This is a genomic window from Aeoliella straminimaris, assembly GCF_024054565.1.
In the GTDB taxonomy this organism is placed as follows: Bacteria; Planctomycetota; Planctomycetia; order Pirellulales; family Lacipirellulaceae; genus Aeoliella; species Aeoliella straminimaris.
The window spans coordinates 1-115,343 of the sequence record NZ_JAMXLR010000020.1 but is presented as its reverse complement, the minus strand read 5'-3'; the positions used below and the strand labels follow the sequence as shown (position 1 = coordinate 115,343).

At 60.5% G+C, this 115,343-nt stretch carries 93 protein-coding genes (1 of these 93 running past the window's edge); 40 read left to right on the top strand and 53 right to left on the bottom strand.

Annotation, left to right across the window (positions count from 1 at the left end; all coding sequences use genetic code 11):
- Positions 1-399, top strand: partial view of a DUF1559 domain-containing protein gene (locus NG895_RS04805; protein ID WP_252851317.1) — the end only. Its footprint begins 516 nt before the window's first position; only the last 399 of its 915 coding nucleotides appear in the window; the start codon falls outside the window, past its left edge; the stop codon is at positions 397-399.
- A gap of 1 nt (position 400) precedes the next feature.
- On the opposite strand, the gene NG895_RS04800 is transcribed toward NG895_RS04805, so the two are convergent.
- Positions 401-2,482 (bottom strand): serine/threonine-protein kinase, encoded by a 2,082-nt coding sequence (locus NG895_RS04800; RefSeq protein WP_252851316.1) that lies wholly within the window; start codon positions 2,480-2,482, stop codon positions 401-403.
- Positions 2,483-3,094: 612 nt separating this feature from the next.
- Between NG895_RS04800 and NG895_RS04795 the strand changes: the two genes are divergently transcribed.
- The 3 genes from NG895_RS04795 (at position 3,095) to NG895_RS04785 (ending at position 6,019) form a co-directional block, all read left to right on the top strand.
- Complete coding sequence (locus NG895_RS04795) at positions 3,095-3,763, top strand: hypothetical protein (RefSeq protein WP_252851315.1); 669 nt, start codon at positions 3,095-3,097, stop codon at positions 3,761-3,763.
- Positions 3,760-4,428, top strand: a complete 669-nt coding sequence (locus NG895_RS04790; protein ID WP_252851314.1) for a hypothetical protein — start codon at positions 3,760-3,762, stop codon at positions 4,426-4,428. Before NG895_RS04795 ends, NG895_RS04790 begins: the two co-directional genes overlap by 4 nt.
- 391 nt (positions 4,429-4,819) lie before the next feature.
- The gene (locus tag NG895_RS04785) at positions 4,820-6,019 is read left to right on the top strand and encodes an outer membrane protein assembly factor BamB family protein (protein WP_252851313.1); all 1,200 of its coding nucleotides are present in this window, start codon (positions 4,820-4,822) and stop codon (positions 6,017-6,019) included.
- A gap of 181 nt (positions 6,020-6,200) precedes the next feature.
- Here the strand turns inward: NG895_RS04785 and NG895_RS04780 are convergent, their stop codons facing one another.
- The 4 genes from NG895_RS04780 to NG895_RS04765 all read right to left on the bottom strand — a co-directional run bounded on the left by NG895_RS04780 (position 6,201) and on the right by NG895_RS04765 (position 9,695).
- On the bottom strand, positions 6,201-6,365 hold the full coding sequence (locus NG895_RS04780; protein ID WP_252851312.1) for a hypothetical protein: 165 nt from the start codon (positions 6,363-6,365) through the stop codon (positions 6,201-6,203).
- Positions 6,366-6,416: 51 nt separating this feature from the next.
- A complete protein-coding gene (locus tag NG895_RS04775) occupies positions 6,417-7,034 on the bottom strand; it encodes a hypothetical protein (RefSeq protein ID WP_252851311.1) in 618 nt (205 codons plus the stop codon).
- Between the two features lie 170 nt (positions 7,035-7,204).
- Entirely contained in the window at positions 7,205-7,633 is a 429-nt protein-coding gene (locus NG895_RS04770) for a hypothetical protein (protein ID WP_252851310.1), read from the bottom strand.
- 49 nt (positions 7,634-7,682) lie between these two features.
- Entirely contained in the window at positions 7,683-9,695 is a 2,013-nt protein-coding gene (locus NG895_RS04765) for an Hsp70 family protein (RefSeq protein ID WP_252851309.1), read from the bottom strand.
- A 330-nt stretch (positions 9,696-10,025) separates the two neighbouring features.
- On the opposite strand from NG895_RS04765, the gene NG895_RS04760 reads away from it, so the two are divergent.
- Positions 10,026-10,586, top strand: a complete 561-nt coding sequence (locus NG895_RS04760; RefSeq protein ID WP_252851308.1) for a hypothetical protein — start codon at positions 10,026-10,028, stop codon at positions 10,584-10,586.
- A gap of 25 nt (positions 10,587-10,611) precedes the next feature.
- Here NG895_RS04760 and NG895_RS04755 read toward each other — a convergent pair whose 3' ends face one another.
- The 4 genes from NG895_RS04755 to NG895_RS04740 all read right to left on the bottom strand — a co-directional run bounded on the left by NG895_RS04755 (position 10,612) and on the right by NG895_RS04740 (position 15,172).
- Entirely contained in the window at positions 10,612-11,709 is a 1,098-nt protein-coding gene (locus tag NG895_RS04755) for a glycoside hydrolase family protein (protein WP_252851307.1), read from the bottom strand.
- 11 nt (positions 11,710-11,720) lie between these two features.
- Positions 11,721-13,376: a hypothetical protein gene (locus NG895_RS04750; RefSeq protein ID WP_252851306.1), complete on the bottom strand. Its 1,656-nt coding sequence runs from the start codon at positions 13,374-13,376 to the stop codon at positions 11,721-11,723.
- 108 nt (positions 13,377-13,484) lie between these two features.
- Complete coding sequence (locus NG895_RS04745; RefSeq protein ID WP_252851305.1) at positions 13,485-14,000, bottom strand: hypothetical protein; 516 nt, start codon at positions 13,998-14,000, stop codon at positions 13,485-13,487.
- A 53-nt stretch (positions 14,001-14,053) separates the two neighbouring features.
- Entirely contained in the window at positions 14,054-15,172 is a 1,119-nt protein-coding gene (locus NG895_RS04740) for a class I SAM-dependent methyltransferase (protein WP_252851304.1), read from the bottom strand.
- Between the two features lie 194 nt (positions 15,173-15,366).
- Here NG895_RS04740 and NG895_RS04735 point away from each other — a divergent pair, with 194 nt between their 5' ends.
- The 4 genes from NG895_RS04735 to NG895_RS04720 all read left to right on the top strand — a co-directional run bounded on the left by NG895_RS04735 (position 15,367) and on the right by NG895_RS04720 (position 19,909).
- Positions 15,367-15,945 carry a TetR/AcrR family transcriptional regulator gene (locus NG895_RS04735; RefSeq protein ID WP_252851303.1) on the top strand — a complete coding sequence of 193 codons (579 nt, stop codon included), beginning with the start codon at positions 15,367-15,369 and terminating at the stop codon, positions 15,943-15,945.
- 185 nt (positions 15,946-16,130) lie between these two features.
- Complete coding sequence (locus NG895_RS04730; RefSeq protein ID WP_252851302.1) at positions 16,131-17,465, top strand: alpha-L-fucosidase; 1,335 nt, start codon at positions 16,131-16,133, stop codon at positions 17,463-17,465.
- 618 nt (positions 17,466-18,083) lie between these two features.
- The gene (locus NG895_RS04725; protein WP_252851301.1) at positions 18,084-18,701 is read left to right on the top strand and encodes a DUF4254 domain-containing protein; all 618 of its coding nucleotides are present in this window, start codon (positions 18,084-18,086) and stop codon (positions 18,699-18,701) included.
- A gap of 71 nt (positions 18,702-18,772) precedes the next feature.
- Positions 18,773-19,909, top strand: coding sequence for a glycosyltransferase (locus tag NG895_RS04720; RefSeq protein ID WP_252851300.1), 1,137 nt, complete (start codon positions 18,773-18,775; stop codon positions 19,907-19,909).
- On the opposite strand, the gene NG895_RS04715 is transcribed toward NG895_RS04720, so the two are convergent.
- Together NG895_RS04715 and NG895_RS04710 are read right to left on the bottom strand one after the other, a co-directional pair.
- The gene (locus NG895_RS04715) at positions 19,906-21,090 is read right to left on the bottom strand and encodes a hypothetical protein (RefSeq protein ID WP_252851299.1); all 1,185 of its coding nucleotides are present in this window, start codon (positions 21,088-21,090) and stop codon (positions 19,906-19,908) included. The two genes, NG895_RS04720 and NG895_RS04715, sit on opposite strands and share 4 nt — an antisense overlap.
- Before the next feature lie 191 nt (positions 21,091-21,281).
- Positions 21,282-22,322, bottom strand: a complete 1,041-nt coding sequence (locus tag NG895_RS04710; RefSeq protein ID WP_252851298.1) for a glycosyltransferase family 9 protein — start codon at positions 22,320-22,322, stop codon at positions 21,282-21,284.
- A 447-nt stretch (positions 22,323-22,769) separates the two neighbouring features.
- Here NG895_RS04710 and NG895_RS04705 point away from each other — a divergent pair, with 447 nt between their 5' ends.
- On the top strand, positions 22,770-24,194 hold the full coding sequence (locus NG895_RS04705) for a hypothetical protein (protein ID WP_252851297.1): 1,425 nt from the start codon (positions 22,770-22,772) through the stop codon (positions 24,192-24,194).
- 15 nt (positions 24,195-24,209) lie between these two features.
- Here the strand turns inward: NG895_RS04705 and NG895_RS04700 are convergent, their stop codons facing one another.
- From NG895_RS04700 to NG895_RS04680, 5 genes are all read right to left on the bottom strand, one after another.
- Positions 24,210-25,061, bottom strand: coding sequence for a sulfotransferase domain-containing protein (locus NG895_RS04700; protein ID WP_252851296.1), 852 nt, complete (start codon positions 25,059-25,061; stop codon positions 24,210-24,212).
- Between the two features lie 55 nt (positions 25,062-25,116).
- Positions 25,117-26,286 (bottom strand): glycosyltransferase family 4 protein, encoded by a 1,170-nt coding sequence (locus tag NG895_RS04695; RefSeq protein WP_252851295.1) that lies wholly within the window; start codon positions 26,284-26,286, stop codon positions 25,117-25,119.
- Positions 26,283-27,395, bottom strand: coding sequence for a dGTP triphosphohydrolase (dgt, locus tag NG895_RS04690; RefSeq protein WP_252851294.1), 1,113 nt, complete (start codon positions 27,393-27,395; stop codon positions 26,283-26,285). The genes NG895_RS04695 and dgt overlap by 4 nt, the downstream gene beginning before the upstream one ends.
- 77 nt (positions 27,396-27,472) lie before the next feature.
- Positions 27,473-28,234, bottom strand: a complete 762-nt coding sequence (locus NG895_RS04685; protein WP_252851293.1) for a hypothetical protein — start codon at positions 28,232-28,234, stop codon at positions 27,473-27,475.
- A gap of 114 nt (positions 28,235-28,348) precedes the next feature.
- A complete protein-coding gene (locus tag NG895_RS04680) occupies positions 28,349-29,269 on the bottom strand; it encodes a DUF4339 domain-containing protein (protein ID WP_252851292.1) in 921 nt (306 codons plus the stop codon).
- Between the two features lie 437 nt (positions 29,270-29,706).
- Between NG895_RS04680 and NG895_RS04675 the strand changes: the two genes are divergently transcribed.
- Positions 29,707-30,336: an ATP-dependent Clp protease proteolytic subunit gene (locus NG895_RS04675; RefSeq protein ID WP_252851291.1), complete on the top strand. Its 630-nt coding sequence runs from the start codon at positions 29,707-29,709 to the stop codon at positions 30,334-30,336.
- Between the two features lie 54 nt (positions 30,337-30,390).
- Here the strand turns inward: NG895_RS04675 and NG895_RS04670 are convergent, their stop codons facing one another.
- The 3 genes from NG895_RS04670 to NG895_RS04660 all read right to left on the bottom strand — a co-directional run bounded on the left by NG895_RS04670 (position 30,391) and on the right by NG895_RS04660 (position 32,830).
- Complete coding sequence (locus tag NG895_RS04670; protein ID WP_252851290.1) at positions 30,391-30,960, bottom strand: superoxide dismutase family protein; 570 nt, start codon at positions 30,958-30,960, stop codon at positions 30,391-30,393.
- 136 nt (positions 30,961-31,096) lie between these two features.
- On the bottom strand, positions 31,097-31,429 hold the full coding sequence (locus NG895_RS04665; protein WP_252851289.1) for a rhodanese-like domain-containing protein: 333 nt from the start codon (positions 31,427-31,429) through the stop codon (positions 31,097-31,099).
- A 210-nt stretch (positions 31,430-31,639) separates the two neighbouring features.
- A complete protein-coding gene (locus tag NG895_RS04660) occupies positions 31,640-32,830 on the bottom strand; it encodes a hypothetical protein (protein WP_252851288.1) in 1,191 nt (396 codons plus the stop codon).
- 503 nt (positions 32,831-33,333) lie between these two features.
- Between NG895_RS04660 and NG895_RS04655 the strand changes: the two genes are divergently transcribed.
- From NG895_RS04655 to NG895_RS04635, 5 genes are all read left to right on the top strand, one after another.
- Positions 33,334-33,858: a hypothetical protein gene (locus NG895_RS04655; RefSeq protein ID WP_252851287.1), complete on the top strand. Its 525-nt coding sequence runs from the start codon at positions 33,334-33,336 to the stop codon at positions 33,856-33,858.
- Between the two features lie 811 nt (positions 33,859-34,669).
- A complete protein-coding gene (locus NG895_RS04650) occupies positions 34,670-35,224 on the top strand; it encodes an ECF-type sigma factor (RefSeq protein WP_252851286.1) in 555 nt (184 codons plus the stop codon).
- Positions 35,225-35,290: 66 nt separating this feature from the next.
- Positions 35,291-38,989, top strand: a complete 3,699-nt coding sequence (locus tag NG895_RS04645; protein ID WP_252851285.1) for a WD40 repeat domain-containing serine/threonine-protein kinase — start codon at positions 35,291-35,293, stop codon at positions 38,987-38,989.
- 559 nt (positions 38,990-39,548) lie between these two features.
- On the top strand, positions 39,549-40,892 hold the full coding sequence (locus tag NG895_RS04640) for an SBBP repeat-containing protein (RefSeq protein WP_252851284.1): 1,344 nt from the start codon (positions 39,549-39,551) through the stop codon (positions 40,890-40,892).
- 366 nt (positions 40,893-41,258) lie between these two features.
- Positions 41,259-42,335 carry a TlpA family protein disulfide reductase gene (locus tag NG895_RS04635; RefSeq protein WP_252851283.1) on the top strand — a complete coding sequence of 359 codons (1,077 nt, stop codon included), beginning with the start codon at positions 41,259-41,261 and terminating at the stop codon, positions 42,333-42,335.
- Between the two features lie 371 nt (positions 42,336-42,706).
- Here NG895_RS04635 and NG895_RS04630 read toward each other — a convergent pair whose 3' ends face one another.
- The 10 genes from NG895_RS04630 to NG895_RS04585 form a co-directional block, all read right to left on the bottom strand.
- Positions 42,707-43,744 carry a hypothetical protein gene (locus NG895_RS04630; protein WP_252851282.1) on the bottom strand — a complete coding sequence of 346 codons (1,038 nt, stop codon included), beginning with the start codon at positions 43,742-43,744 and terminating at the stop codon, positions 42,707-42,709.
- 1 nt (position 43,745) lies between these two features.
- Positions 43,746-46,079 (bottom strand): glutamine amidotransferase, encoded by a 2,334-nt coding sequence (locus NG895_RS04625; RefSeq protein WP_252851281.1) that lies wholly within the window; start codon positions 46,077-46,079, stop codon positions 43,746-43,748.
- The gene (locus tag NG895_RS04620; RefSeq protein ID WP_252851280.1) at positions 46,076-49,918 is read right to left on the bottom strand and encodes a coiled-coil domain-containing protein; all 3,843 of its coding nucleotides are present in this window, start codon (positions 49,916-49,918) and stop codon (positions 46,076-46,078) included. The genes NG895_RS04625 and NG895_RS04620 overlap by 4 nt, the downstream gene beginning before the upstream one ends.
- A 31-nt stretch (positions 49,919-49,949) precedes the next feature.
- Positions 49,950-52,064, bottom strand: a complete 2,115-nt coding sequence (locus tag NG895_RS04615) for a BatA domain-containing protein (protein WP_252851279.1) — start codon at positions 52,062-52,064, stop codon at positions 49,950-49,952.
- Positions 52,061-53,050 carry a DUF58 domain-containing protein gene (locus NG895_RS04610; RefSeq protein ID WP_252851278.1) on the bottom strand — a complete coding sequence of 330 codons (990 nt, stop codon included), beginning with the start codon at positions 53,048-53,050 and terminating at the stop codon, positions 52,061-52,063. Before NG895_RS04610 ends, NG895_RS04615 begins: the two co-directional genes overlap by 4 nt.
- A 55-nt stretch (positions 53,051-53,105) precedes the next feature.
- Positions 53,106-54,119 carry an AAA family ATPase gene (locus tag NG895_RS04605; protein WP_252851277.1) on the bottom strand — a complete coding sequence of 338 codons (1,014 nt, stop codon included), beginning with the start codon at positions 54,117-54,119 and terminating at the stop codon, positions 53,106-53,108.
- Between the two features lie 163 nt (positions 54,120-54,282).
- A complete protein-coding gene (locus tag NG895_RS04600; protein ID WP_252851276.1) occupies positions 54,283-55,176 on the bottom strand; it encodes a DUF4159 domain-containing protein in 894 nt (297 codons plus the stop codon).
- Entirely contained in the window at positions 55,173-57,728 is a 2,556-nt protein-coding gene (locus tag NG895_RS04595; RefSeq protein WP_252851275.1) for a tetratricopeptide repeat protein, read from the bottom strand. The genes NG895_RS04600 and NG895_RS04595 overlap by 4 nt, the downstream gene beginning before the upstream one ends.
- A gap of 439 nt (positions 57,729-58,167) precedes the next feature.
- Entirely contained in the window at positions 58,168-61,653 is a 3,486-nt protein-coding gene (locus NG895_RS04590; protein WP_252851274.1) for a M56 family metallopeptidase, read from the bottom strand.
- The gene (locus tag NG895_RS04585) at positions 61,650-62,054 is read right to left on the bottom strand and encodes a BlaI/MecI/CopY family transcriptional regulator (RefSeq protein WP_252851273.1); all 405 of its coding nucleotides are present in this window, start codon (positions 62,052-62,054) and stop codon (positions 61,650-61,652) included. Before NG895_RS04585 ends, NG895_RS04590 begins: the two co-directional genes overlap by 4 nt.
- Positions 62,055-62,248: 194 nt before the next feature.
- On the opposite strand from NG895_RS04585, the gene NG895_RS04580 reads away from it, so the two are divergent.
- Together NG895_RS04580 and NG895_RS04575 are read left to right on the top strand one after the other, a co-directional pair.
- A complete protein-coding gene (locus NG895_RS04580) occupies positions 62,249-62,653 on the top strand; it encodes a GNAT family N-acetyltransferase (protein WP_252851272.1) in 405 nt (134 codons plus the stop codon).
- A 194-nt stretch (positions 62,654-62,847) separates the two neighbouring features.
- Positions 62,848-63,912, top strand: coding sequence for a hypothetical protein (locus NG895_RS04575; protein WP_252851271.1), 1,065 nt, complete (start codon positions 62,848-62,850; stop codon positions 63,910-63,912).
- 108 nt (positions 63,913-64,020) lie between these two features.
- On the opposite strand, the gene NG895_RS04570 is transcribed toward NG895_RS04575, so the two are convergent.
- The 4 genes from NG895_RS04570 to NG895_RS04560 all read right to left on the bottom strand — a co-directional run bounded on the left by NG895_RS04570 (position 64,021) and on the right by NG895_RS04560 (position 66,856).
- Positions 64,021-64,728 (bottom strand): hypothetical protein, encoded by a 708-nt coding sequence (locus NG895_RS04570; RefSeq protein WP_252851270.1) that lies wholly within the window; start codon positions 64,726-64,728, stop codon positions 64,021-64,023.
- A 32-nt stretch (positions 64,729-64,760) separates the two neighbouring features.
- On the bottom strand, positions 64,761-64,934 hold the full coding sequence (locus tag NG895_RS04565; protein ID WP_252851269.1) for a hypothetical protein: 174 nt from the start codon (positions 64,932-64,934) through the stop codon (positions 64,761-64,763).
- Between the two features lie 269 nt (positions 64,935-65,203).
- Positions 65,204-65,749, bottom strand: a complete 546-nt coding sequence (locus tag NG895_RS30810; protein WP_425267204.1) for an SMI1/KNR4 family protein — start codon at positions 65,747-65,749, stop codon at positions 65,204-65,206.
- A 75-nt stretch (positions 65,750-65,824) separates the two neighbouring features.
- Positions 65,825-66,856, bottom strand: coding sequence for a glycoside hydrolase family 43 protein (locus NG895_RS04560; RefSeq protein WP_252851268.1), 1,032 nt, complete (start codon positions 66,854-66,856; stop codon positions 65,825-65,827).
- Between the two features lie 162 nt (positions 66,857-67,018).
- Between NG895_RS04560 and NG895_RS04555 the strand changes: the two genes are divergently transcribed.
- Positions 67,019-67,909 (top strand): phosphodiester glycosidase family protein, encoded by an 891-nt coding sequence (locus tag NG895_RS04555; RefSeq protein ID WP_252851267.1) that lies wholly within the window; start codon positions 67,019-67,021, stop codon positions 67,907-67,909.
- Positions 67,910-67,949: 40 nt separating this feature from the next.
- On the opposite strand, the gene NG895_RS04550 is transcribed toward NG895_RS04555, so the two are convergent.
- Complete coding sequence (locus NG895_RS04550) at positions 67,950-69,128, bottom strand: LolA-like protein (protein ID WP_252851266.1); 1,179 nt, start codon at positions 69,126-69,128, stop codon at positions 67,950-67,952.
- A 321-nt stretch (positions 69,129-69,449) separates the two neighbouring features.
- Between NG895_RS04550 and NG895_RS04545 the strand changes: the two genes are divergently transcribed.
- The 3 genes from NG895_RS04545 to NG895_RS04535 all read left to right on the top strand — a co-directional run bounded on the left by NG895_RS04545 (position 69,450) and on the right by NG895_RS04535 (position 74,247).
- Positions 69,450-69,857 (top strand): GntR family transcriptional regulator, encoded by a 408-nt coding sequence (locus tag NG895_RS04545; protein ID WP_252851265.1) that lies wholly within the window; start codon positions 69,450-69,452, stop codon positions 69,855-69,857.
- Positions 69,850-70,815: an ABC transporter ATP-binding protein gene (locus NG895_RS04540; RefSeq protein WP_252851264.1), complete on the top strand. Its 966-nt coding sequence runs from the start codon at positions 69,850-69,852 to the stop codon at positions 70,813-70,815. The genes NG895_RS04545 and NG895_RS04540 overlap by 8 nt, the downstream gene beginning before the upstream one ends.
- Before the next feature lie 111 nt (positions 70,816-70,926).
- A complete protein-coding gene (locus NG895_RS04535; RefSeq protein WP_252851263.1) occupies positions 70,927-74,247 on the top strand; it encodes a hypothetical protein in 3,321 nt (1,106 codons plus the stop codon).
- 66 nt (positions 74,248-74,313) lie between these two features.
- Here NG895_RS04535 and NG895_RS04530 read toward each other — a convergent pair whose 3' ends face one another.
- Positions 74,314-75,363 (bottom strand): hypothetical protein, encoded by a 1,050-nt coding sequence (locus NG895_RS04530; RefSeq protein ID WP_252851262.1) that lies wholly within the window; start codon positions 75,361-75,363, stop codon positions 74,314-74,316.
- Between the two features lie 32 nt (positions 75,364-75,395).
- Positions 75,396-75,749 (bottom strand): helix-turn-helix domain-containing protein, encoded by a 354-nt coding sequence (locus tag NG895_RS04525; RefSeq protein ID WP_252851261.1) that lies wholly within the window; start codon positions 75,747-75,749, stop codon positions 75,396-75,398.
- Positions 75,750-76,162: 413 nt separating this feature from the next.
- On the opposite strand from NG895_RS04525, the gene NG895_RS04520 reads away from it, so the two are divergent.
- Positions 76,163-76,861, top strand: a complete 699-nt coding sequence (locus NG895_RS04520) for a CHRD domain-containing protein (RefSeq protein WP_252851260.1) — start codon at positions 76,163-76,165, stop codon at positions 76,859-76,861.
- Positions 76,862-77,143: 282 nt separating this feature from the next.
- Positions 77,144-78,175, top strand: a complete 1,032-nt coding sequence (locus NG895_RS04515) for a TIGR03032 family protein (protein ID WP_252851259.1) — start codon at positions 77,144-77,146, stop codon at positions 78,173-78,175.
- Between the two features lie 98 nt (positions 78,176-78,273).
- Here NG895_RS04515 and NG895_RS04510 read toward each other — a convergent pair whose 3' ends face one another.
- The 3 genes from NG895_RS04510 to rsfS all read right to left on the bottom strand — a co-directional run bounded on the left by NG895_RS04510 (position 78,274) and on the right by rsfS (position 81,462).
- Positions 78,274-78,765 (bottom strand): DUF1269 domain-containing protein, encoded by a 492-nt coding sequence (locus tag NG895_RS04510; protein ID WP_252851258.1) that lies wholly within the window; start codon positions 78,763-78,765, stop codon positions 78,274-78,276.
- Between the two features lie 191 nt (positions 78,766-78,956).
- The gene (gene argS / locus NG895_RS04505) at positions 78,957-80,924 is read right to left on the bottom strand and encodes an arginine--tRNA ligase (protein WP_252851257.1); all 1,968 of its coding nucleotides are present in this window, start codon (positions 80,922-80,924) and stop codon (positions 78,957-78,959) included.
- Between the two features lie 106 nt (positions 80,925-81,030).
- The gene (gene rsfS / locus NG895_RS04500; protein ID WP_252851256.1) at positions 81,031-81,462 is read right to left on the bottom strand and encodes a ribosome silencing factor; all 432 of its coding nucleotides are present in this window, start codon (positions 81,460-81,462) and stop codon (positions 81,031-81,033) included.
- A gap of 174 nt (positions 81,463-81,636) precedes the next feature.
- On the opposite strand from rsfS, the gene bcp reads away from it, so the two are divergent.
- The 8 genes from bcp (at position 81,637) to NG895_RS04460 (ending at position 89,243) form a co-directional block, all read left to right on the top strand.
- Entirely contained in the window at positions 81,637-82,110 is a 474-nt protein-coding gene (gene bcp / locus NG895_RS04495; protein ID WP_252851255.1) for a thioredoxin-dependent thiol peroxidase, read from the top strand.
- A 383-nt stretch (positions 82,111-82,493) separates the two neighbouring features.
- The gene (locus NG895_RS04490; RefSeq protein ID WP_252851254.1) at positions 82,494-82,904 is read left to right on the top strand and encodes a hypothetical protein; all 411 of its coding nucleotides are present in this window, start codon (positions 82,494-82,496) and stop codon (positions 82,902-82,904) included.
- A 473-nt stretch (positions 82,905-83,377) separates the two neighbouring features.
- The gene (locus tag NG895_RS04485; protein WP_252851253.1) at positions 83,378-83,803 is read left to right on the top strand and encodes a hypothetical protein; all 426 of its coding nucleotides are present in this window, start codon (positions 83,378-83,380) and stop codon (positions 83,801-83,803) included.
- Between the two features lie 232 nt (positions 83,804-84,035).
- Positions 84,036-85,013 carry an STN domain-containing protein gene (locus tag NG895_RS04480; RefSeq protein ID WP_252851252.1) on the top strand — a complete coding sequence of 326 codons (978 nt, stop codon included), beginning with the start codon at positions 84,036-84,038 and terminating at the stop codon, positions 85,011-85,013.
- Positions 85,014-85,050: 37 nt separating this feature from the next.
- Positions 85,051-85,848, top strand: coding sequence for a DUF4974 domain-containing protein (locus NG895_RS04475; protein WP_252851251.1), 798 nt, complete (start codon positions 85,051-85,053; stop codon positions 85,846-85,848).
- A gap of 51 nt (positions 85,849-85,899) precedes the next feature.
- Entirely contained in the window at positions 85,900-86,802 is a 903-nt protein-coding gene (gene fhcD / locus NG895_RS04470) for a formylmethanofuran--tetrahydromethanopterin N-formyltransferase (RefSeq protein WP_252851250.1), read from the top strand.
- 235 nt (positions 86,803-87,037) lie between these two features.
- Positions 87,038-88,675, top strand: a complete 1,638-nt coding sequence (locus NG895_RS04465) for a 30S ribosomal protein S1 (protein WP_252851249.1) — start codon at positions 87,038-87,040, stop codon at positions 88,673-88,675.
- 142 nt (positions 88,676-88,817) lie between these two features.
- A complete protein-coding gene (locus NG895_RS04460; protein WP_252851248.1) occupies positions 88,818-89,243 on the top strand; it encodes a hypothetical protein in 426 nt (141 codons plus the stop codon).
- A 204-nt stretch (positions 89,244-89,447) separates the two neighbouring features.
- Here NG895_RS04460 and NG895_RS04455 read toward each other — a convergent pair whose 3' ends face one another.
- The 8 genes from NG895_RS04455 to NG895_RS04420 form a co-directional block, all read right to left on the bottom strand.
- Entirely contained in the window at positions 89,448-89,819 is a 372-nt protein-coding gene (locus NG895_RS04455) for a DUF5615 family PIN-like protein (RefSeq protein ID WP_252851247.1), read from the bottom strand.
- 17 nt (positions 89,820-89,836) lie between these two features.
- The gene (locus tag NG895_RS04450; RefSeq protein WP_252851246.1) at positions 89,837-90,064 is read right to left on the bottom strand and encodes a DUF433 domain-containing protein; all 228 of its coding nucleotides are present in this window, start codon (positions 90,062-90,064) and stop codon (positions 89,837-89,839) included.
- 39 nt (positions 90,065-90,103) lie between these two features.
- Positions 90,104-92,662 (bottom strand): DNA gyrase subunit B, encoded by a 2,559-nt coding sequence (locus tag NG895_RS04445; protein WP_425267203.1) that lies wholly within the window; start codon positions 92,660-92,662, stop codon positions 90,104-90,106.
- A gap of 80 nt (positions 92,663-92,742) precedes the next feature.
- Positions 92,743-93,147, bottom strand: a complete 405-nt coding sequence (locus NG895_RS04440; protein ID WP_252851245.1) for a GxxExxY protein — start codon at positions 93,145-93,147, stop codon at positions 92,743-92,745.
- Positions 93,148-93,226: 79 nt separating this feature from the next.
- On the bottom strand, positions 93,227-93,601 hold the full coding sequence (locus NG895_RS04435) for a DciA family protein (RefSeq protein ID WP_252851244.1): 375 nt from the start codon (positions 93,599-93,601) through the stop codon (positions 93,227-93,229).
- A gap of 3 nt (positions 93,602-93,604) precedes the next feature.
- On the bottom strand, positions 93,605-94,720 hold the full coding sequence (gene dnaN / locus NG895_RS04430) for a DNA polymerase III subunit beta (RefSeq protein WP_252851243.1): 1,116 nt from the start codon (positions 94,718-94,720) through the stop codon (positions 93,605-93,607).
- Between the two features lie 324 nt (positions 94,721-95,044).
- Positions 95,045-96,133: a DnaA/Hda family protein gene (locus NG895_RS04425; protein WP_252851242.1), complete on the bottom strand. Its 1,089-nt coding sequence runs from the start codon at positions 96,131-96,133 to the stop codon at positions 95,045-95,047.
- A gap of 120 nt (positions 96,134-96,253) precedes the next feature.
- Entirely contained in the window at positions 96,254-97,432 is a 1,179-nt protein-coding gene (locus tag NG895_RS04420) for a cysteine desulfurase family protein (RefSeq protein WP_252851241.1), read from the bottom strand.
- A 210-nt stretch (positions 97,433-97,642) separates the two neighbouring features.
- Between NG895_RS04420 and NG895_RS04415 the strand changes: the two genes are divergently transcribed.
- The 5 genes from NG895_RS04415 (at position 97,643) to NG895_RS04395 (ending at position 102,246) form a co-directional block, all read left to right on the top strand.
- The gene (locus tag NG895_RS04415; protein WP_252851240.1) at positions 97,643-98,224 is read left to right on the top strand and encodes a hypothetical protein; all 582 of its coding nucleotides are present in this window, start codon (positions 97,643-97,645) and stop codon (positions 98,222-98,224) included.
- Positions 98,225-98,236: 12 nt separating this feature from the next.
- Positions 98,237-98,968, top strand: coding sequence for an SMC-Scp complex subunit ScpB (scpB, locus tag NG895_RS04410; RefSeq protein ID WP_252851239.1), 732 nt, complete (start codon positions 98,237-98,239; stop codon positions 98,966-98,968).
- Between the two features lie 24 nt (positions 98,969-98,992).
- Complete coding sequence (locus NG895_RS04405) at positions 98,993-99,493, top strand: hypothetical protein (RefSeq protein WP_252851238.1); 501 nt, start codon at positions 98,993-98,995, stop codon at positions 99,491-99,493.
- A gap of 118 nt (positions 99,494-99,611) precedes the next feature.
- The gene (locus NG895_RS04400) at positions 99,612-100,928 is read left to right on the top strand and encodes an APC family permease (RefSeq protein WP_252851237.1); all 1,317 of its coding nucleotides are present in this window, start codon (positions 99,612-99,614) and stop codon (positions 100,926-100,928) included.
- Between the two features lie 46 nt (positions 100,929-100,974).
- The gene (locus NG895_RS04395) at positions 100,975-102,246 is read left to right on the top strand and encodes a hypothetical protein (RefSeq protein WP_252851236.1); all 1,272 of its coding nucleotides are present in this window, start codon (positions 100,975-100,977) and stop codon (positions 102,244-102,246) included.
- A 217-nt stretch (positions 102,247-102,463) separates the two neighbouring features.
- Here the strand turns inward: NG895_RS04395 and NG895_RS04390 are convergent, their stop codons facing one another.
- Entirely contained in the window at positions 102,464-104,881 is a 2,418-nt protein-coding gene (locus tag NG895_RS04390) for an exopolysaccharide transport family protein (RefSeq protein ID WP_252851235.1), read from the bottom strand.
- Positions 104,882-105,120: 239 nt separating this feature from the next.
- The gene (locus NG895_RS04385; RefSeq protein ID WP_252851234.1) at positions 105,121-106,272 is read right to left on the bottom strand and encodes an exosortase/archaeosortase family protein; all 1,152 of its coding nucleotides are present in this window, start codon (positions 106,270-106,272) and stop codon (positions 105,121-105,123) included.
- Positions 106,273-107,069: 797 nt separating this feature from the next.
- On the opposite strand from NG895_RS04385, the gene NG895_RS04380 reads away from it, so the two are divergent.
- Positions 107,070-108,131, top strand: a complete 1,062-nt coding sequence (locus NG895_RS04380) for a polysaccharide biosynthesis/export family protein (RefSeq protein ID WP_252851233.1) — start codon at positions 107,070-107,072, stop codon at positions 108,129-108,131.
- Positions 108,132-108,227: 96 nt separating this feature from the next.
- The gene (locus NG895_RS04375; protein WP_252851232.1) at positions 108,228-109,085 is read left to right on the top strand and encodes a hypothetical protein; all 858 of its coding nucleotides are present in this window, start codon (positions 108,228-108,230) and stop codon (positions 109,083-109,085) included.
- Between the two features lie 120 nt (positions 109,086-109,205).
- On the opposite strand, the gene NG895_RS04370 is transcribed toward NG895_RS04375, so the two are convergent.
- Positions 109,206-109,787, bottom strand: coding sequence for a superoxide dismutase [Ni] (locus tag NG895_RS04370; RefSeq protein ID WP_252851231.1), 582 nt, complete (start codon positions 109,785-109,787; stop codon positions 109,206-109,208).
- A gap of 289 nt (positions 109,788-110,076) precedes the next feature.
- Positions 110,077-110,379: a hypothetical protein gene (locus NG895_RS04365; protein WP_252851230.1), complete on the bottom strand. Its 303-nt coding sequence runs from the start codon at positions 110,377-110,379 to the stop codon at positions 110,077-110,079.
- Between the two features lie 424 nt (positions 110,380-110,803).
- Here NG895_RS04365 and thrS point away from each other — a divergent pair, with 424 nt between their 5' ends.
- Complete coding sequence (gene thrS, locus NG895_RS04360) at positions 110,804-112,987, top strand: threonine--tRNA ligase (protein WP_425267202.1); 2,184 nt, start codon at positions 110,804-110,806, stop codon at positions 112,985-112,987.
- A gap of 184 nt (positions 112,988-113,171) precedes the next feature.
- Here thrS and NG895_RS04355 read toward each other — a convergent pair whose 3' ends face one another.
- Complete coding sequence (locus NG895_RS04355) at positions 113,172-113,894, bottom strand: hypothetical protein (protein ID WP_252851228.1); 723 nt, start codon at positions 113,892-113,894, stop codon at positions 113,172-113,174.
- A gap of 224 nt (positions 113,895-114,118) precedes the next feature.
- Positions 114,119-114,499, bottom strand: coding sequence for a hypothetical protein (locus NG895_RS04350; RefSeq protein WP_252851227.1), 381 nt, complete (start codon positions 114,497-114,499; stop codon positions 114,119-114,121).
- Positions 114,500-115,343: the final 844 nt, after the last annotated feature.

Genomic DNA, 115,343 nt, shown 5'->3' with positions numbered 1-115,343 from the left:
CCCGACAGCCGAGTGCGGATCTCGCACATCACCGACGGCACCGCCCACACCCTGTTGGTGGGCGAACGGCTCTACGTCTTTCGCGATTGGCTGTACGGCGGCGATTGGACCGGCTCGGTGCCCAACTACACCAAAGTCTGTATGGGTTCGTCCAAAAACATCGTCTACCCACTCAATGCCAGCCACGACGAGTTCGGCTACAACCTCGAGGATCGCAACGTCCCCGATGGCGGCGCCCGAACCATGTTGCTCAACGACCTGGAGTTCGCCAGCCAGCATCCAGGCGGAGTGCAGTTCCTGCTGGCCGATGGCTCCGTGCAGTGGCTCAACGACTACATATCGCTGCCAGTGCTCTACGCCATGGCTTCGCGCAATGGCGAGGAAATCGTCCAACGTTGAATCATGGCCCCCTGCTGCGTGGTAGTAGCTGATCGCGGAGCTTCGCCAAATCCTGCACTTCGGTCGGCCAATCGGCTTCGACCTCCAGTCGCGACTGCCCCGCCTGCATCACCGAGGCACTTCGGTCCTCGCCACTCTGCTCGAGCGACGCCCGCAACATCGCCTGTTCGACACTCGGGATGGTAGCCACTCCGTCGAGCAACTCCTGCACCTGGTCGAGCACCTCGAGCGCCGCGGGCTTGTCGCCGGTCGACTCCAATAGGTGCGCCAGCACCAGGCCAACTTCAATCTGTTTCGGTTGGTTGCCGCTGCCGCCAAGACTCTTGAACGCCGCGCGATAGTGTTCGGCCGCCAGGGGTTGGCGATCGGCACTCACTAGCAGATCGGCCAGGGCTAGGTGCAACTCGGCCGCCGCTGCCTGATCCTCCATCTGACCAAGCTGCGAAACATACTGATCGTATCGCGCGTCGAGCAGAGACCGTACCAGGCCCGCGCGCCAGGCCTCGACCTGGGCGCCCTCGGGCATGTTGCCCTTCAGCAGTTCCAGCCGCTGTTCGAGCGAGGCCACCTGCTGCTGTAACTCGAGCCGGTCGGCTTCTCGCTGGTTGACCAGCGTGTTGCGTTCGTCCAATCGGCGGGCGATCTCGCGGCGCTGCGCTTCGAGCCACACTGCGGCTGTGGGGCCACCAATCGCCAGTAACGCAGCGAGCAGTAATACCGTTGCCAGGGCCGGTCGCCGCTTGGCCCATCGCCACGCGCGGGCGGCCGCCGGCAGGGGTCGGGCCAGCACCGGCTTGCCGTCCAGCCATCGCCGCAACTCGTCGCCCACCTCGGTGGCTGTCTGGTAGCGCCGGTTGGGATCGACCTCCATGCACTTCAGGCACACCGTCGCCAGATCGCGGGGCACACTCGGGTCCAGCGATCGCGGCTGCGGCGGATCGCTCGTCAGGCGGGCTTGAATCTGCATGGCGGGCGAGCCACGAAACGGCAGCTCGTCGGTCAGCAGGTGAAATAGCATCACGCCCAGCGAATAAATGTCGGTCCGCCGATCGGTCCAGTGCCCCTCGCCGCGAGCCTGTTCGGGCGACATGTAGGCTGGCGTACCGACCACGAACCCGTCGATGGTCATGGTGACTTCGCCAATCTCTCGCTTCGCCAGGCCGAAGTCCATCAGCCGCGGCTTGCCCGAGTTGTCGATCATAATGTTTGATGGCTTCAAATCGCGATGCACGACGCCCGCCGCGTGAGCCTCGGCCAGGGCTTCGGTCACCGGAATGCAGACGCGTGCGATCTCGTCGACCGAGCGGCGTTGCGACTTCATCCAGTCGGCCAGCGACTCGCCCAGCACGTACTCGCTGATGATGAACACGGTGTTCTCTTCGCGACCCACCTCGAACACCGGCACGATGTTCGGATGCCGCAGTTGAGCCGCCGCACGAGCTTCGCGCAGGAAGTGCTCGACCTCCATCGTGCTTAGGTTCCCCTTGCGCGGAATCTTCACCGCCACCACTCGGTCGAGCTCGGTATCGTGTGCCTTCCACACGGTGCCGAACCCACCCACGCCCAACCGCGCAAGCAGCTCGAACCGCCCCAACGTTTTGAGCGATGGACCCGCCGAGCTATACGAACTCGAGTCGTCCACCAGGCTGAAGTGGCTGCCACAGTTCGTGCACGACACGTCGTCCACCGGCACGTCCGGCAGCAGCTCCACCGGGTTGCTGCAATGCGGACAGCGAATATGCAGGGCCGCCGAACCCGTCGCCAACCGCGGCGCCTCGATGGTGCGATCCGAGTCGTCGCCGACGGGCGCCACCAACGTCATGTCGGCCACCAGCGACACCAGCTCGGGATGCCGTTCGCGAAACGCCTGCTCAATCTCGTCGGGACCAATGTCCGTGGCGTAGTGGCACTCAATCGCCCACAGCTCACGCACCAACTCGGGCTGCAACTCTTCCGCCACCTCGCCCAAGTAGTCTTCGATCGCCGGCTGCTGGCTCTTCTTGGCGGCCTGCTCGAACCGGTCGCACACCCCATCGAGCTGCTGCTCGTTGTATAGCGACGATGGCGACTCGCGACCGCTCATATGGGCAGCTTCCTGTGTGGACCTCAGGGAGAAGTTTCCAGCATAAAACCCCGCCGCGGCGATGCAACGGTATGACCTCCGCGACCCATTGCGACAGCTCAGTTTGCCAGGGGGAGTTTCGCTGGTTTTGGGGCGCCACAACGGATGGCGATTCTAGGGCCCAAAACCCCAGCCGTTTTGTCGCCGGTCAACACCCTAACCTGCTGCAGGAAAACGAGTTACAGAATCCGCCATGACCAATACTCCCAGGGTTTTGGACACCCCATGCGCGCCAAAACGACCAAAACCTAATTTCCGACGTCGCCTGGCTCGTCGGCCACTAGCTTGCTCATCCTCCTCACGGTCCTTTCAGGTAATACCTAATGCTACGCATCTCCATTCGATCACATGTCGGGATGATTTCAATGGCGAAGTTTTTACACCCGCCGTTTTGTGGAATTCGATGCAACACCGCGCAAGCGCGCACAATCGCTAGAAGAAGGTGGACGCCCGCGCCTGCCACCTTAACTCCTCGGTTGACAAACGCGACCTTTGGATTTGGTTGACTTGGCTATCAATGGACAACTAATCTATTGTGAAGATCTTCGCGGCCCCTCATCACGACGCGTCACTATGCTTGTCGACTTTTCACGGGCTACTTGCCTGATATTTCTAGTGCTCCTGGCACTGTCTCCACCTTGCTCGTGGGGTGCCGTGATCGAGCGGGACTGGCGGGCGCCCGGCGATGGGCTGCTCACCTATGACACGGTGAACCAACGGGAGTGGCTCGATCTGAGCCAGACACTACGGATCAATTTTCCGCCGAACTATCGCGTCGAAGATGTGGCGTTGGAGTTGGAGCCGGGCGGAATGTTTGAGGGCTTCACCTGGGCGAATATTGAGGACGTGACGGAGTTTGCGCAGTCCGCCGGGATCGATACCACCACTTTGGACTATAGTGTGAACGGCGCCGCTGCTGGAATCGCAGTTAACCTGCTAAGCCCTACCTTTGGACCAACATCAGTTAACAATTCATACTCGGTGGGATTTCTTAACGACACCCTACCTTCATCGCTTGGCAGTCCAGCTCCAGCTTACGCTCTTTTTGCCTCCTTGCCATCAAGTGCAAGTGCTGGACTCGCCTTGAGAACCAATGTTGGCGATACTGCACGTCCGCCGAACTCAGGTTTAATGCTCTATCGCAATGTCCCAGAGCCCAACGCTTTTGCGTTACTGGTCGTGGGTTTGGCTGGACCAGTCCTTGTTTATGGGGTTTCACACCGGAGCGGAGGCGAGGCATGACGCGTCTCTTGCTGTTGATTGTCAATTTACTGTTGGCCTTCTCCTGTTCCTGCTTCGCCGCCGTCATCGAGCGCGACTGGCGGGCGCCCGGCGATGGGCTGCTCACCTATGACACGGTGAACCAGCGGGAGTGGCTTGATTTGAGCCAGACGCTACGGATCAATTTTCCGCCGAACTATCTCGTCGAAGATGTGGCGTTGGAGTTGGAGCCGGGCGGAATGTTTGAGGGCTTCACCTGGGCGAATATTGAGGACGTGACGGAGTTTGCCCAGTCCGCGGGGATTGATACGAGTACCTTGGACGTTGCAGTGAATGGCGATGCCGTTAGCAGTTTGCTCGATTTGATTGGCCGGACTTCAGGCTTTCTTTCACCAGGCAGTCGCGGCGTCTCTGTCGGATTCCTTAGTGATACCATCACGTCTCCGGACGGGGTATCATGGCATCCATTCGCGTTTTTCAATGATCGACTTTCAGGCTCCGAGGCCGGGCTACTTACCTCGTTGACAGCGAGTGAGTTCAGACGTGCGAGCACCTCCGGGTTAATGCTCTATCGCAATGTCCCCGAGCCCAACGCTTCCCAATTGGCTTCTGTTGGACTTATCTTTCTTTCCACCATTTTGGCGATGCGTAAGAAAGTTGATGCTGCAGGCAGGCCAACAAGTTGATCGCACGGGTGCGACCGAAGGCCGCTCGTGCAATCCATCTATAACGCGTCGAAAGTCTTCTTTCACCAGTGTCCTTTTAAGTTCTCTCTAACTCCCCGATTCACGCTAGATCGGGTCGCAAGCCTTGCGGCCACCGAAGGCTGCGCTGATAATGGGTGCACTTATTGGGGAGGACCCATTCTATTACTGCCCACCTATTGTCAGGCTACACCGCCCCTTGTGTAGCGGTGTCGTTGTACTTACCCGAGTTCAACTCGAATAGGAAGCGTTCGCTATGTCACTAGAACGATTTTCGATACGGTGCACATGCACCGCATTGCTGCTGAGTTTAGGTTCGTTGGCGCAGGGTCAATGGTCGCAGTTTCAAGGGAATGCTCAGCACACCGGTTACGTGAATAGTCCGATCCATGCAGGACTTCTCGAACCAGCATGGTCAATCGATGCCCCCGATTACTCGGCCAGGGCGGGAGACCGCGGTGTTGCGATTGTCGACGGTGACGTTTACGCAACGATGTTGGACGGATATGGATTTAGCGGCCCCTATCTTGTTGGACGCTACGACGGCGATACTGGTAGTCAAGTGTGGCAGATACCAATTCCAGCGAACTCGCACGATGGAGTCTCAGCTCCTTCGGTTCAAGGAGATACCGTATTCATTCACCACTGGGGGCACTCTGGGAGTAGCGGCTCGGATTTTCCAATAGATTACCCAGCTCTCGTTGGGTTAGACACGCAGACTGGTGAGCAGCAGTTTTGGACAACGCACTCAGGCCAGTGGTCAAGCGGAAGTCGACCGACAATCGAAGGCGATGCCGTATTTGCAGCGGGGGGCTACTACGGCGGGCTCGACGCCTATGGCGTCGACGGCGAATCACGCTGGTTTCACAAGGTAAATCAGCAGTATGGCTGGATACCTGCCGCTGATTCGGAGAATGTCTATGTCTACATGGGGGAAGCATCTGCAAGTCCAGGTCCCAGCACGGGATCGCTTTACGTTGTCGATCGAGATACTGGATCACGCAGTGCAACCATTCTCCATCCGAGTTCCTCCGGAACTTTCTACGGTCAGTTACAGAGTGTAGTGCTTGGCGGACATGAGGACGCACTCGCCCTAACCTACAACAACCACCCCGCTTATCCTGGAAGTAGAACGCTAGTAAGCTTCGATCTTTCCGAACAGACCATTGCGTGGGAGATTGGAGGTGAATTCTCCGGAAATCCTGCCGTAGGGAATGGGTTGGTGTTCGTTCCCGAAGCTGACGTCTTACGCGTTGTCGATCAGTTCAACGGCGAGACATCCTGGACTTGGGCTGGAAGCAACTTATCGGGCAACGTTGTCTTGACCGATCGCTACGCGTTTGTCAATTCAGGAAACAGTGTGCATGCGATCGACCTGATCGACCGGTCATCGGTGTGGAACTCTGACGGAATCACAGGTGCGATCGCCCTGGATGAGAACCTGCTGATTATCAGCAACCCGAACGGCGTGTTCGCGTTTACGGCAGTGCCGGAACCAATGACGGGCATCTATGCTTGGAGCGCCATCGCTTGCATACTGGTTCGATATCGCTTTCGCCTAACAACCGGTTGAATGCGCAGCAATCAATAAGGCATATCTCGTAAGCATCTTAAAGTCTTCGCGCCCGTATATCCGAGGCGAGCGTCGTGTTGGGCCGCCGTTCGACCAACAGCGGTGTACCCGTCTTCGGTCATCTCGTCCGCTGCGCAATTGTGGTCGGCAACCATCCCTTCTCTGACTTGGCGGCCGACATTTAGCGTGCCCAACCGCACGGGTGCGAATGGGTGTGCATGTTGCCCTTGTACCACGACTGCCCGTCGCCGACTGCGAGCACCGCCGGTTCATGGCCGCGGACCGCCGTGAGCGTGGAGAAACCAACCGCAACACAAGCAAAAACGCGGAGACCGAATCCAGACATGGGAAAATCGATTCAGGACGGGTGATGGAGGGGTGGGAAAGCCCCGCTAGCTTACAAATCTCGCCGACTGGATTTGACATTCTGCGCGGAGTCTTCACAATCTGGCGTCGGCGTGGCTGGAGTCGAATCGTGTAAGCCCCCAGTGCCGCGACTCGCGCCGATAACCCATATGACACCCCACAGTGCGATGCTAACGCCAAACAGCACACCGTAGGGCGGGCGAAATGTCTCTGGCAGATGCTGGAGTACCGCGTCGGCTGAGATGGGGCGGATAGACGTCGGGCTGTCTTCAGATCGATAGAGCACAACGAACGGCGCTTTGGTGGGACCGAATTCATGAAAGAGCGTCCGAATCTCCTTTCCTTGCCAATCGTCGTACTCGAGTATCAGCGCCACGAAGTCCCCGGAGTTGAACGCCCGGCGGATTCGAGGATCACCCAACGCCAAGACGGCCAAGCCGGACTCAGGGTGATAACTCGGACTAGCGAACACCAATACGTCTCTGCCGTCGCGCAAGTGCATGGACACGGCATCCGAAGTGAATTTCTGCCACTTGATAGGACGTTGCTCTACAGCGACAGACCGAATCCACAACGCTCCGAAGCTGGCGGGCACGACGAGCAGCAAGAGCGAGATCAACGACAGGCGTAGGTTTCGAGGTGATTGCATGCTTCTGGCGAGTATAGGGGACCGCCGACAGGTCCCCACAGCGTCTGCTGGATTAAACACGCCCCCCATCTCTTCCCCTACACCCACATCGACAAACTCTCCGCCGCGGACGCCAGGTGCCTGGGGTCGAGCTCCGCGAGCCCCCAGACATTTGCGTACCGCGGCTGCTATCAGGTCCGGTAAATCTTCACACTCACATCCTTGAAGCAGTCAATCACATAGTTGTACTGGTGTTGCTCGTCTTTCATCGTCCATGTGGGAGAATCAGCGATCACCTTCTTGCAGGCGAGGACCACTTCACGAGCAGGCCCCAATAGCGTCAATCGTTCGGTCTCAACCAAAGTTGATAACTTGCGAGAGGCCATCTTCCTTCGGACAAGTACAGTCAGCCCGCGCTCACTGTCAAACTGAAACACAAAATCAAGCTTACTAGCGGTGAAAAAGTGCCAGTTAAGCCAATCTGCTACCCCACTGGTCTCATCATCAAATTCAAGCTGCCAAGTGCCGTGATATCTTAGCGATTTTTTGTTGGTATTTATCGCGTTTCGCAACTGACCGAGGAAGCTCTCACCTTCCACCGCAGGGTATCTCTCAGTCATGGTTCTACACTTGGTTGCGATGTCAGGTCGTGCGGACAATCCCGTCCTCCTACACCCACATCGACAAACTCTCCGCCGCGGACGCGGCGCCCGGCAGGGGCAAGCGCAGCACGTTCAGGCTGGGAAAGATCAGGCAGGCCCCGTAGTACAGTACCATCAGGCCCAGGAACACGGCCACGCAGGAACCGAGGATGATGCCCACCTGCGAGGACGACTTCTCTTCGTCGGTGTCTTGTTCGCCCCAGTACAGCTCGTCCTTTTCCTTCTTCGGTTGAGGCTTGGCGACGGGCTGGGGTCTTGGCTGGGGTTTCCGCTGCGATGCGCCAGCAGCCGCCTTGGCGTGCTGTTTCTCGTTGCGCAGGCGATCCGATGCCGCCTGGGGGGCGCCGCTGTGCACGGCCGGCTCGAGTGTTTGCTTCTTGCGTTCGACTGGCGCTGGCTGGGGCTCGTTGATCTTCTTGGCCGACGCCGAGTGCACCTCCTCGTCGCTGAGGATCATCGCCGCCACGGCCTCCTCGAAGTCCTCGTAACCGCCGTCGCGGCAGATGACCTTCTTCCACCGTTCGACCCGGTGCTCGGGCAATCCGCGGACGCGGTCGAGCTCGATCTGCGCCTGGTCGCCCATTCCCTCGACCGACGCGTTGACCGATAACCGGCCGCTGGAATCGTAGTTGTAAGTGACCGTGATTGGAGTGCCGGCGGGCAGGCCGGGCGGCAGGTGCTTGAGCGCGGCCACGGCTAGCGGCGAGCACTGGTCGGGCAGCGAGCTCTCACCCTCCAGCAGTTGGATCTTGATGCTCCGCTGGTTGTCGGTCTTGGTGACGAACTTGCGGGTCACGGTAAACGGCAGCGGTGTGTTGCGCGGAATCAGGGTCACGTTCTGGGTCCGCATCGTCTCCTGGTTCACGCCTTCGATGCCCAGCCCGTGCGAGTTGACGTCGGTCACCTTGAGCTTCGGCACGGCCTGGTCGATGCCCCGCACGCCCATCAGGTAACGGGCAAACACGGCCGCCCCGCGAGCTACCGCTTCGTCGGGATGCACGCTATCGTCGGGCTTCAGGCCGGAGATCTTCTGCATCGCCTTGCGGACGGCCGGCATCCGCGTCGATCCACCCACCAGCAGCAGCCGATCGATGTCGTCCCACAGCAGGCCGGCCGCCTTGACCGCCTGGTTGGTGGTGAACACGGTGCGCTCCACCAGATCGGCGGTCAGCATCTCGAAGTCTTCCCGCGTGACCGGCAGTCGCATCTCGTCGCCGTCCATCGCAAAGGTGAGCGTGGCCATCGGCACGGCGGACAGGTCGTGCTTCGCTCCGCGGGCGGCGCGCAGGACGCGGGCCTTGTCGCGATCGTCGAACTCACGGGCATCGGGATACAGCGCGCGGAACTGGTCGGTGGCATGGTCGGCCAAGCGGGCATCCCAGTGAATGCCGCCTAGTTCGTAGTCGCCGTCGGTCGACAGCGTGCGGACTTTGCCAGCGGACAACTGCATCACCGTCACGTCGAACGTGCCGCCCCCCAGGTCGTACACCACCAGCTTGAGTTCCCCCTCGGGCGCGCCGTCGGGCGACAGGTAACCAAGCTGCTCGCCAAAGGCCAGGGCCGCGGCCGTGGGTTCGTTGACGATATCGAGCACCGGCAGGCCGCTCATCTTGCCCGAGTCGGCGGTGATCTTGCGGCGGGCTTCGTCGAAGTAGGCCGGCACCGTAATCACGGCCTGGAAGTCCTCGCCGAGCGCCTCGACGATGTCGTGACGCAACTGGCGGAGGATACAGCCCTGGATCACTTCGGGCGGGTACTGCTGCCCCACAATTTTGTAGCGATAGAGCGCCGCGCCGACGTCGCGTTTGGCGTTCTCGGCCACACGGCCCGGGAATTCGAGGGCCGCTTCCCATGCGGGGTTCCCCACCACGATGTCGTCGTCGTCGAACAGCACCACGCTGGGGGTCAGAATGCCGCCGGCATTGTTGCGGATCATCTGCGTGCGCCCCTCGGCGTCGATGTAGCTCGCAGCCGACAGGGTAGTGCCGAGGTCGATTCCAACGGGGATAATGTTTGCCATGTTCAGTTCACTGTTCCGCAGCGGGCAAGTTCCGCCAACCAAGCCACCTTGCGAAGCACTTCGCGTTGCGGCTGAATTTGCCGGCTGATACCATAATAATCTAGAGCAATTCCAATTACTCGCCCTATAGCGATTCCGGTGGCGAAGAGCCGCGCCGATTTGTTGGGCCGATCCGGAAAACTCGCCACGGCCGGCGCCACTGGCCCGCGCGGCACGTGCCAGATTTGAGAACCCTGCAAACCATAGGGGGTATCGAATAAAACGGACCTGCGTATCGGCAACCTGGCGACGCCCGCCCGGTAGCGGCAGGCCATCACCCCAGCGGCAGCGATGAGCAAACCAGCCACCAGCGAATTCGATCCCTATCACAAATGGCTCGGCATCCCGCCGTCGGAGCAGCCACCCAACCACTACCGCCTGTTGGGGCTGTCGGAGTTCGAGGACGACCCAGATGTGATCGCCGCTGCCGCCGATCGTCAGATGGGGCACGTCAAAGGCTTTGCCACTGGGCGCTATGGCTCCTACTCGCAGGAGCTACTCAACGAGTTGGCCAAGGTGCGGGTCTGTCTGCTGAACGCGAAGCTCAAGCAAGCATACGACGCGAAGCTACGCCAGGCGCTGCAGCCCAAGCCGCCCGCAGCGCCACCTGCGAAGCCAGCCTCGCCCACCGCTCCCCCCACGCAGGTCATTCCCCCACCCACGAGCGCCGCGCGCGTCGCGCCCCCAGCGGCGGCGAGTAACGAACCGACCGAATTGCCCACCATCGGGCCGAGACGTACCATCCGTCGTCGCCGTAAGAAGCCGTCGGCCGCCCCCATCCTGTTCGCCTTGGCGATCGCTACGCTCGCCATGGTGGGGTTGGCAATTTACTTCGCGAATAAGGCGATCTAGCTCGTAGAACGAATGTCGCCTGCGACTACTCGTCCTCCGTCGCGAACAGGGGCAGGCAGACGTTCACCGACGTGTCACCCCGCTTGCAGGCGACAAATAGCTGCTGAGGCTGGCCGCGGTCGTCGGTGAGAACAAACGGGCGTTCCATGCGATCAGGCTTCCACGTGGTCCCGTCGTCGAACACGATCTCTTTGGGAGTCAGTTTGTACTGGGCCGCCTTCTCCCAGTGGTATCCATCTGGGGAGGTCATCATGCCAAGGAAGCCGCGCGCATGGAACACCGCGTAGAACCGCTTTCGGGTCTGGTCGTACCAGATCGAGGCGTCCTCCGTATCCAGGTCGTCAATCACGGGGGCGTCCTGAATCGTCCAGGGCCCTACCGGGCTGTTGGCGATGGCCAAGGCTTGATTGCGAGCGCGGCTGCCCGGTTTGTCGCCCTTGACGATCATGAAGTAGGTCCCGTCCGGTCCCTGGCAAACCGCCGGATTGACGGTGAGCGTGGTAATGGTCTTGGCCGGCTGAATGATTGGATCCGGAGAAATGCTCCAAGGACCATCCAGCGATTTCGCCGTGGCGACAAACGTGCGCTGGTTGGGCCTTGCTTCGTTCATCCACAACGGATGCCGATAGCCCACGCGAGCCATCGCCACGCGTTTGGCTTCACCATCCACGGCGAAGCTGTCGCCTCTCGTCTGAATGAAATACAGATAGTACGTGTCGCCGAAGCGTTTGATCTTCGCGTTGTGCGCGTTGAACCAGTCGCCACGACCAGGACCCGTCGCCGGGATGGCTACACCGACCTCCGTGTAGGGACCCTCCGGCCGATCCGCCACGGCATGCACGACCTGGGAATGGGTCAGCCAGGAGAGAAACCCCAGCGACTGCGGCCACCGTGCATGAAACATGTGGTACTTACCATCGGCAGCCTGCAACACACTGGGACACCAGGAGTACCAACCCGGGTGCGCGGTGATGAACGGGCGGCTTTGCAGGTCGTCCAGCGATGCCTTCGATGCGGCCGGTAGTTTGCCGATACGCAATTGCAGCGTGTCGGGTGCTCCCCAGACCAACGCCGGCATCAGAGCCAGGCAGACCAGCCCACCCAATAAGCGGTTGAAATTCATGGGAGGCACTTTCAGGGTCGGTTGTTCTGATGGGTAAAATCCGCTTCCTGCCGCAACACGATCGGCACATAGCCGACTTCCATGCCAGCAGGGGGTTCCACTAACAGGGCGGGGTCGAGCGAGACGAGTTCACCCGAGGTGGGCGGCGCCATGTAGTCGCGGTCGATGGGCCAGGCGCGGTGAATCTGCTCGACGAACGCCTGCAGCGCGGCCTTCTTTTCGTCGCTCCAGTGGTACTGCTGGAAACTCGGTTGGTCGACAAAACGATACCAGGCGTAGGTGACCAGCGAGCCATCACCCAGCGTCACCTGCACTGGCTCTGTCGCCGCGCCCGGCGTGGTCCAGGCTGGCGTCTGGGAGAAGGTGAAGGGCTCACCGGGCGTGGCCAGCTTGAACTCGGCATCGTGCAAGCCGGTTTCGCTGGGCACGTCGGCGGGGGCGACGGCCACGCGGACTCCCTCTTCGTGGCGATAGTACTGCGGAAACTGCCCCGCGGGGGCGTCGCCTTCCGGCTTCCACACCAGGCCCCACGTGTTGTCGTCGAACACCTGCGTATCAAACGTGTCGGCCACACCCCGCATGGGGGTTTGATCCTGATCGAAGCCGGGCGTCCGTGTGCTGAGCTTGGCGACGAAAGCGCCGCTACCATCGAATTGCCCGGATGGCGCATCCCCGCCCTGTCGCCAGGCAAGGAAATCGTCGTACAGCGCGTCCTGCGAGTAGTAGGTCACGTCCTGCACCAGCACGGCGCGGCCACTCTGGTCGATGGGAAAACGCAGCGTGGGGATCTTCGAGTAGTTCACTCCCTTATCGTCCGACGCCACGATTTGAGGAACCGTGTTGATCTCCATCGCCCCACCGCCCATCAATCCGGGCCGCGAGTCGAGCCCTCGCCCATAGAGGAAAGGTTCGTCGAACAAGTCGGCGATCTTGCTCCAGGTCTCAGGGATGTAATAGGCAATGGGGCCTTTGAAGTTCGCCGTCGAGATGAAGCAGGTCCAGGCCTTGTCGCCCACCGGCGCGCGGCCGTTGGTCGAGGGTACCGGGTCGGTGAAGGGCAACGCCATGTAGGTGTAGCCAAAAAATCGCCCCGCCGGATCGCCAGCGAAGGGCAGGGCGTCGGGAGGGATCAGCAGGCGGTTACTCAGTTGCGCGATGCCCAGCCGATTGTCGGGCAGGGCCTCGGTGTCGTAGAAGAACGACCAGCCCGGCGAGCCAACTTCGTAGTCGTAGCACTGCGGCGTGCCATTCATGCTGAACTTGGGTGGGCCGTAGCGAAAGCGATTGCCCCGCCAGTAGCCCAAGCCGCCCTCGACCGTCTGAAACACCGACGCCCAGGTCGGTCCGCGCTCCTTCCACTTCCGCGCGAGCGTTCCCTCGGGCGCGAGCGGCTGATCCTTGTTGTCGCGGTTGTCGGGCAGGATCCATCCGCTGGCCAAACCGATCTGAAAATGGGCCAGCGGCTTGTCGACCAGTGTCCAGGCCGCCGAGTAGAACCCCATGCCATAGCCATACTCGGCGCGATCGTCCGGCTGTGAGGCTTGATAGCCGATGTAGCCATGCAGTCCGCCGCCGCGCTGCGTGGGCTGCGCTTGGGCGCTGGCGGCAGCGAACACGCAAACGCAGGACACCAAGTGCAATACGATACGAAAGCGACAAACAGCCATGAGCAACCCTAGTGCTTACTGGAGGAACGTTCGTTCTCAAAGACGGGCGACGCGTCCCGCTCAGTTTAAGCAACCTGCGGTTGGTTTGCACGCGACAACCACGATCCATCACTCGCCCGATGCCGCGCTGCCGAAGAACTCTTGGATCTCTTCGTCGCTTTCAGCCAACTTACGGAGGCCTTGCTTGTTCAGGGGCACCTCTTGAAGGTCTCGGTTCAATTGCTTGACTTGCCAGCCGTCGTCGTCGGCTACGGCGAGAAAGAGACTGCCTTTCTGCAGGTCATAGGATTGCCCGGCAATGGTCGCCGTTCCCGATTTCCCATCGCTTGTCTTGCAGGTAAACTTCAACACCTCGCCGTTGGCGCCAATTAACTGTCCCGTGCACGATCCGCCCTGCATGTTACTGCTGGTACTGCCACCACCCCCAGTGGGAGCGTCGGTCCAGATGACAAACAGGCTTCCCCAGTGAAAAACGGTACCCCGGTCGACACCGGGTTGGCCTGCTTGGTTTCCGCTCCAGGTGACGACACCACTGGCACCGCCGACATCGGGAACCGAAGAACTTGTCGAACAACCGCTCGCGGCCAGACAGGCGAGCAAAACGATAATCGAAGGCCGATACATTCCTGGGATCCTCCATAATGCGAGTTCGGAAAGCACCGTGCCAGGTGCTTTGGCTACTGCTTCCGGCAGACATAATAATTGTTCATGATATCATGTTCGAGGGTATGGACGACCACGTCATGGAAGCCCGCCTCTTTGAGCATCTTCAAAGCTAGCTCCTCTCCCCAGCAGGTGCCGAGTCCGCAGCCCGCGTGTGCGAGCGAAACGGTCATGCAGTGCATGGTCGAGATGGTGTAGAGAAACGGCGCCACGGGATGTTCCAGGTTCTTTTCCAGGTGGCTCGAACTGCGGATATCCTGCGCCAAGAATAACCCATCGTTCTTCAGCGCCCGGGAGATGCCCGCCAGCATTGCATGCGGATCGATCTGGTCGTGAATGGCGTCGAACGCGAACACGACGTCGAACCGCCCCTGGTCGTCCAGCTTCGCTGCATCGCGGACCTCGAAGCGAATGTTGCTTAGTCCCCGCCGTGCCGCTTCGTCGTTGGCCCATTCGATTGCTTCGTTCGAAAAGTCGTAGCCAACGAAGTTCGACTTGGGAAACCGCCCGGCCATGTGCATCAGCGCCAGCCCGCGGCCGCAGCCAACGTCCACGGCGTCGATGCCACGTTCCAGCGACTCGACCAACCCATCGACCAGCGGCAACACATAGTCGTCGAGCGCCGCGACGACCGTTTGAAACGATTCCTCGGCCATGATTTCGTGAAAGCGCTCGAATCGCTCGTATGGCACACCTCCACCGTTTTGGAAGCAATCGTGCACGTGGTCTTCGATCTTGCCGAACATCGCCATGAACTGCATGACGCCCGCCATGTTGTTGGGCGTGGCCGCGCGGGTCAGCCAGGCGGCGTGCTCGGCGGGCAGGCTGTAAGTGCGAGTTTCGGGGCAGTACTCGACGACACGACCGGTTACCAGCGCGCCGAGCCATTCGCGGACGTAGCGTTCTTCGAGCCCAGCTTCGTCGGCAATTTCGTGGGTGGCCGCCGGACGATCGAGCCGACGCATCGCATCGAGCAGACCGGTCCGGTGCCCGATGCTGAGCATGAAGGTCAGCGAGGCATCGTTGAGCATGCCGACCACGCGCTGGCCGAAAGCCTCGTGCCGCGCGGCGTCGAATCCCGCTTCCTCGCTGTTTTCGCTGGGGGCCAAAGTAGCCGGAATCGAGGCAGACATAGAGTTTTTCCTGAAGGTTTCGGGGTGTTCGTGATATAGTGAGAGGCCTTACGACAACCGCTGGCCCCCGCCCATCGGGCGATGTGTTAAGACTAGAAAACGCTGCCAAGCAGGACAATTTACTCGGAGTCCAGTTCGGTTGACTTGTGGTCAAGTCTGCTATCACTCGAATCAACTCGCAGGAATCGTCGCTGATGCCAGAACTCACGACCCGCGAAAAACTCGTCCAGGCAGGGCACGAGATCTTCTATCGTGAAGGGTTCTTGACGGTGGGCCTCGATCGCGTGCTGAACGAAGTGGGCTGCTCGAAGCAAACCTTCTACAACCACTTCGAAAGCAAGGACGACCTGATCTGCGCCGTGATCGAGGAGCATCATCGCTGGTGGAGCCAGGAACAGCGCGAGCGACTGCAGCAGATTGCGGGCACCGACCCGCGCGGGCAGCTGCTGGCAATGTTCGACGTGATGGAACAGGTGATGCAGGCCCCAGAGTACCACGGCTGCATCTTCATCAACGCCGCGGTCGAGTTCCCCCAGCCTCATCACCCAGCGCATCAAACGGCGCTGCAGGCGAAGGCCGATGGCGTGAAGTTCCTGGAAGAACTTGCCGAGCAAGCCGGCGCGCTCGATCCGGTTGCCTTGGCCCAAGAAGTGGACATGATCATCGAAGGGGCGCTCATCACCCATCAATTGTCGCCCACCAGCAACGTGGTCGGCATCGCCCGTCGGGCGGCCGAAACGCTGATAGAAAAGTATCTGCCGGCGGTGCACTAGAAAACGGAATCTGTTCCGTTAGCCGCCGAGATGATCCTGGTAACGAAATACACTCCGTTCTCCGACTCCGAAATAACGGAGTCACCGAGTTCTGTTGACTGAATTACAGCGGTTCGATCCTGCGGACAATAGAGGGGCGAGATTCACACGTCCACGAACCTCTTCTCAACACAGGCGACATGAACATGTCTACTCGATTTCTGCTTTCGTGCACGATTGCGAGCGTTCTGCTCGTTGCTCACGCACAGTCAACCTCTGCCCAATCGGATGCGACAGGCGATAAGCTCGATAACCGTCCCGAGCGTCTGGAGTGGCTGCAGGACGCGGGCTTTGGGTTGTTCGTGCATTGGAGCCTCGATAGCCAGGTGGGCAGCGTGATCAGTCACAGCCTGGTGGGGGCCGACGAGGAATACACCAACTGGTTTTTCAACGAGTTACCGAAGACGTTCAATCCTCGCCACTGGAATGCGGATGAGCTGGCCGAGCTGGCGAAGATCAGCGGGGCCAGGTACGTGGTGTTCACCACCAAGCATCACAGTGGCTTCTGCATGTGGGACACGGAGACCACGCCGTTCAACATCATGAACACGCCGTATGGCCAGGACATCGTGAAGCAGTACACCGACGCGGTGCGGAGGCAAGGCCTGGACGTGGGGTTTTACTTTTCGCCCGAAGACTTCTGGTGGCTGAATCAAAATGGCTACGAGGTGAGTCGCCGACAGTTGCCCTTTGATCCTAACGAGCACGAGCCCATGGCAAAGTACCTGAAGGCCCAGTGCGAGGAGCTGTACAGCAACTACGGCGACGTGGACGTACTGTTCATCGACGGCGCCGGCGAGAAACCGGTAAAGGAGGTCGCCTGGACCCTGCAGCCCAATTGCCTGATCACCCGCGGGGCCATCGAAACGCCCGAGCAGTATATCCCGGGCGAGGCGCCCGACGGGCCGTGGGAGTCGTGCTTCACAATGGGTACCCAGTGGCAGTACAAGCCCACCAACGAAGACTACAAATCGGGCACCAAGGTGATCGAGATGCTGGTGGAAACGCGGGCCAAGGGCGGCGCGCTGCTGTTGAACGTCGGCCCGATGCCGGACGGCCGGATTCCGATCGAGCAGGAAGCCCGGCTCCGCGAAGTGGGCCTGTGGATGGCGGTCAACGGCCGAGCGATCTACAACACCCGGCCCTGGGTGGTGGCCAACGAAGAGGGCATCTGGTTCACCAAGGCCAAGGACGCGGATACCGTGTACGCCATCCTGACCGGCATCCCCGATTGGAAGCGTGGCAGTCGCCGCAAGTTTGTGCTGAAGAGCGTAGCCGCCACCGACGACACCGAGATCCGCGTGCTAGGTCAGACGGGCCGCATCGTGGAATACTCGCCCGACACCGACGCCGAGGCCCGCTTCGAACAGACGCCCGAGGGCCTGTCGATCTCCGTCGTGCGGGCACAGCGACTTTACAACGACCACAAATGGCCGAACCCAGTGGTGGTGGAACTGACGAACGTGCGGGCGGCGAAGTAGGGTCGTAGAACGGAGTTGATTCCGTTGCCTCTTCTAGATGTCCTCCCAACGAAATGAATTCCGTTCTACGCATTTCGTTGTGGGAATCTTACACGGGCTGTGGGACAATTCGGGGTTGGCAATACGGAAGCTGGGGGCTCGCGGAGCTCGACCCCAGGCACCCCGGCGTAGCTACCGTCGCCAGACGGTGGATGATTTCCAGAAGCACGTGCTTCCCAAGGCGTTCTATTCGAACGAGGGGCGGTCCACGCTCTGGCGAGCGTAGCCACTCGACGAGTGCGCTCGTTTGCGGAGCAAACGGCCACAATGGGGTTTTGTCGCACCTGCGGCAAATCGCGCGCAACAACTCAATCTCCCTCACCATCGATGGCTTACGTAAATGACTACCTAGGAAAGACTTACGAACACCAATGGAATTGTCGCAGGGGGAGTTTTGTCGCAGGGAATCGATTTGCCGCAACGCTGCGACAAAACGGCCAAAACAAATGCCCCGGAGTGCTAGCACCCGGCGGTGAATCCGCCTTGCTGGCTGCTGGCTCGCGGCGTAGACTCCGCCAGCTTTCTCTATTTCTCACACCTAATTTGTCCTCCGAGGCAGCACACGCAAGGAAGCTTGTTATGCCGTTCGATTCCCAGGCGCTCGTTCAACAAATCACCCAGTTGCAGCACGACACCGTTGCCCGCTGGCATCAGGTCGATCCCGATAATCCGTACGACGGTTTGATGAACACCGTGTGCCAGCAGCACCAATTCAACTTCCTGCTGTGGCACGAAGAGGACATCGCCCGCAGCCCCGAGGTGGGGGACGAGCGGATCGCTCAGGTCAAACGAGCGATCGATGGCTACAACCAGAATCGCAACGACTACATCGAGCGCATGGACGAGGCGCTGTTGGACCTGCTGGCGGACGCGGACGTGAAACCGGAGCCCGGCGCGCGGCTCAACACCGAAACGCCCGGCAGTGCGATCGACCGGTTGTCGATCATGTCGCTGCGAATCTACCACATGAACGAGCAACTCGACCGCACCGACGTCGACCAGTTGCACCGCCAAAGCGTGGGTGAAAAGATCGCCCGTTGCCACCTGCAGCACGCGGACCTGTCGCAGTCGCTGGTGGAGCTTTTGGACGAATTGAAATCGGGCGAGAAGATGCTGCGGGTCTATCGCCAGATGAAGATGTACAACGACCCCTCGCTGAATCCGTACCTGTATAAGGGACTGCGGAAGGCGGGCTAACGACCAATCACCACTTCCTACACGACCGAGGCCAACCATGGCCCGGCTCGCAGAGAACTCGAAGCACAATCATGAGCATTGCCAAGGTAGCTGCCGTTCATAGCCGCCGCCAACTGCGGCCCACCAGCCAATCGGCCATCGACAAGTTAACGGTGATGCACGCCATCACTCCGTCGCGGATGGCCGGCGCCGAGATGTTCCTGACGCGATTCTTGAAGCATGCCGAAGGTGGATCGATCGATCACCGCTTGCTGCTGAATCGCGACAGCCCGGCCGTGGGTGAATTTCGCGCTGCAGGGGTCGACTTCGAACCAGCCGGCATCGGTGGCAAAGTGAATCTGCTGGCCGTATCGCGGTTGGCGGCTTCGGCCCGCAAGATGGGCGCCCGACTGATTGCCTCGCACTTGTCGACCGCCAGCTGGTGGTGCTGTTGGCTGGAACGGTTCGGTGGTCTGCCGACCGTGGGGCACGTGCAGGGGTTTACCTCCGCGCACTGGCACCGCGGGCAGACTCATCTGGTGACTTGCTCGAACGCGGTGAAAGACGACCTGATCGAGAAGGGGTTCGAGCCCAATCGCATCACAGCGCTGCAGCTTCCGGTCGAGCCCGCCGACATGGTGGCCACCCGAAGCCGCGCGGAAGTGCGTCGTGAATTCGGCGTGGACGAAGACACGCCGGTCGTGGGGACATTCGCTCACCTGTCGATCAAGAAGGGTTACCGCGAGCTGATCGTGGCGGCCGAGCGGGTACTGCGCGAGATGCCAAACGCCCAGTTCTGGTGCTTTGGCGATGGCATGCTGCGCGAGGAACTGACCCGTGGCATCGCCGAACGTGGTTTCGCCGACCGGTTCCGCTTGATGGGATTCCGCCGCGATGTGCCCGACATGATGCGAGCGGTGGACGTGATGGCGCTGCCTTCGCACCGCGAGCCCTACGGCCTGGTGTACATCGAAGCGGCATTGTGCGACCTGCCGGTGATCGCCTGCCGAGCCGGCGGCGCGCCAGAAATCGTGGTCGATGGTGAAACCGGTTTGCTGGTTCCGCCAAAGTCGCCACCGGAGTTGGCCGAGGCGATCCTCGAACTGTTGGGCGACCGTACTCGCAGCCAGGCGATGGGCCGCCGGGGCAACGAAAGCTGCCGCGAACGATTCAACTGGCCGAAGTTCGTCACCGATCTGTCAGAAGTGTACGAGTCGGTGGCCGGCTAAGGGTCGCTTGCCTGGCCTGCTGGCTTGGACGCTGCCTGCGAATCGAAATCGTCCAGCCATTGGCTCCGCCAGTCCGTGCAGTCTCGCATTCGCAGATTCACGTTACCGGTGATTTTTTCCGCGGGGTTATCCCAGCATCGGCACGCCTCGACCAAGACGGCGGGCGTCCCCCATCCTCGGTGAGTCTTCCCCGTGATGGATGTGTAGTGCGATGAGAAGTCGGTGAGGTGCAGGAAGTTGGAACCCAGTAATTTGATCCGCATGCCGTCCGACGAATTGATCCCCCCATCGAACAGCAGCCGAATCTGATTGGGACAGTCGCTGTCGACCAGCGTAAACCCGTCCCGAGCCTGGGCGTCGACCTTAGTCTGGCTGAAGCGGTAGAACCCGTTGTGACTGCCAACACCTGCGTCCTTGTTGAACTTCACCAACGTGCCCGGCGATGTGGTCAGGCTCGATTGCACCCACAGTTGCCCACCCCCATCGACCAACAGGCCCACCTGTTCGCTACCGGGATTGTAGTTCCGCAAGTGATTGACCACGATGTCCATCCCCATCTTGTTGACCATGTGTAAGACGGACGACTTGCACTCTTTGCCCTCGAGCCACCGGAACTGCATGTTGTCGCAGTTCGGCGTGTTTTGGGTTTTACCAATCTGCACCAAGTGGTCGAATCCTTCCCCCACGATTGGCTCGAAGATGGTTTTACTGGTACCGAGGCCTTTGGCAGCGCCGCTCACCAGGAGACCAATCGCCGCTTTGCCACGGCCGTCCAGCAGGAAGTTGCCCACGCGCGCGAAGCCCGCCTGGTGACGAATCATGACGCCCCCCTCATCGCCCGCCCAGCGAAGATGCGTGTAAACACCGCGCAGCCGAGGGTGCTCTATACCATGCGACGCGCCGGAACCGAGCAGAGTAAAGCCCGCGCGGTACGGCGTGGTAATCGTATCAGAAATCAGAAACTCGCCGGCCGGGATCACAATCGGCTGCTGGAACTCATGGGCATGATCGCAAGCCCACTGCAGGGCCTCGGTGATGTCGCCCCCTGGTTGGACCACGCCGAGCGGTGTGTCCTTGCAGACGTTCAACTGCAACTGCGAGGGCCGCATATCGGGAAGGAGCTCGGCCGGCAATTGGGCCGCGGCACGATGATGGCCGGTGACCAGTGCGGCGAAACACATCACCGCGACCCCTGCTATTGGGCGTGCGCACCAGCATGGCCGGCCCAGGACTTGGGCACGGTGAGCAACATTCACGGTTAGTCCAATCGATGTGGTCGAATCTGGTTTCGCCGATCCCCGAGGCACGGGTCCGCCCGCGCGGAGAGCCTGAATCGAGCCAGGGGCAAAACGGGGGCCCGCAACCTATTATACTACGAGGCCTTGGCCAGATTGTTCTTTCGCCCGAGTAATTGATCGCACGCCTGGGCGACCATCGGCACATCGATGGCCCGCATGGCGGTATTGTCGGCCTGACGCCGCTCGCGGGCGGAACCGTCCTGATAGAAGGCCTGGAGGCGGATATGCGAAGGGCCGTACGCGCCACACCATTCGGCACGACTGGTGCCGTGCAGGCTGATGGTGGGGGTGCCAACGGCCACCGACAGGTGCATGGGCCCAGTGTCGGAGCCGATAAACATCGCCGCCCGGCGAGTGATGGCGGCTAGCTGCGGCATGGTGGTCGAGGGGGCCAACTCCACGGCTCCGCTGCTGGTATCGACAATCTTCCGAGCCAGTTGACGCTCGTCGCTACCACACCAGACGGCCAGACTTTTCAGACCGTGTTCGGTCCACAGGTGCTGAGCAAGCTCGCCGTAGCGTTCGGCCGGCCACAGTTTCGAGGGCCAGCCAGCACCGGGATTCAGCACGGCGAATCGCTGACCGGTGACCGATGCCCGGGCCAGTGTTTCGATGGCATATCGGGCGTCTTCCGATCGCTCGGGCATCCGGAACTCCACATCGGGCTGCACGATTCCCAGCGGCTCGAGGATCCCCAGATAGTGTTCCACCACATGCGACGCCCGCACGTCGGTCAGCTCGTTGTTCAGCACCTTGCTCAGCTCACGCCCGTTGCGGCCGGCAACGCCCAGCCGGCGTTTGGCACCGCTCATCCAGGCAACCACGGCACTTTTGGTAAGGCACTGCAAGTCGACGGAGATATCGAAGTTCAGCTCCCGCAGCTGCCGGCGGACCGTTCGTGCTGTGTGGACTGAGCGCCACCATCGACGGGGCAGCTTCACCACGGCGTCCAAGTCGGGATGACCTTCGATCAACTCAGCAGCCCGGCCCTCGACCGCCCAGGCGATCATGGCCTCCGGAAAGTGGCGGCGCAGGGCGGTAGCCACGGGCAATCCGTGGATCACGTCGCCCATGGCTGTGAGGCGAACAATCAGAATACGGGGCGGTGCGTGCATGGGGATCCATCCTTGGAGGGGGCACTCACTCGGGGGGGCAAAGGCGCACTCCCCCCGCAGGGCGAGGAGCTGAAATGTACCCGGTGTAGCCACTTTGTGAGAAGTGCAATACGGCTGGTGCTAGCAGTCTGCGAGCCCTGCCGCTGCTGCTGCAGGCAACCGAATTAGCCCATTACGCGGTTCGCGCTGAGTACTTGCTGCCGCTTCCTGCACCAGACATTGGGGGCAAACAGAGTGTCCGCACGTTGCCGGCCGGCCGAACGGCGATGTTGGTGACCAGCGGCAGGGTCCAGCAGTGCGGTTTATGCCGGTTTTGCGGCAGTGTAACTTTCTACCGCGGTGGCCTCGACCGCTATGCATGACGTACACTGAAACAAGCGGCCGGAGAGAGGTACGTCGTCTCAATCCGCCCAACCACCCCCCTATCAGACTTGCTTCGTTAGATCCATGGCTCCCGAGACAATCCTCATCCCCGGCTGTTGGGGGCTCATTATCGTCTTGGGCTTGGTAGTACTTGTGCCATTCCTTCGTGGTACGAGCGACTTGGTTACCGCCAAGAATGTATTCCTGCTGGGGGGCATCAACTACGTCGGTATTGCCGGCCTAAAGGCGGCCTACTCGCCACAAATATTCCGGATTCTCGAGTTCGAGCGTCGCGACTACCAATATTTCGTGGCAGGGGCATTTACGTTTTTTGCGGCGTTCCTGCTCGCTTACGCGGTTATCAAGCTGCCTCGCAAGCTCGCTGGTCGGACCCTGCGCAAATGGCCGGCTGCCACGCCTGGCGTGCTGTACTTCATGACCTTGGGAGCCGTGACTCTCTCGGTTCTAGGCTTCTTGGCACCGAACATCCAAGGTCTGGCCCAGTTTCTGTTTCAGGTGGGCAACAAAGCGATCATCATTCCGGTAGCCCTGGTGTTTGCTGCTTGGTTTCAATCGAAAAAGAACTTGATTTTGGTGGCTACGCTCGCCGGTGTGCTGCTGCTGAGCATGATGCTGTCGATTCTGAGTGGCGGAGGTCGCCGCACCATGCTGGGCGTGCTGATGGCGATCCCCATTTGCTGGTATTGGTTTTCCCTGCGGTACAAGAACTGGCTGACCAACACCGTACTGCTCGGCGCTGTATTCGCCGTTTCGTTTGCGGTGCTGCTGGGATACTCAGCCATTCGCCATTTTGATCGCCGAGGCGAGATGCAAGAGCGAAACGTCGGCAATGCTATGGAAGCACTGTCGAAGCTGCCCTCGCTGGTGTTCGACACATCGGGCTTGGATTCGATGTTAGGGCAGAATGCGGCACAGACGTCCCTTACGGCAATTCATCTGTACACAACCGACCACGAGACCGAACCGTTCCACTCCGTGATCTTTGTTGCCACGAACTGGATACCCCGCGCTTTCTGGCCTGATAAGCCCTTGGGGCTGGGATATACCTTGCCCAAGACGGCGCGAGCCAAGGGAACAAGGGCGACCTGGGGACCTGGCATCGTTGGCCACGGCTATCACGAAGGCGGCCTGCATATGCTGGTCTTCTACGGCGTAGTAATGGCGCTCTGTTTGCGCTACTGGGACGAGTTGCTGGTTCGCCAACCCCGAAATGCGTACCTGTTGGCCTGCTTTGCCGCTATGTCCGGTCACCTGTTTGGTTGGTGCCGCGGCGATATTGGTACGTTCACTATGCAGATCGTGGGGGCGCTCGTCGCGATGCTGTTGTTCTGCTGGGCGGGACGCTTGATATTTGGCACAGGCTTGGTCTATCCCATCACGAGCGGTCCGGAGTACGTGAACACCAATCTGTTCGCACTCCGCCGCCGTAAACCCGATACGGCCTCTCCCACCGATTTCCAGTTTCGCCCTCGGCGCGTGTCGGACTAACAGACGGTAACCTCGTCAGTTCGCTGGGACATCGCCCCAAGGCGAGATGTCCCACTGCGCAGCGAGTTCCTCGCGGTCGTTCGCCAGCTCCTGCTGTAACCACGCGATGGTTTCCGCGGAGGGTGGCGTCGGGCGAGGTGGAGCCTTGCGCATAAAGTACTTGCGAAGGTGATGGCGGGCCCGCGACGAGACCAACGGCCTGACCAACTTCTGGTACATTTTGTTGCCCCGGATGGCATTCCAGATTGGGCCTGGCACCGGCTTGCCATCGCCAGCGTTGAACACTTCCTGTTCGTCGATGGCAGGCCTCTCGTCGGGGTCGAGCCCCAGAAACCGACAGGTCTCTGCCACCACCGCCGACCTGCTGCTCTTGTACTGCTCGAACAACACCACGCGAATCCGGTCGCGGCCAATCGCTTCGACCCAGGGCCGCAATTGCCAGGCATAGCGGCTGAAGTCGAGATACCGCGGATGCTCGCGCACTACGGCATTGATATCAGCCCCAACCAATCCCCGGGAAAACTCGTGATAGTGCTGGCTGATGATTCGTGAAATCGGCTCGCGAATGATATAAATCGCACGAAAATCCTCTGGCAGTACGGCAACCGCTCGCTCCACCACGCCCGGCCGATCGGGCAGCTTGCTGTATCCCGTCGAGGCGTCGCCCACTAGTTGGTCCGCTCCAGCTGCCACGTACAGGTCCGCGTACTCCTGCTTGCCTGCTTCTGTCAACACTTTGTCGTCGCACAAAGCGTGCGGTTCCTTGTTGACGGGCATGTACACCTGGGGGTGGCCGCAGACATCGAAGAACAAGCCAGTCGTTCCCGACTTCATTGCACCAATGATTAGAAAATCGGGCAGTCGCATACTAGTTGGGGGTCGTTCGATGGGTGGGGAAAGCGGGAAACGACTATCAATGGTTTCACTCGGGCACGCAAACCGTTCGCTGCACTCCGTCGACCAGCCGCGTGGCGTCCAGAAATCCTTGCACCATGGTCGGCAGAGTGAACTCCTCGGTCACCGTACGCAGGGCTTCGGCAGCCATTCTTTCGCGCACCTGCGCATCCGACAGGATTTGAACAATCGCGTTTGTCATGGCGGGTTCGTCGCCATACGGGTACAGCAGGCCATTCTCACCCGGCTTGAGTGCCACGATCTCCGGATTCTGTGCTTCAATATCGTCGGAGGTGATGGCCGGCAAGCCGAACCCCAAGGCGGTCAGCAAGCTCAAACCAACGTTCTCCGGATAGCAAAACACGCCGCTGGAAAGAAGCCAGGGAGCCAGGTCGTGTTCGTCGTAAACAGCTCCTGCGAACCGCACCTGATCGACGATTCCCAGCTCGCGAGCTTGAGCCTCCAGGTTGGATCGCTCCGGACCATCTCCCACCACTACCGCGGTGAGTCCGGGAAGCTCGCTTTGTCCATTGGCTATCGCCCGCAGCAGTCGATCGGGTCGATTCTCGTCTCGCAGTCGCGAGACGAACGCGACGGTACGCGACGGATCGAGTCGCTGCTCGGCCTGAAACGCAGCCAATTCCGCCGACCTGGCGAGCCACGACTGGCGAGCTTGCTGGATGGGAGTCTGGTCGATGGCGTTCTGGGCGACAAACACTCGCTCGCGATCGAATCCATACTCGCTGACCAGCCTCTCGGCCACGGGATGCGTATAGAGCATGACTCCGGTGGCGAGGCGGCCAAGTCGATTTCGCATCCAGGTCCGCAGCCAGGTGTCGCTCTTCGAATAACCATGTCCCCAGGCCACGGTCGGCAGCCCCGCTCGCTTTGCCTTCTTCAACGCGGGACGAAGTGTCAGGTACCTGGGGTTCCAGGAGTGAATCAACAGGTCGAATCGATCGGGGTCGACCACCTCGATTTGTGCGGGATGCTCGCGAAACGCCGCTGGCCCGATGCGCCGATTGCGAACATTGGCATGTTCGAAGCCGAACTTCACCGTGTCGGGCACCGGATTCGGAGCGTCGCTGGCCTGATCGGCGAACAGGGTCACCTCGATATCCGGCTGTGCGGCCAGCAAGTTATAAACCGGCAGACGGTACGGCCGGATGTCGGGCTGGGTGATGGCGATACGAATCATAGTTGCTGGTAGGCCTCCCGGGCCGATCGATCGGTGTGGCTCGATACCCAGTCGGCTACGGCCCGTGGCAAACCCGCTTCGCCGGCAATCCGCTCGTAAAACGTCGGCAATCGTTGCGGGTGCTTCAGGTAGTGGTCGAACAGACGCCCCAGTTCGTGGTTGGTTGTCTCGCGTTGCGCCAGCACATCGGCATGCCGATACACTCGCTGGAACAAGAACGATTGCAGCTCTTGCTTCTTTTCGGCCATGCCGCTGGGGGGAGTGAGCAGCGGTGGCACACTCCGAACCTCGTCCACGCTCGAGATTTCGAGCTGTTCGATCCGCGACTCGGCGAGCTTTACCATGTCGCTCACGGCCGCGTCGATAAGCTCATGAATCACAGCCCGGCGTAGCTCGAGGTTCGTCAGTCCGTCGTACCTGTCGCGCACTCGCTCGGCCGCCTCACGCCAGAGGGTGATCTCATTTAGTTCATCCAGTGTTAGCAGCCCCAGTTCCAAGGCGTCGTCGGCATCATGGGCGTCGTAGGCGACGCTATCGGCGGCGTCTACCACTTGCACTTCTAGCGGCGGTTGCGATGCAGCGGCGGTCGCCATTTCGCTTTTGTTGGCTCGGCGCCGCTGCCCCTCCAGCACTTCCTGCGACAAATTGAGACCGGGAAACTTCGGGTAGCGAATCTCCAGCTGCTCCACGATACGCAGTGCCTGGGCGTTGTGATTGAACCCCCCGAGCCCCGCCAGCCGCTCGTCCAGCACATCCTCGCCAGCGTGCCCGAACGGTGGGTGGCCAATGTCGTGCATCAGAGCCAGGGCCTCTACCAAGTCTTCATTCAGGGCGAGTGCCCGGGCCATCGTGCGAGCGATGGAAGCGACCTCCAGCGTGTGCGTCAGCCGGCTCCGGTGGTAATCGCCCAACTCACCAGTAAAGACCTGTGTTTTGTGGCTCAACCGACGAAAGGCCGCGCAATGCGTAATGCGGTCGCGATCGCGCTGAAATGCAGAGCGATAGGGGTGCGACGTCTCAGGGTACTTTCGCCCTGCCGAATGCTCGCTTCGCATCGCGTACGGTGCCAGCAGCAGAGATTCCCGATCCATCGGTGGCGAAGTTTGCATGGTCTATTGGCAGCGGGGGTCCCGGCTGTGGTTGAAAGGCAGATTTGTACAGGACAAACCACGAGCAAGTCCAGACACTAGCTCTCTTGGGGGTCAGCTTCTGGGGCCGGCTCTTCAATCGGCTCCGGAGCGATCTCGAGGCTCGAGAGCATCTCTTCGAATGCCTCGCGATTCTCCTCGACAATCTTGGCGGGGCCGTAGAACTTCACGTAGTAGCTGCCTGCCCCTTCGATCTCGATCACCGCGCCCAGCATTCGGTAGTCGGGCAGTTCGACCTTCGGACCTCGTTGTCCGTGCGGGCTGTCGAAATAGGTGCCGGTGATATCCAGTACGTGGGCAATTGCCCCGCGGAGTCGGCGGCGATCGCGTCGCATGGCGTCTTTTCCATCGGCGTCGCGGCCTAAGCGGAATTGCCCTATCCAGTTGCGGATGTTCGTGTCGACGTCGCCCCCCGCCCCCATCACGGTCATCCGTCCTCGCCGCGGTGGCGACCTTTCGTCTGCCGGATCCACTGGCGGTTGATCCTTCTCGTCGAGCGGCGAGATCGAGAGTTCCAGCTCGACAACATTGTTGCGAGGTTTCACGACCTTCCAGCGAGCAGGCACCTTGAGCCGCAACCGTCTATCTTTCACCAACAAGGTTTGCAGCTTGGGTTCGTCCGGCTTGGTGGCTTCGTCGGACTCTTCCTGCGTAGCATCTTCGGTGGCTTCGGGCACGTCCACCTCGTTCGGCTTGGCGGCGACCTCGTCTTGCGCCGCGGTGGCTGGCGAGTTGAAAACGAGCAGGCACCCTGCCATCACCAGTAGCGATATTGCTTGCTTGCAGCATTGCGATGTCATTGGGATTCTCAAGCTATGGGGCAAAGGTCACTTCCTGACACACCAAGCTTTCAGGTCGACTAACTCACTCGACACCTGAAGCGGCCGGGGAAGCGTTCGCCTTGCGGGCGAACTTTACTGGTCGGCGGCGTCCATTGCCTCGTTGTCGTCCATCTCGCCATCCTCCATGGCCGGCTCATCCGCCTCGTTCGTGGCGGCGTCCGCAGGCGCGGCGGGTTGTTCTGTGGTGGGGGGTGGAACCGCGTTGTCCGCGTCGGGCTCGCTGGTACTGCTGGCCAGCACCCAAACCAGCACTCCTGCCAGGATTATGGTTAGCAGGATCAGTACCGCCGCGGCCAATTGCTGGCTACGCTTCGAGCGCATCTTTCGCCGGCGGTACCGGGCGGTGGCCAGCGAAACGTCGGCTGCCTCGGGCGAGGAGGTGCCGCCGGACGAATTGGCCTCATTGTAGTCGTTTGTCGGAGGTATCGCAGTGGTGGGAGCCGCTGTGCTGGCCAATTGGGGGAAATGCTCCGGCACTGCGCTGGCAAGTCGCCAATCGGGCCAGCCGGTCCGCCACACGTAGCTGTCGGCTGCCAGACGGCCTTCGCCCGCCCATTGATGCACCAGGGCGTCGTCGGCCGGGCCAAACTGTCCACCCGAGGCAGGTCGAACGTACCATAACGGCTGTTCTGCCGGTGCCGAGGTCGGCGGCAGCGATGGATCGGTCGGGGCAGGGGGCGAGGATGACGGTGCAGCCGAGGGCTGAGGAGGTGCAGCGACGGGGGCCGGAGTCGGCGAAGCGGGCGCTGCGGCCGACGACTTTGCAGCGGTCGCCACGGCCGGATTCGCAGCGGAATCTGGCTGCTGAAGAGCCCCCGAGGGCTTGGCGGCAGCCTGACGGGCCGGTTCTGGCGACGGTGCCGAACTGGATTGTCCTGTTGGCTGTGGAATGACAAACCGCACCTGGCACTCGGGGCAGATGCCACGCTTGCCAGCCAATTCGGCTTTTACATGCAGTGGATGGCCATTCGGGCAGGCGAAGCGAATACCCATGATCCCGTTCGACAAAACCTTGCGATTACAAATTCGAAATGCTCTTCAGCCATGGCAGCCTGGATTTGTACCGCCCGTGGCACCTGGCTACATGTCACTACCCTGCCAGTCGTCCTCCTTGCACTTCTTCCCCCCTGTTTCAGTATATTGCGGAGAGGGCCGTAAATGAAGAAATACCAGCGATTTGCGCTGGTTTGACGCCTTCCTTTACCAGCATTTGGGTCCCAGATGTCCGGTTCCGCGCAACGGCGGCACCAATTAGGCCGAATTTGCCGGCTGGCAAAGGATTTTCGGCCCCCGGCTTCCCAACAATCCATGGCGGAAAATCTCCCCGTCTCGTAAAATGAAGGCTTGAATACGGGGCAGAATTGTAAGGCGGCCCCATCGGTCGCATTTCGCTTGTCTCATTCGATAGCCGATTTAGGGGAACATTGTAGATGGCAGGTCAGGAACACCAGGACGAACAGCAAGACGAGGGGCCGCTGGAAATCGCCATCGTTGGGGACCTCACCGACAACGAGTCCGAGTTAACTGATAAGCTGCTGGGAATTGAGCCCGGCGGCAGCTGCACCATCTACTTCGACTCGCCCGGTGGAAGCCCCTACTGCGCCATGAGCCTGATGACGCTCATCCGCATTCGTCGGCTCAACGTCACCGGCATCGTCACGGGCGAGTGCTCTAGCGCCGCGCTCTGGCCCTTCGCCGCGTGCCAGCGCCGCGTCGTCACGCCGTTCAGCGTTCTATTGTTCCATCCTATGCGGTGGCAAAGCGAAGAGAACGTGGGCCTGGCCGAAGCTGCCGAATGGGCGCGCCATTTCGGGACGCTCGAAAAGGACATGGACAAGCTGCTGGCCGACCTGTTCCAGGTATCGCACGACACCATGTCGAACTGGATCACGCCTGGACGGTACGTCTCGGGTCGCGAAATGGCCGAAGCCGGTCTGGCCGAGCTGGTCGAGTTTTCACAACTCAACACATTCCTCGACCAGCCCGACATCTCGCTCGCCAATGGTGCGGCCCATCGCCTCAAGGCTCACCGTCCGGTGGAAGCCCGCAAGGCTACCTAAGTCTCGGGCACCGGCCCATCCTTCTCACAGGTCGGGATCGCTGCCGCGTCGGCTTTACTGCTCAATGACACCGAACGCCACGCGCGCTCCAGCATCGCCTGTCGGTTGGGTGAACTGGTCTTCACCAGCATGAACCACGATCGCCCGACCGACGATGGTCTGGGGTCCGTCCAGGCTGATTACGGTGTCCTCGATATCTACATCGGCGACACCCTGGTCGTTCGCTTCGATGTTGCCCAGATCGCCTACGTGACGGTTTTCATCCGCAGGCTTGCCATGCGGGGCGTCGGTGGGGTTGAAGTGCCCGCCGGCCGATTTGCCAGCCTGCTTGTCGGACAGGTCGCCGGTCTCATGAACGTGAAAACCATGCATGCCAGGCTCGAGCCCAGTGATGGTGCCGGTGATCGTTACCGTGTCCCCCTCTTGCTTGAAATTCAGCGACCCTTCAGCGCCGCTCTCGCCAATGGGCTCCAGCTTGCATACGGCCGTAATCGTTTGATCCTCGCCGGGGCTTTCAGTCGTCATGTTGTTGTCCCCGCTTTGCATCGAGCCGGGTTCGTTTTCGCAGCCCACCAGTAGGGCCAGGGAGGCGACGGCGGCCAGGGTTGTAAAACTGCGTACCATGTCTTGGTCTCCTTATTCGTTGTGTTGAGTCAAATCTGTTCAATTAGCGTCGCTGAACTCAAAGCTGCTCAACCAGCGGAGACTCGCTCAGCCGATTGGGCAGCTTGTGGTTGTCGGGCGGCGGAGCCTGCGGCCCTCACACGCCGGCCAGACGGTGGCCGGTTTCTTTCCAACCTTCCACGCCGGCTTCGAAGTCGTACACATTCGAAAAGCCAGCCTGCTCCAGTTTCTCAGCAGCCTGCGTCGACGACGAACACTCCGTACTGGCGCAGTACACCACGACGGGCTGGTCCTTACCGCCCGCTTGCTGCTCCACACGATCCACGAAGTCGTCGCTCTGCTGCGGAATGTTCACCGCCCCTTCGATCTTGGTTTGATCGAATTTCGACTCGTCCAAAGTATTGACCAGCAGGAATTTCTTGCCTTGCTGCTTCACACGGTCGAGTTCGGTTGCTGTGAGCTTCTGCATTTCGAATCCTCCTCTTCTTTCAGTACTGCCGACTGGGGTGACTCCGCCCGGGAAACATTCCACAAAGCGGTGCGTGCCCATCGGCCTGAAGAGAAGGAACTGGGTGCAACCGTGGTGCCATTTCCAGGCGAATCCCCCAACGGCGGCAAAGAAATCGCCACGATCACTAGAATCTGCCAATGTCGCACGCCGGCAGTGGTGGACCGGCTATCAGCGCGGTTGCCGCCACGTCAACCATCGTGCCCGGCAGGCCGCTCCCGCGGCCACTAGCGCGGTTGCTAATAACCCAACCATCGACGGCTCGGGCACCAGCGACACGCCTCCCGAGCCTGCGGCCGCGCCGGATGCACCGAACTGCGACTTCCAGACATCGTAGTCGGCCGCATCGACGATCCGGTTCCCCGAACCATCCGCCCTCAAGTCAATGGTCGACCCCAGCGTATTGCGCCAGCGGACATAGTCGGCAATGTCCACGATGCCGTCGTAGTTGTAGTCGCCTGCGGTGGGAATGTACTCGGTGTCGTTCACATAGAACTCCAACCACTCGGCGCCGGCTTGCAGTCCGGTGGCCACGGCTTCTTCGAATTCGCCCCCGAAGCGAATCTGCTGGCTGCCGCTCACCATCTGAAAGCCAACGGAGTAACCCTGCTCCTTCAACTGCAACAGGGTCTCGTACTTGCTGCGATCCAACGTCACTCGGGCACTCAGGTCATTGGCCTGGAACGCTGCCCGCGTGCCGGCCCGGGCAATCAGCTCGTCCAGTACCCAGTCCGAATCGGAGTGGTCCATGTGTGCCTGCGACGGCGTGGCGTAGTTCAGCACGATCTTCTGATCGTCAAAAGCCTCGACCACCGGATCGGCAAAGTTCACCCATGCTTCGGCCAGCGCCTGCGACGAATAGTCGGGCAGCGCCATCACCTGGTCCGTCATGTGCATCTCCGAGGAACGGGCAAAGCCTGGCAGGTGCACGCTGGTCAGGCGCGGCGTGTCGGCATATCGGTTTCCCAACTGCTCGACGAACGATTCCCACTGGTTCAATAGCTGCGGATCCCAAGGCACGGGGGCCAGTTCCGGCTCGGTGCCTTCGTCGATCTCCAACGGATAGTAGCTCACGCCAGGCAAGTCGAGTGGCGAATTCACCCCACCCATCACGCGAAGTTGGATATCGCGATCGAGCTGCTCGCCCCGCGCCATCTGCTCATCCAGCCAGGCGAACCCTTCGTTGTGCAGCTTTCGCCACGATACCCGAATCGTGAATCCGCTAACCCGCTCGTCCATGATGTCGTCGTCGCCGTGATCGCGGTCGACCCCCTGCAGCAACACGTACGGCACGCCCGTGCCCATCGCCGAGCTGGCGAAGGTCAGCAGCAACATCAAGACAACACTGTAAGTACGAGGCATAGTCCAGCTCTTTCTACCTGGCGCTACAGCCGGGCTGACTGAGGACAACTATGGCCAGCGATGCGACAACTGCAGCAACCCCGCAGCGCACCACCAGCTAATTAGAATCTGTTCCGTTGACCTCGCGTATGGGTCCGTGATCCACCTGGTCTCAGCCAGTTCGCACCAGGTACGCAAGGGGGACGATCGATAACCGCGGCGTTCGAGCAGTTGCCTAAGACTGCTGACGACGCACAACCGCCTGACGAGTCGCCCGCGATTATACTCGTGGCACTACACCAACCAAGGAATTTTCTCGGATTTCTGCGGTAAATTCACTGCATTCCCAGCATCGCATCGCCAGCAATGCTCGCCATGCGCGCCAGGCAATTCCTCCAGCAAACCTCCTGCGATCGGATGGCGACCATGCAGTTTGCAGCCCCCATTGGCCGAGCGTTATATTGGCGCTGGCACCACGGCCGGTGCGGACAGTACGTAACCCTCTGAAAGCAGGACCCACCACCATGCGTCCGGGAAACACCGTTGTTGTCGTAATCGTCGTCATCGTGGTGCTGGGGATTGTGTGCCTTGCGTTGTGCGGCGGCTTGATCTACTGGGGGTTCTCCAACGCCACGAAGACGGCCGATCCGCAAATCGACGCGGTGTTCGCGGCCATCGAAGGCGACACCATGGGCCAGGCTTACGACACGATGACCACCAGCGAGTTCCGCGCTGTCACCAGCCGTCAGCAGTTCCAGGAGCTGGGCGACACCATCGCCACCCGGCTCGGCAAGCTGCAGTCGAAAACACTTCAATCGTTCAACATTCAACAACACAATTCCGACTCCACCATCGAAGTGACGTACAACGCCGAATTCGAAAAAGGGCCCGGCACCATCATGGCGACGCTCAAGGACGAAGCCGGCCAGTGGAAACTGCTCCACTTCCGGGTCAACTCGCCAGAATTCGACAACGCCAAGCAACCGCCCCCCGCAGCAGAGGCGCCGCCCGAGCCCACGGACGAGCCAGCCACCCAGCCCGAGGAATAACCACCCCGCTGACGCTCGGCGTTTTGGTCACCCCCGAGTTGTTCCACAACATCCCCCATCCGCATCCATGGGCCCAAAACCCAGCGGGTTTTGGTCACCCCCCAAGTGGTGAAACCACTTGTTTTCCAGGGCAAACCAACCGCAGGGTGGGACAAAACTCCGAGAGTAGTCCCCAGCCACTCAGCGTGCTGGCCCCAAAACTCCCAAGGTGGCCCAAAACTCGAAGTTGTCCCAAAACGCTTCTGCCCTCCCTTTCTCCCGCAACCACACGGTTCTCCCGTCCCCTGGCGCGGAATAGATAGCATCGCGCCCCTTCATTAGATCACACGATCTGGCAAACTCTACGGCGAATTTTTTACACTCGCGTCTTACTGCTTTTCGAAACCAATCGGCAGACAGCGACCGTAGCCAGACGACACAGATTTGCCCGTCTTCCATATCCTCTTTCCGACCAAGGTAACAGCACCACTGGGTACTTGGACACTCGCCTTCGGGTGCCTCTGCGAGTCACGCCTGGAAAGGCTGGAATTCGGCCGCCAGGTCGCTGAGGGGATGCACACCGTGGGGAGTTGGCAGGGGCCCGAAAGAGGTCGCCGTTGCCCCCTAATTCGGTGGGACTGGCGGGCTGAGTAATTACAGAGGTTCTCACGACCGACGCAAGTTTGGCCATTTCCTACGGCGCGTTGGGCGATGCACCCGACGCAAGTTGCACTGGCGGCAAATTGCCGGCGGTGTCGCGACCTCAGCAGCAAAGACCTCAGCGTTCTGCCCGTTGGAGTCTCTCCGACGGCCGTCTGCTATACTTGGCTCCATGGCCGACGTCACGCAAATCTTGTCGCAGATCGAGCAAGGCGATCCCTCCGCCGCCGAGGAACTGCTACCGTTGGTTTACGAAGAACTTCGCAACCTCGCGGCTGCAAAGCTAGCGCACGAAAAGCCCGGTCAGACACTCCAGGCAACGGCATTAGTGCATGAAGCCTATCTGCGATTGACGGGGCGGAATACCAATGAGTGTTGGGAAAACCGGCGTCACTTCTTCGCGGCCGCCTCGACTGCTATGCAATGGATACTTGTGGAAGCAGCTCGGCGAAAATTGAGGCTCAAGAGAGGCGGTGATCGAAAACGAGTTGAACTCGAAGACATCGCCATTCCGCTGAACAAGAGTCCCGAAAGACTTCTCAGCCTCGATGAAGCCCTCGAACGGCTGGCATTACAGCTACCCGAGGCGGCTGAAGTCGTCCGGTTGCGATACTTTGTCGGACTTTCGATTGAGGAAGCCGCCGACGTGTTGGGCGTATCGCGAGCCACGGCCTATCGACACTGGACATTCGCCAAAGCGTGGCTCCAGTCGGAATTGGACAAATGATGTGAGACAATGGAAAAGTAGACGGCGCATTATCCTGTAGAGCCCCAAAACCTCGGAGAATGCGTTATGAGCGACCTATCAGCAGCCAGATCGATCTTTCTTAGGGCGATTGAGCTGGGATCCCCTGACGAGCGTTCAGAGTTGGTCCATGCCGCATGCGGCGACGACTCGGAGTTGCGTGGCCGCGTTGACGCGCTGCTCAAGGCCTATGACGACCCTGACAGCTTTTTCGACGGGCCCATTGCAGGCGATGCATCGCAGGGCGATGCCCCAACCATCGACCTGCCCAAGATGTCGGAACGGTCAGGCACCGTTGTTGGCAGGTACAAGCTCTTGCAAGAAATCGGCGAAGGGGGATTTGGCGTCGTTTACATGGCGCAACAAACCGAGCCAGTCGAGCGAAAAGTCGCACTAAAGATCATCAAGCCCGGCATGGATAGCCGGCAGGTGATTGCCCGCTTCGAGGCTGAACGTCAGGCCTTAGCGCTGATGGACCACCAAAACATTGCCAGAGTACTGGATGCAGGGACCACGGAGGCCGGCCTGCCTTACTTTGTGATGGAACTGGTGAAGGGCGTGCCCATCACCAAGTATTGTGACGACAACAAGTTAACTCCAAGACAGCGGCTGGACTTGTTTCTGCCGGTCTGCCGCGCCATCCAGCACGCGCATCAGAAAGGCGTCATCCACCGCGACATCAAGCCATCGAACGTCTTGGTGGCCCTGTACGATGGTTGCCCCGTTCCAAAAGTCATCGACTTCGGCATCGCCAAAGCGACACAGCAGCGACTGACCGAGCGGACGATGTTCACCGAATTAGGGCAGGTCATCGGCACATTCGAGTACATGAGTCCCGAACAGGCTGAGATGAACCAGCTGGACATCGACACGCGGAGCGACATCTATTCACTGGGAGTTTTGTTGTATGAACTGTTGACCGGAACGACGCCGATCACCCAAAACCAGTTCCGTGAGGCGGGCTTGGTGGAAATGCTGCGCACGATTCGCGAGACGGAGCCGCCCAAACCGAGCACTCGACTGAGTGAAACGGGTGACGCGCTGGCAACAATCTCGGCCGTTCGACAAACGGAACCAGTTCGGCTTGCACAACTAGTCCGGGGCGATCTCGATTGGATCGTCATGAAGGCTCTCGAAAAAGACCGAAGTCGTCGCTACGAAAGCGCCAACGATCTGGCGGCCGACATTGAGCGGCATCTCCACCAGGAGCCCGTGCTCGCCGCCGCGCCCAGTGCGAGCTATCGGATGCGCAAGTTTGTAAGCAGAAACAAGCCGGCAGTCACCACGGCGGCGCTGCTCGCTCTACTTCTCCTTGGATTTGGGCTTGTCAGCACTTATCAGGCACAGGTTGCAAAGCGATCCGAGACGCGTGCACGGCTGGCTGAGCAAGATGCGAAGCAAAGTCTCGACCGCGAACAGCAAGCGCGAACCGAAGCGGAAGAAGATCGTGTCCGCGCCGAACTAGCAGAAGCCACTGCGACGTCTAACAAAGAGCAGGCGCTCGATCAACTCGCTCGAAGTGAATACGAGCAAGCCAGGGCAGTTCGGCTACTGGGTGAGCCAGGGGCCCGGTTTCAAGCTCTTGATCTATTGAATCGAGCAGAAGAGTTGCGGAGCCGTTCGAGTATTCAAGCCATGCTTGAAGCTAATTCATCTGAAGCAGTGCTTCCTACGCAACCTGAACTGCGGAGCGAGGCGGTTGCTGCATTGCTGAAGGCGGACGGGCACGTCACCCACCAATGGGATGGCATGACCCACGGTGTGAGTCCGAATGGAATATTTCTGGGAAGCCTGTGGATTGATCCCGCCGCGATGAGCGGCGGTATGCGAGTCGTCGACGTGCAATCGACTCAGCGAATCTACGACGAGAGCGGTGAGGCGGCCAAGAAAGTCTTGGGCATTGCGTTGGCTGTAGGGCCGGATGGCAAGCGATTGGCTGCATTTCAGACGGATGGCCACACCATAAAGTTGATCGACACCACAAATCACAAAGTCGAACGAACGCTCAGCATGCCCGAAAAGGCGACGGCAAGTGGTAGGGACATGACGTTTAGTCCAGACGGTCGGTGGTTGCTGGTTGGCTCGGGAATACTTAATGCAAAATTAGTGCTGTGGGATCTCGACGACGGAACTCAGGTAGAGGGAAAGATAATTGGAGAGGTTAAACAAATGCCGGTGGCAAGTACTGCCTTCGGCCCCCACGGTAAATTGCTCGCCTGGGCATCGGAAGCACAGGAGGTAATTCTCTGGAGCTTACTCGATGGCAAAGAGCAGAAGAAACTAGGTCTACCGCTTCGACTAGACGGTGGTATCGATTTCTCGTCTGATGGAACAACCCTCGTAGTTCATGGCTTTGATCGCAAGCAGGAGGGCTCTGCTGGGAAGGATAATCCCAGCCAGATCCGCCAAGGCTCACTTCTCCTATGGGATATTCAAGATGGGAAAGAGATCGCTCGATATTCAACCTCTCTTGCGAAACTGCCAAAGTTGCTCGATCTGTCGGACGATGGACGGCGAGTCGCCATCGGGCAACTTACCGGTTCCATCGACGTCCTCTCACTGGAAACAGGCGAACACTTTCCGCTGAATCACGGCGCCATGCTGCAAACAATCCAGTGGACTGCCGACAGCAAGCAATTAATCACGGCCGGGCCTGGCAAAGCGAAACTCTGGCAGCTTTCAGACGCAAACGTACTCAAGAGGCGCACGCTGGAAACGCGATCGGGCGAGGCGACAATTACTCGATTCGCCCTGTCGCCAGAATCCAAGGAGGTAGCCGTTGAATTTGCGGGAGTGTCGAAGGTCGGCCTGTTTGAGTTGGGCTCCGGTCGTCGTCTGACGGAACTTGAGAATCCGAGCTCTGCATCTCCCACAACGTGGCTGACTTTCGTTCCTGGAGGCGAACAATTACTGCGATTTGGTTTGAGGGAAATTCTTCTTTGGAACCTCGATGGCGATAGAAAGCCGCGTCGCATCGAACTGAAGGAATACAATGAGCTATTCTACTCCGTTGGATTTCTTTCAGATGGAGCAATGCTAGTCGGGGGGCAGAAAGCTTACGTCCCCGAAGTCATTAATCTACTTAGTGGCGAAAGCGTTTGGAGTCGAGAGAAGCGGATGTTAGGTGCTTCGGTACGCGTGAGTCGAGATGGGCAATTGGTAGTTTCGCACGACGAGACTTTCGAAACACATCCGCGCTCCATTGCCGTGCGGAAACTCCCCTCGGGGGAACTGCTCTCACAATTCCCGTCGTTTTCCAACGCCTGGTCAATAAGCACACGAATCGAAATTAGCCCCGAAAATCGCTGGGTACTGGAACTCGGCACCGCTGGTCCGATCTTGCCATTCTCCGGACACGCGATGGGATCCGCTGGCATCGTCAATGCTTTAGGTGCCGACGACCAACCGTGGGAAGCAGTGCTGTGGGATACTCAGACAGGAGTCGAATACTGGCGGGTCGCAGGGAACTCCACCGCCAATGCCGTCGTGTTCAGCCCAGATGGGCGTTATCTCGCCATATCGCAGCGAGATGGGAAGGTTCTCCTGTGGGACGTTGCCGCGAAGCAAGAATTGTTCAATTGGCTGGCTTGGCCCCAGGTCACGTCACAACCAGTGCTGTCGCACCAAATAGCGTTCACCGCCAACGGAGACGAACTGGTGGCGACCGACGAGGGATCGCCAGCTATCATCCTACTAAGCCTCAAAATGTTGAAGCGCGAATTGGCTGAGATGGGTTTAGGTTGGTAGCGTGCAGAAGTTTGATTGACCGCCTGCGGCTCATTGCGCTTCAACCTACAGTCGGCTGGACCAACACCAGCGAGTTGCGCGTCCCCGGAACTCGCAGAGGTGCCTCTTCATCAAGGACACCTCCCGCAGGTGTGCAACCTCCTCGCGGTCCGGTCGAGGGGGCAGGTGGTCACCTGCTAACTCCGCGCGGTGTACATCGCCTCAGCAAGCTAACGGCCGGCATTTAGGGTGCCCAAGTGTGACACGCCGAAGCACTTTTTGGCCCCTTCCAACCTGCAGCGGTGCAGCTCCGCCCCCGGCAGAATCGGGACGGCGGTTAGTTGCGGTAAGCATCGAGTGATTATCCCGGCTTCTCGAGCTAGTACACGAGCTTCGCAGGACCGTGCGACATTCGTCTCAACACGGCCGGCTGCGGGCTGTCAAGAGAGATATGTTTGCGTCCACTGTTGGACACACCTATACTGCCCATAAGAAGGTCATAGTGAGATTACCTGTTTCAACATTGGTGCGAACCAGCAGACCAGCACATCTGTCTTCTCCAACCTTGCCAGGTACGCTAATGCGAGCGATCACACTCTCATGCAGCTCGGTATTACTGTCGGTCGCCAGCACGGCATTTGCATTCGAGGCCGCGCCAACCATCCAGTGGATCGATCAGTTTGGCTCCTCAGGTGCCGAGAGTGCGCATGCGGTGGCGGTCGATGGTTTTGGCGACGTCTATTTGGCCTACTATACAAGCGGGAGTGTCGACGCCACGAGCGAGAACGACAGCATCTTCCTTCGCAAGTACAATTCTGCCGGCACGTTGCTCTGGTCGGAACCCTTGGGCCAATCGTCTTTCGAGCGACCAATCAGCATCGAAGTAGACGATGCAGGCGACCTGTACGTTGCTGGCTCCGTCTATGGTAACGGTACGACGTGGGATGCGTTCCTTTCGAAGTACAACTCCAGTGGATCGCGATACTGGTCTCAGCGGTTTGGTAGCTCGTCCGTAGACTTCGGATTCGATGTGTGTGTCGATGGCCAGGGAAATGCCTTCGTATCGGGCCTGACGGAGGGCGTAGTCGACGGAGTGAACGCCGGAGAGGGTGACGCTTTCGTCGCCAAGTTCGACACCGACGGCAACCACCTCTGGAGCCGACAATACGGGACAAGCGGTACCGACTTCGGCGAAGGCATCGCGGCAGACGCGGATGGTAACGTCTACGTGACAGGTAACTCGAACACCGGATACCCAATCACGGACATCGATTCGCTGGTGGTCAAGTACGACCCAACAGGCGCACTCGTCTGGACGAGAGAAATCAACCCCGCGGGGCACTACGTCGGGAGCTCAGATATTGCCGTTGTTGACGACACTCTATATATCATCGGCGATGAACAGCTCCAATTCGGGGGCTGGGATGCCTTTCTCGCCACGTACGACACTGCCGGCAACTATCAGTCCCACTTTCGGTGGGGGTCAACCGGCACCCCGGTAGCATCTGATAGTACTTCGGATCTAGCGGTAGATCCGGCCGGCGGGTTGCTCGTAATAGGAAGCACACGCGGCGATCTCGCCGCTGAAAATCGAGGTGTCGAAGACATCTACGTGACAAAGTTCGATGCCGCTGGTGCGATTTCCTGGAGCAAACAATTCGGGACGTCAGGCTCAGACTACGGAAATAGCATCGCGGTCGATGGATCTGGCAATATCTATATCGGAGGCAGCACGACTCGAGCGTTGAGCGGCTCTAGTTCAGGGTACTATGACGCCTACTTAGCAAAGTTGAGTTCCGTTCCAGAACCTGCGACTGCGACATTGGCAGCCGCTGCATGCACCGTACTGGCGCTGTTCCACAGGCGGAGTCTGCGCAGCACCCGATCGTCATTCGGGACTTCGCCTAATGCTTCCGCGGACTGACGCCCCAGGCTATGCGCTGTCGCCGCTCCGCGGCTAGGGTGAAAGTTGCCCTCAGCGTGTCATGCTTTGGCAGCGATATCCTTTTGACATGGCAAGCTGAATCGGACGAGGTGGCCGAGGCAGGTTTTGATGACTCCAAAGTTGCCGAGGTGAGCTGCACCGAGGTCTGTTGAGAAGGGGCCCGAAGGGGCATCAGCGAGTCAGGTTAGGGCGCTGAGGGCATCCGTTTCAGGTTGCTGGGGTAATGTACAACTCGCGCATTGCTGCGGCACCAGAGATGTGCAGAACTGCTACAATGGAGGGGGGGCTGTCACCGTTCTTGTGACGAAGCAGGTTGTACGAGGGCTCACTTTTTCTGTAACGAATATGGCGTTCGTCGAATGGTTGCAATTCAGGGTTCCCTGCATGCGCACATTTCTGTATTTGATGCTTGTTCTACTTTGCTGGTTCACATTGGGATTGATTCTGGAGCTCAATCGTGAGCCCAGCTACGGAGCGAACTATCTCGTCGGACTCGGCTTCGATTTGCTTCTTGTTATCATTGCCTGTGCGACTTGTGCCGGTCTCTGCACAAAGAGTCAGCGACTCTGCGCAATGTCCGCTCCATCTAAGATGTTGCTCTCATTTATCATTGCGTTTGTTGCGGGTCTCCCTGTTGTCGTCGCCCAGCAGGTCCGCTTCGGAGATCCGGTTTACATTCGCCTCTGGGATGTTTACTGGGGGATGTTTTATCGCGGCCCCGAATGGATTGTAATTGTCATACATCTTTTTGTAACAATGCTCCTCGCCGCAGGACTGTATTTCGTAATACGTCGACGAGAAGTGCATCGGCCGCACTCGGCTCATCGCCGATACCCTGTCGGCATATTGAACTCGGTTATCCTGCTAGGATTGGTTTGTGCGAATGTCTACGTTGCTCGGCATTATTCTCTGGCACTGAAGTCAGGTCGACCAGATCATTTCTTGACGCATGATCACTCTATTGGCACTTCCGTTGGTGCGTTTAGGTTAACCGATACGGAGGGATCGCAGATTCTACATGACCCTCGCGCCAACCGTGTTCTGCTCGTCAACTTTTTCGCAACATGGTGCGGACCTTGTGTGCTGGAGATGCCGCACCTGCAAAAGATTTGGGAAGAGAACAGGGAAGATCCTCGGTTCTCGATGGTGATCGTCGGTTTGGGGGAGCCGATTGGTGCGCTTATCGAGTTCAAAGAGGAAAACCTCTACACTATGCCGTTCGCGTCTGACGAAAGTGGGACCATCTACAGCCAATTTGGGTTGGATGGAACAATACCACACACATGTGTACTACAGCACGGAAGGATTGGTCTGTCGATAACAGGCTACGACGAGAATCGCCTGGACGAGTTGAATCAGTACTTGGAAGCCACCCTGCGACAGTCCCCAGGTCATCGAACCAACGCGAGCAGCGAACAATGAGCTGCAGTGGCTCTGCGTTGATATAGTTGCTGACAAGGGAGAGTCAACGTCTGCCGCCTGCTGATCGCGGACGACGATTAGCCAGCAATAGCACCTGGAAGCTTTCTCGACCTGTGGGACACAAATCCCTGCGGTACAGCTTACCTGAGAGAGACAGAGAGCCCGGAGAATTGCGTCGGCCATGTCGTCAAAAACACTTTCCGCATACGTCAAACTCCGCGCGGTGTACATCATCGCGGCAAGTTAGGTCCGGCGCTTAGGTTGCCTCAGCATACCACGCCGAAGCACTTTTTGGCCCCTTCCAACCTGCAGCGGTGCAGCTCCCCCCGCGGCAAATTCGACAATCCCAGAACCTGCCTCCGCCACGGCGATCAACCGCCCGATTCAGCGGGCGATTCGGCTGGGTTGGTTGCGGGCTCCGCTTCGCTGGCGGCCGGCGTTTCGGTGTGGTAGAGCCGGGCCAGTTCGAGCATCAGTGTCTCGAGCTGCTCGAAGTACTGCTCCTGGCCGAGGGAAGACTTTTGCTGGCGGAGTGCCTCGAGTTCGAGTTCCAGAGCGTCGCGTCGCTCGCGCGATTCCTGCGGCATCCGCGCTTCGCGATCGCTGGCAACCAGATGCACCTGATGGGCGCGAACACCGTCGAGTTCGGCGCCCTGTTTTGCTTGTTGCGTTGCCCGCAGCCCTCGAAACCAGCCGGCCGGCGTGCCGAGCCCGTCACCGTTGTCGTCCAGCAGGGCGTGTTCGGTGGCAAGCCGGGCGTCCTCTTCGTAGAACTCCGCCACGCGGCGGCAGGCCGTTAGATAGGCTTCCAACAGCGAGACCTGGTCGTCCTTATCGAGGTCGGCCTGCGGATCGGTGATGGCGCCGGCCAGGTACTGGCCAAACCGGGCGAAGTTGAGTTCATACCCACTGTTGGTAGCCGTGATCACAATACGACCTTCGGCCGACAACTGATTGAGAAACGGCCCGCTGGAGGACGCGCAGTTGATCACAACGATGGGCGTCTTGATGGGGGCCAGCCATTCGGCGAGTTCCTCGGCCGTGACGTCGGCGCCGCGGAGGTTGAACTTTGCGGTGTTGCCATCGTAGGTGCCGTGGCCGATGAGCACGAGCCAAAACAGGTCGGATTCCACCTCCGCCTGCCGGCGGAGCGCGGCGATAATTTGCTCGCGATCGCTGCTGTCGCTCTCGGAGGTGCCAATCACTTTCGCGTTGGCCTGAGCAGTGTCGGCGGCCGTGCGCCACTGGTCGACCCACTGGTGAAACATCTCGCCGTACTCGGCCTGCCCCGGGGCCCCCATCACCAGCAGCATCTCCTGCTTGGGAAGCGCAACCTCCTGGCCCATCGCCTGCGAACAGAGCAGCGCCGTGGCGATGGCCAGCACGTATTGTCGAGTCTTCGGTCTCATGCTACGCCAGTCCCTTCCATCGCCGCAGACCCCATTCGCCAATCAGGCACGCGATGGCGAAGGTGAAGAACGCCGGATGGTGCCATAGCGGATTGATCCACGTTTCCGTGACGGGCATCTCGCGGCGATCGAGCCCAGAGACGAACGTATTCAGTTCACCTAGCTCCAGCACCTGGCCCCCGGTCTGAGAGGCAATTTCGTCGAGCAGCGTACGATTCACCCGTAACTGGCGGAACTCGTCGGCCAGTGGTTCGGCCACCCAACCTGTCTCGCACTCGCCAACGGGCGAGCCGTCCGGCGCGAGGGCGGTCACCTGCACCCGGTGAGGTCCGGGGGTTCGCGAATGATGGTGGGCCACGTACAGCCCCGCTTCGCTGTCGTCCGCTTCGGCGGCGATCTCCACCTGCTTGCTATCAGGCCCCCGCACGGTGATCTTCAAGCTGGCGTTCTCCAGCGGCAAGTACTCGGCATCGTGCACGCGAATCTTCAGCGTCCTGGCATTGGCGGTTGTCTGACTGTCGACCGCTGCGTGGGTTTCGACTTCCACCCGACGGGGAACATCGGCCACCAGCCAGCGGATGGTCTGCCGCCAGGACTTTTCGAGGTCGTCGTTGGCCACCTCGCCCCGCCGCAGCCCCCACCGCCAACTGTCGGCGATCAACAGCGCCGCGGAGCGGCCACGGCCGAACCGCTGAGCAACGAGTGCCGGGTAGGTCGTTCCGCTGGGGTTGGCCACTTGCGCCAGCTCCATGGCGCCTGGCTTCAGATTGCCAACCGCATTCATGGCCTGGAAGTCGGGCATGCTGGCCAGCCGCTGTTGTTCCTCGTTCTCGCTCTTACGCAGGCGGACCCAGTCCTGCAGCCAACCTTCGCGTGTCAGCACCAGACGAAGTTCGGAGTCGCTCGCAGCGAGCTGGTCTGCTGGATCGCTATCCAGGTAAACCGGCAGCAAGTCGCCAACCGGCGTGAGGCGATATCCCCCCTCGGCAAACGATTCGACGCCTCCGGCCATCAACAGGCCACCACCACGGCGACTGACAAAGCCCTCGATTAAGGCGAGCTGGTCCTGCGAAAAGAACTCGGCCTCCACGTCGTCCAGCACAATGGCGTCGTACTTGTACAGTTCGTCCGCCGACTGAGGAAAGCCGTCGCGGAGTTCTTCTTCATCTTCGGTGCCGAGTCGAGTCAGCACCGGTTCGTCGTAGCGTTCGGCGGTGTCTTCGTCGTCGCGGTTGAAGCCCTCGAAGAGTTGATTGCCCGAACCTTCGCCTCGGCGGCGGAAAGTAAACTTGGGTTCGCGGGTGGCGATGCGTATCAGCCCCACCAGCTCCAACTGGTCGTCGTCGGCCAGGGCTCGGCGAAGGAACTTGAAATCCCAGTTTGGTCGGCCCGACACGTAGAGCACCCGGAAGGGTCCTTTGCCGTTGTCGACCACCACGCCCCGCGTGTTGTTGGCCTCGACGGCTTCTTCCGTGCCGCCCGCCGCGGTGACTCGAAACACGTTGACGCCGGCGTGCTCAGGCCGAACCTGAAACCGTGCGGTGGCCACTTCCGACTCGGCAGGCACCTGAACGGTTTGCGACTCGAGCTCTTGCGACTTTTCGTCGTACAGGGTGACTTCGACCTCTCGATCGCCGGCGCCGATCGAGCGAATGTCGGCATGAATCGTGACGGGGGCCGTCTCGAAGTTGGTCTGCCGCACCGAGATCCGCTCGACGCTTACGTCCGGCAGGACGTCGTCCGTACCAATCAGCACCGGGAAGATCGGTGGAATTCCCGCCCAGTCGAGCAGGTCGTAATTCATGTCCGTGGCGTTGCCGTCGGTCAGCAGCAACACTCCGCCGATCGGTAGTCCACGGAATCGCCGTTCGAGCTCGCTGATCGCCGAAACGATTCCGGTGGCCTCGCCGGCGAAGTCGAGGGTGGCAAAATCCTTAACGTCCTGCATGCGGCGGTCGAACGCAAACCTCCGCAAGTCGAAGTTCCGGTCGAGTTGCGTCTGCCAACGTGTTTCGGCCAGCAACATCTGCTGCAGCTTCTCGCCCCGCGTCTGGCCACCCCGCGTGTCGCGGATCTGCATGCTCTGACTGTTGTCGACGGCCACTGCGAACATATTGGCGCCGGGGCGGGGGCGGACGCCGCTGGTGAGCGGTTCGACCAAACAGAGCGCTAGGGCGGCCAGTCCGACGACTTTCAGTACGGCCCCAACCGTACTCCAGCCGCGCGACGCTGGCGCACGCCAGTAGCTCCACAGCAATGCTGCCAAGCCAACCGCGAACAACGCGAGCGCTGGACCAGCCCATTCGGGAGCGCCCCATAGACCCCATTCGGTCATTCGCCACTCCCCAATCGTTGATAGTACTTCTCGACGGTATCGGCATACTCCACCGGTACCGGGTCGCGGTCGATGGGAACCAGCGAATCGGGCGACTCCTGCCGGCGGCGTTCTTCGCGCACTCGTTGGCGGATTTCGGCCAGCGGCTCGGCAACCGCGTCGATCAGGCGATCCCAGTCCGGCTCCTTGGAATTCCGTGTGTAGTCGGCCCGTGCGGCTTCGGCGCGGTCGCGAATACGGGCCACCTCGGCACGGAGATCCCGGTCTTCCAACAGATCCTCCACGTTGCGCATGCGGTCACTCCACTCGCGGAAGTTATCGCCCGTGATCGGGCCACCAGCATCTTCCCGCGAGGCGTCGAGCCAATCGGTCAAATCGGATAACAAGCCGCCGCCACCGCCGCGCTGGTTGTCCTGGTTGTTGGGCGGCTGCTGCCCGCTGGGCTGGCCGCCGGGGCCCTGTGGCTGCTGTTGGTCGGATGGCTGGTCACCCGGAGTTGGCTGGGTCGATTGCTCGCCACCCTGTTGCGGCTGTTGACCGGCGGAGGGCTCGCCCTGTGGCTGTCGATCGCCCGCTTGCTGTTGGCCTCCACCTTGTTGTTGGCCTCCGCTCTGTTGTTGGTCTTCGTTCGGTTGCTGGTCGTCGCGTGGTTGTTGGTCGCCAGGTTGGCCACCGCGATTCTGGCCCTGCTGTTCGGAGGTTTGTTGGCCTTGCGATTGCTGGCCTTCCGCTGGTTGGCGACCCTGCTGTTGGCCGTCCTGCGCTGGTGGCTCGCCTTGTGTTTCACCGGGCTGAGCCGAGCGTTGCTGATCGGACGGGGCGTCCTCACCCCGGGCCTCGCGGATCTCGCGATTCAGTTGCTCTGACAAATCCTCCAGTTCACGTTCGGCGCGGCGGAGCGCCTCGGTGTCGTCGCCCAGTACGCTTTCGGCGGCGCTATCCACTCCTTCGCGAAGCTGGCGGATACTGTTGCCAGCCGCCCGCATGGTTTCGGTGGCATCGCTCACCACGCCCACCTCGAGTAGTTGCTCGGCGACGTCGAGCGCCTCGGGCACGGGTACGTCGTTGGCCTGCTGCACGGCTTCGTAAAGTTCCCGGGCGAGCAGCGGCTCGGGCTCCTCGGCTTCGCGGACCGTCTCTTGAATGCGCTCGATCAGGTCTTCGTACTCGCGCCGCTGCTGGGCCAGTCCATCCATGACCTCCTGCCGCGCGCCGCCGTCGCGGAGCGAGCGGTTCTGTTGTTCCTGTTGCTGCGAGAGGTTCTCGGTCAGCTCGCGTTGCCGCTCGTCGAGCTGACGGGCGGAGTCGCTGAGCTGGCGCATCTCTTCGCTAAAGTCGTCGGCCGTCCGCCGGCGGAACTCATCGCGCAGCTCGTTCAGGTCGCGTTCGGCGCGAGTGCCTTCGGTCACGGCGTCCGACATCCGGCCCTGTTCGAGCGCTTCGGACGCCTGTTGAATCCGTTCGCGGGTCTGTTCGAGTTGCTGCTGTGCTTCCTCGGTCTCGGACGAGGCTTCGGAGTTGCTCATGTCGGATTGCAGTTGGTCGGTGTCGCGCAGAATTTCCTGCTGCTGCTCCCGCAACCGCTTGAGCTCTCGCTCAATCTCTTCCCGCTCCTCTTCGGACTGGGCGGCTTGCAGTTCCGACTGCAATTGTCGCACCCGCTGATTCAGATCTTCCTGGCGGCGGGCCAGTTCGCGAAGGCGGTCCAGCACCTGCTGCGCCTGTTCGCTTCCGCCCTGAGCCTGCTCGCGTTGATCTTGGGCGCGGCTTTGCGTCTCGTAGCGATTTTCTTCGGCCGATAGCTCGAGCTGATTGAGCTGTTGCTGGGCACGGCTGTTTTGCCCCGAAGCACTGCTCGACTGGGCCCCCTGTTGCTGCTGAGGGTTCCCCTGCACGACGTTGAACTCGCGAGCGCGGAGCTTCAACAACGCCTGGTAGGCGCCTTGCTCGGCCGACAGGGCGGTTCGCAGTCCGTCGGTGCCGTCCGCCTCGGCGAGCCGCTTCAGGGCCTCCTGCATCTGTTCGTTGGCAGCCGCGGCGTGCGCGAGCGACTCCTGATCGGTAAGCTGCTCGGTCAGTTCATCCAGTTGCCCGAGCGCCTGCTGTTGCGACTCGACGAGCACGCCGACATCGTCCGCAAACGACGCACTGGGCTCCGTGGCGGTTTCGCGGCGAATGAGCGCCCAGGTCGCGTTAATGATCTGCTTTTGCAGTTCGGCAAGTTCCTCCGACTGCTGCGAGGTGCCTTGCCCCTGTTGTTGATTTTGTTGCTGGGCCTCGCGTTGTTGTTGCTGCGTTGGTTGGTCGCCCTGGCGGAAGATCTCTTCGAAATGACGCACCTCGGCGAAATACATGTCGCTCATGGTCTGCCGCACCTGGCCGTCCGGCCCGATGTCTTCGGCCCACAGGTAGTACGACAACAGCTGATCGGGCTCGGCATCGAGGGCCTCGAAGGCAACCAGGTGGGCAACTTCCGCTTGCTTGGCCACGGCCTCGGCCGCGGTGCTGTCCTGCAGCACCACTTCTTGCGGCGGGTTACTGCCGATCGCATAGCTGATGCCGGCGCGGAGCAACCCAAAATCGTCGGACGCCTCGCCCGAGATAGTGAGCTCTTCGATCGGCGAGACGCGGACATCTTTGGCGGGTAGGGCAATTTTGAGTTCGGCTGGCCGGTTCGGAGTGACTTTCACCACGAACTCCGGAGGCAGCTTGTTCTGCCGATCCTTCTCGTCGGTCAGCAGCAGTTTGAATCGGCGGGACTTGTCGAGCGTCAGCGTCACGGCGTACACCGGCGCCTCGTCCTCGGTACGAACCAGCGGCAACTCCTCGCCGTTCCGGTCGACAAACAACGCGCGGGCCACTTCTTTGTTCAAGCGGCAGCGAAACGTCAGTTCGGTTCCTTCAACGGCCGTCACGTGGCGGACATCGTCGATGTGCTTCGGTTCGAGCGACGTGTACTCGGGATACGTAAGCTGGGCGTCGGCCCGCTGCAGCTTGGGATAGTCGAACACCGTAACGGGGTATCGATCGGTCTGGCGGCCGGCATACTTCACCGAGTAAACCAGGTCGCTGTCGACCGATGCCACGCGGCCGACAAACTTCGGGTCCTCAAAGCTTCGGGTCATGGGACGAGTGCCGATGCTTTCGCCTTCGGTGGCCGCTGCCGGTTCGACCAGCAGCGTTGCTTCGGAGGGCACATCGCGTCCGAACTCGGCGACGACCAGCAGTGTCGTCCCGCGTTCGATCTCGGTCTCGCCAGGCTGGACCAGCACGTCGAAGTCGAGCCGCTTGGTCGGTGTCGGCAACTCGGTCGGCGGGCTGCTCGACCGGGCGACGGCTTCGCCTCGATGGAACAGCATCGTGCAGGCGGCTACCAGCGCGGCAAACGCGACCAACTGCGCGATCTGCGAGAATGCAAGCTGCGCGGTCGAGACAGCGCGGTTCCAGTTGTGTTTGCGGCCATGCCTGACCGCTTCGCGTACCACCGACGATTGCAGGTATCCCAGCTTGCGAAGCTGAGGCGAGGGGGCCTGCTCCAACGCGGCCAGCAATCCGGCGCCAAGCTCCGGGTGTTTTGCTTCGATGTGTCGCGCAATCCAATGGGGGTCGCGTATGCTTCGCAGTACCAGAATCCGGCACACCACGGCCGTCAACATCGCCGCACCGGCAATCGCCAGGGCCAGTTGCTGACTGGTAAAGTCGAGATACCACACATTGGCCCACAGCAAACCGGCTACGGCAGCCCACAGAAGCCAGCATAGCGCGAGTGCCCATCGCTGCCGCACGATCTGCATCCGCGAGCGAACCGCTCGGAGCATTCTGTGGAGTTCCTGGATCATCAGTGGTTCCTGACGTACCTTGAGTTTAATTTCATGTCGCGGCCAGTGGCTGTTCGGCGGGGCGGGAGAGCCAACCGGCCAGCAACGACTCGACAATCAGCGTCACGATCGCCAGCGCCACCAACCACTTCCATATCTTCTGGCGGCTTTCCAGTTCCACGTCACGCGTCTGTTGCATCTTCGCCGTTTCCGCTGCAACGTCAAATTCGGCCGACAGCCGCACACCGGCCTGCTCCAATGCCTCCTGGGGGAGCGGTGCTGTATCGCTTTCGGTCGAGTCGAGGTGCACTGCAAATTCCTCCGAACCATCCACGGTTGCCAGCCGATAGACACCCGGGGTGTCGACCCCCTGAATAACCGTATCGTCGCCGGCAAGGGGGATTTCGTCGCCGTTGGGCTTGGTCACCACCGGATTGGCCGGCAGCTCGATGCCCTGCGGCAACGGCACCCGCTGGTTCACTTGATAGCTGGGACTGAAGGTGGTATCCCGACGATGACTTTCGATCAACGACGAAATCATCAGCGGGAACTTCCACGACCGCGCTAATTGACTATCTCCCGGGTTCCAGCCGGCGGTCATGACCAATAGCTCGCCAGTGCCGGTGCTTCGCTGCAAGATGGCCGGCGCCCCGGAGTCGAATCGGGCGATCACCTTCGCTTCGTCCAGCGCTGCTTCGTCTAACTGGCGATACTTCCAGAACAGGATCTGCGTGAAGTTGTTGAACTGCGGCCCCGCCATGGCGGCGAACAATGGGTGGTCGAAGTCGATCTCGCCCAGCATGGCGTAGTCGTCGGGGTCGACGCTGGTCACTTCCACCTGGTCCTGGTCGAGCAACGTGGCCAGAGGCTCCGCGTCTTCGTCGCCCGTCACCACGTACAACAGCAGCCCGCCCCGCTGGGCAAATTGGCGCAGCTCCGCTATCTGCGACTGCGAAGGGGGCGCGGTCACCACCACCAAGTGCGGGGGGTCGCTGTCGATCACGGCCTGGGCGCCCGGCTTTACGTGAACCACTTCGGCCGTGCGCGAAGCGTCGCTCTGAATGGCCCGGTCCAGGTAGTACGCCATGGCATCGGCGTCGGTGGGATCGTCCTCGCCCAAGCAGACCACCCGCACCTGGTCGCGCGACGGTGGCAGGTAGTAAACCGTATTGTCGAAGTCGAAGGCGTCGCCGGTCAGCACAAGCTGCGGGTTCGGGCCCGAGGCCTTGGGGGGTGAAATGCGAACCACGCGGCTCTCGCCGGGCGGCGCATGCACATCGATCGGATTGCCCAGCGAATCGCCGTCCGGGGTTTGCCAGCGGAGTCGATAGTCTTCCAGTTTCGAGCCTGCGGCGTTGGTGACTCGCACGCGAAGTCGTTGGTCGCGGGCTTGCTCGATGGTGGTGGCCGTGGCCTGCTGGCCGAGCAGCTCCAATCCCGCGTTGGTCGGTTCATCCAGCGTCAGCGGTATCAACTCCAGCGACGCATCTTCGGGCCACTCGTAAGCGGCCAAGGCATCGAGCCGGCTGCCAGACTGCAGATCGGTGATCAGCACAATTCGTCGGGGGGCGGCAACCTCTTCACCATCGGTATCGTGCATGTCTTCCAGCGACGCCAGGGCATCGGCCAGCGCCTGCCCCAGGTGGGTGCCCGCCCAGGTCGGCTGCATTTGTTTCAGCATTCCATTGACCGCCGGGCGGCGCCGCGAAGCTTCCAGCCCCGCCAGATCGTGGTGGCTGGCGACCGGCCGCAGCGTTTCGTCGAAGGCATACACGGCGAAGCGATCTTGCGGGCGATACTCGGCCAGAGTGTCGTCCACGGCCGCGACGGCTTGTTGCCACAGGTTGCCGCGGCGCATGCTGGCGCTGGTATCCACCAGCACCGCAACGCGCTGGCGCCCCACGTCGTCGGGCTGCACCAGGGCGGCCTGACGAAACAGTGGCCGCGCGAAGGCAATGGCCAGCAACGTAATGGCCAAGGCACGCAACAAGAGCAGCAATAGGTTGTCGATGCGACTTCGCTTGGTAACCCTCGGCGGCGAGGGCTGCAAGAACATCAACGAACTGAACAGCATCTCGCCGCGGGGCGTGCGGCGGATCAGGTGAAACACCAGTGGCAGCGATATGGCCGCCAGGCCCAGCAAGTAGAGTGGTGCGAGTACGCTCAAGACACCCTCCTGGCGGTCCGGTCGTTGTGCGAGGGGGCGCGACCTTGCTGCATCCGTGCCCGCAGCAGGTCGAACAACGACAGTTCAAGCGGTCGATCGGTCGGGCAAACCACGTACTCCACTCCCAGGTCGCTGCACACGCTCTTTAAAGCCGCGGCGTGGCTGTTGAACGCCTGGAGGTACTGCTCGCGAGCCGCCTCGGGATCGATGTACAGCCGCTTGCCCGACTCCATGTCGTGAAACATTTGCGGATTGGTGAACGGGAAGGTCGACTCGCTGGGATCGATCACGCGCAGCACCAGCACGTCATGCCCTCGCGATCGAAGGTACCCCAACTGCGTGGACAGCACTTCGATCGGCGCCAGCAGGTCGGAAATCAAGATCACCATGCCGCGTTTGCTGACGGTCTTGGCAATCTGGTCCAGCGGTTCGGCCAGGTTGGTGCCGGTACCCTGCGGCTCGCGCTGCAAAGCGGCCATGAAGTGGCGGAGGTGTCCTGTGCGATGTCGCGGCGGAAGGTATTCGCTGATCTGCTCGTCGAAGACCGCCAGCCCTACGGCATCGCGCTGCAGGTACAAGAAGTACGCCATCGTAGCGGCCAGCGTGCGGGCGTACTCGTGCTTCGTGATCTCGCCCGATGCAAAGCCCATCGATTTACTCGTGTCGACCAGCAAGTAGCACAGCAAGTTCGTCTCGTCTTCAAACCGCTTGACATAGTAGCGATCGCTGCGGGCGAACAACCGCCAATCGACGTAACGCACATCGTCCCCCGGTACGTACTGACGGTACTCGCTGAACTCCACCGAGAAGCCATGGTACGGGCTGCGGTGGATGCCCGAGTAAAACCCCTCGACAATCACCCTGGCCCGCATCTGCAGATTCTTGATCTGCATGAGCGTTTGCGGATCCATGAAGCTGACGCTGCGAGCGCCGCCGGCAGGCTGCCCGGAGGCGGGCGTCGTTCGATTGTCCGGTGCGGCGGGCATGGCGGGACTGCAACAGGGGGGGGAGTTTGAGAGGGAGGCGTCGGGTGGCGTCGCGCTACTCGGTGGGCACGGCCACGTGTTTGAGCAGGCGATCGATCACATCGTCGACGGTTACCCCTTCGGCTTCGGCGCGATAACCAATGAGCGTGCGGTGGCGGAGCGTGGCGTGGGCCAGGGCGCGAATGTCTTCGGGCGCCACGTGCGAGCGGCCATTCAGCAACGCCCGAGCTTTGGCCCCGAGAATCAAATATTGCCCCGCCCGCAAGCCGGCACCCCAACTAACCCAATCGTTGACGAACGCGGGGGTTTCGGCCTGTCCGGGCCGCGAGGCCGCCGCCAGACGAACTGCGTAGCGAACCATCTCGCGGGCCACGGGCACTCGTCGGACCACCTCGTGAAAGCGGAGCACGTCGTCGCTGTTGAAAATCGGCTCGATGGGTTCGGGCTTGCGCGAAGTGGTCTGGGTCACTACGTCGACTTCTTCGTCTTCGGGAAGGTAGTCGATCACCACGTTGAACATGAATCGGTCGAGCTGGGCCTCGGGCAGGGGATAGGTGCCCTCCATTTCGATGGGGTTCTGCGTGGCGAGCACGAAAAACGGTTCGTCCAGCGGGTAGCGAACGCCACCAGCGGTGACCTGGTGTTCCTGCATCGCCTCGAGCAAGGCGGCCTGTGTTTTCGGCGGCGTGCGGTTGATTTCGTCGGCCAGAATCACGTTGGCGAAGATCGGGCCGCGGACAAACTGCAGTCGGCGGTGACCGTCGGCCGAGTCCTCCAGGATTTCCGTGCCGGTGATGTCGGCCGGCATCAGGTCGGGCGTGAATTGGATCCGCTGGAACTTGAGATGGAACACCTGGGCGATGGACCGCACCAGCAGCGTCTTCGCCAGCCCGGGCGCACCTGTCAGCAAGCAGTGCCCGCCGGCGAACAGCGTGATCAAAAGTTGCTCGACCACTTCCTGCTGGCCGATGATGACCTTGGACAACTCTTCACGAATCCGTCGGCTGCCATCGCGAACCTGCTCAACGATCTGCTGTTCTTGTTCGAAGTTATCGATCTCTACGCTCACAGTTTCTCCGATTCATTCAAAGGACACTACTTCCAAGATCGTTGTTGGCACCGTCTGCCGGCCGTTACGACTGCGCTTCACGATGGGCCTCGCTGTTTCGACCAGACCCGGTTCTTTCCTCAGCAGAGCGCCGTGCCGAAATGCTGCCGGCCAAAAGCTCGGCTCAATGCGTCATGGCGTAGACCACGATGTTGATTCCCATGGGGTACGACTTGTTCTCAGCAAACTCGCTGAAGTACCACTCGGCCATTCCTTCTCGTTCCCAGCCATCGCCGAGGTCGGTGTTATGGCAGATGATGACCATCATGCGGCCTTTGTCGTCGAATATACCTTTGTAGTGAACCGTCCGACAATCGCCGCCGTGACCGTCTTCCCATGTCACCTTCTGTGCACCCGGAAACATCCGACCTTCGGCATCGCGCCCTTCGCTCGCCCGGTGGTAGCTGCAGACTTGTGGTTTCTCTTTCAGACGGTAGACGCACGAGAAGATCTCATGGTCCAGTGGCAATTCGACGATCGGACGATTGGGGAACACCCGTTTAATCTCTCGTTCGAAATTGGCCCACTGGTAGTCGCCCCAGAAATCGTCGACCATCAGAAAGCCACCGCTTAGCAGATAGCGCTGCAATGCTTCGACTTCGGCCTCGGAAAACACGAGGTCTCCCGGTTCGATGATGTAAATGAACGGATAGTCGAACAGTTCGTCGTCGGTCAGGCGTACGATTGCCGGTTCCGGATTGACCTTCAGGGAAGTCAGCTGTTGTAGCCGATACGAAAAGTTGTTGTCGCTCGAAGGCCAGTCGGTTCTCCAACGTCCGCCCCGCCCCCAACCGCGTCGAGACCCGCCACCGTACGAACTCCACTGCACGCGGGCGAAGGTGAAGACATCTTTCTCGAACCCTGCTTCGTTCTCCCACTCGGGCACGCCGCCGCGGTTGTCGGAGTCGTTGTACCAACCGTCGAAGCCACGCTGCGCGGCCACCACGCCGGCAATCGCGAGCGTCAGCGCCGCAGCCAATGCCAGCCGGATCGGTTTTAGCTGTCGAACGTATTTCATTCTGGATCATCCTCTCCTGCGGGCTCGTCTGGCGAGGTCGGAGGCTCTTCGTCCGCGCTGGTGGTGTCTGCTTCGGCCAGCTCTAACAACAATCGGTGCGCGTCCAAGAAACGGGGTGCATCTTGCAGGGCGAGCAGCACTTCGCGGCGAGCCTGGTCGGTATGGCCTTCGTCCCGCAGCAACTGCGCCAACCGATAGTGAGCGTTCACCGGGTTCACGGTGTCGAACTGCAGCAGCGCCCGGTAGGCGGCAATCGCCGCGGACGGCTCGCCCTGCTGTTCGGCGGCTTCGGCCAGGTGGCGGTGCGGAATTGGTGTCAGCGGATCGACCGCCAGCATCCGCCGCGCGTTGGCGGCGACCAACTGCCAGTCTTCGGCCGTGCGGCCCAGTTCAATCAGCCGCAGGTAAGCGTCCATCGCGTCGCCATCCCGCTGGGCCCAGGCCTCCAGGGCTTCGCGCTCGGCGGCCGTGTCGTGCAACTCGCGGTACGCTCGGGCCAGCACCGCGTAGGCATTGCCTGCACCGGTGTATTCGGGAATCAACTCGCGCAATCGCTGGGCCACCTCCAGCGCCGCGGGCCAATCTTCCTCTTGGACCAGGGCCTGCGCCTGGCGAACCAGGCCGTAGAAGTTGTCGGGATGGTCTTCGAGCCACTGGGCGATCATTTCGGAATCGGCACTGGCAGGCAGCGTCGCTTCCTCCCAATCGAGTTTCGCCCCGAGTTGGTTGGCCTGCTCCAGCAGGTAGTCGCGAAACTCGGCATCGAGCTTGCCCAGCGGTGCAACGTGGCGCACCAACGTTTCGTTGATCGAATCGCCGCGAGCGAGGTCGTCGAGCATCTGCTTGAGAGAATCGACGCCATAGTTCTCAACGATGTACTCGACTGCCATGGCCGACTCGAAGTAGGCGAACTGCAGTTGCATGGGGCTTTCGGGCGCCAGAAACATCGAGCTCAGTTCGCTGAGCGGCGCCATCTGGCCGTCGAGAATGAATTGGCGGTACGTGGGATTCATCGTTTGGCCCCAGCCACCGTCGCGTTCGAGCTCCTCATACACCGACATGCCTTCGCTCAGCCAGCGAGGCATCTTGTTGTGCGACTTCTGCAGCGTCACGACATGGCAGAACTCGTGCCACAGCACGGCTTCCCAGTTGGACTTGTCGGCCCCCAGCGCGGAAGGACTGTTGGCCGTGATGACATTGCCGAAGCAAACCCCCAGAAAGCCATCGGCACCAGGGATACCGAACGTGCGGACGGCGAAGTCGTTCTTGTTGGCGAAGATATCCACCACCACCGGCCCGCTAAGCTCGACTTCGTACTTTTCGCACAACACGCGTTTCGCTTCGTCGAGCAATTCGAGCACACGCTGGCCATAGATGGCTGCTTCGTGTTGGGGCATCCGTACGCGAAACGAGTCGTTTTGCAGCACGCGATAGTCGTCCAGGCTGTCGTGCAACGTAACCAGGTTGTGAGCGACCACGTTGTAGCCATCGGTCTCGAACACCTGCTGGATCAGTTGCCAGCCTTCCGCCTCGTCGCCCAACCGCAACAGGTCTTGTGCCAATTGGACGCGGGCCGGCAGATAGCTGCTGTCCATGGCCAGGGCACGCCGCTGGTACGCAGCGCCTTCGGCAAAGCGGTACTTGTCCGAAAGCTTGGCGCCGATCGTGTAGTCGACCTCGGGATTCTGCGACCAACTATCCAGGGCGGCCTTTCGCTGGGCCCGTTCGCGATCCGGCTCGCCTTCCAGATTTGCCAGCACCGCCTCGAAGGCCAAGGCCTGGGGATGCTTGGGATTGATCTTCAGCACCTCGGCCAGCGTCTGGTGGGCTTCGTCGTATTGTTCGCCATCGATTAACTTCTCCGCCACGATCAGCAGGCTGTCCGTGTGCCGAGGATTGATCTCAAGCGCCTTGTCGAGCGCCTCGTTGGCACGCTCGGGGTTGTCACTCAAAAAGGTGCGCGCCAGCAAGTAGTGATAGTCGGGATGGTTGCGCGAGGTCTCGGGCACCGCCTGCAAGGTACTGGCCGCCAGGCGATTGTCGTACTTGTCCAGCGCGAGCCGGGCCGTCGCCAGGTAGCCGTCGACGTAGCTGGGAAACGCCTTGGTCACCGGGTCGTAGCACAGCTCCAACACCTGACGGGCATCGGCGCCCTGTTCCAGTAAGAATTGTCCCATGGCCAGTTGCTCGTCCGGCGAAGCGCGGCGGCGCAAGCGGGTGCGGACAATGTTGGCCACCTGCTGCAACTGAGTCTGGGCCGCTTGTGGCTTATCGTTGAAGCGAAACACCTGGTGGGCCAGCAACCGCATCTCGATGCTGGTGGGGTACGAAGTGATCCCCTCCTCGACCGTCTCGCGAGCCTCGGCGTAGCGGCCAAGCGCCATTTCCGCCTTGGCTTTGACGTGTCGCCAGGGCTCGAACCGGATGCCTTGCTCGATCTCCGCCGCTGCCATGCTTGCGCAGTCTTCGTATTCGCCCGCCAAAAAAAGTTTCTCGGCATCCCTGAACGTCGCCCCCAGAATGGATGGAGCGAGTCCCACAGCGGCGAGCATTGCGGCTAACAGTGGAGCAATAAATTGCGACACAAAAGCCTCATCAAGTGAGCAGGGACGGACAGCCTGAGGGGGACGACTATTGTGGTTATACCCCAGCGCCCCGGCAGCGGACCACAAAAAAGGTGGGATCGTCCCGTCGATGGCGGTCGACCGTGAAGCCCCAAGGGCTTGTCAGCAGGGGCAAAACCGGCCCGCGGCGAGTCCGTATTCAGATTTCCGATGCTCGTCGAACGACCAACGCCGGTGGACTCGACTCCTTGGCTGCAACATTCGACGTCACATTTGCGCAAAGCCAGCAACACGTTGCCCCGGCGCGTGGTTCCAAGCCGCCGACAAAACTACCCTGGCCGGCCATGCGGCAACCGTCATGCCATGACGATGCCGCGATTGCTCGCAGCTCTCGATCGTTCTGTTGGTGCAACAGACGCGGCCTGCGTCACTCTTCTCCGTCTTTCAGCACTATCTGCAAGTCCACCGGATCGGTCGCAGGGGTAACGACCGTTCGGGGGTTACCATACTTATCCGTTGTCTGGAGTGCGGGCGGGTTGATACTCAGCATGTCCCACTTACCGTAGGCGACAGTGATTTTCTGCGGCACGCATTCCAGCCCATCGATTTCGAAACGGCCCTCCGAGTCGGTCTTGTCGTGCAGCATCTCGCGGTATTCGCTATGCTCCCAGTCGTCGGCCATCAGCGCCACCGGTACACCGACGGCCGGCGAGCCCCCTTCGTGAAGCACCTGGCCACGGACCGTGCCGGCAGGCCCAAGTTTCAGTACACCAAAGTCGTGGCCACCGCGGTCGTCGTCTGGCTTATAGAACAGCGTGACGCCGGTCGATCCACCACCGTGGCGAATCGTGATTTCGTGCTCGTCGATGCGGCCACCGGGCGAAACGGCGATGCGGAAGCGGCCCTGGTCGTCGAGTTTGCCAAGCCCCGTGCTGTGGCTGTACCCTCCCATGCTAAACGATGCCCCGATATAACGGCCCGCGGCCGGCTGCCCATCGTGCTGCAGCACTTGCCCCGTGAGGTGCACCGGATCGGGCATCGTGAGCGCGAGCTCTTGGATCGGCTCGAGTTTCGTGAGTTCGAAAGGGGGGCTGACGACAATTTGCCAGGTATCGTTCAACCGTACTTGGGCCACGTACTGGTCGTCGCCTAGCGGCAGACCGCCCACGGAGAACTCGCCCCAGGCGTTGAGCGTGTCGTCCTCTTCCTGCAATAGACGCTCGAGCCGACGCACCGTCACGGTGCAGTCGCGAAGTGGCGAACCGCTCGCACTCTGGACGCTGCCGATCACCAGGCCCGCGGCCTGCACTTCGACCGCAACGTCGTAGGGGCCATCGCCAGGGGGAATCTTGCCGAGGTTCTTCTGACGACAATAAGCGGCGACCAGTTTGTTGCCGGAGAACCAGAGGTCCGCCCCCACTGGCACCCGCGTCTCGAGCACCGGATCGTCCGCGGGAATCTCCAACCACAGGCCATCCTGCTGCCGGCCGACGTCCGGTGCCTCGGCGAGCCTCCAAGACAGGTAGACCGTTCCGCGCACTGGTTGATTATTGGGTCCCTCGATACGCAGCCGTACGGTGCGGTAGTTCTCCTGGCCCCAGTTGCCCAATTTGTCGACATCGATCACCAGATCTTCGGTCGAGGTGTCGATCCGCCGGTCGATGCGCTGCTTATCGATCGTGAGCGATAGTCGACCCGGCACTAGTTGTGGCAGCGTGAAGTTTCCGTTTCCGTCCACCTCCACGCGATGGTTGCCCGAATAGCTCATGTCTTGGTAGGTCAGGGGATTGTTGAACCAAATGTTTCGCCGACCTTCGTCCGGAAACACCTTGGCCAGGTCCCCCTCGAGCTTACCGTGCAGTTCGAACCGCGGCGGCAGGACAATCTGCTGTAGAGCTTGCCCGGGCTGCACCCCATCGAGTCGCGTTGGAGCATGATCGGCATGCAGCGCCATGAACCAGTATTCGGCATCGGCCTTGAGCGTCGAGAGTTCAAATCGACCCTGCTCGTCCGCTGTGGTTAGCGGCGCGCCGCTTGTGTATTCGGGATGGACGAGTCGTTCGAGAAACTCGTCGCGCGGATCACCACTGTTCAGCGAATCGCCCTCGCTGCGCACGCAGTGCACTTCCACCCCGGCGACCGGCTGCCCTGCGCCGTCGACAAACTGTCCAGTTACTGGCTTGGTCGGAGTGAGCTTCCAGGTCGTAAGGTCGGCGGGCTCGAAAGCCAGCTCGTGCCGCAAACGCTCGTAGCCCGGCTTCTCAATCGTGATGTCGAATGGTCGAGCGGCCAGGTGCGCGAGTTCTATCTCTCCCTGGGCATCGCTCATCCGTCCAATAAGCGATGGCACGCCGTGCCCGGTGCCGCCCGAGCCGATGCGTGTCCATACCATCGCCGAGGCAATCTTCGCTCCCTCCACCGGCTGGCCCTCGCTGTCGACGATCTTCAGGCGGCTGGAGTAGCCCGGCGTCAGCAGCAGTTCCTGCAGGTCCATCGCCGAATCCAGCATTTTGTAAGGGCCGAACTGCGTGGGCGCGAATCCTTCGATGTTCGGCGTGATGTAGAACGTCACACCAACCGGCAAGCGAGTCGACATCGACGAATCGTTGCGATAGGAAAGGCCGATGGAGTGACCTTGGTAGTTCACCGTAACGCTTCCCCGGCGAGGCAGCGGCGAACCATCTGCCGCCACCAGGCGCGCGGTCACTTCGTATCGCGGAACGTTGTCGGCCACTTGCCCGGTCCGCGGATCGATCCTGGCAACGTCGTCTGGCTCAGTGGCGGCCATCGCCTGTTCGATTGCCTCGACTCGCTGGGCAGGGGTCATCGCCACCGCTACTTCTTTGGCCACCAGCGTGGTGCCGGTTGCCAGGCTCAAGGCGGCCGCCAGGCCAATCGCGGCGAGCCCCACCAATCCACCCCACGACACCCGCGTGCCGAGCCGGGCGTTCGGACGCAATAGCCGCTGCACACGATCGGGCAGAAAACCCCGCGCGGCGGCCAAGGCGGCAACGGGCTGCGCCGTCCCCCGTTCGGCTGTTTCGATCAGGGCCGCAGCAACGCGCGTTCCTTCGCCCACCACGGTGGCCGCTGCTGCATCGCAGGCGGCCTCGCGCTCGTAGTTCACCTGCCGCGACAGCCACCAAACTGCGGGATGGTAGAACAAGATCGACTCCACGACGTTCTGCACCAGGGCGAAGTAGGCATCGCCCCGGCGGAGATGCCACAGCTCGTGGGCGAAAATCACCCGCAAGGTATCGATCGGCACACCGCTGGCGAAGCTGGCTGGAATCAGGATGATCGGCGAGTGGAAACCATAAACCAGCGGCGACGAGATCTCGTCCGACAACCGCAAAGCGACACGACCCGCCGTGCCAAGCACGCGAGTAGTGTCGGCGAGCGCCTCGGTAATGAACTCCGAGTGGCAGTCGCTCGCCCGACGCACCAAACCGCGGGCCGCGGTGTGCGAACGGCCGATACCCACCAGCATCAGCGCCACGCCCACCAGCCACAGCCCCACCAGGATGCGCTGCCAGGAAACGGCGTCGCGCCCACTAGCCGGCGCCGACGCTGAAGTCGCCAGTGCCGCGGAGCGCTCTTCTTGTGCTTCCACAATGGTGGTCGGTGCGTGCGCGCTATCGTTCTGCTGCGCGGAGGCTCCGGGCGACGACCGAGCAGGGCGGGGTGCGGCAATGCGATCCATCGGCAGCGTCGCGGCCGCCAGCGAACCAACCAGCGTCAGCATCAGCCCCCCATAGGCAATGCCGCACCGCAGGTCGGGACGCCGCGCACTAACCTGCCGTAACAGCAGGGCCACGATCACGGCCAATACCGCACCCACCCACAAGCTGTGCACCAGCACCACGGCCCAGTAGTCGGACCAACCGGCAATGCCATCGAGCCACCCGTTCATGACTTCCTCCCATTGCTTTGCTTAGCGGCCGCGTCGACCACCGCGCGTAGTTTGTCGATGGAGTCCTTGTCGAGATCCGAGGCGTCCAACAACTGTTGCACCGCCGCGGCCGGATCGCCGCCGAACACCCGACTGACCAGCCCACCAAGCATCGGCCCCAGCACCGACTCGCGCGACTTCTTGGCCGTGTAGCGGTAGGCACGCTCGCCCCGCGGACGGCTCACCGACACCAGCTTCTTTCGCTGCATCGACTGCACAACCGACAACACACTGGTGTAGCCACGGTCCTTTTCGTCGCTGAGGGCCTCGAGAATCTCTCGCACCGTCGAAGGGCCTCGATTCCAGAGCACGCCCAGGATTTGCAGTTCGAGTTCGCTGGGGGTTTGTTTTGCGGGGGGCATGTGCGGCTCCAACCATCGGGGACTTCCATCTACGGAATCCAACGTACCTACGGAGTCCTCCGTAGTCAAGTCGCACGGCGCCCGCCCGCGGCAAAACCTGCGAACCGGCCACATCGCCAGGGTATCCCTCGACCTGCTACAGTGGACGACTGGATGCGATCGCCAGAACTTCGCCGTGCCACGGAACCCAAGCCATGTCAATCACTTACGCCGTCGAACCGGAGCTAATGACCGAACAGTTCATCGACGTGCTGCGGCGTTCGACGCTCGCCGCGCGGCGGCCCGTGGACGACACCGATCGGATCGCCAAGATGCTCGAAAACGCCGACCTGATCGTCACCGCCCGCAATGCCGAGGGCACGTTGGTTGGCGTCTCGCGGGCCATCACCGACTACAGCTACTGCACGTACCTGTCGGACCTGGCGGTCGACCAGGCCTATCAAAAGCAGGGCATCGGCCGGCGGCTGATTCACGAGACCCACGAGCACGCCGGCCTGGCGACGTCGCTCATCCTGCTATCGGCCCCGCAAGCGGCGACCTACTATCCGCACATTGGGATGGAGAAGCATGATTCTTGCTGGCGGATTGTAGGGGAGTAAGTAGTAGAAAACCCATAGGTCGACAATCATCGTCGGCTGTTCGGCTAGAAACTATTGCTTCTCAGGTTTTTTTGAGGCTTCCTGTTGATGCTTGCGACGAAAGTTGCTCCAGTGCGCTAGTTAGGCTATTCTGCGTGAAGGTAACATGTGCGGGTGCAGCACTCACTATTGCCTTGCTGAAAGGTGGGCGGATCATGCGTAGGCACCAAACACTACCATTTGCGATTCTCGTCGCCGTCACCTGCTCGATGGTTCATGGCGAAGACCCTCCCGGCGACTTCGATGGCAGCGGCTGGGTGGACGGGCGTGACGTTGATCTGGTAGTGTCCAACTGGGGTGCCAGTCTGCCACCGATACCCGCAGGATTTTACTTACCGCCCACCGGACCTCGCGTTGACAATGATGATTTGAACAATCTTATTCGTGGCTGGGATGGGGGTGCATCATTGCCGATCGTGGACATTCGGCACACGGTAAGAGTACTGTATACACCCGCGACCTTGGTGGGACCGGGGTATGTTTCCAATGACATCTTCATAAGCTTTCCAGGCCAACTCGGCGGTCAGCAGTTGTCTATTCAGCTGACAGCCGGTTCGATCTACAACCATTCTCTTGGGGGGGCTACGGAACCACACCCGGCGTTGTTGGAGATTTCTCCAGACCTAGCATTCGACACATACGTGACTACTGGCGCACTTTCCGGAGCCCAACCCGGCACATCTTCAGCGTGGGTGGGTGGCGCGGTGAATCTTCCAGATTCCCTATCCGCTTGGAGCCTTGAGGGACAGACCATTTCGGCCACCTGGATTCGTGCGCTGACCTACCCGGTATCGAACCAAACAGACTTTGGGGTTGCGCGGATCACACTGTCGCCAGATGCCGCGGGGAGTGGTTCCTTTCTTACTTCAACCGTTGAAGGTTCGGAGTGGATGCGTTCGCTTGAAGTAGTCGATGGACAGATCGTCTTCTCACCCAGCAACGTGCCCGGCGACTTCAACGACGACGGCGTCGTCGACCTTGCCGACTATACAGTCTGGCGAAACCACCTCGGCGCACCGGCTGGCACATTACCAAATGACTCGACTGGCCTGACGATTGGTAACGACCAATACGAGACATGGAGAACACACTTTGGCGACACGGCCCTGGAGCCTGCAGTCTATCCAGTAGTAAGTGTGCCTGAACCTGCTGCGTTTCTCGCAGCATTCATCCTGTCAGGTATTTGGTATTCATCTTGTCGACGTAGTCCACATAAATGAAAAGAGTTGATGGTTCTACACCCACCGTTTATTGTGCACCGCATATTGGGATGGAAAAGCATGAGTCCTGCTGGCGGATTGTAGGGGAGTAGATTGTGCAGCAACGACTCAGCCCGACGTTTCCACCCGCAGTGTATGCAGCTGACCTTCCAGAGCGGACTCGTCGAAATCGGCGAACTTCTTATGTCCGATGCGGACATTGACAAAACCACCGGGAACTTTCAGCAAATAGCACAGTTCCTTCGATGCGGGACTCACTTCGAGGATTCTATACTTGGTGCCCACCGCTTCACCGAAGGCTACCTCTTCCGTCTCGAGTATCATTTCGAGCGGGGGTGGAACTACCCAGTTGTCAAATCCCGCTCGCTGCATTTGAATAGATAGTTCATCCATCGCTGAGATGATTGCCCACACCTGGCCATGCTTCAGTTCCAGTCCTGAGGGAAAGCGCTTGGTACTCCATCCCGAGGGCGGGTCCAACTCGATCGTCCGTTCCACACTGGCAGTTTCATCTTCCTCGTCGGGCTCGAGCAACTCATCGACGATGTGCGGTGGCGATGCTAGGAACCCCAGCAGCCAGTAAGCGGGATGACTCGCGTCGCTCGACTCGTTGACCCACTGCTCCAATAGGTCGCGGTCGTCGGATAGAAGTTGCTCGGCCTCCAGAAGGTCGAGCCCCTCGATACGTTGCCTTAATAAGTCTTCGAGAACAGTGCACTCCACCTCATCCAATTCGTCTGGCGGCACTTGGGCCAGCGTTTCGAGAAACGGCTGCAAATACTGCAAGGGCGCTGGTAGCGAAGGGGGCGAAGCCATCTGTTAGCCCTCTGGTTTAGGTTGGCAGGGTGTCACTTCCCGACGTCTTCGCGGACATTCCAATCTGCCGCTACGTAACGATACTGCTCCGGCAACCGTGCCTTCGCCTCCGCAACGGAATCGTAAAGTCCGTCCTGAATGGTGTTCCAATTCGCATCGCAGGAGAATCGATAGAACTGAGTGTCGCCGTAGGTCGCGATGGCCAATCCAAAAACCTCTGACGGGTCAGCGCCGGGCACTTCACCAAAAGGTGCGGACCCAGACCATGCCCACTCGATTACGCGAGCTCCATCAATGGTGTCCGGCGGTTTCACGTGGTTCCAAGCCTCCATATCGCGGTTTTGATTGTCGATGCCACGGCAACTTCGTAACGCAATGAAAAAATACTATCCCGAAGGGATTTCGTCTTTCAGCCCAGTGTTGCGTCTACGCCGCGACGCTGGGAGGTCATCGCTCTCGTGCTCCGCACACACACCTAAGTTAAACGCTTATTGAGGGAAATGTGGCCCCATTCATCAAGGGTGAATCTCCGATGCTGCAATTCATCTGCAACCACGTGTAGCCAGTGTCGAAGTGACTCCGCGACAACTCGCATTGGCCTACTGCCGTAGTTGTACCATGCGAAGACTTGACCGTGTTTCCCGGTTGGCCCCGGGTCAAGGTCGAGGACCAAGTGGTCGCCCTCGCAATCCATGATTGGAATCCAGTTTCTCCGCCATCTCGCGTCGTTCTTCAGACTACGCGTTTGTGTGAAGTGGCATCCCCCAAAATCACATTCGCATTGCAAGTTCCACTGCATTCGCCATGTCGACGCTATTTCTTCCGCGGTCAAGAGCGCCATGTTATCGAACAACCGATGAGCACCGCTTCGCGAGTCTTCGATCCCGTCGTGAACCTGCAATGATTGGAGAAGTGAACTTGGCAGCTGGCAGGGAATTTCAGCCGACAAGTTGGTGATAGCAGAATCCGTAGCTGGGGGACGTAGAGCGTTGTATACCGTATGAGCGTGTTCCCGGAGCACGGTATCGATAACTTGCCAAGATGTAGCGACTCGACGCACTGTAATCTCACCCTTTGCTAAGACGCTTGCTGCAGCCTACTTCAACTCCACCTCCCCCACCGAGGGCCCCACGCACCGCGGCCCATAACGCGTCCACGTGAGCGGGTCGATGCACATCTGGCGCACGGTCATATCCTCGTTCCAGGCGTGGTACACGATGATGTCTTCCTCCGACACCGGCGAGCGGACGATCGAGTGGTGGCCTGGGCCGCGGACCAGGTTTGGCACGCCCCGCAGCACGCGGGCGTATTGGCCTTGGCCAGTGTAGGGGCCGGTGACGCTGTCGGCCACCACGTAGTCGATGCCGTAGTGCTCGGTGCCGAAGTTCGAGCCGCTGTAAAAGCACCAGTAGCGGCCGTCGTGCTTCACCACCCAGGGGGCTTCGATGGTGTGCCAGTCGAAACGCCGGCCGCCGTACATGCTCATCGTGCGGTTGGCCTCGAACAGCGTCCAATCGTACCGCGGCCGCACCACCATTTGAGGTTTGCCCTCGAGTCGCCGCATGTCGATCAGCCGATCGACCACGATGCCGGTGCCCGCGCGGTAGCCGCTCTCCGTGTCGAGAAAGTCCTTGGCGTAAAAGAAATACCACTGGCCATCGTCGTCCTGAAAGGCGTGCCCGTCGATAAAGAACGCCGCCCCCGCGCCATCTTCGAGTGGTGTACCCGTGTCGGTGTAGGGGCCGGTGGGCGAATCGCTCGTCGCGACACGGATCTTGAACTGCAAATCATCGATCGTCCCCATCGAGTAGTACAGGTAGAACGTCCCGTCGTGCTCTACGACCTCGGGCGCCCAGAACTCGTGACCCTCCGAACCGGCGGGCGAGACCAGCGCGCCACCTTCGTCCTGCCAGTCGACCAGGTTGTCGGAACTGAGCACCCGAAACCGCCGCCCATCCGCGAGCGGCTTACTGCCCGTCGTGCCAAAGGCGTAGTAGCGCCCTTCGTGCTCCAGAACTCCCGGATCGGGCATGCTGCGGGTGTAAACGGGATTCTGATAAGCGACGGGCGTTTCGGCCGAAACGATGGGAGCTGCCATGAGGGCGAGCGTGAAGAGTGCGTACCGCATGAGGAGAGTGCCTGTGGTGTGTGTCGGGGAAGTAAAGGCTCTATGATACACGATGGCGGGGAGGGGGCTGAAGTATTGCCGCTTGCACCGGCGATTGTTGATTCTGGCACACGTCTGCGTTAGGTTCGGCATGCCCGATGTTTCACCCGCAGGACCAACCGCATGGCCCGTTTCAGCTGCTTCTGTCTTGTACTTGTCACACTGCTGGTGGGTTATACCGCCGGTGCCGAGGAGCACGTCGCTCGGCCATTTCATGGGGTAACGCTGCGCGAGCTGACGCGCGAAGAGCCGCGCCCGCTGAAGATTTGGATCGCGGAGATCGATCTTGCGGCCGACGGAATCTCGTTTCGCGTCACGCCCGGTAATGGCGACCCCAACGGAGAGGCGCCAGGCGACCCGAATGGCGAGACCACTCGCCAAACCACCTTGGAGTTTCTCCAAGAACAGCACGCGCAGTTGGCCATCAACGCCACGTTCTTCGGCATGCGGGCGCGGAACACCGACAACACCGGACTGGTGGTTTCCGATGGCCAGCGGGTCTCGCCGTTTCGCGGCGACTGGCCCAGTATAAACATCGATGCGCAGAACCAGGTGGCCATCGTCCGTGGCGAGCACGACACCTATCGAGTCACGAGTCCCAGCAGCAAATTGAATCTGCACAACGCGATAACCGGTAGCAATCAGATCGTGACCGATGGCAGTGTAACGACCGACGAGCGGAAGTTCAGCCGCGCCCTGCACCCCCGCACCGCCATCGGCTATACGGCCGATAACCGCCTCATTTTGGCCGTAGTCGACGGCCGCCAGCCGGGTGTCTCGGAAGGGATGTCGCTACCGGAACTCGCCCAATTGATGCTCGAGAACGATTGCGTGCAGGCGGTGAATCTCGACGGTGGTGGATCGACCACCATGGCCATCGCCGACCCCGCGGCCCGCGTGCTGAACACTCCTTGCAGTAAGAACGGCAAAGGTGAATTCGGCACGCTCCGCCAGAACGGCACCAGCCTGGCGGTCTTCGCCCGGCCGGCGACGGAGAGAGAAACGTGCAAATGAGAGTTTGGTGGCCAGCGGCGCAGCACGGCGCTTCGCTCATTTAGGCTCTGTGTTGTGCTACTCGATGCCAAGCCAGCAGCAGCCCAGTGATCGCAAAGCCGATGGTCAGCACCAACCAGAGGTGCGCCCAACGGCCGGTCGACGAAGATGCCTTATCGATGCGCTGTACCAGTTTGTCGGCGACGTATTCGACGGGACTATCCATGTTGCTCGTCTCGCCGTCAGCATGTCGAGCATAGGTCGAGTGCTCCTTTCTTGTGGTTCGGTAGTCTGTCACTATCGCAGGCTTTGGCAGTTGGATCGAGAACAACTCGGGATCCATCTCGCCAAAATTCGCGTCGACGAGTTCCAAAACTTCTTGCGACTTCAGCGTCTGCGGATCTTCTTCGCTCGACGTGTAATTGTTGTTGGTGATGACCTGCGGGAGCCAAAGGTCGCCGGCGAACCTGGTGGGCTGCTCAGCGACCACACTGGCAAGGAGATGCCCCTGGCTGTCCATGTATTCGCGTCTCAATGGCAAGAAGTCATGCTCTGGCGACAGCCACAACTTATCGTGGACTCGATCGCCGAACGGTGTTGAAAACGAGCCCTCGACAACCAGGCAAGGATGGCCATCGAGCTGATCGGTCCGCGCCGCGTAGTTCGATTCTGGTTCCGTTAACACCGCTGGCAAAAAGACGCTCGCGACTGCTTTGTTCGCTTCGGAGGGGGCAATCGGATCGGAGATCCGCCACCCCATCAATTTTAGGTAGTAAGGGTCGAACGCGGTGCCCTTTCGCTTTTGTTTTACCGTGTCAGCCGAATAGATGCTCACCATCTGGTCGTTGACAACATGGCAGAATTCTTCCCCATCGTACACCAGTTGCGTTTTGACGAAGCCGGGGCCGCTGCTGCTCGAGTCGTCCGTCTGGGCATCTTCCGCGAACCGCTGACGCACCGCACTGCCGGGCAGGTGACGCGCCAGCAGGTAGCGCTTCTCGCCGTCGAAGGCGAATACGACATGCCTGAAGACGACCGGCTGCGATGCCTCGCGGCCCTCCATGACCGTCTTCACCCGGCGATACTCAATCAATCCGGACGTTGCGTCACGCCTGGCCGCCGTGATCTTCTGTGCAAGGCTGGCGGGGTCCATTTCGCTCTCCTGCGCCACTGCGGCAGCAGTACTGCCCGCGGTGAGGATCAGGGCAGCAACTACCGCAGTACCTTGCTTTTTGTGCATAAGTTGTGCTCCCTGCGGTCGAAACGTAGCCTTCACGATAGAATTTCCCACCATTCGATTCCATGCAACGTGGCTCGAGTATTCCCGTTTGCCCCGCAGATCGCCTCGTCGACGCCCCTCACCCTGACCCTTTTGGCGGTGAGGATTTCAAGTTGGTCATTGGGTACTTCGTCATTCCCCAAGTCGATCGACCATCACCGAGCCGCGCCAAAATTCCGAGAGGATTCTTTATTGACACCCACTCCCCAAATGTGTACTATCGCACTAGTACGGTAGTTCGCCTTGCTAGAGAGAACTTTTTTCAGTCTCTGGAGCCTGCAGGTGTTTATTCGTGTCGATAGCTCGAACGGCGTGCCGGTCTATGAGCAGATCGTGCGGCAGGTGAAATTCGCCATTGCCGATGGCGTGGTGGCGGCGGGCGATTTGTTGCCCAGTGTCCGCGAACTCGCTCGAGAGCTGGCGATCAATCCAAATACCGTAGCTCGTGCTTATCGCGACCTGCAGTCGCAGGAACTGGTGGAGCTGGCCTCGGGCATTGGTCTGTCGGTTCGTGGTGGAGCAAAGCGGGAGTGTCAGACCCAGCGGCGGCAACTGTTGCAGGCGCGCGTGGGGCAGGTGCTCGAAGAGGCTTTTCGTTCGGGGCTCGATGCCGCGGCCGTGCGGCGTCTGGTCGATGCGGAGCTGACTCGTCTGGAAAAGCAGTTCATGGGGAACGGCAATCATGAGTAATGCAATCGAAGTGCGTGGCGTCACCAAACGCTTTGGCCGGCAGACGGCCGTCGACAACGTGTCGCTGTCGGTGCCGGCGGGGTGCGTGTTCGCCCTGTTGGGCGAGAACGGTGCGGGCAAATCGACCCTGATCCGCATGTTGCTGGGACTCGCCACGCCTGATGCAGGGGAACTGCAGGTGCTGGGTCGTTCGAGTACGGCCGATGGCGAGATGATCCGCCGCCAGGTGGGTTATGTATCCGAGCGACCGACGCTATACGACTGGATGACGGCCGCCGAGATTGGTTGGTTCACCGCGGGCTTTTATGGCGACGGATTCGAATCGAACTATCGGCAACTGTTGGCCAGTTTTCAGGTGCCGGCCGATCGCAAGATCGCGCACATGTCCAAGGGCATGCGGGCCAAAGTGGTGCTGTCGCTGGCCCTGGCGCATCGCCCGCCGCTGTTGGTGATGGACGAACCGACCTCGGGACTCGACACGCTGGTGCGCCGCGAGTTCCTCGAAAGCATGGTCGACCAGGCGGCCAGTGGGCGAACGGTGCTGCTTTCCAGTCATCAGATTGGCGAAGTGGAACGCGTGGCCGATTGGGTGGCCATCATGCACGAGGGGCGGCTGCTGGAGCTATCGCGGCTCGACCAAATGAAAGCCACCACCAGGGCGTGGACCGTCACCATGGAGGGTGCAGCCTCCGCACCGCCGCCAATGGGGGGCGCGGTGCTGGCCCACAGCCGACATGGCCGGCAGTGGCAATTGCTGGTTCGCGATGCAGACCTGGATGTCGACGCCACCACGGCACAGCTCATGGACCGCAGTGGCGTGGTGGCCGTGGATAGTCACACGCCATCGCTCGAAGAGATCTTCGTCGCCCGGATTGGCCCGGATGGTTCGCCTCCGCCGGCAAGTGAGCCCGAACCGATGCCAACGCCTTGGGAAGATGAAAGATTGCAGCAGTTGTAGAAACAGTTGAGTGGCTGGGGGCTCGCGGGACTCGACCCCAGTCACCCGCGAATGTTGTGAAACGTTTTAGCCTGAGTTTGCTTCTCTCGATGCAGTGACCGGAGACGCGCCATGTCGACTATTGCTACTCCATTCCTGTCGCCTAACCCCGTCCCTTGGCAGTTGATCGGGCGATTCGTGTGGAAAGAGTTGCGGCGGATGCGGGGCTTTGTGCTCGGCGTGGCGGCATTGGCAGTGCTGTTGATGCTGTTCGTCAAGTCCGTTGCCCAACCTGCTGATGGTGAGCAACTTGGCATCTTTTTGCTGCTATTTCCGTCGTTCGGGGGTGGAGCCTTCGTAGCCATCGGCGCGGCGATTACCGCCTATTCCGTCGAACGAGAAGAGCAGACCGACACGTTCCTCCACTCGCTGCCGCGTTATCCGCTGACGACGTTCGTTAGCAAGTTGCTCGCGGTGCTACTGTTGGCCATTGTGTTTACGATTGCCTTGGCGGCCGTCGGTTGGTGTGTGGGGGGATACAAGTGGCTACCAGCGGAAACGTTCCGTCGCATGCTAGAATCCGGCATCACGCTGTTGGTCGAAGCCACGGCCTGCGGCTTATTGGTCTCGGTGCTGGTTCCCCGACCATTGCTCGCCGCGGTGCTCGCTTGCGCGGCCACGTCGTTCAGTTCTCAGGTGGCAATTAGTATCGCCGGTGGCATGGGCTACAAAGGCGACGACTACTACCAGGCCATCCCCGCGCGATTGGCACTGGCCGCCGCGATGCTAGTTCTCGCTGGGGTGCTTTCGCGACGCTGGATGCTCGGTACCGAGCAGGTGTCGCGAAATCGAAAGAAGCGCAAGACCACTACCCCTGCTACGCAGGTCGACGTCAGTACCGCCCTCTCGCCCGCCATGGCACAGCAGACGCTGCAACCGGTGGACGGAGCTACCCGTCGCGGCATCGTCTGGCGCCTGGCATGGCAAACCTGGCGCGAGTCGTGGAAGGCGATGCTCGCCGTGGTGGTCGGTGGAATTCTTATGATGGCGGCGGTCGAAGCGCTCGCTCGTTCCAGCGGTGTCAAATCGATGGAGCAACTGCCTCTTAGCGTGTTCTTCATTCCAGGATTGTGTGGGGCGATGGCTTTTCGATCCGATCATCGCCGGGGACAGTGGCAGTTCCTGGCCGAACATGCCGGGCGACCACGATTGGTGTGGTTGGTGCGAGTGGCTGGATGGGCCCTGTATCTCGTGCTGCTATGGGTGCCGTTTGTGCTAGTGGCAAGCTGGTTGACGTCGAGCCTTGCTCTGCGCGGAATCGAGCACTTGTCGCAACTCGAATGGAACAACGCTGTCGCCGCCGACGTGCAGGTAAGCGCTGCCGACTTGTCGTATTACCTTGTGCTCAATTTCAGCCTGGCTGCCTTCGCGGCGTTTGCTGTGGGGCAACTCACCTCGCAATTGATCAAAAGCGAGATTCTGGCCGCCGGCATGAGCCTGTTTGGTTCGATCGCCATCCTGCTGTTCGGCTACCTGATCATCGCTTGGCGATTGCCGCCGGTGTGGTGCCACCTGCCCGTGATCGTCGGCTGCCTGCTGGCCACGTACATCCGCGCGCCCGACTGGCTGGCCGGTCGGCATACGATTCCGCGGTGGTCGGGCACGGTGCTGGCAGTGGTCGTGCCGCTGTTGTTGGTGGTAATTAGCATCCCCACAATTCGCGGCTGGCAAATCGACAGGGCAGGGGAGGAGTTTCAGCGCTTTGAGCGAAGTCTCGCCCAGCACTACGACATGCAGGTCTCTCCAAGCGGTACCAGCGACGTGCCGTTCCCCCCCGTGCATCTCGCCTCGCGCGTGAACGAATACGAGGAGCAACAACGCGCGGCCGAAGAACTCACCCGCCAGTACCAGCAAGTCTTGCTGGACATTCATGACAGCCAACCCCCAAGTGACAACGAGTCCGATGACAGCCTTGGTGCCGAATTCGGTGCCAGTTCGGAAATGCAGGCTGCGGAAATGGGCGGCATGGAAATGGGCGGCTTCGCAGCCAGTGCGAGTAGCTTCAGCCAAGGGGGTTCCTTTGAAGGCGAGTTTAGCGGTGCGGAATTCGCGGAAGGTGGGTTCATGGCAGGTGAAGCAAGTGGAGGCGACCTTGGCGAAGGTGCATTTGACGGAGGAGAGTTCGGTTCTGGTGAAAATGATGCGGAAGAAGCACCGGCCGCTGTAGTCGGTTCTCCACCCGTGGTGACGCCCGAACAGATCGAGCGACTCGTCGAGTTGACCAAGGAGCCCGCGCTGCGCATGGGCGAACTCGATCCGTGGCCCGTCGAGGTGGCGTCGCTACTGTCACTGGACGCGCATCGGCAAGTGGAGAATGGCGACCTCGACCGCGCGTGGGATCGCCTGCTGGCTCTCGAACGGCTAAAGAGCCAGATCTTGCACAACATCGACGGGCAGGGGCGATACCTCCTGTACAGTTTGAATGTGGCTTCCATTCCGGAAGACAAGCTTCTGCTCGACTGGGCCCTCGCGCCGGGGCAGACCAGCGAGCGGCTCCAGCAGGCGGCGGCCGACTTGGCCGCGATCCACCAAGATTATCCCCCACTCGACCAACAGGTGCTCGTTGATTATGTCGCATCTCGCCGGGCCCTGGCGGGTGGCGTCCTGGGTTGGCAGCCCGACGATGACTTGAACTTGGCGCTCTTCCTCGACCAGCTGCCGGGCGAGCACGGGCGGGCCGAACAAGCACTCGACCTGCTGGCCACGATGTCCCTCGCCTACATACAGCGCACGAGCGGCCTGATGGGCGAGGAGCTTCGCAAGCAGCTTCTGGTCGCCAACGGATATCGGTTCCTCAACGACTCGGTCGAGGCGAACGTCCGCAGCAACCGACAGTGGCAAGCCGCCAACTCCAGTCTGCTCGCCAGCCAGATTTGGAACTCCAATGTTGGACTTAATTACCGATTGATGGAGTCGTTGAGCCTGAGAATTAACCTCCAACTCCAGTGCCTCCGCCTGGCGCTCATCGCTTATCACCTCGACCATGGCGAATACCCGCTGACACTCGAACAACTGGTGCCCGACTATCTCCCCACATTGCCACTGGATGTCTACTCGGGCCAGGCGTTTCAGTACGCACCACGACTGCTCGAAGAGTCCGTATGGGGCGAGGAGCGTTGGAACGAGTTCGCCCGCCAACACGACCTTGCGCCGATGATATGGAGCGTCGGTCGCGGAAATGAAGAGGCCAAGCGGTTCAACATTAATCTGGACCGCGGTATGCCCTTCGTCGAAACGGACAGCACCAGTGCTTCGGAGTCTTTGCCCTTCATCGGCCACGATGGCGCGGTTGCGATGCAATTCATGGACGGTTCCGCGGTGCCACCGTCGAAACCGCGGTTCGAGCCCGCTCTGCTCAAGCTGCCCCGCAACGACGAGTACCCGGCGGAGTGACGGGAGCTGGTTCGTCTGCGGAGATGGTTACAGATAGCCACCCGGTCGCAGTTGTTGGCATACCAGCTACAGCCATGTCTCGCGGACCTGCCCCGGCTGCAGCCCTTTGCGGTAGGTAACGATGCACTCGGGCGTCACCGATTCGTTCTCGGGCAGGGCCACGTCCCCCTTGTCGTCGCTCACCTGTCGGACGCTCTTCAAGCCGGCCAGTTTCGCCGCACCATCGACGGCGGTCGCCCGTTCGTCGTAGTAGTCGTACCAGGGGAGCCCTGCGGTGGTGTACTGTTTCGCCGTAGGGGCAGGGTGTGGCGGGAGCGAGCCCGTGATCGACTGCCACACCAGTGAGTTGCAGAGATGAACGAAGCACCGGCTGCTGTTCTCGAGATCCCAATCGCCCAGTTCGTAAGGGTCGTCATAGATCTCCTGCCGCATGCGACCGCCAGGCGCCAGGCCCATGTCGGCACTTCTTTTCCTGTGGAACCCGAACGTTGGTTCGGCTGAAGCCAAGCAGCAGTCCTTGACCATGTCACTGATTGTTCTCTGTTTTTTGCACAGCCGCTCATATGATTCGCGCTTCATCGGATAGACCGCGATCTGCAGGCCGCCATGCTCTGCCTTGCCAGTGAGTTGTTCCTCGGCCGAATAACCGGCTCCGAGTGGCATGGCGACGAACTGTCGGATCACCCCTTTCTCGATGCAGAATCCATCGAGCCATGGTTGATCGGGTGCGACCATGTAATCCTGCTGGTCGCGATGCAGTTCGTTCCGCCACGACTCGCCCGTTACCGCGCACTGTTTGCCCGCCGCCACTTTGATTGCGAAAGGGTAGGGCAGCTTGGACCTATTCCATGCACCTGGAGAGGCAAAACGGAGCCACATCGCTTCGGCCTGGTACATGGGAAGCATCACACCGCCTCGCTCGAGCCAGTGCGGTGGCACGCCCGCGGCGTGGTCGTCCACGTGCTCCAGCGCGAATTTGCCCAAACCTGGTGGCAAGGGATAGGTCTTGTCGTCGTCGGGTATGCGGAGCGTCCGCTGAAACTCCACTCGCAGTTCGGCCTGTGGATGCACTTCGGGGAAACGAATTACAAGTGAGTTGCCTTTGAGTTCGATCATCGTGGCGCTCCCTTTCTAAATGGTTGGATACTTCACCACTCTCCGTCGCGAACTTCGCGAACCACACGCAGCACGGCGTGATCCGGCGCGTCTTTCAGTTGTCGGATCAACTCGCCAAACAGTTTCGGGCGGCGGCGAATGATCTCTTGTAGTTCGTCGGAAACCTTGCCCGCTAATGCAAGCAGCACGTCGGCGTCTTCGCCCAGGGCCTCGGCCAGCCGCTCGATGGTTTGCTGCGAAGGGGGCGGCTGCTCGCTCCGCTCGATCTTGCTGAGGTACGAAGGCTCGATCCCGACGCGGGCGGCCAGTTGGCGGACCGAAAAGCTGGCATCCTTGGCTCGATGTGTTTCACGAGCCTGACGAATGTACGTGCCGAAGTTGCTCATGTGTGTAGTATATACTACACACTACACGAGGCAATGGTAATTCCTAAAAATTCAGGCCCAAACACCTACCCCCCGCCCCAGACGCTACTCGCCACCCGCAGCCCCGCCGAGGCGGTCCAGCCGGGGAGGCGACCTGCCGCTCCTTGCGGACGGGCGGCGACCGTATTCGGCGCGGCTAAAAGGAACCAATGCAGTTCGATTTGGATTTTCCTCGGATTCCCTGATCCGCAACGTCGGATGGTTCGTAACGTTGCTGAATCGCCAGACGGAACCTGGTGAGCAAGCGTTTTTTGCGAATCGCTAGTGATCACGCCCGGATTTGCACCGTGTTGGAGACCTATCTCACTGCATCGCACTGGCGGTCGGTGGATGGTGTCCCCCATTTGAATTCCAGCCACACCAGGAGTGATTTCATGATTACCAAAAGAACTTTGCCTGTCGCCACCCTCTTCGCATCGTTGGTATGTGCGACGAACGCTTGGGGTGTCCACAGCGTGTACCGGGCTGATCTAACGACACTGAACAATTCCGGCGTTACGGGCTATGCCATGTTCGAAGTGAATCCGGTCACCCGGACGTTGAGCGTCGAGGTCAACGCTATGGGGCTGGAGCCAGACATGGACCATTTGATGCACCTGCATGGGTTGATCGGTGGCGATGGCACCAGTGGCAATCCGGCCGTCGACTCGCAAACTCCGACACTTGCCGACGATGCCGATGGGGATGGCTTCGTCGAAGTGTTCGAGGGACTGCCGCAGTATGGCGACATCATCCTGACCCTGGGAACTCAAACCGCGCCGGGCGGTTCGTTCGCTTACAGCGAGACCTTCGACCTGGATGACGATAGCCTGTTCGGCAGTCCGGTGGGGGCGATGATGGACTACGCGGGCGACGATCTATTGCCACTGGAGTTTCGCGAAATCGTCATCCATGGTCTGACGGTCGACGGATCTGTCGGTGCCGGAACCGATGGTGAAGTGGATGGCACAGCGGGGTACAAGGCGGTGCTGCCCGTGGCCGCGGGGGAGATCTATCAGGTGCCAGAACCAACGAGTGCCGTGCTGATGATGCTGGGAGTCGCCGGAGTGGTGGGGGGACTCCGCAGGCGATAGCCTCAGCAACCGGAACAACCTTGGTGCGGAAGTTGTTCCCGTCGCCGGCTCGCGCTCTAACGGTGCGGGTCGGCGTTGTTTTTTAAGGCACCATGTTGGCCGTAACGCGGACGTCGAGCTTCGGTTAGTCGTGGAGTTCGAGCACAAGAGCCAGCTACTTCTGCCGCTAGCACCCAATACTTCGCGGCCAGGTCTCGGTATACTGCTCGCGTGAAACCTCCGCATGACAACGCGACCTCTCCCGCAAAACGCTCCTGGCGCCCGGTGCTTTCCGAGGGGTTTGTGTCGTGGCTTGAAGAACTGGATGCCAGCCTGGCGGTGACCACCTACCAGGTTGGAAAGCTGCTGCTGCTGGGGCGGAACGACCGCGGACAACTGGCCACCAGCGAGCGGAGCTTCCGCCGGGCGATGGGGGTCACGACCGACGGCCAGACGCTATGGCTGGCCACCGCCTTCCAGGTGTGGCGGATGGAACATCAGTTCGACAATCACGCCCGCGATGCTGGCTACGACCGACTGTTTGTGCCCCGTATCGCTTACACCACGGGCGACCTCGATCTGCACGACATCGCCATCGACTCGCTGGGGCAACCGCTGTTTGTGGCCACGCTTTTCAACTGCCTGGCCACGGTGAGCACCGAGCAAAGCTTCGAGCAGGTATGGCGGCCGCCTTTCATCACGACGCTCACCGCCGAAGACCGTTGCCACCTGAATGGTCTGGCAATGGTCGATGGCCAGCCGCGGTACGTCACGTTGTGTCACCAAAGCGACGTGAACCGCGCCTGGAAGAAGCACCGCATGCTTGGTGGTGAGCTGTGGAGCACCACCGACAACGAACCGATCGTCACGGGCCTCTCCATGCCGCACTCGCCGCGGTGGCACGACGGACGCTTGTGGCTGTTGAACTCCGGCACTGGCTACCTGGGCTACGTCGACCTCGATCGCGGCGAGTTCGAGCCGGTGGCTTTCGTACCGGGTTACGCGCGCGGTCTGGCGTTTGTCGATCACTACGCGATCGTCGGACTCTCGCGCCCGCGGGAGCAGAACAAGTTCGGCGGCCTGGCACTCGACGACGAACTCGCCAAGCGTGGCATGACCAGCTACGCCGGTCTGGCGATTGTGGACCTGGAGACCGGCCAAACGGTGCAAACGCTCGAAATCGAAGGGCGCATTGCCGAGCTGTACGACGTGGCCGTGCTCGCAGGCATTCATCGCCCAGCTGCCTTGGGCCTTTCGCCCAACGACCTCCGCTACAACGTCTGGGCCGACGCCGAGGCCGGACGCCGCCACTGGCGACGCACGCCGCGGAAGTGAACGCCATCTGAAGTTCGCCACGGATGAACACAGACAAACGCGAGTGATCGCGAAGTCCGTGTTTCATCCGTGTCGATCCGTGGCTTCGTTTTTCTCGATCAAACCTTCTCGAGCGCCGCGCGGAGGCTGGCTTCGTCGTCTTTCGAGAGCGAGGTTTGGAATACCTTGCCCTTGCCGGCGAATTCCTTCAGGCCATCCAGCACTTTGTCGTTGGTGGCCTTACGCACCAGCACGAACAGGGCGGAGCTGCCGGGTGTGAACGACTCGCCGGCTTTCTTCATCTCCTTGTCGTCGATACCGATGTCGGTGAATAGACCCGACAGCGCACCGGCACCGGCGCCCACAGCCGCTCCGAGCAGCGGGTTGAGGAACAACAGGCCAATCAGCGTACCCCAGAAACCACCGCCTACGGCACCAGCCGCGGTGAGGTTCACCGCCTGGTGCAGTTGGACCTTGCCGGCATCGTTCTTGGTGACGACTACTGCGTCCTCCATTTCAATGAGGTATTCCTTCTGCATTTTGACCAGCGCGGTCCGCATTTCGAACGCCGTATGTTCATCGTCGAACACAATCACAATCAGATTGCTCATGTCTTTGCTCCTGCTTGGGGGATAGAACACCGCACCGACCACTGATTATAGGGCAGTTGGCCGCGCCGGGAAGCTGGCAGCAGTGCGAGAAACGTTGGGTGGCTGGGGTCGAGTTCCACGAGCCCCAGATATTGGAATGCTGGGGGCTCGTGGAGCTCGTCCCCAGGCACCCTAAGACTCTGACAACATCCCTACATCCGCTCGACGCACTCGATGCCTAGGAGGCCGAGGCCCGTTTCGAGCGTGCGGGCCGAAAGGGCACACAAAGCGAGTCGGCTGCTCTTCAGCTCTTCGGTCTCGGCTTTGATCACCGGGCAGTTCTGGAAGAACGTGGCGTACGCCTGGGCCAGGTCGAACAAATAGGCCGTCAGGTGGTTGGGCCGATAGTCTTCGACCACCTTATCGAGCGCCTCGGCGAAGCGCAACAGCTGCATCGCGAGCGCCCGTTCTTCGGGCGAGTCGATAGAAATGCTGTCGGCGCCAGCGAGCGCTTGTTCTTCGGTCACCTTGGCTTTGCCAAAGATACCTCGCACTCGGGCGTAGCTGTACTGCATGTACGCCGCGGTGTTGCCGTTCATGGCGAGCATCTTGTCGTAGCTGAACGTGTAGTCGCTGGTGCGATTGTGAGCGAGGTCGGCGTACTTGATACCGCCGATGCCGATTCGCTCGGCCACCTGCTGCCGCTCGTCGTCGGTGGTGAGCACGGGGCTCTCGTCGGCGATGGCCCGGGCGCGATCGACCGCTTCGTCGAGCAAACCCATCAGACCAACGGCCGAACCGGATCGCGTTTTGTACGGCTTGCCATCTTCGCCCAACACGGTGCCGAAGCTCACGTGCTCGAGTTCGACGTTCTCGCAGCCGCACTGCTTGGCCGTGGCGAACAGTTGTTCGAAGTGCAAACCCTGCCGATGGTCGACGACGTACAGAATGGCGTCGGGCTGCCACTCTTCCAATCGGTAGGCGATCGTGGCGAGGTCGGTCGTTGAGTACAGGAACGCGCCATCTTGTTTTCGCACAATGAACGGCGCGGCGAAGCCTTCGAGGAACACGCACATCGCGCCGTCGCTCTCGGTGGCCAAGCCCCGCTGCTGGAGGTCCGTGACCACAGCGGCCAAGCGGTCGTGATAGAAGCTCTCGCCCAACGTGTGGTCGAACGACACATTCAGCCGGTCGTAGGTTTTCTGGATTTCGTCCATGCACGCTGGCAGGAACTTATTCCACAGCTCTTTGTTCGTTACATCGTCCGCATGCAGCTTGGCCGTCTCATCGAGCACCGCCCGGCCGATGGTGGCGTGCTCGGCGGCCATTGCTGCGAGCGTCGCGTCCTCGTCCACGGCGGCGATCTTCTTCTCGATCGATTCCTTTTCTTTCCGCAAGTCGCCCAGTGCGGCCTCGGCCTGCCGAAGCTTTTTGGCCGCTTGCTTGTCGGCCTTCTTGTCGCCCGTCGGTTCGGCGGCGGAGAGTTCCGCCACCGTCTGCTCTTGCTTGGCAATTCGCTCGTTGATGGCCGGCAGACCACTGGTTTTGGCCCCGTGATACTCGACCAGCGAATTGACGAGCTTGTACAACCGGCTCAGTTCGGCGACGGGCTCTTTGGCCAGGGCCGATTCGTCGACGAAGTGCTTGTAGCCATAGATGATCATGCCGAACTGGGTGCCCCAGTCGCCGATGTGGTTGTCGGTGATCACCTTGTGGCCAAGGAACCGGAGCACATTGGCAATGGCCGCGCCGATCACGGTCGAGCGAATGTGCCCCACGTGCATCGGCTTGGCGACGTTGGGCGACGAGTAATCAACCACCATGCACCGTGGTTCGGCAGCCTGCGGAACGCCCAGGTGCTGGGTGTCCTTGGCCGCGGCGGCCAGCGCGGTGGTGATGGCCTCGTCCTTGATCTTCAGGTTGATGAAGCCCGGGCCCGCAATCTCGGGCACCTCGCACAGGTCGGCCACGTCGAGCGACTCGACGAGCGCTGCAGCAATCTCGCGTGGCGGCTTCCCGAGTTGCTTGCCGAGTGGCATCGCGCAGTTGGCCTGGTAATCACCAAACTTGCCATCGCTAGGGCGTATTTGCTCGAGGACAGGCGCAACGTCGCCTTCGAATCCTGTGAGCGAATGGAGACTTTTGGCAAACCGGGATCGGATTTCGGCGAGGAAGTTCATTGTGCAAAGGTGGCAGGGCGAAGGGGGGATCCAGATCGCTTGCGTCCCCCTTCCACCTTCCGCCTTTCCCCTTCCGAAGGCCGGCTAGTGCAGTCGGACGGCCGGCTCATTCAGCGGCCGGCGGTTCCTCTTTGTCCCAAGGCAGGGGCACGCGGACCGCGCCGTCCCACAGATTTTCCAGGGCGTAATAGTCGCGGGTGTCGCGGTCGAACAGATGGACCACCACCGAACCGTAGTCCAACAGGATCCAGCGGCTCTCGCTGTAGCCCTCGATGCCTATCCGCTTGTCGCCCAGTTCGTCTTCCAGGCGATGGTCGATTTCTTCGCTAATGGCGTGCAACTGCCGCCGGCTATTGCCGGTGGCAATGACGAAGTAGTCGAACTCGGGCGTGATGGTCCGCATGTCCAAGAGCGTAATCTCGGTGCCGCGGTTCTCTTCGGCGGTCCGGGCAGCAGCCATCGCGAGTTGCAGGCTGCGGTCGGCGCGGGAATCGCTGGTGGCGGACGGGGTTTCGGTCAATGGGCTGGTGGCGTTCATGGGTGAGAAAGCAATATCTACCTAAGCTGGTCATTTTATCGGACGCGGTGGGCGAGAACAATTGCCGAAGCGTCCCACGAAACGGGTTATTACCGGGGCTCGTCGAGCCCGGGCGGCAGTTCTACAATCCACACAACGGCACCCCGCATACTGGCCACTTCGAGGATTTGTGACATGGGCGACTGGATCGAGGAAGGCAAAAAAGCCCCCGCTTTTACACTGACCGCTGACGATGGGTCGAAGGTTCGCCTGGCGGAACTGGCCGGCTCGCCAGTGGTGCTCTACTTCTACCCCAAGGACGACACGCCAGGCTGCACCCGCGAGGCGTGCGCGTTCCGCGACCAGAAGACCCAGCTCAAGAAAATGGGCGCCGTGGTGCTGGGGGTCAGCGCCGACTCGGTCGAAAGCCACGTGAAATTCCGCGACAAGTATCAACTGAACTTCCCACTGCTGGCCGACATCGACCACAAGATTGCCGAAAAGTACGGTGCCTGGCGCGAGAAAAACATGTATGGCAAGAAGTCGATGGGCATCCAGCGGAGCACCTTCCTGATCGACGGCAAAGGCAAAGTGGCGAAGGTGTGGAAGCGAGTCAAAGTCGACGGCCACGACGAACAAGTGCTCGCGGCGCTAAAGGAACTCGCCTAAAAGGCGGGGTGGAGGCCGCGACTCACCATCTTTCGGCAATCCACACTTGCTATCAGGGCATTTTGCGACTCGCTTGCCAGGCGCGTCGGTGTGATTGCCCTGCCCCGGTTGGCATTTGGTCGCCAATTTCGGCGCCGTGCGCACGCCATACGCACGCTCGGCGGCAATCAACATTCTGCTGGCAATTCCTCTGGCATGTCGGTGAAACTTTCGAGTACACTCCCAAGTACTCTATCTGGTGATATGTCAGCATAAGGTCAGGGCGGCTTTTCCCATTGTTGGCTGGTGCGCATCAGGCGGAACTTAACTGTTCCCTCGCGCGATGCCACGTAAATCCCGTGCGCTGCATCGCTGTGTCGATGCTAGCTTGGAGGCTTGAGTCGATGGACTGCGATCAGGTTTTCATGGTGCTTACAAGTGGACCGTTCCCAACGGGCGACCCGTCGGACGTCGACGTTGAGGAACACCTGGAACGCTGCCCCGAGTGTTGGCGTTTTGCCGAGGCGCTGCGCCCGGCCCACGACGTGTTCGAAGAAGCCGTGCCCGCCAGCGAAGGTCGCGACCTGCCTGGCTACTGGGGCGATGCCATTCCCGCACGGGCCGCTATTGCTCAAGTGCAGCAAACGGCCCTGCAGACGGCGTCGCGGGAGCGATCCCCTCGCCCGGCGCAGGCCATGTATTACACGCCGATTGTGGCCCATGCCACTGCCGGATGGCACGACGTGGCCCGCATTGCCGTGATAACCGTCGGTATCATCGCCGTGGCAGGCATCCTGGCCTGGACACTGAATTAGTGCGTGATTGGTTCGACAGCTGGATGGCTGGGGTCGAGTCCTGCGAGCCCCCGGAAGTGATCCCGCTGGGGGCTCGCGCGACTCGACCCCAGGCACTTATCGTCTCCGCTTGACGCGACTCTGCCGCCTGCGCCGGATATTGCCACAGGTAGGGGCTGGGAACTCCTGCCACTTCGGCAGTTTTATTTGCCGCACACCAAACTCTAAGCTAGCTTTTAGTGGTCTAACCTGTGCAACTCGTGCAGTGGGCCCACTGGCCCCCAGCGGCTGGTGCCTTTTCGTAGCCGCCTGGTACAGGGTGAAACAGTCCCACTCGCGCGGACGTTGGCTTGAGCGAAGCCGACTTTGCCGAGCGACCCGTTAATCGCTACTGCGAGGGATTCGGTTTCACCCGATCGATGCTTCGCGGCTCCTACCCGTTTGCGCGCTGCCACGCACCACGGCGGCCCCGCGTCATTCAGGAATGCTTGTCAATGGCTTGGATCGGTAGTGGTTCAGACGTTCCCCTCTGTCAGGTTCCCCGCGGTCTGGGCGGTGAAGTCGCCAGCTTGCTGCACCGGATGCAGCCGATGCTTCACCACGAACGTCGGGGGTCCACGCGGACGTCCATTCCCTACCTGTTCGAACTCTCGCCCCAACCCGACGAAGTACCAGAACTGCTGCACCAGACCATGGTGGTGGTGGGCAAAGACGTTTCCGAGCGCGGCATCGCCTTTTTCCACCAAAAGCCCATCCCCTACCGCCGCGGCGTCCTGTCGATCGATCTGCCGGACGAAGGCGTCGTGCAGCTCGAGGTCGATCTGCTGTGGTGCCGCTTCACGAGTCTCGGCTGGTACGAAAGCGGGGGCCGGCTGATGGGAGTCTCCAGCGGCAGCTATCCCACATCCCAGGCAGGCTAGTCGCCCCAGGTTCACACACCCTCTCCCCGGTGCCCCCCCGACCGCCAGGCTGGGGGGATATTCTCTGTTCGCCGAGTCACAGGGCCATGCAGGCCGCGGTCCTGCAATAATTCGCCCTCCTCACCGCGATCTGAAGAGCAGCATTCGCACTTTCAGGTCAGTTTGCGCCGATACTGAGCGCACTGGACCGCTGCTACTCCACCAGCGTCCACTATTCAGGGGAGAAATCGAAATGTCGAGCTACTTTCGACCGCTTGGCCAGGCGGCTGTCGCCATCGCATTGAGCCTGGTTGCCATGTCCGCCGCCATGGCTCAGCAGCCGGACGGTGGTTTCTTCGCCGAACCCGTCGAAGACGAAGAAATGGACCCGTTTGGAACCCCCACCAGCGACACCACGCCCTTGGACGATCCATTTGGCACGCTCGAGGGCGACAATTCGGACCCGTCAGCCGCCCGGCCTGGCAGCCCGCCCTCACCTGCAGCCGATGGCTCCGCCGCCGAAGCTACGCCCGTGTTCTGGGCCGTGAATCACCTCGAACAAGGAGATCGCATCCAACAGGCGCTCCGCGAACCGCTCACGGGCGTGGGACTTCAGTTTGATGGCGCGCCGCTCAGCGAAGTGGTGAATTTTCTGCGGGACGAGTACCACATCGAGATCCAGATTGACGCTGCCGCGCTCGACGACTTTGGTATCTCGCCCGATGAATCGATTCATGTCAACCTACGAAACATCTCGCTGGGCGCTGCACTGCGAATCATGTTGAAGCAGCTCGAGTTGACCTACGTCATCAGCGACGAAATTCTGCTGATCACCAGCGAAGAGGAAGCACTCACCCGGCTTCAAGTGGCCGTCTATCCCGTGGGCGACCTGCTGGCCGTAAAGCAGGGGTATGAGAGAGATTCAACGGCGAAAGAGGGTCGTCGCCGCCCCGAGGATATAGAAACCTTGGTCGGCCTAATTCACTCGACCATCGCGTCGGACACGTGGGTCCAAAACGGCGGTCCCGAGGGGGACATCGCAACCATGCAGCCGGGCTTGCTGGTCGTCAGTCAGACCCAGGATGTGCACGAGCAGATTGTCCAGCTGTTGGCCGCCTTGCGACGTGCAAAGCAAAGTGAGTTTGCCGTACCTTACGCCCAGCGGCCCGAGCCCAAGCAAAAAGCCGAACGGTACATCCCCGCGCCCACCAAGGCCTCGGTGAACGACTGAATTCTTACTCCGGTTTGGCGAGAGGGGAAACGCATCGATGACCGTTCTGACACGCACGCTGCCGCTGGTGGCACTGTTCGCCGGCCTGGGGTTCGTTGCCATTCTGCAGTGCGCGGCTCAAGAGCCCGCTGCCGACTCCCATCGCGAATCCTCGGCCGAGGCAGCCGACGAAACGCTCGCGCCCGTGTTCTGGGCCGAGAGGCACCCGGAGAAAAGCGAGAAAATCCGCCACATCCTCTGCGCGCCCATGACGAAGCGGGGGCTGGTGTTTCAGGGGGCCCCGCTCGCCAGAGTTGTCGATTTATTGCAGGAAGAATACGACATCGAGGTCCAACTCGACGTGCCGGCTCTCGACGATTTGGGCCTCTCGACCCACGAACCAATCGACGCCAACCTGCGGAGCATCTCGCTGGGTGCCGGACTGCGGATCCTGCTTCGGCAGCTCGAGTTGGTCTATGTCATTGAAGATGAAGTGCTGCTTATCACCACGGAAGAAGAAGCGTGGTCGCATCAAATCACGGCCGTCTATCCGGTGGGCGATCTACTTCAGCCCCAAGATGCGGATGGAAACCCATCGTCCGCGACCATGGACGATCTGATTGACTTGATCATCAGCAACACAAGATCCGACAGATGGACCTACGAAGGTGGCCCGGAAAGATATCTCAGCGCTATTCAACCTGGTTTGCTGGTAGTCTCGGTAAACCAAGATCTCCATGAGCAAATCCAGCAACTTCTCGCCGCACTGCGGGCAGCCAAACAGCACGAGTACTCGGTGCCGTGGAAAGAAGACAAGGCCGCGCCAAAAGGTTTCGGCGGAGGCAGTTTTCCCTAAGCCGCCCCTTGTCGGCTTGTCCCTCCTGTGACAACCGGCGAAGATGGACCCATGCAACTGGGTTCCACCACCATCGTCGATACCTTCGCCGAAGCATTCCGCATGCGGTTCGCGCGGCTCATCGTTTCGGCCATCGACGACTACTGGGTCGAGGCCGCCACCCGCGAGCTGTGTGGCTACGGTTCGAGTGTCATCCAGTGCGATGCCGAGATCGCGGTGGAGCGGTGGCTCGCGCCCGACCAATCGCCCGATGGCCGGCCGGCCGCGGTGGTGCTGGCGTTTGGTTTCTCGAAGGACGCCCTGGCCAAAGCCCTGCCCAAACGCGTGGGCCAGTGCGTGATGACCTGCGCGACGACGGCTGTCTACGACGGTTTGCCTGCGACCGACGGTGTCGAGCAGGATCGCATCCCCTTGGGCAAGCACATTCGCTTCTTCGGCGATGGATTCCAGAAGAGCAAGAAGCCAGGCGAGCGGCGGTTCTGGCGGATCCCGGTAATGGATGGCGAGTTCCTGGTCGAAGAGTCGCTGGGCGTTCAGAAGGGCGTGGCCGGCGGCAACATCATTCTCCAGGGCACTTCGCAAGCCGTGGCCCTGGCGGCTGCCCGTCGCGTGGTCGAGGCGGTTGCCCCGTTGAGTGAAGTGATCACGCCCTTCCCGGGTGGCGTGGTCCGCAGTGGCAGCAAGGTGGGCTCGCGTTACAAGGGCATGGTCGCCTCGACCAACGACGCCTTCTGCCCCACGCTCCGCGGTCGGGTGGAGAGCGAGCTAGTGCCCCAGGCGCAGTGTGCCTACGAAATCGTCATCAACGGCACCAGCGAGCAGGCCGTGGCCGATGCGATGCGGGTTGCCCTCGGGGCCGCCGCCGGCGAGGGTATCCCCGCCATCTCGGCCGGCAACTACGGCGGCAAACTGGGAAAGTTTCACTACCATCTGCATCAGCTGCTAGCAGATTGAATCCAACGCAGATTGTGCGGTAGACCCGCAACGCACCTCTGATGTGGCACAGAGATGACCAGCTGAACGGATTAATACGCAAACTCTATCCACTGAATCTGGGCATCACCACATCTGGGCGAATTGCGTCGAAATTGCTCCGCCCGCTCCACACGACTGTTGTGGCTTGGTAGACTGTGGGGCTTGTCCAGATGGGTTTGTCTGGCACATTTTTGACCCTATTGTCTCTGAACCGATGTCCGACTCCGAAAAGCTGTCGACCGAACAGGAAACTCCCAACGAGGCCACCGAGACCGCCCCAGTGAATGCTGACGTGGCGGAAACTCAAGCTGCCGAAACTCCAGCTGCGGAGCCAACCCCCGCAGGCGAGACTTCGCCCGCGGCCGCGGAAGCCGCCAAGCCGGAGCCGTCGTCCCCCGAGTCCGCTCCAGCGGAGCCGACCGCGGAGACCGCTGGCGAGGGCGAGTCGGACAAGCCACGCCAGCGAATCTTGATCGGCACCCAGCGAGCCGACGACGCGGCCGAGAAGCCTGTGGCTAAAGCCACCGCGTTGCCGCCCGCCGTGGAGCCGAGCGAGAAAGCCAGCTCGCTGCCCGAGGCGCCCAAGCCAACCGGCAAGATCTACCCGCCGCCCAACATTCGCGATCAGCTGAGCCCCGACCTGGAACAAGAGTTCGAGGCCGCGCTCGGTGGTGAGTCGCTCGACGCCATCATGGACAAGGGCGGACAGGGCCCCGGAGAAGAGATTCCCGAAGGCACCACCATCACGGGCCGCGTGTCGAAGATCTACCAGGACAACGTGTTCGTCGATCTCGGCGGCCGCAACCAGGGCGTCGTGCTGTTCAAGCAGTTCGAAGATCGCGAGTTGCCCGAGCCCGGCACCGAACTGAATGTTGTCGTGGTGCGGGGTGGCGACGATGGTCTGTACGAACTCAGCCTGCCCGGTGCCGCCATGGAAGTGGGCAACTGGGAAGATGTTGAGGAAGGCCAGGTGGTCGAGGTGGTCATCACCGGCTCGAACAAGGGTGGCCTGGAATGCCAGGTGGCGGGCCTGCGAGGCTTCATGCCGATGGGGCAAATTTCCATCTACCGCGTGGAGAACGCCGAAGAGTTCGTCGGACAGAAGATGAACGCCGTGATCACCGAAGCCAACCCCGAACGCCGCAACCTGGTGCTGAGTCACCGCGGCGTGATGGAACGCGAAAAGGCCGAAAAGCGCGACGAGTTGATGAAGGAACTGGCCGTCGGGCAGATGCGCGAAGGTGTGGTCCGCAGCCTGCGTGACTTCGGTGCCTTTGTGGACCTGGGTGGCGTGGACGGTCTGATCCACGTCTCGAAGATGAGTTGGGACCGCGTGAATCACCCCAGCGAAGTGCTCTCCGAGGGCCAGCAGGTCAAGGTGAAGATCGAACGCATCGATCCCGACTCCGGCAAAATTGGCCTCTCGTACCGCGAAAGCGCCGAGAACCCATGGGACAAAGTCGAGACGAAGTACTACACCGGTGCCACGATCAACGGCACCGTCTCCAAGACCATGGACTTCGGCGCGTTTGTGAAACTGGAACCGGGCGTCGAGGGGCTGATCCATATCAGCGAGCTCGCCCACGGCCGCGTCTTCCGCACCACCGACGTCGTGCAGGAGGGCCAAGGCGTCGAGGTCAAAGTGCTCTCGGTCGACAAAGAAAAGCAACGCATCGGCCTCAGCCTACGGGCTCTGACCGAAGCGCCCAAGAAGAAGGGCGACGAAGAGACCGCCGACACCGACTTCACCCCCCCGCCCGACGCCCCCAAAGCCCCCGAGAAGCGCAAAGGCCAACTCAAAGGCGGCACCGGCGGGCCTAGTGGTGGCGAGAAGTTTGGGCTCAAGTGGTAAGGAACAAACGGGAACACTAATCGACGCTAATCTCCACTGATCTTATTAGCGTGGATTAGCGAAGATTAGTGTTCCAAAACTTTTCTGGGCCTCTGCGCCTTTGCGTGACACCTAATCTGAGTCGCAACGCAGATCCGTCCGCATGCACGTAAATCGAATCCGCGTCATGGAACATCTGGCAGTTGATTGTTGCTTCTCGCTCACAGAAGTCTGCGAGGGCCTGCAGCAACTTTTGAGCCTTCCAGATTTCGCCTACGACTGCGAGAACGAAACGGAATGGAGCTCAGTTGTTGATAGGGGTATCGAGTACAACGTTTCTCGACCCTACAAGCGTGGCACGTTGGAAGAATGGGACGACTCGGTCCCGGCGGGGTGCAGTGTCGCAGTCACACTGACTGCATTCAAGGACTGCCCTCCAGGCCAAGACCCTGAGTGGGATTCAACGGAACTCGTGGAGCGAGTGGGCCAAGGGCTGGCCAACCTGCTTGAGCAGACGGTTTACCATCATCGCACGTGGCTTCGTCCGGGCGAGAATATCACGCGCGAACAGGTGTTTCAGCCGAAGTAACATCGATCGGCAGACTTAGAGGCGGCGCGAACGTATGATTCCACGGATCAGTCGGAAGCGGGAACGCTAATCGACGCTAATCTCCACTGATCTTATTAGCGTGGATTAGCGAAGATTAGTGTTCCGTAATTCTTCCTCACTACACATCCAGATTCTTCACATCCAACGCGTGCTTTTGGATGAATTCACTTCCGTTGGGCGAGACTATTTCGGCTTAGGAGGCGGTGCAAGCAGCCGCATGCGTATTCGTTCAGACTCCACCACGCTGAAGTGACCTACCGAATCTTCACGACTGGTCAGTACTTCAATGACTCGGCCTTTGTCCGACTGTGGGTCTTCGCCGCAAAGGCGAATGAGAATAATTCCGCATTCTGCTGGACAACCTTCGCGAAAAGCCAACTCGCCGAAGTCTTTGTCATGAGTCAGTAGAATTCGCGTCTCAGCTTGCGCACGAGCCAACAAAACCGAGTCGGGCTCGCCCTGCAGTGACTCCTTTGCCCACAAAACATCGTGCCCAAGCTGCCTTAACTCAGCGATGACGGACGATGCAATATTTTCGTTGGCCAGCAGTCGCACGATGCATACAGCTAATGTTAAGGGGTGAGGTAGATGCGCTCGCTCTTTAAAACTTCCCCAGCATAAGCCAGACAAGCTTGGACATCCTCTCTCGTGAGATGGTCATACTCACGCAATACGGCATCGACCGACCAGCCTCTTCCTAGTAGATCGACCACGAACTCCACGGCCATCCGAGTTCCTTTGATGATGGGTTTTCCCGTCAGGACGTTGGGATCAACGACAATGCGTTCTTGCCATGTCATCTAGGTAGCCTCCAACTGATATTGTACGCAGGCTCCACGCTACACATCCAGATTCTTCACATCCAGCGCGTGCTTCTGGATGAACTCCCGCCGCGGTTCGACCTGGTCGCCCATCAGAACGCGGAATAGTTCGTCGGCCGCGCCGGCGTCTTCCATACGGACCTGCATCAACGTGCGGGCGGCCGGGTCGAGGGTGGTGTCGCGGAGCTCTTCGGCGTTCATTTCGCCCAGGCCTTTAAAGCGGGTGATCTGCAGGCCCTTTTCGCCGGCCGCCCGAATGGCCGAGGGGAGGCCGCGGAGGTCTTCCAAGCCCGTTTCGTTTTCGCCCCGGCGGAGTGTGTAACGCGAACCCTCTTCGCCGGTGCGTTCCTGCGGGATGAGCGATTCGATTTCGAAGCCCATTTCACGCAGGTCGCCGAGCAGCGTGTTGATCGTCCGCACTTCGTGCAGTTCGACGATGCGGATCTTAACAGCCTCCACGTCGTTGGTTTCCGTGGCGTCGCCATTGGCGCTCGGCTCGGTCGATAGGGCAACCGTGCCGGCGTCGATCACCAGTTCGCCACCCAAGGCGGCTTCCTGCTCTTTAACGAACGTGTCCAACGCTTCGCGACCCGTGAACCAGTGCTCGTCGTTGCCCAGAAACACGTGATACACGGGCAGCTTGCCGCTCTCGGGATCCTGCCGCACGGCGTGCAGTTTGAGGCTGATGCCGCGTCGCTCGAGGGCGATGATCGACTCTTCGAGCGCGGCGAGCGTGCGGACCATTTTGGCCATGTCCTCACCCTCGATCAAACGGCCGTCGCCTGGATCGAACACCGAGTCGCCGAGACCCAGGTCCAGCAGCTGAGCCTTCATTTCCTCTTCCGTCTGCACGTAGTCGGTCTTCTTGCCCTTGCGGACGCGGAACAGTGGTGGCTGGGCGACGTACACGTGGCCGCGGGCGACCAGCTCGTACATCTGGCGATAGAAGAACGTGAGCAAGAGCGTACGAATGTGCGAACCGTCGACGTCGGCGTCGGTCATGATGACCACGCGGCCGTAACGGCGTTTCGACATGTCCTGTTCGGCCCCGATGCCGGAACCGACAGCCGAGATCATGCTGCGGACCTCTTCGTTGGCCAGCACTTTGTCTTCGCGACTCTTGTAGGCGTTAATGATCTTACCCCGCAGCGGCAAGATCGCCTGGTACTCCCGCATCCGACCCCCTTCGGCCGAGCCACCGGCCGAGTCACCTTCCACCAGGAACAGTTCGCACTTTTCGACATCCTTGCTCGAACAGTCGCGAAGCTTACCCGGCAGGCTGCCACCGGAAAGCGCTCCCTTGCGTTCCCGCAGCAGCGCCTTCGCCTTGCGGGCCGCCTCGCGGGCTTCCACGGCCGTGATCGCCTTGTTGACGATCACTTTGGCGGTCTTGGGGTTCTCTTCGAAGTACTTGGCCAGAAACTCACCGAAGACCGAGTTGACGATGCCTTCGACTTCGCCGTTGCCGAGCTTGGTTTTGGTTTGCCCCTCGAACTGCGGATGCGGCACGCGACAACTGATCACCGCCGTGAGACCTTCGCGGACGTCGTCACCCGAGGGGACCAGGTCCTTGAACATGCCAGCGTTCTTGCCGTAGTTGTTCAGGCACCTCGTGAGGGCCGAGCGGAAGCCCGACATGTGCGTACCGCCCTCGGTAGTGTTGATGTTGTTGACGTACGAGTGGACGTTCTCGGTGAATTCGCTCGAGTACTGCAGGGCGATTTCGACCGTAACACCTTCGGCCTCGCCGTTGACGTAGAGCACGTCGGGATGGATCGCATCGCTGGCCCGATTCAGGTGCTCGACGAACTGGCGGATACCGTCTTCGTATTGGAACGTTTCGCTATCGCCGGTGCGGGCGTCGCTGATGGTGATTTTCACGCCCTGGTTCAAGAAGGCCAGTTCCTGCAGCCGCTTGAGCAGCGTGGAGTAGCTGTACTTAGTGGCCTGGAAGATCTGCGGATCGGGCTTGAAGGTGGTCTTGGTGCCCCGCTTTTTGGTGGCGCCAACGCGTCGGACCGGACCCTTTGGTACACCTCGCTCGTATTCTTGATGGTGCACATGTCCGTCGCGGGAGACCTCTACCTCGGCCCATTCGCTGAGGAAGTTCACCACGGTTACGCCGACACCGTGCAGTCCGCCCGACGTTTGGTAGGCGCCTTTGGTGAATTTGCCGCCGAACTTCAGCACGGTCATCACCCCTTCGAGTGTGGAAACCTCGCGGTCCATCTGCTCGGAGAGTTGTTCATGCCTTTCGACCGGAATGCCCCGGCCATCGTCCTCGACGGTGACCGAGCCATCGCCATTGATGGTAACCTGCACCTCCGAAGCGTAGTCGGCCATCGCTTCGTCGATGGAGTTATCGACCACCTCGTACACCAGGTGGTGGAGACCACGCACCGTGGTATCGCCGATGTACATACTGGGCCGCTCACGCACGTGCTCCAGGTCGCTCAGGTGCTCCAGATCCGAAGCGCCGTACTCGCTATTTGCGACGGCACGCTTCACAGGCTTCGACTCCGCCGCCTGCTCACCATCTTCGGGTGTCATTCCGTACGATTCGTTCTCGTCTGCCATTCGTGGTTTCCAGTTGTAACGTCGGGATCTCAGGGCATCGTGTTTAAACAGAAGGAAACGAAGTGAACGAAGGTGTTCGTTTACTCGCCATTCGCTCCTGGCAATATCAGCCGTGATAACCCGTCAGTAAGTTTCATCGTGTTGAAGTTGATGACCAAGCCCAATGGTATATCAAGCAATTTCATGTAGCTGAGTAGTTGCGCCTTGCTAATGGGTGGAACCGTTTCTACGGCCTTCACCTCCACCAGCAGGCATCCGTCCACAAGTAGATCGAACCGCAACGGATCTTGCCGTTCAAACTGCTTGTATTGCACCACTACCAACCTCTGTGTTTCGACAGTGTGCCCACGCAACTCCAATTCCATTGACAGGCACCATTCGTAAATCGATTCCAGCAATCCAGGGCCTTTGTCCCGATGTACTTCGATGGCCGCTCCTATCACTTCGCGTGAGAGTGCATCTGCTTTCGAATACAATTTGTGCATGCTAGATCGCTGAGTTTCTCAATCCTATTCTTTGTTCTCTTCGTTTCCTTCTGTTCCCAAAACCTTGATGTAACTCCTGTTATCCAATGGTCCCGACGCGGTAACGGACGCCGGTTATCTTTATTTCGGGGAAGGACTTTTGCAGTTCGCTCACAATGCGTCGTTGGTCGAACGTGAGTTCCTGCGAAATAGCCGAGTGGGCCACGGTTACTTCGAACTTGCCTCGCTTGATGCCCGTGGGTTGGCTGCGGGCGGCGAAGGCCTGGCCGACAATTTTGGCCCACGCTTCCTCGAGGGCCGCATTCGACTCGCCACAGGCGTAGCGGTTGTTGATCACCACTTTGGCCAGCACTTTGCCAATCGCCTGCGGCTCATGTCCGTAGAACCGCCGTCGCTGGACGTCGTTTCGCCGCATTTGGTAGGAGAGTTTCTGGGCCAGCTCTTCTTCGTCCATGGTTTATCGGTCTCGTGCCAGGGGCATCACCACGTAGCCATAACCGTCGTCCGTGCTGAACACGGCCGCCGAATCGCCATCGGCCAAGTCCAGGGTGAACGTTTTTTCGGTGTCGAGTACTTTGAGGAAGTCGCCCACAAATTTGGGATCGAGCGTGATGGTGATCGATTCGCCCGTGTAGCTGATCGGCATCTCGATGTGCGACTGCCCGACATCGGCCGTCTTGCCGGCCAGGGTGAGCGTGCCATCGGCAAACGTGAAATCGACACCGCGGCTTTCGTCACTAGTAACAATGGCGGCCTGTCGCACGGCCGCGGCGAACGGTCCGACCGGCATTTCGATCTTGGCCGATTCGGTGCGGCTGGGGAACACTTCCCGCCAACCGGGGAACCGTCCCTCCAACAATCGCGTGTAGACCGTGGCGCGAGGCGTTTTGGCGAGGATCTCGTTCTGCCGCACGGCGATCTGGATTTCGCCGTCGTCGTCCATCACGGTCCGCTCGATGAAGGCCATGGACTTCGAGGGGACGATGGTCGCTTCGCCGAAGCCGACCGGATCGCCCACCTTGTTCACCGGGCCTTCCATCTTGGCCAGGCGTCGACCGTCGGTGCCGATAGCCGTGATGGTTTGCCCGTCGCTTTCGAGCTTCACCCCTCCCAAGGCGTAGCGGCTGCTCTCGTTGTCCGTGGCATACAGGGTGCGGCGGATCAGTTCCTTCAGCAGCCGCGAGGGGATCTCGAAGAGGGCCGATTCGTCGAAGCTGGCCACCGGCGGATACTCATTGGGATTGGCCACCGGCAGGTTGAACTTGCTTCGCTCGCCTTTCACCGTGGTGGTGCTGCCATCCGACTCGATGCGGAAAGTCTCGTCGCTGCTCTCGCGAAGGATGGGGCCAAACTTGTCGGTCCGCAACAGCACTGCGCCAGGTGTTTCGACCTCGATGCCATCCACTTCGTAGCGAATGCCATACTCCAGGTCGGTCGCCATGAGGGTGGCCCCTTCGGAGGTGACATCGAGCTTCACATTCTGCAGTACCGCTTTGGGGCTGCGTGACGGAGCTACCGGTGCAACCGTGCTGAAGGCATGCAGCAGCTTCTCGCGGTTGGCGACAATCTTCATGGGTTACTCTCCCTAGTCCAATACAAAATAGATTTTTATTGTTGTTGTTTATTCGTCGCCGCCAGGTGTTCATAACGAGCGTTCTAGGCTCGGTAACTTTAGTGAGCGTCGAGATTTGCTGAGTTTGGGGCTCGGTGGAAAACGTGTCGAAGGACGGTTTATGGTTGGTCGATGGGTGGTAGTCGATTGTCGATGAAAATCTGCGGCTTGCCGGTGGTTGTCGATGACTGTCACAGGTGGCCGACAGGGCGCGACCACCGGTCTACACGTTTTCCGCAGCTCTCCGTGCCGCCTTCGAGGCAGGTAAAGGCAGCAGTGGGGGGTTCATTTTCGCAATAGCCTCGTCAGATCGTCGATCGCCGAACGGAGCGCCGCTTCGCGGGTGAGGCGTTTCTCCACCTGCCGATGGCTGTACATGATGGTGCTGTGATCGCGACCGCCCAGGTGCTTGCCGATTTGTTCGTAGCTGGCCGAAGTGAGCGTGCGGGCCAGGTAAATGGCCGTCGCCCGAGCCGACACCACGGCCGCCTGTCGCGAAGCGCTGGTGAGCGACTTGAGCGGAATGCGGTAGTACCGAGCCACCACGCGGACGATGTCGCGGAGCTCGGGCGCCTGAGCCGCCTTGCGCTGATGAATAAAGTGGGCCAGCGTATCGGTTTCGAGCCGGGCGCCGGTGCCGAACTGCCGCAGCATGTCGGCCGCCAGGCGGAACATCTCACGCGGTTCAGGCGGTGTGTGCTCGACCAGCAGTTCGATGGCGTCGCTTGGCAGCTGCCACTGGTTGGTGGCGGCAAATTGGGTGAGCAGTTCGTACCGCGAATCGGCGCCGAGGGGCGAGATCTCGAGCGTCAAACCACTCGCAAACCAGTTCACCAAGTCGGGCAGCCAAGCCGGCAGGTGCGCGATTGGCTGGGCCGAGGTCGCCACCAGCTTGTGTCCCCGGGATTCGATTTCGTGGGCCAAATGCAGCAGTTCCTGCTGAAAATGGCTTCGCACCGGTAGATGATCCAGATCGTCGATCACCAGAATTGCCGTGGCAGATATGCGGTCGCGCCACGCCCTTGGGCCACCTTCGTCGATGGCTGTGGCGAACTCGCGGCGCAAATCGTTGGCCGTGGTGTAGACCGCGCGTTGGTCGCCGGCAAGCTCGGCCAGACCATGCGCCAGGTGCGATTTGCCACTGCCGGTGGAGCCAACCAATACCAACGGGCTGGTGAGCCGTTCCCACGACGCATCGCCGGGCTTCGAATCGCCATCGGCCAGGGCGTCGCACCAAGTTCCCAGCACGGCGGCCAGAAAGCGATTCTCTTGTCCCGCAATGAACCCGGAGGGGGCCACGACTTGCGCAGCAGCGGTTGCCAGCGCGGGTTGCTGCGCATCGTTTAGGCGGCTGGGTACGGGAAGTGTCGACACTCCGTTGACCACAAAAACTCCAGTTCGGGGGGCCGGTAGGCAGCCTGTCTCGAAGGGGAAAAGAGCAAACCCAAATTCTACCCGATTTGCCAACCAAGCGGGAGCCACCAAGGCCCATTTTTAACGATGTTTTTGTCGTTCTAAGTGCTTGCAAGCCTTAGAGATACGACGAGCCGCTTCGGCCACCTCCGGGGGGGTCGTTTGGGCGCCGAAACTGAACCGCAAGCTGCCCCGCACCACCTCGTCCGAACACCCCATCGCTAGCAGCACGCCCGAGGGCTCGCTCGATCCGCTGGCGCACGCCGAACCGGTCGAACAGGCAACTTCCGCCATGTCGAGCGCCAGGAACAACGCCTGCCGGTCGACGCCGCGGAACGCGATGTTCGAAGTATGGGGCAATCGCTCGGCGCCGGCAGCTACTACTTGGGCGCAGGGCAACTCCGCACAGATCTGCTGCTCGAAACGATCGCGCAAACTTGTCAGGTGCTGCAGTCGCGCGGAACGTTCGGTATGCCACAACTCCAGGGCGGTACGCAGGCCGGCTACCAGTACGACCGACTCGGTGCCCGGTCGCAGACCAGCCTGCTGGAACCCGCCAAACAGCTGCGGCGCCAGCTGGGTGTCGCCACGCACCAATAGACCTCCGATGCCCAAGGGCCCGTGAAACTTGTGGGCGGTAAACGCCAACGAACTGGCCTGCGAGTTGCCAAAATGAACATCGATCTTGCCGACCGCCTGTACTGCATCGGTGTGCAACATCGCCCCGCGCGACGCGGCCAGGCTGGCCAATGGCGCGACCGGCTGCAGGACGCCCGTCTCGTTGTTGCCCCACATGGTGGTGACGAGGCGTGTCCGATCAGTGATGAGATTCTCTAGCGACGCGAGCTCCACGACGCCCTGGGCGTCGACCTCCAGATGGTCGACCTGCCAGTTTTCGCAGGCCAGCGCGTCGGCCGCCCGGGCAACGCTGGGGTGTTCCACCGGCGAAGCAATCAGATGATGAGGCCCGTCGTAGCGGTCTTCCGCCATCCGCGCGAGGCCGAACATCGCCAGATTATTCGCCTCGGTGCCGCCGGAGGTGAAGATCAACCGATCCGGCTGGCGACCGCCTGTCTGGCCGCCGAGCAACTCGACGATTCGCTCGCGGGCGGCCTCGACCACCCGCCGGGCCCGCCGTCCCGCTTCGTGCTGGCTGGCCGGGTTAGCGTACCCCGCACGCATGGCCTCGGCCATGGCATCCACCACTTCGGCGGCCAGCGGCGTGGTGGCGTTATTGTCGAGATAAATGGGCGATTCCATGCCGCAATTATAGATGCTAGCACTGGCCGGGGTGAGGCGGCTCGCCAACGGTGCTGGCCAGCCATCCAACTGCGAGCGGCAGTACGAAACCGTTGGCGGGCCCAATTCCAGGGCGAATTGGGCTTGTTGCCCAACTTACCGCGATCTATTCTCCGCGCGAAACTCCCAACCGAATGTTTCCCCCCACTCGCCATCCCACCAGAACGACCTATGGAATCGCTCAAAGTTGCCTATCGGGCTGCGGTGATGATCGGAACCCTGATCCTCGGGGCGCTGGCCTATCGCGCCTATGGGCCACAACTCGAGAAGCTCGCGCCCTTATTGGAGCGCGCTCAGCAACTCATGGCCGAGACCTTTTCGCCAGACGAGTCCGGCGATGAAACGCAGCCCGCGCCGACGATGGATCCCCTGACGCCCGCCGATCCCCCGGCCGGGTTCGTGGCCGATGCGCAGCCGCTTCACGCGCCGCCCTTAGTGGACCCCCGGGTCCAACTTGCCGGAGGCGAGCAAATGCCAGATACGGCTCCGAGCAATACGAAACCCGGCAAGTCACCCGTGGGACAGGTATTCGACGAACTGAAGAAGCGTGGCGTATCCCGCTGTTCGCTGGACCCTTGGGGTGACAATGGCGAATTCTACCGCTGCTATTGCGAAGCTCCGCTGGGGGGCGATAGCGTATTCACCCGGCATTTCGAGTCCGTCTCGACCGACCCTGCCGAAGCCGCTCAAGATGTGCTCCGCCAGGTGAGCGAGTGGCAAATGGCCAGCAACTCCGCGCCGCAGTACCGCTGATCGACCACGTTCATGAGACCCCAGAGAACATCGCTAGCCGTTCAACTCGAGACCATCGCCAGCGGTTCGCGGCGACATGGCGCCCGCTGCGCGGGGGGTCGGGCCACCGATTGGCCCGGCCTCAAATCGCCCGAAGGTTCCCCCCCGTCGTCCGACAACGGCGATCGGCAGGCCCGGGTCGAGGCCGTCATGCTAGTTTCTCGAGAGGCGTTGAGCCTGCGTCGGATTGCCCAACTGGCGAATCTGACCGACGCCACCGAGGCCCGCACACTGCTATCGCGGCTATCGCACACCTACAGCCGTCGCCGTCGTGCCTTCCGCATTGAAAACGTCGCGGGCGGGTATCGGCTGCTCACCAGGTCGCAATTTGCCCCGTGGATAGGCAAAATAGGCGACTTCTGCGATCTGGAGCACAGTCCACTCAAGCTTACGCCGCCGGCCCTCGATACCCTCACGGTAGTAGCGTACCGCCAACCGGTGCTGCGAGCCGAAGTCGAGGCCATTCGCGGAGTAGCCTGCGGCGAACTGCTCCGGCAGTTGATTGAGCGGGACCTCTTGCGTATTGTCGGACGATCGGAAGAATTGGGCAGACCCCTTCAGTACGGCACAACCAAGCGGTTTCTGCAGTTATTTGGACTTAAGAGTCTGAAGGACCTGCCGCTGCTCGACGCAGTGGACGGGACATCCGGGCAGCTTGCAACAGAGAGCAACCGTCAACAGAATGTGGTTCCGCGAGCCGCATGAACTCAAGCCAGGGAGACAGCCTCCGTGAGTATCGTCACCCCCACACAACCCAGCCGACAATCCTTCGCCACGACGCTGGTGGAGCACGACCCCATCGTGCGCGTGCTTCGAAGTGAGTTGGAGAACGACTTCGAAGACGGCTACGACGACGAATACGAAGACGGCGACGACTACGATGAAGAGGTCTACGACGACGACGAGTACGAGGACGTCGAAGACGGTGATCTCCTGGAAGAGGCCGAACCTCTCGAAGAAGAAGAGTACGAAGAGGAAGAATACGAAGACGAAGCTTGGGAGGAAGTCGAAGACGTCGATCCCGAGGAGGACGAGGACGAGGAGGACGAGGAGTATGAAGCGGACGACCTCGAAGACGATGATGACGATGAGGACGTCGACGAAGTCGAGTACGAAGACGAAGAGGTCGAAGTCGAAGATGGCGACGATGTGGAATACGAATACTCCGATGAGGAGTATGACGATGATGACGAAGAAGACTTCGAATACGAGTACGACGAAGAGGATTGACTCCCATGCGTCGTTCGTTCCAGAAACCTCCAGCCCCGAGCGTAATGCTCGGGGTTTTTTTATTGCCGACTAGCCATCCTGAGCTTCAGCGGTACAAACCTGCATCCGATTGACAGCCATGACCGACAAGCGTTCGCAGCCCTTGGGACTCACCTCGGCCACCGCATTGGTGGTGGCCAGCATGATTGGCGCGGCGGTGTTTACCAGCGCCGGCTATTCGATGGGGGCCTTGGGTTCGCGCGAGTGGGTACTCGTGTGCTGGGTGGTCGGTGGCTTCGTGGCTATCTGTGGCGCTATCAGTTATGGAGCCCTTGCGCAGCAACTGCGTGAGTCGGGAGGCGAATACGTTTATCTGGCGCGGCGCGTCCATCCACTGGCCGGCTTCCTGGCCGGCTGGGTATCGCTATTGGCGGGCTTCACCGGCGCGCTGGCCTTCGCGGCGGGTGTGTTCGAACAATACGCGGCGCCGTTGTTGGGGGTCGAGCAACCAAATGGCACGATTGCCATCACGCTTATTTTTCTCTGCGTCCTGCAGCATTCGCTCGGCGTGGCAGGTGGCGCGTGGCTACAGAACGCTGTGGTGGTGGTGAAAGTCGCCGGATTGTCGCTGCTCGCGCTGCTCGGTTGGTGGTGGCTCGGCAGTCGCGAACCGCTCCCCGCCACGCCGACCGCAACGTTCACCTGGAGCGACTTCGCGGTGCAGCTGACCTACGTCTACCTGGCCTATTCAGGCTTCAACGCGGCGGTGTACGTCACCGAAGAGGTTCGCGACGTCGAACGCACCTTGCCCCGCAGCATGTTGCTGGGCACGCTGTTGGTTACCGTGCTCTATCTGGCACTCAACGCGGTGTTTGTCTACTCCGGACCGATCGACCAACTGGCCGGCAAGCACGACATTGCCGCAGTGGCCATGAGACTGCTGGGCGGCACCACGGCCGAGGTCTGCACCCGGCTGCTGATCTGCACGGCGCTGGCCACCAGCGTCAGCGCACTGACGATGAGCGGTCCCCGTGTATACGCCAAGATGGCGGCCGACGGGCTGTTCCCCATCCCGGTGCCACCTGCCGGTCGTGCGCCGCGGGTGGCCATCACGCTGCAATCGGTGCTGGCATCGGCCGTGGTGCTGACCGCGGGGCTGCAGGCACAACTCGAGTACCTGGGGTTCATCTTGATGCTCTGCGCGGCCGCGGCGGTGGCCACGCTGTTTTGGGTTCGCCACGACGACCCCGCACGCCGGCCCCAGTGGTGGCAACTAACGGCCGCGGGCTTGTTCGTCGCCGCCGCCCTAGTGCTGATGGTACTCACCATCCTGCGCCAACCGGAGGACGACCGAGCCACCGTCGCGGCCACTGCGGTGACCCTTGGCGCAGGAGTGGCGATGTACTTCTTGCTGAAATGGATCGACCGGGTGCGTACCGAAGACGCCGAGCAGTGAGTTTGCGTTCTCGGGCAAGGTGCAGGAGAATATTCTCTTCCCTATCGTGAGAACCAATGAAGTGCAAACCGTCCGCTCCTTCCTCTGTCGCATCCCACGACTCCACCCCTTCACGTGGTGCGTGGTGGTGATGGTCTTGGCGCTGCTGGTGCTGATCGTGGTGCCCGGGGAGGAACAACTGCCCGGGCCATGGCGAGAGATGACGGATGCCCAGCGCGAGCTTTGCGATCAACTCTACCCGACGACGGGTCTCGCACTCTTCGGGGACGAGGAAGTCAAGGCACTCTACACGCATGGGTGGCCCTGGCCGTGTGTGGCTCGTGGTACGTTCGATCCATCCATCCGCAGTTGGACGCTCTCTTCGGCCTGGCCACCCAAGCCCCCCAGCGAACTGCCGAACTGGCTCCAGAGCGACAATTGGCCCTGTCAAGTCGACGTGAGCATCATCAACTGGCGTCTGCTGTTGTTGGACGTCGGCGTGGCCCTGCTGTTGCTGATAGCTACGACGACTGCTGTCGAATGGTGGATTCGTAGACGAGGCGGCCTGCTGAAGTTCCGACTGGCCGATTTGATTGTCGGTTTGACGATCTGCGGCATCGTGTTGGGGTACATCGGATACCACGTCCGCCTGAGCCGTATCGAGGACCGCGTGGGGCGCCATTTTGGCGTGAGCCGCGATGGCGGTCACAACAGTTTCAGTTGGAGCAACACCTACTTGGGACCTGAATGGCTGACGCGACTGGTGGGGCATAAGAGCCTGCCAGCACTGTTCTACCACCACGATTTTGTCCTTGTGCGGTGGGACTACTCGTGGGCCGACGATGTCGAACAGCTCACAAAGCTCAAGTTTGTGAAAGTCTTGCGTGTGTCGGAAACGTCTCCTCGGTCGGCCATCGAACAACTCAAAACTTTGCCACGATTGCGTGAGTTGCAGCTGGGAAGTTTCTCCACGCAAGACCTGCGGGCCGGCGAGGCACAATGGGCCGCGGCGGGCGACGCCGTGTTTCGTCCGCAAGACTTGAGCCTGTTGGGGCAGCTCGAGCTCGAGACGCTCTGGCTGCGAGGCGATGGGATTCTTGTGGAGGACGTAGAGCAACTGCTGACGGCAGCGCCCACGCTCGAAGAGCTGACTCTAACAGACATGACCGCCACCAACGAAGAAGTGAAGACGCTTCGCGAGCGGTTTCCCGAGGTGACGATCAACTCCTACTGGGAAAGCGACGAGCCTTACCGTGGCACCCTTCTCGAAACTTCGCCCCACACGGACGCCGAGGTTGAACAAGCTCAAAGGGAGAGAGCAGAGCGGGCCAGCGAGTGAGACATGAGCCCGCGTAGCTGGATTCGCAAGAATTCAGACGCGATTCCAAGGCGTCCGAATTCTTGCGAATCCGGCTACGTGCGAGATCAGTGTTTTCTCGGATACAGCCGAGGCGGCCATACTACGCGCACAAAAAAACGGGGTTTCGTTTCGGAGCTGATCAGGCCACCGAATCGAAACCCCGCTGAGGAGAAGTTTCAGTTACTTGTCCGACCGATTAGTCGTCGTTCGACAGGTCGGAGAAGTCGAGGTCGTCCAGGTCGTCCACTTCTGTGGCCGGCTTGGTGGCGACCGCCACGTCCGAGTGCTGGTCTTCCAGTTGCTTGCGGGCAGCCTTGGGCGAGGCGATCTGCAGGTGGGTCACGCGGCGGTCGGCTCGGGCCGAGACACCGTTGACCACCGCACCGATCAGTCGCACACCGACGTCACGCAGCAGTTCGGACGACTTGTAGATGCTGGGCACCGAGGTGTAGTCCCGCAGCACGCTCAACAGGGCTCCATCGCAGTGCTGGCCCATCATCAGCGAGTCGCTCAGACCCAGCACCGGGGCACCGTCGATGATCACGAAGTCGTAGTCAGCACGCAGCTTGTCGAAGATCGGCTGAATCTGATCCGTGGCCATCGCGTGCACGGCATCGGCATCGCAGTAACCAGCGGTCATCAGCCACAGGCCTTCGGCGTGCGTCGGACGGACCACGTCGGCCACGTCGGCTTCGGCTCGCAGTACTTCGCACAGGCCGTCTTCCAGCGGTACGTCGAACAGCGAGTGCAAGGCCGGGCGACGCAGGTCGCCATCGATCAGCAGGGTGCGACGACCAGCACGGGCCAGACTGGCGGCCAGTTGGCTGGCTACCGTGGTGCGACCTTCCATGGCCGAGGGGCTGGTGACCAGCACCACCTGGCGACGCTTGGTGTTGGAGTCGTGCATCAGGGCGGTTCGCACGCTGTCGATCGACTCGGTGAGTTGAGCAACCAACGGGTGCTTGGGATTCATCATTCGCTTGGCGTTCAGGGCCGGCAGGGTACCGACAACACGGATGCCAAGTCCTTCGTCCACTTGCTCGGGTCCATTGAGTCGGCGACCCATGAACTCGAGGTAGGCGATCCCCAGGCAGGTGAGCAGCAGCGTGGCGACGCTACCGAGACCCGTAATGGCGTACCGCTGGTACTTATTGATGCCAGGCATCGTGTAGGCGGACTCCACCACTCGCACGCGTTCACGATCTTCAATGGAGGCGGGATCGAGTTCGATGTCCCACGCTTGAATACGTTGCGACAGGTCGCGAGCCACGTCGTCCAGCTGATCGAGCTCGGCGCGACGGATAGTCAACTCGGTGGAACCAGCAGCCTTGGCCTCCAGGGCTTCTTTCAACTCGTCGATGCCCAACTCACGTTCGGTCGAACCGTCTTCCTGCGTAATGTCGCGGCCGTTCATCAGCTGTCGCATGCGACCGGCAAGGTAACCGACTTTTCGCTGCATCTCTTCGGTAACCAAGGCGATTTCATGGTCGGGTTGGTTGGCGATTTGTTGTTTGATCTGCTGACGGAGCTGAGACTTTTCGGTCTGCAGATTCTGCCGGGCGTAGTTCAAGTCCTTTTGGATGCGACGCATCTCGCGGGTAGTACGTCCGCTGGATCGCTTTTCGGCATCGCGGAGCTGAGCTTGCAGCATCAGGATCTCTTGCTCCTGATAGGCAACGTTCTCATTGGCCGCCACCATGGCGTCGATCTGCTGTTCTTGCAGACCGGGATTCTTCTTATAGGCGATCCAACGATCGTATTCGAGTTGAGTGGCGAGAATCTGTTCCTCAAGTAGGCTCTTCTGCTTCATCTTGTTGCTGAGTTCGTCGAACAGCATACGGACGGAAGGATCGAACTGGCCTTCAGCAATGCCAAGCTCTTCCGACAGACGCAAGTACTCTTCCCGCTTCTGGCGGATGTCGTCCATCAGTTTCCGATAAGTGCTCTTCAGCGAGTCGCGCAGTTCGACGCGCTCGAACCGCGAAGCACGGACCACTTCGTCCATGTACGCGTCGCAAATCGATTTGATGATGATTTCCATTTCCTCGGGATCCTCGTCCAAAGTCAAGGAAACCCGCATCAGTTCGCTATTTCCCTCGAAGCGAACGTCCAGGTTGTCGTACAACCAGATGGTTGGATTTTCCTCTTTGCGAAGGAATGAGACCTTCTGCATTTCGGGATTGTCCAGGGCCACGTTCAGCACCTTGCTACTGCGGACCATTTGTTTCTGGGTCGCCTTGTAAATCTCGTAGTCGTGGCTGTCACCCGTGTCGAGGTCGCTGTAAACGACGCTTGGCTTTTCCGAACTGACCAGGAAGCGGGCCAGGGCCGTGTCCGATTCGGGGAACAGGTAGAACAGGGCGAACCCAACGCCGGTAGCAACCAGCAGGCCCATGCAGGTGGCCAGCAACCATCGGCGTCGTAGTGAGTTGAAAAACCACGAAGCGTCCATGCTGCCATTCACCACGGCCGGCGTGCGCGAGAACGTCGGGCTGGCGAAGGGGTGAGCAACTTCCAGGGCACCACCGTGGGGGTCGTGACTTGGATGCGAGGCGGGAACCAGCGGTTGATTCTCGCCCGAAGCGGTGGGATGGGAATGATCGTGATTAGCCATTGCTTAAACTCTCCTCAGGGATAATGGCTGCCGAGACAAGTAGAGGCGTGTGCCGGGCGGATGGTGTCCGCCTTGGTCTTGAGCAATATGCAACTCCGACGCCAAGGCGCGATCGCAAGACGCTGAAGTCGAAATTTGGGCGGCAAACTGGGAAAATACGGCTGTTCCTTCTGCCCCGGCGAGCTGAGTTTCTGTGGCCGAAACACCACACATGTTGACCAGGGGCAACATCTCGAGGGTTAGTTTCGGCCTATCGGCATTCCACCTCGCATACCCGCGGTGTGGAGCACTTCATCTCCCTCCTCGACGAATAGCCAGGAGAGAATCTTGTATTCAAATAGCATGATGCCAGCGGCTATGATGATCATCGCGAAACCGGCATAGTCGTGAATCCACTGATGGTACATTTCCTGATTTGGCGATCCCTCTACAGCCAGATACAGCAAGGCCGTGACGGTAATGCGGATGATGTTGGTCACGAGGGCAATCGGAATGGCGCTTAGCAGCAGGATGAGCTTGTCCCACCAGGGCCGCTCGATCAGCAGCACCATGGCGATAACCATCGCGCAGAAAATGGTGAGCATTCGCAGGCCCGCACAGGCGCCAATCACTTCCAGTGCCTCGGCCAGGCCGTCGACATTGATTCGCGATCCCTGGCGGTAGGCGCCGACGCCCAGGATCTGGAGCACGGTGGTGCTGGCAGCGGCAGCAATCTTCTGCAAACCGCCCAGCAGGAAGTGTTCGACCTTCGAAGGCAGCGGCATCATGAAGGCGAAGAAGGCGATAGACGCCCACATCCGCTTGATGATGGGAAATCCACCCGCCAGCATGAAGACGCCTAACATGGCCGGGATCAAGCTGAATCGATCCCAATAGAGTTTGTCGTAGTAAGTGCCGTAGAGTCGCAGGCTCAGCGATCCGATAACCAACACGGCCCCGATCCACCGTTCGTACATCTCGACCGGTTCGAATTCGTGATAGCGGAACACCAAGGCCAGACCGATCATCACCGATGTTGCGTACAGGGACCACGTGATGGCGGGAATATCGAGGAACAGATAGGAGGCCACCGCCAGACCGGCTGGGATAAAGATGGCCATCAAGATCTTGTTTTCCGTTTCCTTGCTGACCGGTCCGTCCAGCGGTTGACGCTTGCTCCACATCAGGAACATGGCGAAAAACGGGATAATCCAGCCGTGGGAGTAGGTGTCGTCGCTCCAGTAGTCCTTGGTAACGGTCAGCTCGTTCCAGTAGACGAGCATCAGCACAAACAGCGAACTGACCAGCGCAATCCATGTGGCTTTTTGCTCGCCGGGGGACAGACTCGGACCACTGGCGGCAGAGCCACTTGTTCCGAAGGAGACAGGGCGGGGAGCGAGGGTGCTACTCATGGATGATCGGCTGACTGGGCGCAGTAGGGGATAATGGACGAAAAGGCGGTGTAGGCGAGGGCAGATCCATCCGGTAGGTGGCACTTGCTCGGCATGCAGCCGCCTGTCGGCCACCCTACGGCCCCCACACGGACGACATTTCGCGCCGCGTTGGGCCTCCTCGCCAAGAGGGCTATTCTTTCAGCGGGCATGGGCCTCTCTGCCCGACCGCTTCGATACGCTGAAATCGAAGATAAGCGGGGTCCCAAAATCTGTCAAACTGCCGTAGTAGGTGTCTCACGCCCCGGCCACTCAGCCGGACAGCGCTGTTTTTCTCATGAAACAGCAGAACAATCGCTTGCCACTTGCCCAACCGTCGAACCGCCACGGGAAACCTCCCCCCGCAGAAGCTGGCCGACTTTTTTTGCCACCGTTCTGCTTGTAGCGATTGGGTCGCTTATGGCTACGCAAGAATCGTACTTCTCCCTGCGGACGACCGTCTCTGCGTTAATACGCAAGTATAGCCCCGGCGGTTCGGCAAAAAGACGCCAACGCCGGGAAACTTTCGGTCGGCGATGGGGGGATGCTAGCGGACTGTCTGCAGGCTCTTGCGGGGGCACCTGCGGTGCTATCGCTGCGGGTTCTAAAGGGCGATCGCGCGGAATTTGTCAATCGCAAGCAAAGTTGGCAGGCGACTCTACCGATTATTACGAATGTGCCGAACATTCCGGTCGCGCCGGATGGCTTGCGCGGAGGGACGCCAAGCAACACAAGCCGCTAAACAAAGCAACTTTTCTCGCAGATAGGCGATGGGGGCCATGACGCACATCACCCAACTCATTCAACGCTCGCTACTGGCGGCATTCACTCTACTGGTGCTGGGCACCACCGGATGCGTCAGTATGATGGAGCCTCGCCAGCCGCTGCCAATGACCCCCAGCGAGGGGCCGGCCGTCAATCCTGCGGGCCGCGAGAAGGACATGGTCTCGCTGCCGCCGTACGTCATCGAGCCGCCGGACATCCTGCTGATCAACGCGGTCAAAATTGTGCCCAAGCCACCGCACGTAGTCGAGCCGTTCGACGGTCTGCTGGTGCGTGCCCTGTACGTGGACGACCGCGTGCCGATTCAAAATGCGTTCTTTGTCGATCCGGAGGGCAAAATCGACCTCGGTCCGAGCTACGGCCGGGTCGAAGTCGCGAACCTGACCATCGACGACGCACAGGAAGCGATCCGTCGCCACCTGGCGCAGATCTATCCCGATGCCGAAGTGTCGGTGTCGCTCGCCGTGTCTGCTGGCGCCCAGCAAATCGTAGGCGAGCACCTGGTGGGGCCGGACGGCCGCGTGAACCTGGGCACTTACGGTTCGGTTTACGTCACGGGGCTGACACTCGACCAGGCCAAGGCACGTATCGAAGACAAACTGTCTCAGTACCTGGTCGAACCTGAAGTGATCGTCGACGTGTTCTCCTATAACAGCAAGAAGTACTACATCATCACTCAGGGTGCCGGCTTTGGCGACAACGTGGTGACGGCTCCCATTACCGGTAACGACACCGTGCTGGATGCCATTGCCGCGATTGGCGGTTTGAGCCAGCTTTCGTCGACGAAAATCTTCATCGCTCGCCCCGCACCCGCGGGAACAGGATGCGAGCAGATTCTACCGGTGGACTACGAGGCGATTACTCGCGGCGCCGTTACAGCAACCAATTACCAACTGCTGCCCGGCGACCGACTGTACATCGAAGAAGACAAGATGCGGAAGCTGGACGGTGTGCTGTCGCGGTTCACGCAGCCGGCCGAACGAGTCTTCGGTTTTGTGTCGCTGGGTACCGCCATGCTCAACCGAATCGCACGATTCGGCTTGGGTAGCTTGAACTAACTGGCACTCGTCGAGTTGGGGGAGGGTTCACCGACCCCTCTTCCCCACCGAATGCCACTTGCATAACGTGTTTGGATCAATCGAGGAACTTGACCGATGACTACCCGCCGTCTTCGCGTTGTGGGAGCCGCCCTACTGCCATGGGTGGCGACTGCCAGCTTGCTGGCCGCACCAATGGGCCGACCTACGCCACCGCCTTGTGCGGCCGAGGGGGCCTGCACGCCTCGCCGGGAAACCTGGGGCTACAGCCAAACCCAATGGCGGTTGTGGCCTGGCACCAGCCTGAGCGGGAGCGACGAGGCAGGCGAACCCAAGATCGGGGAGGACGATATTGGCCCCACCGATACGCCGAAGGCCGCCAACGAAGACCGACTGGCTCCGCCCAAGGTCGAGGCCCTGGAGCCGGAGGCCAATGCGCCTGGCCCGGCTGCAACGGAAGACAGACCAGGATTCGAATTGCCCACGGACGATGAACTCGATGGCGAGGAGCGGCCTGCTCCGCAACCCGATGGGTTCAATCCGCCGATGCCCGACTTCATGCGAAATGGTGCAGGCGAAGCGCCTGGCGGCCAGCCACCTGCGGGCGGACAGCCGCCAGCGGGAGGGCAACCACCAGCCGGGGGAGATCGCCCCAGCGAACCAAGTATGCCGTTTGGCCAGCCACCAGCCGGGTTGTTTCCCGACTCCAGTCAGGTGCCGGCCACTGGACCGTCGTTCGGAGGCGATGCGCCGCCACCGCTGCCGCTGGGTATTCGCCGGCCAGGCCGGGTGAACGAATCACACCGTTTGCCGGTGACGCAAGCCATCCTGCCCGCTTCGGCCAACATGCCGGTTCGGGCGACGCGGCCGCAGGTCTCGTTGATACCGGCCGAAGCCCCGGCGGGCACGGGCGTCCAACGCGCCAGTGGCGATACGCCCCCGGCGATGCCTCATGGCCTGTTCAATCGCCGATGAACAACTAGCGCAAGGAAAGAGCCCCGCCCGGGGGGGACGGGGCTCTTTCCAGAGTTGCTTGGCCGTGGAGTACGCGCCTGGCGACTTGCTAACCAGCTACAGCACCAGGCTCGCTAACTCTTAGTGCTCGTGAGTGTGCTCGCCGTGTTCGTGGGCGCCATGTTCGTGGGCGCCATGTTCGTGCCCATGCTCGCTGTCGACGGCCGTGCTGGTGGGAATGGCGATCGCGGCTTCGGCGGCTTGTCCGAATTGAGGTTCCTTGCCTTCGTACGCACGGTACAGGTCGAGGATGGAAGACTCCAATGCCTTGGCGGTGGCCGGATCGGCGGCTTGCTTGGTTTTCATCGCTGCAACAATCACGGCGTGAGCCGCTTTGAGTTGTTCAACGTACTTGGGCGAATCGGCTTTGATGCGCTGCGCGAGGAAGTACTGACCGATGATCTCCTGGATGTTCGAGGCGTGCGACTCCTTGGTGGCGACCCAGCGGGCAAGTTGATTGTGCCCGTTGGCGTCGTGCGTACCGGCCAGTTCGTCAATCGAGGTGATCGCCTTGGCAATGGTCTCGGTGTCCTCCAGCATCTCCTGAAAACGGCGTTCGTCGCCATAGATTCCACAAGGAACCTGACAGTGGGCCGCCGCCTGGCGAGCAGCGAACAAGGCCAAGAAAGATAGCGCGGCAAGGGTGGTGAATTGCTTCATCATGGGGGAAGGACTCCTGAACGTGACAGGTTCTAAGGTAGGACCAGCCGCCTAAAGTGGACTGGGAGAGCCCTATTCTACCGCGTGCAGGTGGCAGATGTGTACCCAACGCAATATTTAAGGAGTGCGGAAGCTCGCAAATCGCAAAAAAGAAGGCTCCCGTGTTGGGGATACACGGGAGCCTCGGTTTCGCTGCGGTACTCGGGGAAGTGAACCGCAACAAATGATTGAAATGGGCCTGCCCGTGCTGGATTGTCCCATCCAGTTCGTTTTATCCGCGAAATGGGGACAACTAGCCGAGTCGGCGACGCATCATCAAGGCGCCGCCCCCCATCAGAGCCATCATGGCGATCAAACCGATCGAGCCTGGCTCCGCGATGTTGTTAGCAGTTTCGACCTCTGGAACAGCGTCAACCGGTTCCAGTGGCGTGGTAGCAGTAAGTTCCGACAAGCTGGACGCCCCCGCGGGGTGTTCAATGCCGATCAGGTGGCTCGTAGCATCGTGCGAAACGTCGGCCATCGCAGTGGGAACTACCAGTGCCCAGGTGCAGAAAGCCAACAGCATCGAGCCAAGAATTTGTACACTCCAGTTCATGAGATGCCTTCCTCAGAAGCTGCCGTCAATCAAGAAAAGTCCAATACGTGCCAACACAACTGCTTCTCCACCTAAAACACTGCCAACAATGGTCTTACGACGCAATGGTAGTAGTTAAGGGGGAGATTCCGATGCCGCCCGCTTTCTCCATTGAACGCCAATTGGCTGAGGATCGCAAGTAATTTTCCTAAAAAACGGCAATTAGGGATTGAAACCGCATGCTTTGCCATCAAGCGTCGCGTGAATGTTTTGAACGATTACGCCAGCCCAGTCACCCGCTAAGCCGAACCTCGCCCGCCTGCAATCACTCCTGACGTCGGATAGCCACCACCAAGCTGCCGTCCTATACTGAGCAGTTTGCTGGGTTTCGGCCCAATTCGCTTGTGTATTGCGGCAATTCTCGCCCTCAACCTTTGCTTGCACGATGCTCACCGTTCAACTGCCGGATGGCTCCCAAAAACAGTACGAATCGTCCGTTTCCATCTATGATGTGGCCACCGACATCGGTCCCGGCCTGGCGAAAAGCGCCATCGCCGCCGAAGTGGATGGCAAACCTGCCGATTTGAGCAAGCGATTGCCGGATTCGGGCCAGGTGAGCCTGCGAATCCTCACTAAACGCGACCCGGAGGCCTTGGGCATCCTGCGGCACTCCACCGCCCACGTGATGGCCCAGGCCGTGATGCGGCTGTTCGACGGCGTGCAGCTGGCCTTCGGCCCGACCACCGCCACGGGGTTCTACTACGACATCTCCTGCCCCGAACCGATCAGCGAGGAAGACTTCCCCAAGATCGAAGCGGAGATGAAGAAGATCGTCAAAGAGAACGAGCGGTTCGAGCGACTCGATCAACCCCGCGCCGAAGCGCTCGCGCTGTGCGGCGAGATGGGCCAGAAGTTCAAGGTCGAGCACATCGAGACCGGTTTGGCCGACGAGTCGCACTTGTCGTTCTACCGCCAGGGCGAGTTCGTCGACCTCTGCCGCGGCGTGCACATCCCCAGCACCAGCCACGTCGGCAAGGCGTTCAAGCTGCTCTCCGTGGCCGGCGCTTACTGGAAGGGCGACGCCAGCCGCGAACAACTCCAGCGACTCTATGGAACTGTGTTCTTCGACAAGAAGGAACTCGAGGAACACCTGCACCGTCTGGAAGAAGCCCGCAAGCGCGATCACCGCGTACTTGGCAAGCAGCTCGAGCTGTTCCACATCGACACCACTGCCGGTTCGGGATTCATCCTCTGGCTTCCCAAAGGGGCGATCATTCGCGGCGTGCTCGAAGAGTTCATCCGCAACGAGCTCCGCAGCCGTGGCTACCAGGCGGTCTACACCCCGCACGTCGGTCGTGTCGAGTTATACGAAACCAGCGGCCACTTCCCGTACTACAAGGAGTCGCAATTCGCACCGCTATGCGAACACGACGCCGGCGGGTTGGTCGAGTTCTGGATGGACCAGCTGAAGGAAGGCACGCTCGACGCCGATGGCGAAGCCAAGCTGCTCGACGCGGCGCGGCTGATGGGCTTCGACGGTCAGTTGGATCTCGAGTCGACCAGTGAAGAACGCCTGGCCGCGCTCAACAAGTGGGCTCACGAGCACGAGCGTTATCTGCTCAAGCCGATGAACTGCCCGCACCACATCATGATCTACAAGTCGAAGCCCCGCAGCTACCGCGACCTGCCGGTGCGGCTGGCGGAGTTCGGCACCGTGTATCGTTACGAGCAGTCGGGCGAACTGAGCGGCATGACTCGGGTCCGCGGCTTCACGCAGGACGACGCCCACATCTTCTGCACCGAAGATCAGGTGGCGGACGAGGTCCGCGGCTGCATCGAGTTCACCTTGAAGGCGCTCAAATCGCTGGGCATGGAGAACTACCGCGCGCGGCTTGGCTTCCGCGACCCCGACAGTACCAAATACGTCGGCAGTCCCGAGCAATGGGACCGCGCCGAAAAGGCCATCGAAAAGGTCGCCCGCGAAATGAACCTGCCCGGTTGCGAACCGGAGCCTGGCGAGGCGGCGTTCTACGGTCCCAAGATCGACTTCGTGGTGACCGACTGCATCGGCCGCGAGTGGCAACTCGGCACCGTGCAGCTCGACTACAACCTGCCGAGCGAAGCCCGCTTCGCCCTGGAATACACGGGCGCCGACAACACCCAGCACCGCCCGGTGATGATCCACCGCGCGCCCTTGGGCAGCATGGAACGGTTCATTGGCGTGTTGATCGAACACTTCGCCGGCGCGTTCCCACTGTGGCTCGCGCCTGAGCAAGTTCGCGTGCTCACGGTGAGCGACAAGAGCGAAGAGTACGGCCGCCAGGTCGAAAAGCAGCTCACCGCCGCGGGCCTGCGAGCGAGTGGCGACTACCGCGGCGCCAAGCTGGGCGCGAAGATTCGCGAAGCCCAACTCGAGCTAATCCCCTACATGTTCGTAGTCGGCGAAAAAGACCGCGACAACGGCACCGTCACGGTCCGCGACCGCATCGACGGCGACCTGGGCGCGATGAGCGTCGAGGATGCCATCGCCAAGCTGCAGGAAGAAATCGCCAGCCGGCAAGTGCGGCAGGTGGCGGAGCAGACGGTGGGCGCGGAGGTTTCGGACCGGGGGGCGAAGAACGAGTACTAGGTCCGCATTCGCGTCGGGTAGCACGGACAGCCGGCCGGAGTAACCTGTGCCACTTGTAAGGCTTTCCTCGGCCGGTTGTCCGTGTGCGCAGCACAAGAGGTTGTTGGTAGTGGTGGACACTGTTTGAACAGGAGCAAACAGAGAGAACAGAGGAGTAGCTTGTCGAAAGTATACTACTCCACCATTACTGATCAGCGGGTCCAAGCTGTTTCCATTCGTCAATCTGACGTTGAATCTCAATTTCCATGGCCAGACGGGAGTCGTAAATCTCGGTGCTTGGCCAAGCTGGGTTAGACTCACTTGACCAAGTTAGATGGACGTTAGCGAAGCGACCATCTGAGAGTTCGAACAAGAAGTCGTCCATATCGTGTCGCCGCGCAACGACTATGGCGTCAAGGCCATGCAGTACATGACCGACGCATAGTTCACGACGTAATTCATCCTCGAAACACGCGTCGCTACAAGGATGCCATGGCTCCAAAAATTCAAACACCGCGGGCTGTAGTCGATAGTGTCTCAAGATTTCCCCGAATGCTGTGCTGTCGGAATTAACGTACAGTTCACGTTTTCGTTGAAGTGCGGGTAATTTCTTCTGCAGTGAGATCGGTAATTCGGTAGTTCCACTGCATTCAGCGAGTCGCCAAATCAACCACAGGCCGCACTCAAAGTCTGACGCCGTTTCCTGCTGCAATGCTATCTCCACGGCGACGGGGACCAACTGGAAGGCCCGTTGCGATTGGAACTTGCAGGCAAAATCGTTGAATAGCCACGAAGGTGGAATCTCCCGCTCGTAGGAAGGATCACTCCACAGACGAGCTCGATGCTCAAATAGAGATCGCAGAGATTCGGCGTCACCTTGAAGAGCCGAATCGAAGTAGCGACGTCCAACTTTGTATATCTTCTGCATCGATGTCCAGAGTACTGGTCGGGTGCATTGCCAACACCAGGTATAGTGACCGATTGGCCGTGCGGGCAGCACGTGCGTTCGTCTTGGTATTGAATACTCTCAATCCTCTTGTCGCAAGCGACACCGCCAATCGGTCGAAACAGCTTTTCATGATGGCCGGGCGTGCTCCGACCGACTGTCGGTGCTACCCAGCTGGGATATCTGAAGCGATTCAACTTCCACGGTTATCCTTCGAAAACCTCGTAGCAAAGCACGCGCGCAGCTCGTTCTACCAATGGCCGTGCTGGGCCATCGACTTCATCGGGGGTGCCGAAGAAGATCTCTGAGTCGGGCATTACGCAAGTCTGCGCTACTGATCCCGATCCATCGCTGAACGCAATCACTACCGCGTCTGCCTGAATTGATCGAAGCCAGTCTAGACGATCTTGCTTGCCGGGTAATCTATCATCGAAGCGCAGAGTTGCAGCAATCATGTCGGCGACATGATTGCTGCCGGCCTCCGAATCGGATTCGAATAGCTCGAATTCCTCGTCCAGCAGTTCAATGATCCGGGAGACTGAAAGCGACTCACCGCTTTCGGGCGGCAACAATTTGATAAACGCCATGTTGGTCGAGTCTTGAAATCTAGTGATTGGTTAGTGCCGTAGGGTGGGTGGTTCTGCCGGCGCTGCGGTTGGTCATTGTAGGGATGTTCCACCGGCAGGTTCACCCACCGTTTAGGGTGGTTTTGAACGGTGGGTGAACCCATCGACGGGAACACCCCCTCGCCAATTCACTCGGCCACCGCCGATGGAACCACCCACCCTACGGCACCATTCTACCCGCTGCGAAGCAGCACGCTTCGATAGGAATCGAAGGGGTTGATCCACCGAAGTCCCGCAGGGACGAACTACCATGGCTCAAGCGAGTTTCCATACCGTCTTGGGTTGTCGCGCTCCTGCGGAGCTACAAGCAGGTTAGGCTTGTGCACCCAGGGCTGCGCCCTGGGCTTTCGCAGCGCGGCCCTCCGGGCCTGTTGGCCGTTCGCGTTCATAAATACACGTTCATAAATCAGAAAGTGCCGTAGGATAGGTGGTTCTGCCGGCGCTGTGGTTGGGCGTTGTGGAAATGTTCCACCAGCTCACTTCACCCGCCCTACGCTATTTTCCACGGCCGGTTGTCTGTGTGCGGAGCACAAGAGGTTGTTTGCAGTGGAGGCTCTGTTTCCCTCCTGTCGCAAGCGACACCGACAATCGGTCGCAACAGTTTTTCATGATTGCAAAGCGGTCTCCGACCGACTGTCGGTGCTACTTAGGTGTGGGTAATCGGATCCGAGTTCTTGCGAATCCGGCTACGTGACTTCGCACTAAGTCGGAGAAAATCGCCGGTGTAAAAGAATCGCGGTAGCAAGCGCCCGGGGGTTTGGTCCAATGGAGTGTGGCGGTAGGTTCGCGCGGCTGTTTGGCAACT

Bases quoted from the DNA above. Each gene is read 5' to 3' on its own strand.
- NG895_RS04800 (WP_252851316.1), bottom strand. From the start codon at position 2,482: ATGAGCGGTCGCGAGTCGCCATCGTCGCTATACAACGAGCAGCAGCTC.
- NG895_RS04795 (WP_252851315.1), top strand. From the start codon at position 3,095: ATGCTTGTCGACTTTTCACGGGCTACTTGCCTGATATTTCTAGTGCTC.
- NG895_RS04790 (WP_252851314.1), top strand. From the start codon at position 3,760: ATGACGCGTCTCTTGCTGTTGATTGTCAATTTACTGTTGGCCTTCTCC.
- NG895_RS04780 (WP_252851312.1), bottom strand. From the start codon at position 6,365: ATGTCTGGATTCGGTCTCCGCGTTTTTGCTTGTGTTGCGGTTGGTTTC.
- NG895_RS04775 (WP_252851311.1), bottom strand. From the start codon at position 7,034: ATGCAATCACCTCGAAACCTACGCCTGTCGTTGATCTCGCTCTTGCTG.
- NG895_RS04770 (WP_252851310.1), bottom strand. From the start codon at position 7,633: ATGACTGAGAGATACCCTGCGGTGGAAGGTGAGAGCTTCCTCGGTCAG.
- NG895_RS04765 (WP_252851309.1), bottom strand. From the start codon at position 9,695: ATGGCAAACATTATCCCCGTTGGAATCGACCTCGGCACTACCCTGTCG.
- NG895_RS04760 (WP_252851308.1), top strand. From the start codon at position 10,026: ATGAGCAAACCAGCCACCAGCGAATTCGATCCCTATCACAAATGGCTC.
- NG895_RS04755 (WP_252851307.1), bottom strand. From the start codon at position 11,709: ATGAATTTCAACCGCTTATTGGGTGGGCTGGTCTGCCTGGCTCTGATG.
- NG895_RS04750 (WP_252851306.1), bottom strand. From the start codon at position 13,376: ATGGCTGTTTGTCGCTTTCGTATCGTATTGCACTTGGTGTCCTGCGTT.
- NG895_RS04745 (WP_252851305.1), bottom strand. From the start codon at position 14,000: ATGTATCGGCCTTCGATTATCGTTTTGCTCGCCTGTCTGGCCGCGAGC.
- NG895_RS04740 (WP_252851304.1), bottom strand. From the start codon at position 15,172: ATGTCTGCCTCGATTCCGGCTACTTTGGCCCCCAGCGAAAACAGCGAG.
- NG895_RS04735 (WP_252851303.1), top strand. From the start codon at position 15,367: ATGCCAGAACTCACGACCCGCGAAAAACTCGTCCAGGCAGGGCACGAG.
- NG895_RS04730 (WP_252851302.1), top strand. From the start codon at position 16,131: ATGTCTACTCGATTTCTGCTTTCGTGCACGATTGCGAGCGTTCTGCTC.
- NG895_RS04725 (WP_252851301.1), top strand. From the start codon at position 18,084: ATGCCGTTCGATTCCCAGGCGCTCGTTCAACAAATCACCCAGTTGCAG.
- NG895_RS04720 (WP_252851300.1), top strand. From the start codon at position 18,773: ATGAGCATTGCCAAGGTAGCTGCCGTTCATAGCCGCCGCCAACTGCGG.
- NG895_RS04715 (WP_252851299.1), bottom strand. From the start codon at position 21,090: ATGTGTTTCGCCGCACTGGTCACCGGCCATCATCGTGCCGCGGCCCAA.
- NG895_RS04710 (WP_252851298.1), bottom strand. From the start codon at position 22,322: ATGCACGCACCGCCCCGTATTCTGATTGTTCGCCTCACAGCCATGGGC.
- NG895_RS04705 (WP_252851297.1), top strand. From the start codon at position 22,770: ATGGCTCCCGAGACAATCCTCATCCCCGGCTGTTGGGGGCTCATTATC.
- NG895_RS04700 (WP_252851296.1), bottom strand. From the start codon at position 25,061: ATGCGACTGCCCGATTTTCTAATCATTGGTGCAATGAAGTCGGGAACG.
- NG895_RS04695 (WP_252851295.1), bottom strand. From the start codon at position 26,286: ATGATTCGTATCGCCATCACCCAGCCCGACATCCGGCCGTACCGTCTG.
- dgt (WP_252851294.1), bottom strand. From the start codon at position 27,395: ATGCAAACTTCGCCACCGATGGATCGGGAATCTCTGCTGCTGGCACCG.
- NG895_RS04685 (WP_252851293.1), bottom strand. From the start codon at position 28,234: ATGACATCGCAATGCTGCAAGCAAGCAATATCGCTACTGGTGATGGCA.
- NG895_RS04680 (WP_252851292.1), bottom strand. From the start codon at position 29,269: ATGGGTATTCGCTTCGCCTGCCCGAATGGCCATCCACTGCATGTAAAA.
- NG895_RS04675 (WP_252851291.1), top strand. From the start codon at position 29,707: ATGGCAGGTCAGGAACACCAGGACGAACAGCAAGACGAGGGGCCGCTG.
- NG895_RS04670 (WP_252851290.1), bottom strand. From the start codon at position 30,960: ATGGTACGCAGTTTTACAACCCTGGCCGCCGTCGCCTCCCTGGCCCTA.
- NG895_RS04665 (WP_252851289.1), bottom strand. From the start codon at position 31,429: ATGCAGAAGCTCACAGCAACCGAACTCGACCGTGTGAAGCAGCAAGGC.
- NG895_RS04660 (WP_252851288.1), bottom strand. From the start codon at position 32,830: ATGCCTCGTACTTACAGTGTTGTCTTGATGTTGCTGCTGACCTTCGCC.
- NG895_RS04655 (WP_252851287.1), top strand. From the start codon at position 33,334: ATGCGTCCGGGAAACACCGTTGTTGTCGTAATCGTCGTCATCGTGGTG.
- NG895_RS04650 (WP_252851286.1), top strand. From the start codon at position 34,670: ATGGCCGACGTCACGCAAATCTTGTCGCAGATCGAGCAAGGCGATCCC.
- NG895_RS04645 (WP_252851285.1), top strand. From the start codon at position 35,291: ATGAGCGACCTATCAGCAGCCAGATCGATCTTTCTTAGGGCGATTGAG.
- NG895_RS04640 (WP_252851284.1), top strand. From the start codon at position 39,549: ATGCGAGCGATCACACTCTCATGCAGCTCGGTATTACTGTCGGTCGCC.
- NG895_RS04635 (WP_252851283.1), top strand. From the start codon at position 41,259: ATGGCGTTCGTCGAATGGTTGCAATTCAGGGTTCCCTGCATGCGCACA.
- NG895_RS04630 (WP_252851282.1), bottom strand. From the start codon at position 43,744: ATGAGACCGAAGACTCGACAATACGTGCTGGCCATCGCCACGGCGCTG.
- NG895_RS04625 (WP_252851281.1), bottom strand. From the start codon at position 46,079: ATGACCGAATGGGGTCTATGGGGCGCTCCCGAATGGGCTGGTCCAGCG.
- NG895_RS04620 (WP_252851280.1), bottom strand. From the start codon at position 49,918: ATGATCCAGGAACTCCACAGAATGCTCCGAGCGGTTCGCTCGCGGATG.
- NG895_RS04610 (WP_252851278.1), bottom strand. From the start codon at position 53,050: ATGCCCGCCGCACCGGACAATCGAACGACGCCCGCCTCCGGGCAGCCT.
- NG895_RS04600 (WP_252851276.1), bottom strand. From the start codon at position 55,176: ATGAAATACGTTCGACAGCTAAAACCGATCCGGCTGGCATTGGCTGCG.
- NG895_RS04595 (WP_252851275.1), bottom strand. From the start codon at position 57,728: ATGCTCGCCGCTGTGGGACTCGCTCCATCCATTCTGGGGGCGACGTTC.
- NG895_RS04590 (WP_252851274.1), bottom strand. From the start codon at position 61,653: ATGAACGGGTGGCTCGATGGCATTGCCGGTTGGTCCGACTACTGGGCC.
- NG895_RS04585 (WP_252851273.1), bottom strand. From the start codon at position 62,054: ATGCCCCCCGCAAAACAAACCCCCAGCGAACTCGAACTGCAAATCCTG.
- NG895_RS04580 (WP_252851272.1), top strand. From the start codon at position 62,249: ATGTCAATCACTTACGCCGTCGAACCGGAGCTAATGACCGAACAGTTC.
- NG895_RS04575 (WP_252851271.1), top strand. From the start codon at position 62,848: ATGCGTAGGCACCAAACACTACCATTTGCGATTCTCGTCGCCGTCACC.
- NG895_RS04570 (WP_252851270.1), bottom strand. From the start codon at position 64,728: ATGGCTTCGCCCCCTTCGCTACCAGCGCCCTTGCAGTATTTGCAGCCG.
- NG895_RS04560 (WP_252851268.1), bottom strand. From the start codon at position 66,856: ATGCGGTACGCACTCTTCACGCTCGCCCTCATGGCAGCTCCCATCGTT.
- NG895_RS04555 (WP_252851267.1), top strand. From the start codon at position 67,019: ATGGCCCGTTTCAGCTGCTTCTGTCTTGTACTTGTCACACTGCTGGTG.
- NG895_RS04550 (WP_252851266.1), bottom strand. From the start codon at position 69,128: ATGCACAAAAAGCAAGGTACTGCGGTAGTTGCTGCCCTGATCCTCACC.
- NG895_RS04540 (WP_252851264.1), top strand. From the start codon at position 69,850: ATGAGTAATGCAATCGAAGTGCGTGGCGTCACCAAACGCTTTGGCCGG.
- NG895_RS04535 (WP_252851263.1), top strand. From the start codon at position 70,927: ATGTCGACTATTGCTACTCCATTCCTGTCGCCTAACCCCGTCCCTTGG.
- NG895_RS04530 (WP_252851262.1), bottom strand. From the start codon at position 75,363: ATGATCGAACTCAAAGGCAACTCACTTGTAATTCGTTTCCCCGAAGTG.
- NG895_RS04525 (WP_252851261.1), bottom strand. From the start codon at position 75,749: ATGAGCAACTTCGGCACGTACATTCGTCAGGCTCGTGAAACACATCGA.
- NG895_RS04520 (WP_252851260.1), top strand. From the start codon at position 76,163: ATGATTACCAAAAGAACTTTGCCTGTCGCCACCCTCTTCGCATCGTTG.
- NG895_RS04510 (WP_252851258.1), bottom strand. From the start codon at position 78,765: ATGAGCAATCTGATTGTGATTGTGTTCGACGATGAACATACGGCGTTC.
- argS (WP_252851257.1), bottom strand. From the start codon at position 80,924: ATGAACTTCCTCGCCGAAATCCGATCCCGGTTTGCCAAAAGTCTCCAT.
- rsfS (WP_252851256.1), bottom strand. From the start codon at position 81,462: ATGAACGCCACCAGCCCATTGACCGAAACCCCGTCCGCCACCAGCGAT.
- bcp (WP_252851255.1), top strand. From the start codon at position 81,637: ATGGGCGACTGGATCGAGGAAGGCAAAAAAGCCCCCGCTTTTACACTG.
- NG895_RS04490 (WP_252851254.1), top strand. From the start codon at position 82,494: ATGGACTGCGATCAGGTTTTCATGGTGCTTACAAGTGGACCGTTCCCA.
- NG895_RS04485 (WP_252851253.1), top strand. From the start codon at position 83,378: ATGGCTTGGATCGGTAGTGGTTCAGACGTTCCCCTCTGTCAGGTTCCC.
- NG895_RS04480 (WP_252851252.1), top strand. From the start codon at position 84,036: ATGTCGAGCTACTTTCGACCGCTTGGCCAGGCGGCTGTCGCCATCGCA.
- NG895_RS04475 (WP_252851251.1), top strand. From the start codon at position 85,051: ATGACCGTTCTGACACGCACGCTGCCGCTGGTGGCACTGTTCGCCGGC.
- fhcD (WP_252851250.1), top strand. From the start codon at position 85,900: ATGCAACTGGGTTCCACCACCATCGTCGATACCTTCGCCGAAGCATTC.
- NG895_RS04465 (WP_252851249.1), top strand. From the start codon at position 87,038: ATGTCCGACTCCGAAAAGCTGTCGACCGAACAGGAAACTCCCAACGAG.
- NG895_RS04460 (WP_252851248.1), top strand. From the start codon at position 88,818: ATGCACGTAAATCGAATCCGCGTCATGGAACATCTGGCAGTTGATTGT.
- NG895_RS04450 (WP_252851246.1), bottom strand. From the start codon at position 90,064: ATGACATGGCAAGAACGCATTGTCGTTGATCCCAACGTCCTGACGGGA.
- NG895_RS04445 (WP_425267203.1), bottom strand. From the start codon at position 92,662: ATGGCAGACGAGAACGAATCGTACGGAATGACACCCGAAGATGGTGAG.
- NG895_RS04440 (WP_252851245.1), bottom strand. From the start codon at position 93,147: ATGCACAAATTGTATTCGAAAGCAGATGCACTCTCACGCGAAGTGATA.
- NG895_RS04435 (WP_252851244.1), bottom strand. From the start codon at position 93,601: ATGGACGAAGAAGAGCTGGCCCAGAAACTCTCCTACCAAATGCGGCGA.
- dnaN (WP_252851243.1), bottom strand. From the start codon at position 94,720: ATGAAGATTGTCGCCAACCGCGAGAAGCTGCTGCATGCCTTCAGCACG.
- NG895_RS04420 (WP_252851241.1), bottom strand. From the start codon at position 97,432: ATGGAATCGCCCATTTATCTCGACAATAACGCCACCACGCCGCTGGCC.
- NG895_RS04415 (WP_252851240.1), top strand. From the start codon at position 97,643: ATGGAATCGCTCAAAGTTGCCTATCGGGCTGCGGTGATGATCGGAACC.
- scpB (WP_252851239.1), top strand. From the start codon at position 98,237: ATGAGACCCCAGAGAACATCGCTAGCCGTTCAACTCGAGACCATCGCC.
- NG895_RS04400 (WP_252851237.1), top strand. From the start codon at position 99,612: ATGACCGACAAGCGTTCGCAGCCCTTGGGACTCACCTCGGCCACCGCA.
- NG895_RS04390 (WP_252851235.1), bottom strand. From the start codon at position 104,881: ATGGCTAATCACGATCATTCCCATCCCACCGCTTCGGGCGAGAATCAA.
- NG895_RS04385 (WP_252851234.1), bottom strand. From the start codon at position 106,272: ATGAGTAGCACCCTCGCTCCCCGCCCTGTCTCCTTCGGAACAAGTGGC.
- NG895_RS04380 (WP_252851233.1), top strand. From the start codon at position 107,070: ATGACGCACATCACCCAACTCATTCAACGCTCGCTACTGGCGGCATTC.
- NG895_RS04375 (WP_252851232.1), top strand. From the start codon at position 108,228: ATGACTACCCGCCGTCTTCGCGTTGTGGGAGCCGCCCTACTGCCATGG.
- NG895_RS04370 (WP_252851231.1), bottom strand. From the start codon at position 109,787: ATGATGAAGCAATTCACCACCCTTGCCGCGCTATCTTTCTTGGCCTTG.
- NG895_RS04365 (WP_252851230.1), bottom strand. From the start codon at position 110,379: ATGAACTGGAGTGTACAAATTCTTGGCTCGATGCTGTTGGCTTTCTGC.
- thrS (WP_425267202.1), top strand. From the start codon at position 110,804: ATGCTCACCGTTCAACTGCCGGATGGCTCCCAAAAACAGTACGAATCG.
- NG895_RS04355 (WP_252851228.1), bottom strand. From the start codon at position 113,894: ATGCAGAAGATATACAAAGTTGGACGTCGCTACTTCGATTCGGCTCTT.
- NG895_RS04350 (WP_252851227.1), bottom strand. From the start codon at position 114,499: ATGGCGTTTATCAAATTGTTGCCGCCCGAAAGCGGTGAGTCGCTTTCA.